We start from the raw sequence: 112,687 nt of genomic DNA, 5'->3' as shown, positions 1-112,687 counted from the left end.
TAGCAGTAAGTTTAAGGCAATTAAATTGTATGGGGACTGCCTGGCCAGATTGGGGCTGTTTCCGTTGGGGGGGCGTCTGTTGCGTACCGCCCGCGAGGGATTTCGGAGATGACATGCAGCAACGAAAAGTAGCGATTGTGATTGAGAACATCGCCGAGAAAGGCGGTACCGAACGGGTAGCCAGCAATCTGGCCAATGCATTATCCACGCGTTTGGGCCACCAGGTGGATCTGGTGTCGATCAGCGGCGATCGGGCGTTTTATCCGTTAGAGACCGACGTGACGTTACGTTTTATGCCCGGCAGAACGTTGCTCTGGCCTTGGCGACTGGCGTGGACACTGCGGCGGGGTCGTTACGACGTTATCGTCACTGTGTCGATGGGGAAACTTTCGTCAATCATGGTGCCGTATCTGCGTTTGCTGTGCCCACACAGTCGTCTGCTACTGAGTGAGCATGTCAGTTTTCACCAGTACGCCTGGCCGATGAAGTGGTTGAAGGTACTGGTTTATCGGCTGGGTGACCGCACGGTGCTGCTGACGAAGAAGGATCTGTCGATCATCAGTCGTTGGGTGCCTGAGCGGAAATGTCGGGTTATCGAGAACGTTTCACCGTTCCCGGTGCAACCGCCGCAACCGGCCCTGCAACAACCGGTTGCGTTGGCGGTGGGGCGATTGTGTTATCAGAAGGGGTTTGACCGGTTAATCGCGGCTTGGCAGGGCGTGGCGCAGCAGGCTGCGGGCTGGCGGTTGCATATCGTCGGTGATGGTCCAGATCGTGCGGCGTTACAGCAGCAAATTGAGGCTGCCGGTCTTACTGAACAGATCACGCTGCTGCCGGCGACGGCTGACATCGCCAGCCACTATCGCCAAGCGTCGATGCTGTTGATGACATCGCGTTATGAAGGATTACCGATGGTGCTGATTGAAGCGATGAGTTTTGGTCTACCGCTGGTAGCGTTTGACTGTCAGACGGGGCCTGCCGAACTGATCGACGACGGTGATAACGGCTACCTGGTGGCTGAAGGCGATATCGACGCGTTCAGCCAGCGTACGCTGGCGTTGATTGATGACGGTGAACTGCGTCAGCGTTTCTCCCTGCATTCGCTGACGCGGGCGCAGCAGTTTATCCCCGAGCGTATTTATCCCCAATGGCAACAGCTTATCGCTGGAGGTTAAGATGGAAAAAGTGTCAGTTATCATGCCGGCCTACAATGCCGCTGGTTTTATCAAACAATCCATTCTGGGTGTGTTGAATCAGACGTACCAGGATTATCACCTGTATGTGATCGACGATGCTTCAACGGACAATACCGCCGATGTGGTGAAGCCCTTTATTCACGATCGTCTGACTTACATTCGCAATAACACCAACCAAGGCGTAGCCGAAACCCGCAATATCGCGATTGAAGCCGCGCGCGGCGACTATATTGCGTTTTGTGATAGCGACGATGTCTGGCACCCCAACAAGCTGGCGCGCCAGGTCGGTATCTTGAAAACCGATCGTTATGACGTCGTATGCTCCCATTATTACACCTTTATAGATGACCCTGCCCAGGTAAAAAACTACCGCGGAGCCGGAGAGATTATCGCCTACAACGACATGCTGAAAAGTAACTGGATCGGCAATCTGACCGGTATGTACAACCAACGTCAGGTCGGCAAGGTGTATCAGAGCAAGGTCGGTCATGAGGACTACGTGATGTGGCTGTCGGTGCTGGAGAAAGCCCGTAACCATCTGGCGTATTGCATTCCAGAGCCACTGGCCTTCTACCGCCTTTCTGCCCAGTCGTTGTCCGGTAATAAGATCCAGGCTGCGGATTGGCAATGGCAGATTTACCGCCGTCATCTGGGGTTGTCCTACCAGAAGTCCTGTTATCTGTTCTTCTCTTATTTGTACAGCGCGGTGATGAAAAGACAATGAACCTCAGCACGCTAACGTCGGCCTGCCTGTTGGCGGGCGCCGGGTGGACGGGGCTGGTTAATGCCGCCCCTTGTGGCGACAATCTGTTGACGAACCCCGGCTTTGAACAAGGGGGAGCAGGTTGGTCGTTGGCTTCCGCTGAGGTGGTGCCCGGTGGGCACGGCGGTCAGCACAGCCTGTTCTATCAAAACCACAATCCCGCCAATTACCACAATATGGTGCAGACACTGTCGGTTAAACCGGGCCAGCAGGTGGCCTTCGGTGTTTGGGTGCGTGGTGAGAACCTGAAGGGTAAGGGAGAAAATCAGGGCGCGAGCCTGTTTATCGAAAGCTATGACGACCAGGACCGTTTTTTAGCCGGTAGCTATCCGCAGGGGGTATTGGGTACCAGCGGTTGGCAGCCGGTCACGGGCGACTTCCGGGTGCCGCCGCGGGCAGTGAAGGTCGTGCTCGGGGTGTATCTACGCCAAGGCACGACCGGTAATGCCTGGTTCGATGATGTTTACGCCTGCCGGCAACCTGTCGCACCGGCGCTATATCAAATGCGCAGCAGCAAGGGCTCGGCATCCAGCCTGATTGAAGTGGTGGATCCGCAGCAGGTTCAGGTCGACAGTACGCTGGTTAACGACAAAAACACCCCGGTGAAACGTGACAGTCGCCGCTATAGCATCAGTGCGAAACAGCCGGTGGAATTTCCGCTGCCTGCGGGGCTGGCCGCCGGGGAGTATCGCTTACAACAACAGGTGACGGATGTGGCTTCGCAGCGCAGCCAGCGTAGCGAAATGCCCATCAGCGTGGGCCGTGCTCAACCCAAAGTGGCGTTGGATGCGCAAGGTTACACCCTCAAACAGGGTAAGCGCTTCTTCCCACTTGGCATCTATATGTATGGTGAGATGGCAACGGACGAACATCTGGCGCGCATCCGCGATGCCGGTTTCAACACGCTGCTTAATTACAATTACGGTACCGGTCGCGATCCATACAATTATTTTCGCAAAACGCAGCAGTACGGTTTGCAGGTGATTTTCTCGCTCAAGGATATGTACGCCGGTACCCGTTTTGCGCCAGACACCCACTTGAGCTACCCGCAACTGACGGCAAGCTACGTGGAAAAATTCAAGAACGAACCCAACTTGCTGGCCTGGTACATCAACGATGAGTTGGGGCCAGAATATGTGCCGCAGATTGAGCAGAAACACCTGCAGGTGAAACAATTGGATCCCGATCACCTGACGTTCCAGGTGCTGGACAAAACCGGCACGCTCAACGCCTACTTCAACAGTTCGGACGTGTTGGCCAGCGATCCTTACCCGGTTGGCAGAGATGCCGATCTGACGCGCACACTTGAGTACACCCGAGTGACCAGCCAGGTTGCGCGCCAGGTGAAAGGAGCCTGGTTGGTGATGCAGATTATGGATCACGCTGCCTACGCGCCGAGCCGTAAACCACGTCAACCTACGGAGGCGGAGATCCGCAACCAGGCTTGGTTAGGCTTGATTGGCGGTGCCAAGGGCATCCTGTTCTATTCCTATACCGACCTCTTCTACAAGCGCCAACGCGGTGGTTTTAGCCAGCAGGAGTTCGATGCCATCTGGCAAGGCGTCGCCAGCGTGAGCAAGCAGATTGTCAGTTTTGACCCCTATCTGCTCTCGGGTGAAAGCACGCTGCTGCAAGGCAACAATACTGCCATTCCTGCCCGCTTGTTTATCAATGGTGGGCGCGGCCTGGTGCTGATAGCCAACCCGTATTATCGGCCAATGTCAGCACGTTTTGATTTGCCTACAGGCTGGCAGGCCGAAGGGCGTGGGCAGATCGACGCAGAATTGCCGTCAATGGGTAGCCGAGCAGTATGGGTGCAACGTCAAACAGAAAATAAAGGATAACCTGTCATGAATACCACCCTGAGCCTGATTATTCCGGTCTATAAGGTTGAGGCTTATATTGAGGCATGCCTGTGCTCGGTGTTCCAACAGCTGCCTGACTGGGCAGAGGTGATCATCGTGGATGATGGCAGCCCGGATGGGTCCATGAGCATTGCCGAAGAGGTGCTGTGCCGCTACCCGCAACATAAACGACGGGTGAGCATTCTGCGCCAGGACAACCAAGGGCTGAGCGCAGCGCGTAACAACGGTATCGCCTTGGCCGAGGGGCGTTATGTCGGCTTTCTGGATTCCGATGATGTTCTGCTGGAAGGGTACTTCAGCATTCTGGGGCGTTTGCTGGCAGATAATCCGCTGTCGGACATTGTGGCGTTCAATGCCCAGCGTTTCTCGGCGATCCGTCGTAATGGAAAGATCCAACCCGATTGCACGATGGCGATTGTGCCCGGCAATGCCGCACCACAGCACAGCGAAAGCCACATGGCACTGCTGGCGGACAGCTTCAACCGCAGCATGTGGTTCGCCTGGGCGCGTATTTACCGGAAAACCCTCTTTGACGAAGCGCGTTTTCCGGTTGGCCGCAACTTCGAGGACATTCAGTTAATTCCGCAGCTGTATCTGAAAGCGGAGCGCATTGTGGTCTGTGACACCCCATTGATCGGGTATCGCGCCAACCCGAAGGGCATTACGCGAGCGCCCAAAAGGCGCGATCTGGACGATCTGGATTATGCGATCGACGGTGCGGACAGCGGGCGCCGGCAAGGGGCCGGTCATGGGCTGTATTCGATTCTTTTCGTCACGACGTTGAAGGCACGCTTGCTGGTCGGGTTGGACTTTTTTGGACTGCGTGATGCGTTGCGAGAAACGCGCGAACTGAAACGCCGCTACTCCGGTCTGCGAGCTGAAGAGCGCAAAATGCTCAGCCGCAAGAATCGGCTGTTCTACCGCAGCCCACTGGCGTACTACCTGATGGCGCGTTTGTATAACCTGCGCGGATAGCGGCGCAGTTTTCGTCCATTTCTCCATTGTGTCGGGCGCTGCCCACTGCGCCCATGTCAACTGGGGCGAATTTGCTCGCCCCCAACAGGCAGAACCAAACTATGAGTATCACCGTCAGCGTCATAATACCCACCTATGGCCGCAGTGAGCTGCTGGCTCGCGCTATTGACAGTGTATTGGCGCAAACGCACCGCCCATTGGAAATTATCGTGGTGGATGATAATCCACAGGGCGATGCCCATCGTCTTGCGACCCAGGAACGTCTGGCCGAGTATATCGAGCGGGGGCAGATTATTTATTATCCACGTCGACACAACGGCGGGGGGGCTCAGGCGCGTAATAGCGGGATCCTGCGTTCACGTGGGGAATACATTACGTTTTTGGATGATGACGACTACTACCATCCACAAAAAATCGCGCGTCAGTTGGCGTTTATGCAGCAGGGTCATTACGATGTTAGCCTGTGCGATATGGATATTTTGCAAGCGGGGCAGATCAGCGCTGAGCATTACTATCGGGCGCGTTGCGAGGGCCTGGAAGACTTTATGTTGGCTGGTGTGGCTTACACGCCGATGATCATGATGCGGCGCAGTACGGCGATTGCGGTACGTGGCTTCTTCAACACCCCGCGCTACCAGGACCATATCTTCCTTTACCGGCTACTGGCTGCCGGGGCTCGCATTGGCACTTTGCATGAACGGTTGGCGGTGCACAACGACCATGATGGTGAGCGGATCACCTCCAGCCCGAAAGGCATTATCGGTTATCGCAATAAAATGCAGTTCGAACAGCGGCTGATGCCGCAAATATCGCCTCGAGCGCGCAAGATCATGCGCCTGCGCCATACCTGCATTAACTCGCGCATCATTACAGACTGCAAGAGCCGTCTGGTGGGTGTTTTGTATGGGTTAAAGGGCATCATCTACATCAACAGTGGCCTGATGGCCGGTGTGTATATGAAGAATATCATCCGTAACGTGTTTTTCCGTGGCCTGCCGTTCTGATGCGTTAGCCGAAAAGATAAAGAACAACGCACCTCCAGAGGAAGATTATGCGCTTTGAACGTTCGACGTTGATTGGCAGCGTGCTGTTGCTGACGGTTCCGCTTTTTGCGTTGCTGCACAGTATTGCCACGCTGCGGGTGGGAAAGAAAAATTCGGCGGCTTATCTGCTGATAGCACTGTGCTTTTTCTTCATTTTCATCAAGATCCCGCCCTTGGCGGATCTCTACCGTCATTTTGCCAATTACGATGCCATCAACTCGGCCACCCGCTTGGGAGATGTCATTCAGGGCAAGGTGGACGTGGTGTTGTACGCCAACTTCTATATTTTTAAAACGCTGGGTATTCCCTTTTTTGTTATCCCTGGGCTCTACGTGGGGCTGTCGGTCTACTGTTATCTCAGTGCGTTGAATATTGTTATGCGGCACACCGGTAAGGTGTTTTCGGCGCGGCAGTTTGTGTTGTTGCATCTGGCGGTATTGTTCCTGATTAACCCCTTTATCATTGCCATGGGGTTGCGCTTTGGTTTCTCGATGGCGGTGATGACCCTGGCAATGGTGTTGTTTTGCCATAAGCTCAACCGCCCACTCGCCGCAAGCCTGATGCTGTTTGCCATGCTGACTCACTTTTCCAGCATGCTGCTGGTTGGGGTGTTTCTGTGCAGTAAAGTGATGCGTCTGAACCGCTTACTGACGGTGGTATTGAGTGCCATTGCGTTGCTGACCGCGAAGTTCGCACTGCCGTTTATCGTTTCCCATATTACGATTTCCGGCATCAACAGTTATTCCGATGTGTATACCTCAGGGATGTATGCCAGCGATTACCTGACGTCCGGTAACGCTAACGGGATGATTAATTTCTTGATTGTGTTATTCCCCGCGCTGTTTCTCGGCGTATTCATGTTGTCCCACCCGATGCACAACCAGGTTGGCGACATCAAAAACTATGCGGCCTGGCTGGTGGTGTTTGTTTTCCTGTGTTCCAGTTCGCTACAGGCAGCCAGCCGCTATGCCAGCGTGGCATCGGTATTTTTGCTGTTTTACTACATTGCTCATCAGGGTTCGTTTATCCGCGGCAGGTTTAACTACTTCTTCCTGTGTTTCATGTTGATGGCGACAGGTTATAACCTCATTGAGAACATTTATGTCCCACGCCGACCGATCATGTTGGGGCAAATGTGGCAGCAGTTCTACAAAACACCGCTGTTGAATCTGTTTTATGGCGAACAGGATTATGAGCAGTATCTGCGCGTGATTAACCGCGACAGCGGTGAGTGGATAGGGCATGAGATGGATCTGGGGTAACGCGCCTTACCCACCACCAACAACAGCATCAGAGTGAAGGAGGCGGGCGCCGACCCGCATCCTACCCCCAAATACCCCAACGCACCCCGCAGCACATCCCGCCCCATGTTTACGTCATGATTTCTTTTTTATTTTCAGTAAATTGAGTTCACGTTAAGCCCTGATACTTTAGGGGTAGGCACGACGCTGCCGCCGTTATTCTCCCTCCGTTCTCTTGATCGCAATCAATTTGCCGCCTGAGTCGCCTGAGTAGGCTGGCGGCAGATTGAGCAACGTCGTTCCTTATAACGATAAGATTATAAAAGCCTTCAGGAGAACTCCGGATGAGCAAGTTTCTAGACCGATTCCGCTATTTTAAGCAGTTGGCGGAACCCTTTTCTGGCGACCATGGCCAGACGCTGAACACCAACCGTGACTGGGAAGACGGCTACCGTAGCCGCTGGCAGCACGATAAAATTGTGCGTTCCACCCATGGGGTGAACTGTACCGGCTCCTGTAGCTGGAAGATTTATGTGAAAAACGGTCTGGTGACCTGGGAAACCCAGCAAACCGATTACCCGCGCACCCGTCCCGACTTGCCAAACCATGAACCACGCGGTTGCCCACGCGGCGCAAGCTACTCCTGGTATCTGTACAGCGCAAACCGACTGAAATACCCACTGATGCGTAAACGCCTGATTAAACTTTGGCGTGAAGCGAAGGCGTTGCACAGCGATCCGGTCGATGCCTGGGGCTCAATCGTCAGTGATGCAGAAAAGTCTAAAAGCTACAAAGTCGCACGCGGACGTGGGGGTTTTGTGCGTTCCAGCTGGCAAGAAGTGAATGAGCTGATCGCCGCGTCCAATGTCTACACCGCCAAAACTTTCGGCCCGGACCGCATTATCGGCTTCTCACCGATCCCGGCAATGTCGATGGTGTCCTACGCCGCCGGCGCCCGTTATCTGTCGCTGATTGGCGGCACCTGCCTGAGCTTCTACGACTGGTACTGCGACTTGCCGCCGGCTTCGCCAATGACCTGGGGCGAGCAGACGGACGTGCCGGAATCGGCCGACTGGTATAACTCTTCCTACATTATCGCCTGGGGCTCCAACGTGCCGCAGACGCGTACCCCGGATGCACACTTCTTCACTGAAGTGCGCTACAAAGGCACCAAAACAGTGGCAGTGACGCCGGACTACGCCGAAGTCGCCAAGCTGTGCGATCAGTGGCTCAATCCGAAGCAGGGCACCGACAGCGCCATGGCGTTGGCGATGGGCCACGTGATGCTCAAAGAGTTCCACCTGGATCGTGAGGTGGGTTATTTCCGTGACTATGTGCGCCGCTACACCGACATGCCGATGCTGGTGATGCTGGAACCGCGCGAAGAGGGGCATTATGCCGCGGGCCGTTTGCTGCGGGCAGCCGACTTGGTTGACGGTTTGGGCCAGGAAAACAATCCAGAGTGGAAAACGGTCGCCGTTGATCAACGCAGCGGTGAACTGGTTGCCCCTCAGGGGTCGATCGGTTTTCGCTGGGGTGAGCAGGGCAAATGGAACCTGGAACAGCGTGCCGGTGAAGACGGGCAGGAAGTCGAGTTACAGCTCAGCCTGCTGGGCGCACATGACGATGTGGCAGAGGTCGGCTTCCCGTACTTTGGCGGCATTAAAAGCGGCGGTGCCGAGAGCGAGCACTTCAACAGCGTGGCGCTGGACGAGATCCTGTTGCACAAGCTGCCGGTAAAACGCCTGCGTTTGGCGGACGGCAGTGACGTGCTGGTGACCAGTGTTTACGATTTAACCTTAGCCAACTACGGCCTGGAACGTGGTCTGGGTGATGCCAACTGTGCGGCCAGCTATGACGACATCAAGGCTTATACCCCCGCTTGGGCCGAACAAATCACCGGTGTTTCACGCCAGCATATTATCCGTATTGCCCGCGAGTTTGCCGACAACGCCGAGAAAACCCACGGCCGGTCGATGATTATCGTGGGGGCGGGCGTCAACCATTGGTACCACATGGACATGACCTACCGCGGCCTGATCAATATGTTGATCTTCTGCGGCTGCGTGGGTCAGAGCGGTGGGGGGTGGGCGCACTATGTCGGCCAGGAAAAACTCCGTCCACAGACCGGTTGGTTGCCGCTGGCGTTTGGCCTCGATTGGCAACGGCCACCGCGCCATATGAACAGTACGTCATTCTTCTATAACCACTCCAGCCAGTGGCGCTATGAAACTGTCGGTACCGAAGAGCTGTTGTCGCCGTTGGCGGACAAGTCTCGCTTTGGTGGCAGCCTGATCGATCTCAACGTGCGTGCCGAACGCATGGGCTGGTTGCCATCGGCACCTCAGTTGGGCACCAATCCGCTGCATTTGGCGGCGCAGGCGAAAGCCGCAGGCCAGTCGCCACTGGACTTCACCGTCGAGGGGTTGAAAAAAGGCACCTTGAACTTTGCCGCTGAACAACCGGACAACCCGCAGAACTTCCCGCGTAACCTGTTCGTTTGGCGTTCTAACCTGTTGGGTTCCTCCGGCAAGGGCCACGAGTACATGCTCAAATACCTGCTGGGCACCGAAAATGGGATTCAGGGCAAGGATCTGGGCCACCAGGGTGGGGCAAAACCCGAGGAAGTGGAATGGTTGGATAACGGCGGCGAAGGCAAACTGGATCTGGTGGTCACGCTCGATTTCCGCATGTCCAGCACCTGTCTTTACTCCGATATCGTGCTGCCGACGGCCACCTGGTACGAAAAAGACGACATGAATACCTCGGATATGCATCCGTTTATTCACCCGCTGTCGGCGGCGGTCGATCCTGCCTGGGATTCGAAGAGCGATTGGGAGATCTACAAAGGTATTGCCAAGGCCTTTTCCGAGGTGTGTGTCGGGCATTTGGGCCAAGAAACCGACGTGGTGACCTTGCCAATCCAGCATGACTCCGCTGCCGAGCTGGCACAACCTTATAGCGTCAAAGACTGGAAGAAAGGCGAGTGCGATCTGATCCCCGGTAAAACGGCGCCGCACATCATGGTGGTAGAACGTGATTACCCGGCGACCTATGAGCGTTTCACTTCGCTGGGGCCGCTGCTGGATAAGCTGGGCAATGGCGGGAAAGGGATTAGCTGGAACACCCAGACTGAAGTCGACTTCCTGAAACAACTTAATTACGTGAAGGCCGATGGCGCGGCCGCCGGTCGGCCGAGGATTGACACCGCCATTGATGCTGCCGAAGTGATCCTGGCACTGGCCCCGGAAACCAACGGGCACGTTGCGGTCAAGGCATGGGACGCGCTCGGTAAAATGACCGGTCGTGACCATCGCCATCTGGCGCTGAACAAGGAAGACGAAAAAATCCGCTTCCGCGATATTCAGGCCCAGCCCCGCAAAATTATTTCAAGCCCGACCTGGTCAGGTTTGGAAGACGAACATGTGTCGTATAACGCCTGCTATACCAACGTGCATGAGCTGATCCCATGGCGCACCCTTAGCGGCCGTCAGCAGTTGTATCAGGATCATGAGTGGATGCGTGCCTTTGGCGAGAGCCTGCTGGTGTATCGCCCACCGATTGACACCCGTGCCGCGCAGCCGTTGCTGAACCAGAAGCCGAACGGTAACAAAGAGAAGGCGCTGAACTTCCTGACGCCACACCAGAAATGGGGCATTCACTCCACGTACAGCGACAACCTGCTGATGCTGACCCTATCGCGCGGCGGGCCAATCGTCTGGATGAGCGAGGAGGACGCCAAAGACCTGGGCATTGAGGATAACGATTGGATCGAAGCCTTTAACGCCAACGGCGCGCTGACGGCGCGGGCGGTGGTCAGCCAACGCATTCCGTCCGGTATGACCATGATGTATCACGCGCAGGAACGCATCGTGAATATTCCTGGCTCGGAAATCACCAGCCAACGCGGGGGTATTCACAATTCGGTGACGCGTGTCTGCCCGAAACCGACCCATATGATTGGCGGCTACGCGCAGCTGGCTTACGGCTTCAACTATTACGGTACCGTCGGCTCTAACCGCGACGAATTCGTGGTGGTGCGCAAGATGAACCGTATCGACTGGTTAGACGGTGAAGGTAACGACGATTCGCAGGGCAGCCAGCAGGAGAAAGTAAAATGAAAATTCGTTCGCAAGTTGGCATGGTGCTGAACCTGGACAAGTGTATCGGTTGCCACACCTGTTCTGTGACCTGCAAGAACGTCTGGACCAGCCGCGAGGGCATGGAATACGCCTGGTTCAACAACGTAGAAAGCAAGCCTGGCGTCGGTTATCCGCACGCCTGGGAAGATCAGGAAAAGTGGAAGGGCGGTTGGATCCGTAAAATCAACGGCAAGCTGGAACCACGTATGGGCAGCCGCGTCGGCCTGTTGTCGAAGATTTTCGCTAACCCGGACGTCCCGGCGCTGGACGATTACTACGAACCCTTCGATTACGATTACCAAAACTTGCATACCGCGCCGCAGGGCAAGCATCAGCCGATCGCCCGTCCGCGATCGCTGATCACCGGCCAGCGCATGAAGAAGATTGAAAATGGCCCAAACTGGGAAGAGATCCTCGGTGGCGAATTCTCCAAGCGTTCGAAGGACAAAAACTTCGACAATATGCAAAAGGAGATGTACGGCCAGTTCGAAAACACCTTCATGATGTATCTGCCGCGCCTGTGCGAGCACTGCCTTAACCCGGCCTGCGTCGCGACCTGCCCAAGTGGCGCTATCTACAAGCGTGGCGAAGACGGCATTGTGCTGATCGATCAGGATAAATGCCGTGGTTGGCGCATGTGCCTGACGGGGTGCCCGTACAAGAAAATCTATTTCAACTGGAAAAGCGGCAAGTCCGAGAAATGCATCTTCTGCTACCCGCGCATTGAATCCGGCCAGCCAACAGTGTGTTCGGAAACCTGTGTCGGTCGTATCCGTTATCTGGGCGTGCTGTTGTATGACGCCGACCGCATCGAGCAGGCGGCAGCGGCCGAAAACGACAAAGATTTGTACCAAAGTCAGTTGGATATCTTCCTCGATCCCCATGATCCGGCGGTGATTGCCCAGGCGTTGGCCGACGGTATTCCGCAAGGGGTGATCGAATCTGCCCAACAGTCACCGGTCTACAAGATGGCGATGGACTGGAAGCTGGCGCTGCCGTTGCACCCGGAATACCGCACGCTGCCGATGGTGTGGTACGTGCCGCCGTTGTCACCGATTCAATCCGCCGCCGATGCCGGTGAACTGGCGCACAGCGGCGTGCTGCCGGACGTGGAAAGCCTGCGTATCCCGGTGCAATATTTGGCCAATCTGCTGACTGCCGGGGATACCGCTCCAGTGCTGTTGGCGCTCAAGCGCATGCTTGCAATGCGCCACTACAAACGAGCCGAAACCGTTGACGGCGTGCTGGACACCAGCGCACTGGAACAGGTGGGGCTGACCCAGGCACAGGCGCAGGAAATGTATCGTTATCTGGCGATTGCCAACTACGAAGACCGCTTTGTGATCCCGTCCAGCCACCGCGAATTGGCACGTGAAGCTTTCCCTGAAAGCAAAGGCTGCGGCTTTAGCTTTGGCGACGGTTGCCACGGCAGCGACGGTAAATTCAACCTGTTCAACAGTCGTCGCATTGACGCTATTGATGTAAGCCAAAAAACGCCCCGTCAGGAGGATGCCTCATGATCAGTCTGAAAGTGATTGCTCGCCTGCTGGACTACCCGGAACAGGCGCTGTTTGACCACCAACAGGCGCTGGTGGAAGCACTGGAACCGGCCAGCGAACTGGATTTGCACCATAGTGCACAGCTGATCCTGTTTATTCGCCGTTTTTGTGCCCGCCCGCTGTTGGACGTACAGGCCGACTATTGCGAGCTGTTCGACCGGGGGCGTGCCACCTCGCTGCTGTTGTTTGAGCATGTCCATGGCGAATCGCGCGACCGCGGGCAAGCCATGGTCGATTTGATGGCGCAATACCGCGAAGCTGGGCTGGCGATCGACAGCCGTGAACTGCCGGATTTTCTGCCGCTGTATCTGGAGTATCTCGCTAGCCGCAGCAAGGAACAGGCCGCAGGGGGGCTGCAGGATATCGCGCCAATCCTGGCGCTGCTGGGTGCACGGTTACAACAGCGAGAAAGCCCGTATGCGGTGCTGTTTGACCTGCTGCTGGCGTTATCTGGCAGTGAGGTGCAGGCGAAAACGCTGGAATCCCAGGTCGCAAAAGAAGCCCGTGATGACACGCCGCAGGCGCTAGATGCGGTATGGGAGGAGGAACAGGTGCGATTTATTTCTCAGGGCAATTTAGGCGAGCAGGGCTGCGCTTCGGCGCAGCAGGTGGCGCACCAACGGCGTTTTGCCGGTGCGGTTGCGCCGCAATACCTGGACCTGACGGATGCGCTAACCGGAACCAAAGGACGCTAATCATGCAATTTTTAAATCAGTTCTTCTTCGATATTTACCCCTATCTGGCAGGGGCGATTTTCCTGATTGGCAGCTGGCTACGTTACGATTACGGCCAATACACCTGGCGCGCAGGATCCAGCCAGATGCTGGATAAAAAGGGCATGCGCCTGGCCTCCAATCTGTTCCACATCGGTATTTTGGGTATCTTTGCCGGGCATTTCCTTGGCATGCTGACGCCGCACTGGATGTATGAATCCTTCCTGCCGATTGATGTTAAGCAGAAACTGGCCATGATCGCCGGTGGTGCCTGCGGGGTGATGACATTGATCGGCGGTGCTCTGTTGCTGAAACGCCGCCTGACTAACCCACGGGTGCGGGCGACCAGCAGCTTTGGAGACATTATGATCCTGACGCTGTTGGTGGTGCAGGTGTGCCTCGGTCTGCTGACCATTCCGTTCTCCGCCCAACATATGGACGGCAGCGAGATGATGAAACTGGTGGGCTGGGCGCAGGCTGTGGTGACGTTCCACACCGGTGCGTCACAGCATCTGGTGGGTGTTGCCCCTATCTTTAAACTGCATATGGTACTGGGGATGACGCTGTTCGTGCTGTTCCCATTCTGCCGCTTGGTGCATATCTGGAGTGTGCCGGTAGAGTATCTGACTCGCCGTTATCAGTTGGTGCGCAACCGTCGATAGCTGCAGTTTGCCTTCTATTTCACTCAGCTCTGACGGTATCGATAACGGTTTATTTCTCGCAAACTGCTGAATATGCGAGATGTTACGCAGTTCGCTAATTGAACAACGCTTGCTGGTGAAGTAAGCTTTCCCTGCTAACAGACAGCCACAGGAGGTGGGGGATGCGCAGTTTGCCAATTCGATTATCAAATGAAATCGACGATAATCTGAACGATATAGCTAAGCGGCATGGGATGGCGAAAACGGATGTGATCCGCCTGGCTTTTGCGCTAATTAGCATTGCTGACAGGCAGTGGGCGAAGCAAGATGGGTCCTCGCTTGGTATTGTGCGCGAGAACGGTGAGGTGCTGGAGGCGGTGGGTCAGGTCGTGGGGGTTTTCCCATGAGGACCGAAAACCAGAATGCAAAAGTGGATGCAGAAACACTGTATTTGGACCCGACATTAGTGTTCGATGAAATGGAGCGTCTGCGGCTGGCGCGTCAGGTGTTGTGCGGTATCTTCGTTATCAGCGTGGGCGTTTTTGTCGCCCACGCCTACTGGGATCAAAATGAGTCTATCAGGCAGGTGTTCGAGCTGTTGAAGATTGGCGCACTGCCTCTGGTCACACTGGTGATCTCCTTTTACTTCCCTCACAGTCCCACCAGATAATGTTTGCCAATTTATGCATTTTTGCTTCCTTGCCGTAAACTTACTATCTCAGTATGGTGACACTTACTGTCGATGGATGTCGGCTATTCGTAAGCTATAAAAACAATCAATAGCCCCTGTATGCGGGCATTTTGGGATTTAAAACCGGGGATGACTCGTCGCTGCCAGTAGAGTAGCGCCGGGAGATCGCTTTATGGATATTCAGGTTAATCAATAACAATAATGACAATACACGCTTTTTCGTCACCTGCGTTGCTGCCTCTGAAGGTCATCGCTACCGGGGCGGCATTACCGCCTAATCGCGTCGAATCCTCCACACTGGACAGGTTGTTGCGTAAGCCTGCCGGTTACGTCGAAAAACGCTCCGGCATCGTTCATCGTTATCACGCGGCTGATGATGCGAGTCAGGCTGAGCTGGCGGTGGCTGCGTTACAGGATGCCTTGGCCCGTTGCAATATCGACGCGCAATCCATCGACTTATTGATTTCCGCGTCTGCGATCTCGGTGCAGGCGCTGCCTTGTACTGCGGCGCACATTCTCAAAATCGCCGGTTTGGCACCCGGTACGGCAGGCTTTGACATTAACAGCAGCTGCGTCAGTTTTATCTCTGCGATGCAAGTGGCTGCCGGTTTGCTCAATACCGGTACCTATAAACGTATTGCGATTATCTCGGCAGATTTGGCCTCGCGCGGCATCGACTGGGATCATGAAGAGTCCTCGCTGATTTTTGGCGATGGCGCGGCTTGTGCCATTGTTGAACGGGGTGAGGGAACCAGTGGCATTCTGGCAAGCCTGGTGGAAACTTACCCCGAAGGCAGTGAACTGTGTGAGATCCGCGCCGGGGGCACCCGCCGTAATCCACGGGCGGGTATGACCGGCAGCGACTTCCTGTTTCATATGCAAGGTAAACAGCTGTTCCGTCAGGCCTCGGCGTTGATCGAAGACTACCTTGCTCGTCTGCTGGCCGCCAGCGGCCTGACGTTGGCGCAGATCGCCACGGTTGTGCCGCATCAGGCCAGTCATCTGTCACTTGAACATATGCGTAAGCGGCTGCATGTGTCCAGCGAGGTGCTGGTGGACATTTACCGCTATCACGGCAATCAGGTGGCCGCGTCTATTCCCACGGCTCTGCATGCCGCGGTGACCGACGGACGCTTTAACCCTGGGAAGCCGGTGATGCTCATTGGCACCGCCGCCGGGTTATCCCTGGCTGGCATGGTACTGCTGCCGTGAAGGTGTTGGTCACGGGAGCCACCAGTGGGCTGGGCCGCAATGCCGCACAGGGGTTGCTGGACGCAGGCTATCAGGTGCGTGCTACCGGGCGCGATAAGCAAGCCGGCGACGAGCTCAGGCAGTTGGGGGCCGAGTTTAGTCCGTTGGATTTAATGCAGGCCACGGCGGAACAGTGCCGGCAACTGATGGCGGGTTGCGATTGGGTATGGCACTGTGCGGCAAAGTCCTCCCCTTGGGGCAGCAAGGCCGAGTTTTATCAGGCCAATGTGGTTGCCACAGAAAAGCTGGCTGAGGCGGCAGGGGCGTGCGGCGTGCAGCGCTTTATTCATATTTCTACGCCGGCAATTTATTTCGATTTCAAACCTCATCAAGATGTTGAGGAAGGATACCGTGCGCGACGCTTCGCCAATCATTACGCGGCCAGTAAATATGCCGCGGAACAGCGGTTACTGGGGGCTGTGCCGCGCTACCCGCAAACGACCTACGTTATTCTGCGCCCGAGAGGTTTATTCGGCCCACACGACCGAGTGATTGTGCCACGTCTGCTGCAACAGCTGGATCGCGACCGCGGTGTACTGCGCTTGCCCGGCGGAGGGAAAGCACGGCTGGATCTGACCTTTGTACTCAACGTGGTGCATGCGATGGATCTGGCGAGCCGCCAGCCCCGTTTGCCATCCGGTGCGGTTTACAACATCACAAACCACCAACCGCAGCGGCTGGCGGATATGCTGGATGCGTTGTTGCGTCAGCAGATGGGGGTAGATTATCGGCTACAGTCTGTGCCGTATCCCTTGCTGAGTGTGCTGGCTGGGGGGCTGGAGCTGCTGGCCCGCTTTACCGGCAAAGAGCCCTTGCTCACGCGTTATAGCGTGGCAGCGGTGTATTTCGATATGACGCTTAGCCCGACCCGCGCCATCGAAGAACTGGGCTATTTACCCCGTTATTCGATGCAGGAAGGGATCCGCCTGACCGCTGAGTGGCTTAAACAGCAGGGAGGCGTGACCTATGGCTAAGGTGACGGTGTTTGAAGTGGGGTACTGTACCCACATCGGTTGTATGGCGCTGCGTGGCGCCGGGTTCCGGGTGTGCAAATTCCCGGCGCGCGCTTACCTGCTGGAAGTGGGAGAACGCCGTTGGCTGTGGGACACCGGCTATGCACATTATTTCCAGCAGCAGACAGCGTCCGGCATTTTCCGTATCTACCGGCAGATGACGCCGGTGTATTTCGACGCCAACGCATCCTTGGCGCAACAATTGCGCGCCGCTGGCTATGATGCCAATGATATTCAGGCGTTAATCGTTTCACATTTTCATGCCGATCACGTCGCCGGGCTGCGTGATTTTGCACACCTCGACTTTATCTGTTCCGGTGGCGGTTGGCGGAAAACCCGTGAGCTGCGCGGCTTTGCCGCATTAAAACGCGCCTTTATCCCTGGCCTGATCCCAGAAAGCTTTGAGACAAACCTGGCGTTTATCGAAAGTTTTCCTCAGGTCAGTCTGCCAGCGCTGCTGGCCCCCTTCGATCGCGGCTATGCGTTACCGGGCAGCGAAGGGCACATCGTGCTGGTAGATCTGCCGGGACACGCTGCTGGCCATATCGGTGCGTTTATCCTCACCGATAACGGCTGGACGCTGCTCGCCAGCGACGCCGCCTGGTCTCCGTTAAGCTATCAGCAGTTGCGCGGGCCTTCACGGTTGGCCAACCTGGTGATGGAGGATGCCAACGCCTATTACCGCACGCTGGAGCGGCTGAACCAGCTGTGGGCGAGTGGCAATGCCGAGATCCTGCTGTGCCATGAGGGCGACTTATGATCCCGTTAATGACACTGTGGCACTACTTTCGGGCGCGCCGTTTAGCCTTTTCCGATCGCCAGTCTTTGGTGGCATACCAGAACAGGCAGTTAAAACGATTCGCACGGCGCGTCTTGAGCAAAAGCCCGTACTTTAGGCGCTTCAACCGGCAAGCGATAGCCACCTGGCCGCAGATGGACAAGGCGTTGATGATGGCGCAGTTCGATCAAATGAACACGGCCGGGTTGCAACGCGATGCGCTGTTGGCCTGCGCGCAGCGCAGCGAAGCCGAGCGGGATTTTACGCCGAAAATCGGGAAATACAGCGTCGGTCTGTCGTCGGGAACATCAGGGCAGCGTGGCATTTTTGTCGTCAGCCCGCGTGAACAGCAGGTTTGGGCCGGAGGCATGCTGGCGAAAATGCTGCCGGACGGTCTGTTTGCCGGTGAGCGCGTTGCGCTGTTTCTGCGGGCGGACAACAACCTGTATCACAGCGTGAACAATCGTTGGCTGAGCCTGGCGTTTTACGATCTCTTTGCGCCTTTTACTCCACAGCTGTCTCGGCTGGAGCAGCAAGCACCGACCATCATTGTCGCACCGGCGCAGGTACTGCGCGCATTGGCGCTGGCGGTGTTAGCCAAACAGATTCGTCTTGAGGTCAAGAAGGTGATTTCGGTGGCGGAGGTGTTGGAAGAACAAGACCGACGTCTGCTTGCGCAGGTCTTTCCCGTGGTGGGGGAGGTGTATCAGGCCACTGAGGGCTTCCTGGCCGCCACGTGTTCGCACGGCACTCTGCATCTGAATGAAGAATTCTTGCATATTGAACCGCAGTGGATCGATGCGCAGCGTTTTACACCGTTGATCACGGACTTTACCCGTAGCACCCAGCCCATTGTTCGCTACCGGCTGGATGACGTGTTGGTCAAACAGACAGAGCCTTGTCCTTGTGGGCAGCCTTCAATGGCGATTGCGCGTATCGAAGGGCGGCGTGACGATCAACTGGTGTTGCCCAATCAGTTTGAACAGCCGCAGGTGGTGTTTGCCGACGTGTGCAGCCGCGTGATTGCCAATGCGTTGCCGCTGACCAGCGATTATCGGCTGATCCAAGAGGGTGAGAAGCAATTGCACCTGATCGCCGACTGTAGCGAGGCTGAGTTGGCACACTGTCAGACGCAGCTGGCCGCATTGTTTGAACAGCAGGGCATTGCCATCGCCAATCTGGAGTGGCAACGGACGGTACAGGCGGTGATGCCGCAGTTTGATCGTAAGAGAAGGCGGATTATCCGCCGGGCGGGTGCATGATGAAGACGGTGGTGTACCGGCTGTGGCAAATGTTGCTGGGCTGGGGATGTGTGGGCGTCGTTTATACTTTAACCGATCGTCTACAAGGAACCGGCACCCTGCTCCCGCCATCGGCAATTGACCGCTGGATCCCGTTTAGCCCGTCAGCCATTTGGTTGTACCTGTCCTTCTTTATCATTGTCCCGCTCGGCTATCTGTTGGCGCCGATTCAGCGGGTCAAATGGCTGAGAGCGGCGATGCAATTGGCCGCCGTGGGCGCAGGAGCGGTATACCTGTTGTGGCCAACCACGTTGGTGTATCCGCAAGACAAGGGCGACGGAATAAGCTCGCAACTGCTGGCGGCCTTGACCCAGGTCGATTCACTGCAAAATTGCCTGCCCTCGCTTCACATGACGCTAACGGTGCTGGCCGTGTGGGCATTGAGCGATAGGCAGCGTAAAGTGAGAACGGCGTTGCTCATGTTATGGGCGCTGGCGATCGCGTTTTCCATTCTGCAATTGCGTCGCCATTTGCTGGTTGATCTGGTCAGTGGGGCACTGTTGGCGTTTATTGCCGGTTGGGTGGTGCAGCGCCTACATAGCGTGCGGCGAAATGCCGTCAAAGGAGAAATAGGATGAGCGAACTGGCGTTGCCAATCGTGTTCATGCTGTTTGTCGTCATTGGTGAGGCGCTGGTGTTGCAGTATGCCCAGCGGCGGCAGGTGAACTGGCACGATCTGGTGTTCAATTTGAACTCCGGTCATATCATGCTGTGGCTGTTTCGCGGGCTGGAGATCACCTGCTATGGCTACGTGGCGGCGCATTTTAGCCTGGGCCTGTTGGATAGCTGGCCACCGGTGCTGATGTGGCTGTTTGCCCTGCTGGCGTGGGACTTCGGCTTTTACTGGTTGCACCGCTTGCACCATTATTTACGGGTACTGTGGGCAGTGCATGTGGTGCATCACCAGGGGGAGCATTTCAATCTCTCGCTGGGGGTGCGAAATTCCTGGTATTCGTCACTTACGTCAATCCCGTTCTTTTTATTATTGGCGCTGCTGGGGGTGCCGTTGTCAGTGTTTGTCACGGTGTCTATCCTGCACTACAGCATTCAGCTGTTTAACCATAATGCGCTAACCCCCAAGCTTGGCCTGTTGGAAAAAATCCTGGTCACGCCGGCGCATCATCGGGTGCATCACGTTAAAGACATGGCCTATTCGAACAAAAATTTTGGTGGCAGCTTTATCTTCTGGGACAAACTGTTCGGTACTTTTTGCCCTAACCTGCCTGAAACGCCCTTTGTGTACGGCGTCAGCGGCGAGAAGCCGTCTGCGAATCCGTTCTGGGCGAGCAATCTTCCTTTCTTGCGTTACTTACGCCTGTCCTGGCGGCCTAAAGTGGCCACGGGGCGTTTCCGTTGCTCGGCGCTGAGCGTGTTCAGCGGCGCGATGCTGCTGTTTACGCTGGTCATTGGTTATGTTTACCAGTACGGCTACGGCTACAGTGACGTGAGCTGGCCGCAAATGGCGTTGTTGGTCCTGCTGGCGTTTGGGTCAATGGCGTTGGGGGGCATGACAGAAGGACATCGCTGGGCGATTGCTGCCTGGTTGCTGATTACGCTGAGTATTCCGCTGTTGTTCATCGGTTATCTTGGGTGGTCGCAGCGCTATTGGCAAATTGCGATGGCCGTTATCGCACTGCACGGTGTTTGCGTGGCATTAGGATGGGGCCGGGCGAAAAAGCCGGTCCCGGCGGGGGTGTCGCATGGCTGATACGCTTCCACCGCTGCGTTTTCCCGCCGATGGCGAACAGGCGTTTCATCGTGCGCTCAAACAGGCTGCGCACGCCTATTTGGCGGGCGACCACCGTTATGCCGACGGCTGGCGGCTGGCCAAAGCGGCACTGCTGCTGGTGCTGTGCTGCGCTTTTTATGTGCTGAGTCTGATGCAGCAACAGCCGTGGGCGTTTTTCGGCTGTTATTTCCTGTTTGTGATGATGGGGATGTTGCTCAACGTGAATGTGAATCACGATGCTTCGCATAATGCCTTTTTGCGCAGCCCCTGGGCCAACCGGCTGGTAGGGCGGTTAGTCACGTTGCCGCTGGGGGTGGATCCGGATTATTGGCGCGTGCGGCACGTGGAGTATCACCACGTTTATGCCAATGTTGAACATTACGATTTGGATACCGAGGAAAATGGCTTCTTTCGCCAAACGCCGTTTCAACGCTGGCGTAAACACATGCGCTATCAGCATCTGTATTGGCCGGTGATTGCCGCACTCTCGCTGCCCTATATCGCCTGGATTTTTGACTGGTCGGATCGCATGGGGAAAACCCCCTTGCATGAGAAGAATATTTTACCGGGGCGCGGCGGTTGGGCCGTGTTTATCCTGTGCAAGATTGGCCATCTGCTGCTGGTGCTGGCCGTACCGCTGGTGTTGTGTCAACAAAACGGCATCAGTTGGCAATGGGTTCTGCTGGCTTATGCACTCAGTCAGATGTGTGCCTCACTGTTGGTGGTGTTTTTGTTGTTGGGCACCCATTGGGCGCAGGCTGAGTTTTACGCGGTGCCGGAAGGCGAAAGCATGCCGCACGGCTGGTATCGACACAATTTTGCTACCGCGTGCGATTGGGAAACCTCGCCGCGTGCGTTACGGCATCTGACCGGCGGGTTGAATTATCATCTGACCCATCATCTGTTCCCCGGTTGGAATCACCGGCATTATCCGGCGCTGGCCGCCATAGTGGCGCAGCTGGCGGCACAGCATGGTATGGACTATCGCTGCATTGGTTACACTGAGCTGCTGGCGCAGCAACAGCAATTCTTACGCCGGATGGGGCAGCCATGACCGCGTTGCGCCCGCTGGCTTTTCAGCGTGATGACTCTGGCCTGCATCGTGCATTGATGCAGGCTGCACAGCATTACCTGGCCGAAAACCGCGACCACCGTTTTGCGGATAGGGGCATGTTGGCCAAGGTGTTGCTACTGCTGGCGCTGTGTGCGTTTTGTTATGGGCTGAGCCTGCAACAACACAGCTTTTGGGCGTTTTTTGCCTGTTACTTCGGTTTTATTTTTATTGGAATGTTCCTCACGGTAAACGTGGTTCATGATGCGTCGCATAACGCATTTTTCAGGCAGCCGTGGGCCAATCGCTGGCTGAATTGCCTGGTGAGCATTCCACTGGGATTAGATCCTGATTGCTGGCGGGTGCGGCACGTTATTTTTCATCATGCACACAACAACATAGAGCATTACGATCCCGATATCGACGCCAACGGCGTACTGCGTCAGACGCCATTCCAGCCTTGGCGGTCTTTTATGCGTGCTCAGCGTTTTTACTGGCCGCTGGTGGCTGCAATGACCTTCCCGTATTACATCTGGTTGTTCGATTGGCTGGATCGGGCGGGAAGAACCCGGGTCGCGGCACGAATGGCGCAACGGGGGATCCGTGGCTGGAGTGTGTTTTTGATGGGCAAAACCGCGCATGTGCTGCTGGCGTTGGCGATACCCTGTTACCTGTTGTCGCCAGCGATAGGCGTGGGGCAACTTGTGCTGGTGTATTTGCTGAGCCAGATGCTTTCGTCATTACTGTTTGTGATGCTGATTATCGGTACCCATTGGGCCAAGGCGAAGTTTTATCAGGCGCCGGCGCAGGGGCCGCTACCGCACGGCTGGTATCATCATGTGTTCGCCACGACGTTTGACTGGTTTCCCCGGCCGCGTTGGTTGGGCTATTGGTTGGGCGGTGCCAATTTGCATCTGACACACCACCTGTTTCCGCATTGGAGTCACCGGCATTACCCGGCCTTGAGCCGTATTATTGCTGAGGTGGCGCCGCGTTTTGGGATCGACTATCGGGTGTTGGCGCTGGGGGAGCTGCTGCATTTGCAACAGCGTTTTCTGAGCGCGATGGGGCGAAAACCGGGGGAGTGATTAGCGTGGGCATTTTACCGCCCACGCTTGCCAGACAGCGCCTGGGTTAATGCGTTCTCATGCCCGCAGCATTCATCAACAGCCGGAACATCGACGCGACTGCAAACAGCCCCAGCACGCTGGCACTCCAGATGACGACCAGCCAGCCGATGCGTTTCCACCAAGGGGCGGGTGAGGTTTTATCCTGCATAGTTTCTTCCCTCATCAGTGATAGCCATGTTCATGGCTGACCTTGCCGCGGAACACGTAGTAGCTCCAGAAGGTATAAACCAAAATAATCGGAATGATAAAGAGCGCCCCCACCAACATAAAACCGAGGCTTTGCGGTGGCGCGGCGGCTTGCCACAGGGTGATGGACGGTGGGATCAACAGTGGCCAAATGCTGATGCCCAATCCGCTGAGCCCCAGAAATACCAGCAGCAGGGTGAGCAAGAACGGCGAGTAATGCGCGGCATTTTTCACCCCATGCCGGATGCCCCAGGCGCTAAGCAGCACCAATATAGGCACTGGCAGCAGCACAAACAGGTTAGGTAACGTGAACCAGCGTGTGGCGATTTCCGGGTGAGCAATGGGCGTCCAGATACTGACGACGGCCAATACCAGCAGCAGGATCACCAGCAGCGGCGTTGCCAACCAATACATACGCGCCTGTAGGTCGCCGGCCGTTTTCATCACCAGCCAGGTGCAGCCGAGTAACGCATAAGTCACCACCAGCCCCAGCCCGCAAAACAGCGCGAACGGCGTCAGCCAGTCGAGTGCGCCACCGGCATAGGTACGGCCGTTGACCGGGAAGCCGTTAATGATGGCCCCGACCACCACTCCCTGGCTGAAGGTGGCAAAGATCGACCCCCAAATAAATGCCTTGTCCCAAATGTGGCGCTTTTCTGGCCGGGCTTTAAAGCGAAACTCAAAGGCCACACCGCGAAAGATTAACCCGAACAGCATCAGGGTGAGCGGAATAGCCAGTGCGTCGAGGATCACGGCGTAGGCCAGCGGGAAGGCACCAAACAGTGCCGCGCCGCCCAGGACCAGCCAGGTTTCGTTGCCGTCCCATACCGGGGCGACGGTGTTCATCATCACATCGCGGTCACCGCTTTCCTTTACCCACGGGAACAGGATGCCGATGCCCAAATCAAAACCGTCCATTACCACGTACATCATGGTGCTGAACACAATGATCACAAACCAAATCAACGGAAGATCAATACCCATGTTCAGCTCCTGTCGTCCAAGGTGTCTTTTACTGCGGAGAGCGGTCGTGCCGGTCGGCCGTCGGTATCGTCTTCATGGCTTTCATGCTGCTGCGGCCCTTTGCGGATCAACCGCATCATGTAGGAATAGCCCACGCCGAATACCGAACAGTAAACGATGATAAACGCCAATAAGCTGATGCTCATGTGCATGTCGCCGTGCGCAGAAACGGCATCCTTGGTACGCAGCAGGCCATAAACGACCCATGGCTGGCGGCCAATCTCGGTCGTGAACCAACCCGCCAGCAGCGCCAGCAAGCCGGAAGGCCCCATCCAGAGAATGAAATAGAGGAACGGGCGCGATTGATATAACCCGCCACGCCAGCGTAGCCAAAGGCTCCAGACCCCGGCGAGGATCATCAACATACCCAGGGCCACCATAATGCGGAATGACCAGAACACCACCGTGGAGTTAGGGCGGTCCTCCGGTGGGAAGGATTTCAGCGCCGGGACCTGTTCGGTCAGGCTGTGGGTCAGGATCAGGCTACCGAGGTAGGGAACTTCCAGCTTGAAGCGGGTTTCCTCACGCTGCATATCCGGCCAACCGAACAAGATCAGCGGCGTGGCTTCCCCCGGCGGGTTTTCCCAGTGACCTTCGATGGCGGCAATTTTTGCCGGCTGGTATTTTAGCGTATTCAGGCCGTGGGCATCGCCGATCATCGCCTGTATTGGGGCGACAATCAGTGCCATCCACATGGCCATCGACAGCATTTTACGCATGGCTGGCGTGTCGCGACCGCGCAATAAATGCCAGGCGGCGGAGGCGCTAACGAAGAACGCCGAAGACAGGAAGGCGGCGGTTGACATATGCAACAGTCGATATGGGAATGACGGGTTGAAAATCACTTTCAGCCAGTCGACCGGCACCACCTGGCCGTTGATGATCTCGTGTCCCTGAGGCGTCTGCATCCAGCTATTGGACGCCAGGATCCAGAACGTGGAAATCAGCGTACCCAGCGCTACCATGCAGGTGGCGAAAAAGTGCAGGCCAGGGCCGACGCGGTTCCAGCCAAACAGCATGACGCCCAGAAAACCCGCTTCCAGGAAGAAGGCGGTCAGCACTTCATAGGTCAGCAGTGGCCCTGTGATACTGCCGGCGAACTCGGAGAAGAAACTCCAGTTGGTGCCAAATTGGTAGGCCATAACCAGGCCGGAAACCACGCCCATGCCGAAGTTAACGGCAAAAATTTTCGACCAGAAATGATACAAGTCGCGGTAGGTTTCATTGCGCGTTTTCAGCCACAAACCTTCCAGCACCGCCAGATAACTGGCCAGGCCGATGGTGATTGCAGGGAAAATAATATGGAAAGAAACGGTGAAGGCGAACTGTATTCTGGCAAGTTCTAGTGCATCAAGACCCAGCATGGCGCCTCCTTGGGTTGAACATAAAATAACCTCTTCAGTATAGCGGTAATTTTTCTGTGGAAAGCTTGGCGCTAAGTTAATCACGGAGTACAGTGACTATAATAGTGACAGTTATTTCACTTTTTCATATAACAGTTAGGGCCTATGACCAGATACGAGCAGCTTGCACAACAGATTCGTGAACAGATCCAGAACCGGGTATGGCGGGCGGGGGATAAACTGCCCTCACTGCGTGAAAGCGGTAAACGTGCGGGATTGAGTCTGATGACGGTAGTGCAGTCCTACCAACTGTTGGAGAGTCAGGGGTGGATCGTTGCACGGCCGCAGTCCGGTTATTACGTGGCGGCGCGTCCGCAACCCTTACCACAGCCGGTGCACGGTGAAAAACTGTTGCTGAGTGAACAGGTGGATATCAACACCTTTATTTTTGATGTGCTGCAGGCGTGCAAAGACCCGGCTATTATTCCTTTCGGTTCGGCGTTCCCCGACGCCACCTTGTTTGCTCAACCTAAACTGGCGCGGGCGTTGAGCAGCGTTGCGCGCAAGCTTACGCCGCACAGTTCACTGGCTAACCTGCCGCCCGGCAATGATGCATTACGGCGGCATATCGCCCAGCGTTATGCGCTGAGTGGTATGCAGGTAGCGCCGGACGAAATAGTCATTACTGCCGGGGCGATGGAGTCATTGAGCCTGAGTCTTCAGGCGGTGACGCAGCCGGGGGATTACGTGGCGATTGAATCTCCGGCTTTTTATGGCGCATTGCAGGCGTTGGAACGCCTGCGGTTGAAGGCGGTGGCGATCGCCACGCATCCGCAGGACGGAATCGATCTGGACGCGCTGGAACAGGCGTTAGAGCAGTACCCGATCAAGGCCTGTTGGTTAATGACCCACTTCCAGAACCCGTTGGGCGCCAGCATGCCGGAGGAAAATAAACAGCGGTTGGTAAGCGTACTGCGCGAGCGCCAGATTTCGTTGATCGAGGATGATGTTTACGGCGAGCTGTATTTCAGCGCCGAGCGTCCGCAACCGGCCAAAGCGCTGGACAGTGGCGGGCAGATCCTGCATTGCTCGTCGTTCTCCAAATGCCTGGCACCGGGCTTTCGTGTCGGTTGGGTAGCGGCGGGGCGCTATGCCCAGCAAATCCAACGGTTGCAGTTGATGAGCACCGTATCGACCAGCGTCCCTACACAGTTGGCGCTCGCCGATTATTTGCTACACGGCGGTTACGATACACACCTGCGGCGCTTGCGCCGGTTGCTGGCGCAGCGCCAAAGTATGATGCGTCAAGCTATCGCCCATCATTTCCCGTCCACGGTGAAAGTCAGCCAACCCGACGGGGGGTATTTCCTGTGGCTGGAGCTGGATCCGGCGTTGTCGTCGATGGAGCTATACCAGCGTGCGCTGGCTCTGGGGGTGAGTATTGCACCAGGCAGAATGTTCACTACCGGCAATCATTTCAATCATTGCTTCCGCTTGAACGCTTCTTTTGACTGGAGCGACAAGCACGAGGCAGCGATCAAAACCTTAGCCAAACTTATCCGGCAGCTTGAACCGGCAGACTGAGCCACGCTGACCAATCGGGTTTCGCAATAGAAAAATTCATAATGCTTTTTCCGGCAATGGAATGCCGGTTTCGTTGTTAGACAGCCCTCCGGCCGCCCATTACTCTGCGATAAATTTTGTCACATTTTATCAACGGGTAGACAAGGGGCTGGGGTGAGCAGAATAAAAAATAAGATAAACAGGCTGTTGCAAAAACGTTTGGTGCCGTTGGCGCTGGCCACCGCGATAGGTCTTTCATGCAGTGCACAGGCAGAAACGTTAACCGAGGGGATCACTCCGGCGAGCGATGCCAGTTTGGTGCCGGCCGCTGCCAAGCTGAGAAAAGACACCGTGGTGGCGGGTATTCTCGAGCCACAGGGCAACTTTAACCCTTATCTGTTTACCAACGGTTGGGATGAGAACGTCACCGACGTGATTTTCACCCGGTTAATTGGCCTGGACAGGGAAGGGAAACCGGTGGCGCGGTTGGCTGAGTCCTGGCAAGTCAGCCCGGATAACCGAGTGTATACCATCAAGCTGCGCCCTAATCTGGTCAACAGTGACGGCTCACCTATCAAAGCCGAAGACATCGCCTTTACGTTGACGCTGCTGCATGACCCGGCCTATGACGGTGAAACCGACATTACCCCGGCGCATATTCAGGGTGGCGCCGAATACAAGAACGGCACAGCACCCAGCATTAGCGGATTGAACGTGATCGACGATCGGACGATTCAGATCACCACCACCCAGCCGGGCGCTACCACGCTGCAGCTGATTGGCGGGCCGGTATTGTCGAAGACGTATTACGGCAAGGACTATCAGCGCGGTAAGTTGGAAAGCGTTCGCGCATTGAATGGCAAGCCGTTAGGCAACGGCCCTTATATTTACGACAAATACATTCCAGGGCAGGAGATTCGCTTCCACGCTAACCCTCATTTCTACCTGGGTCAGCCGGCGGTGGCGCGCTTTATTTACCGCGTAACCAACCCGACGACCAACTTCCAGCTGTTCCAAACCGGTGAAACCGACTATGACGCCTTCACCTCCAAGCCAGATGATATTGAGCAGTTAAAACTCTTGGGTTTCGCCAACATCAACTTGTACAGTTCAAGCGATTACAGCCGGGTGGATTTTAACCTTAAGCGCCCGGCGTTACAGGACGCGCGCGTACGTCAGGCGCTGATCTACGGCCTGGATCGTCAGAAACTGATTACGGTGGTGTACCAGGGTTACGGCACTGTGGCTAACCAGCCTATTTCTCCCGTTTCCTGGGCCTATGATCCGCAGGGTATCAATCCTTATGCTTACGACGTCAACAAAGCGAAACGCCTGCTGGATCAGGCTGGCTGGGTGCCGGGTGCAGACGGTATTCGTCAGAAAGACGGCAAAAAGCTGGAACTGACGCTGTTGGTGACCAAGAAGCTGATTAACGATGCATTGGTGCCCATTGCCAAAGACAACTACCGGCAGATTGGGGTGCTATTAAAGCCGCAGGTGCTGGACTTCAATGCGCTGTTGGCCCAACGCAAGGCGGGTAATTATGACCTGGCATCGCTCAGCACCAGCGGGCTGAATGACCCGCATGACGGGGTACGTGATTTCATTAGCCAGATGAGTGAAACCGGCTATAGCAATCCGCAGGTGGATCAGCTGATTAGCCACGCTAACGCCACGTTGGATATTGAACAGCGCAAGCCTTTGTACCATAAGCTGTACCAGGTACTGGCGGAGGATCCACCGGTGATCCTGCTGGGGAACCGTAAAGTGCTCAGCGCCAGCAGTGCGCGCGTCAGCGGTTTTAAGCCGGACGTTTACAACGGCCTGACGGGCAGTTTGCCGGACGTCAAACTGGCTCAGTAACGGCAATGCGCCGCCGCGCGATGCCGTGCGGCGGCGATGGAAAACACCATGAGAAATTTTATCCTGCGCCGTTTGCTGCAAACCATTCCGATGATGTTACTGGCCTCGCTGCTGATTTTCTTCATCTTCGCGCTGACGCCTGGCGACTTTATTGACGGCAACATCAACCTTACTGCGGAACGGGCTGCCGAGCTGCGGGCGTTGTATGGGTTGGATCAGCCGCTGTTCACCCGCTATCTGCATTGGCTTGGTCGCCTGCTGCAAGGCGATCTCGGCTTTTCGTTACAGTACCAAATCCCGGTCAGCACCTTGCTGAATCAGTACATCTGGAATTCATTCCTGCTGGCGTCAGTGGCACTGGTGCTCTACTGGGGCATTGCGTTGGCGGTCGGCGTGGCGTCGGCGATGAAACCCTATTCGCTGTTTGATCATCTGGTCACTGTGGCGGTGTTCGGCGCAATGTCATTCCCGACTTTTTTCCTTTGTTTGCTGTTAATCAAATGGTTTGCCGTCGATCTGCACTGGTTACCGGCGGGCGGCATGCTGCGAACGGGCAGTGACGCGACCGGATTGGCCTGGGTGGGGGAAGTGGCGGCACATCTGTTGCTGCCGGTACTGGCATTAGTGATGTTGCAGGCTGGGACCCTGACGCGCTATTTCCGCGCCAGCATGCTGGACGTGATCCGCATGGATTATATCCGTACCGCCCGGGCCAAAGGTCTGAAGGAAAAAACGGTGATCGTCAAACATGCGCTGCGCAATGCGCTGTTACCCATCATTACGCTACTGGGGTTTGAATTGCCCGCGCTGTTTTCCGGTGCGTTGATCACTGAAAAAATCTTCAACTGGCCCGGCGCGGGGCACATTCACATTGACTCTCTGGCTGCGCGCGACTACCCGGTGTTGATGGGCTTTACGCTTTTTCTGGCGGTGCTGACCATTTTGGGCAATCTGCTGGCGGACATTCTGTACGCCTATGCCGATCCGCGAATTCGTTTGAGGTGAGTATGTTGGCAACGCTGTTTTTTGGGCGCCGTCGTCGTTGGCGGCAGGCGCAATTACCCGCCCTGGCGCACGTGTCGCCGCCACCGGTTGCACAGGCCTGGCAACGGCTGCGTCGCCACCGATTGGCGATGGCCTCGCTGTTGCTGCTGCTGGTTTTGACCCTGCTCTGCGTTTTTGGGCCGATGTTTTCGCCGTGGCAGGACGATGCCGGCGATGCGCTAAACATTAACCACGCGCCTAATGCCGAACATTGGCTAGGGACAGATTTTCTCGGTCGCGATATCTATACCCGCCTGTTGTTGGCAGGCCGCATCTCGCTGACCATAGGTTTGGTCTCCATGCTGCTGTCAGTCACGCTCGGCTACCTGCTGGGCGCGCTGTCCGGCTATCTGGGGGGACTGGTGGATAAACTGATCATGCGCTTTGCCGATCTGTTGATGACCATTCCCAGCCTGCCATTGCTGATTATCATGGGGGCGATGTTGTCCGAACTGGATGTTTCGCCGGACTACCGCATTTATATGGTGATGATCATGCTCAGCCTGCTGGGGTGGCCGTCTCTGGCGCGGTTGGTGCGCGGGCAGATCCTGTCATTGCGAGAACGTGATTTTATGTTGGCGACAGAAGTCTTGGGCCTGTCCACGCGCCGACGTTTGTTCGGTCACCTGTTGCCGAATACCATTCCGATTTTGGTTGTAGTGGCGACCATGGGTGTCGCCAACGCCATTCTCAGCGAGTCAGCGCTCAGTTACCTGGGGCTGGGCGTGGTGCCGCCGACGCCGTCGTGGGGCAACATGATGGATGCGGCCAACAGCCTGATCGATTTTCAGCGTCGTCCCTGGCTGTGGATGCCGCCGGGGTTGGCCATTTTTATCACCGTAGTGGCGATTAATATTCTGGGTGACGGCCTGCGGGACGCACTCGATCCGAAAATGAACGGGGTGAAACGATGAGTCGGCCACTGGTGGCATTCAATCAACTGTCGGTGGCTTTCAATGGCGAACAAGGGCGGGTGCGTGCGGTACAGCAAGTCAGCTTTGAACTCCATGCCGGACAGACGCTGGGCATCGTCGGCGAGTCAGGTTGCGGCAAAAGCGTCACCGCGATGGCGCTGATGGGGCTGTTACCGCAGCCGCTGGCACAGATCGACGGCGGTGAAATTCATTTTGATGGGCAGGACTTGCTCAAACTGCGTCCGCAACAAATGCGTGATTTGCGCGGCAACCGGCTGGCCATGATATTTCAGGAACCGATGAGCGCGCTGAACCCGGTATTGACGATCGGCGAACAATTGGTGGAGCCGTTAATCCGCCATCGAGGGACAGCACCAAAGACCGCCTGGCGTGAGGCGACGGCGCTGATTACCGAGGTCGGGTTGGCGCGCGCAGAACAGTTGATGACCTGTTATCCGCACCAGCTTTCTGGCGGTATGTTGCAGCGCGTTATGATCGCCATGGCCATCAGCTGTCGGCCGGCGTTGCTGATTGCCGATGAGCCCACCACGGCGTTGGACGTCACCGTGCAGGCGCAGATCTTGGCGCTGCTGCGTGAGCAGAGCCGTAAAAATAACATGGCCATGATGTTGATCACCCACGACCTTGGCGTGATTGCCCAGATGGCCGATCGGCTGGTCGTGATGTATGCCGGACGCATTGTCGAGCAGGGGGACACGCGGGAGGTGTTAGCCAACCCACAACATCCCTATACCCAGGGATTGATGGCTTCACGGCCGGTCGCCGGCCAGCGGCGGCGCAGACTGTACTCGATCCCCGGTCAGGTGCCCGATCTCGCCAATCTGCCCGATCACTGTGCCTTTGCCGATCGTTGCGCTCAGGCCAGTGCACGTTGCCGTGACGGCATTCCGCCTTTGTACGGGACTTTGCAGCGCCAGTCTGCCTGTTTTATCAATGCGGGAGGGCGTTTTCATGCCGTCTGATCTCTTGGTGGAAGTGAAAGGCTTGAAGAAGCATTTTCCGCTGCGTGAAGGGGTGTTTGGCCAGACAACCGGACAACTGCGGGCGGTGGATGATGTCAGCTTTGGTATTCGCAAAGGCACTGTTTTCGGCCTGGTCGGTGAGTCGGGCAGTGGGAAAACCACCGTAGGCCGTACGTTGTTGGGGCTACACGACAAAACGGCCGGTGAAGTGTTATTCAACGGGCAGGCGCTGGATAAGCTCAGTCCCTGCCGATTGCGTGCCCTGCGCCCGAAGATGCAGTTGGTGTTTCAAGACCCTTACAGTTCGCTAAACCCGAGGATGCGTATTGGCGATGCCATCGGTGAAGCCCTGTTGGAGCATGGGCTGGCGCATAAAAGTGAATTGCGTGACCGGGTGATTGACACTATGAAGATCTGCGGTTTATCGGCGCAACAGTATGGGCGTTTTCCGCATGAATTTTCCGGTGGTCAGCGCCAACGTATCGGTATTGCCCGCGCGTTGATCCTGCAGCCGGAATTTATCGTCGCGGACGAGCCGATTTCGGCACTCGACGTTTCGATCCAGGCACAGATCATCAACCTGTTTTCCGATCTTCAGGAGCAGCAAGGGGTGACCTTCCTGTTTATCTCTCACGATCTTGGCGTCGTGGAGCATTTGTGTCAGGACGTGGCGGTGATGTATCTCGGTCAGATTGTGGAGAGCGCCGATCGCGATAGCCTATTCCGGCAGCCACGGCATCCTTATACCCGGGCGTTGCTGGCGGCGGTACCTCGTCTGGATCCTTCACGGCTGCCGCAGGCGATGGCCCAGGGGGAGTTGCCTGACCCTGCGCAACCGCCGCACGGCTGCCGTTTTCATACCCGTTGCCCGCGGGCGACCGCACAATGCCGGGAATTGGCCCCGGCGTTACGTACGGTGGCGGTGGGACATAGGGTGGCTTGCCATTATGCCGAATAACCTAGGCCAGATAATGCTTCAACGCTCGCCCGGCCTGATGGATGGCGGAATGCACTGCCGGCACATGGGCGATGGGGTTCAGCAGGCCGTAATCGTGGATCAACCCATTGTAACGGGTGGAGGTGACCTCTACCCCGGCAGCGTTCAGTAGCCGGGCATAGGCTTCACCTTCATCACGCAGTACGTCCAGTTCAGCGGTCTGGACCAGCGCCGGCGGCAGGCCTTTTAGCTGTGCCAGCGTGGCGTTGAGCGGTGAAGCATAAATTTCCTTACGCTGTGCTTTATCGGTGGTGTAGTTGTCCCAGAACCATTTCATCATGTTGCGCGTCAGGAAGTGGCCTTCGGCAAATTGATGATAAGACTCGGTGTCAAAGTTGGCGTGCGTCACGGGCCACAGCAAGATCTGACAGCGCAGCGCCGGGGTGCCTTTTTCTTTGGCCATCAGGCTGACCACCGCCGCCATATTGCCACCGACGCTGTTGCCGACCACGGCCAGGCGGGAGCCATCGACGTTGATTTTTTCGCCGTATTCGGCCACCCATTCAGTGGCGGCGTAGGCCTGATTAATGGCCGTCGGGTAATGGGCTTCCGGCGAGGGGGTATAGTTGACGAACACCGCTGCGGCACCTGCGCTGTAGACTAAATCGCGTACCAGCCGTTCATGGGTAGGGAAGTCACCCAGCACCCAGCCACCGCCGTGGAAGAACATAAATACCGGCAGCGCTTCTTTAACCTTGGCTGGACGCACGATGTGCAACAGGATGTCCTGCCCCTCGACATGGATCGTCTTCTCGTTGATCTCGACCTCGTGAAGTGGCACGTCGACGCTGCGTTGTGCGCCCTCCAATACCTTACGCGCCTCTTTCGGTTTCATCTCTTCCATCGGCTTGCCACCACCTGCATTCAACGCGTCCAGAAAGGCACGGATATCCTGCTGTGCTGCCGGTTGGCTTGGATCTACAGTTTTTTTAGGCATTTTGGCTCCTCAAGCGTTTTGCGGTCGAGATCACAGTGTAGTCGAACGACAGGTGTTTGCTGTCCGTACAGCACGCAGTGAAAAGACGTGTTGCACCACGCTTTTCGCCGCCTGAGTTTGACTTTTCAACGGGGCAACGATACTTTTTAGTTATTAATGGAACACGTGTTCCATTGGCGACAATCACCGGAGGCCCCGGTGCATCTCTTTTGGCGCTCAACGCCGTGCAGGAAACATAACCTTATGATTGTGATTGCAAATTCTGAAGGGCATCCGGGTATCGCTCTGTCTGCCGAACGGCTGCAGCAGGGACACAACGGCCTGCGCGCCATTGTTGATGGCATCAAGTTGGTGGAACTGGACCCGAGTGTGCGTACTGTTGGTTATGGTGGCTGGCCGAACGTATTGGGTGAGATGGAACTGGATGCCTCGGTAATGGATGGTGACAGTTTGCGCACCGGTGCCGTGGGGGCGTTACAAGGCTACCTGCATCCGGTGGAGGTTGCGTACCGGGTGATGGAAGATCTTAACCACGAAATTCTGGTGGGTGCCGGAGCCGCCCGGTTTGCTGCCGAAATTGGCGCGCTGGCGGGTGATAACCTGATCGCCGATTCCAAACGCGTATGGTGGGACAAGCTGGAACAGGCGATGAGCGCAGAACAGCGACGTGACTGGCCGAATATTCCGCTGGCCGGGCTGTCTAACAATGCCACCGATCCCGAACGTGTACGTGACACCACGGTGTTTTTAGCGCTTGATGGCGGGGGAACACTGAGCGCAGCCACGTCTACCTCGGGTTGGGCGTGGAAATATCCGGGGCGATTGGGGGATAGCCCAATTATCGGCAGCGGTTCGTATGCCGACAGCCGTTACGGCGCTTGTGCTTGCACGCATACCGGGGAAATGACCATTCGTTGCGGCACCAGCCGTGCCGTCGTGTTGTACATGAAGATGGGGATGACGCTGGATCAGGCGGTGTATGAAGCGATCGAAGATTTGAACTACCTGAAGGACGGTTATACCGAAGGGGTGACGATTCATGCTGTCGATAAACACGGCAATCACAAGGTGGTGAGCCTGAACTGCCCAGGCCCCATCCAATACTGGCTGTGGCAAACCGGTATGGCGGCACCAGAATTGCGCGATGCCGAGATCATAACCACCCGTTGACACAGTGCTCTGGGGGTTTAGAGGTGGGGCGCTGCATGCTGCGCCCAAGAGCAGAATCCATGGGGTAACGCGGGGCGACTCTGTTCGATCCCTGCGGGTTTAGCCTTTTCACGGGGATGACGACAGCCTGAACCGCCGAAAGCGGCTCGTTCAGCAAGAGGCACGCACCACCAGTTCGGTGGGAATGGTCACTTGCTGCGGTGCGGCCTGCGGGCTGCTGCTGCGTAACTCCACCAGCCTGACAATGGCGGCGATCATCGCGCTGATATCCCGGCGCACCGAGGTCAGTTGGTAGCTTGGCCAGGCGGCCATCGGGATATCGTCAAAGCCGTAGACCGCGACGTCCTGTGGGATGCGCAGCGGCGTATGCAAACGAATATAATCCATCACACCCATCGCCATCGAATCGGCCGTGCAGAAGATGGCCTGTGGGGCCGGTTGCGCTGCCAGCAGCTGTGGTGCCAGTTTGAAACCACTTTGATAGCTGTAGTCGCCGCTGAGTTGCGCCACGATCTGCAGTTGCTGTGTGGCCGCATGGGCTAAAAAGGTCTGCTGGCGCACTTGTTCGCCTTTGGCGCTGCTGCGCCCACCAAGGAGCGCAACATGTCGTTGGCCTTTTTGCGCCATTAGCGCTGCCAGTTGTTGCAGGCTGGGTGCTTCATCGGCGTTGAGCGCATCGCACAGGGCGTCACCGGCTAACCCATTGAGCATGATCGGTGTGGCGATGCGGAACAGATCTTTCGCTGTGCGAGCGCTAATGTTGTCGGCGAACACCACGGCGGAATCAACATGATAAGAAATGGTTTGTTTGAGGTAGTTGGCCGGATCTTCAATGCCTTCCAATCGGATCATCACCGCCTGCCGGTTGCTGTTTTGCAACTGCTCCACCAAACGATCGAAAAACTCCAAATCAGACAGATCATGAAAGTGGTTAACCACGACCGCGACAAATCCGGTTTTACCGGTATGCAGGCTTTGGGCAATCGCATCGGGTGCATAGCCCAACTGGCTGGCCACACGCATCACCAACTCACGGTTTTTTTGCGATACCCGGCCTTGATTGGAAAAGGCGCGGGAAACCACGGTGCGTGAAACGCCGGCTACGCGGGCGACATCGTGAGACGTGACTTTTTTAATCGGCATGGCGCAAGTACTCAACGGAAAACGGGGCGCTGCGGTAAGAGGGGCAGCGGCGGTATGGTCTCACAGAATGCCGGCCGGCAACACTGTTTCCCCGTGTGGCGCCAGACGCTCGCCGCTGTTTGGGTCAAAAAAGTGCAGGGCAGTGGTATCCAGCGTCACCGCCAGCGGCAAACCCTGTGGGTAGTGCTGCTGAGTGTGTTGCTTCACGATGTATTGTGCGCCATTGTCACCCTGAACAAACAGATTGCTTTCTGCACCCAGATTTTCACTGTACACCAGCGTACCGCGCAGGTGCGGTTCCACCTGCGGTGCGCTGATGCTGCACGCTTCCGGTCGGCAACCCAGCGTCAGCCACTCGCCCGCTTTTGTCGCCAGCGCCGGAAATTCGGCGGTGTTCACGGGCAGCAGCAAGCCAGAATCGCCTTGTAGCACAATCTGCGTCCCCTGAACCTGTACCTGCACATCGAACAAGTTCATCTGCGGTGAGCCAATAAACTCGGCGACAAAGCGGTTAACTGGCCGGTGATAGAGGTCCAGCGGTGTGCCAATCTGCTGTACTTTACCCTGATTCATGATCACCACTTTATCGGCCATGGTCATGGCTTCAACCTGGTCATGAGTGACATAAATTATGGTGGCACCGATGGCCTTGTGCAGTGCCGACAGCTCTTGGCGCATGCGATTACGCAGTTTGGCGTCGAGATTGGACAACGGCTCATCAAACAGGAATACCTTGGGGCGCCGGACGATGGCACGCCCCAGCGCCACACGCTGGCGTTGACCGCCGGAAAGCTGGCCCGGTTTGACCTTTAGAAACTCGGTCAGATGCAGCATGTCGGCAACGGCCGCAATTTGGCTAGCGATCTCTGCTTTAGCCATTCCTTTAATTTTCAACGACAACGCCATGTTTTCGTACACCGTCATGTGCGGGTACAGCGCATAGCTCTGGAATACCATGGCGATGTCGCGGTATTTGGGCAGCACGTCATTCATGCGTTCGCCGTCGATCAGCAATTCACCGGAAGACAGGGTTTCCAACCCGGCAATCATCCGCAGCGTGGTAGATTTACCGCAGCCTGACGGACCGAGCAGCACCACAAACTCGCCTTTCTCCACCTGCAGATTGACGTTGCTGGCGGCCTGATAGCCGTTGTCATAGCGTTTGTTGATATCAACCAGTTCTACGTAAGCCATCAGTGCTCCGTTTGGGCAAGCAGGGAACTGAGTCGTGCCAGCAATAGCACGCCGAATGAGGATGCACCGTTGGCGTACAGCTTGCGGTGCGGCATATCCGTCGACATGGCGGCGATGTCCAGGTGCGCCCAGCGTTGACCCGGCTGTACGAATTCGCTGATAAAGGTTGCGGCCACGCACGGGCTGCCGTGCGGATCCTCGCCACCGTGGCGATAATCGGCAAATTCAGATTTCAGCACACCGCGATACCAGCCGCCGTGTGGCATGGGCCATACCGGTTCTGCGCTAGCGTTGCCTGCTTGGGTAACCTGAGCTAGGAACGCATCGTCGTTGCCCATCATGGCGGCATATTCCTTGCCTAGTGCTACGCCTGCACCACCGGTCAGGGTCGCAATATCCAACAGAAAGTCCGGTTGGAAGCGTTGCTGGGCATAACTGATGACGTCCGCCAACACCATGCGTCCTTCGGCGTCAGTCGAAATGATTTCCACCGATTTGCCGTTGTGCATGGTTACAACGTCGCCAGGGCGCTGGGCGCGTGAAGAGGGCATGTTTTCCACCAGCCCGCACAGGCCAATGACACGGATCGGCAATTGCAGCGCGTCGATGATACGCATTGCGCCCACGACCGCGGCTGCACCGCCCATATCAAACTTCATGGTGCTCATGCGCGCCGCGCCTTTGATACTGATGCCACCGCTGTCGAAGGTCACGCCTTTGCCGACCAGCGCCAGGGTGTGACGAGCATTGGCTGGATGGTGATCGAGTATCAGCAACTGCGATGCCCGGGCACTGCCCTGGCCAACGCCCAGCAGACCGCCAAAGCCTAGCGCGGCCATTTGTTCATCCCCTAACACCTCCTGATGCAGATGGCTGAACGGCAATTGCGCGACGGCCTCCACGAAGCTTTCAGGGTAGAGAATATTGGCGGGTTTGTTCATCAGCTCGCGGCCGACGATCACGCCCTCGGCATGCAGGTTTGCCCAATCGCACAAGGCTTGCGTTGCGGCATCTTGGCTGCTCAGCCGCAGCGTCGGATCGGCCAGCGTTACGCTGGCATGATGCTGATAGCGGTAAGCGCCGAGACGCAAACCAAACAGCAGCCAGCGCCAGGTCTCATCGTCTGCTGTCAGTTCCGGGACCAACGTCAGTCGCAGCTGCTGCAGCCCAAAGTCTTTTTGCCCGGCGGCGATAACGGCCCCGGCATCTTGCAGCGCGGCAGGGGTCAGACGGGGGCCGACGTTGAGGCCAAATCGCCCTTCACCCAGTGGATAAAATACACCGACGCTTGCCCGTTGCAGCCCGGCATCTTGCAGTGTGGCGGGCAGTTGCTCCTCTGTGGCAGCAAACAGGATGACGTGCTGGTGCGCAGCCGCGCCCTTTAGGCTGTAAATATCGATTGATTGCATAAGTTACCCTTTGACCGCCCCACGCGTGAGGCTCTCCATCATTTGTTTGGACGAGAAGATAAAGGCAATCAGCAGTGGCACGATGGCCAGGAAGCTGCCGGTCATTACCAGGTTCCACGGCGTGGCGGTGGCTCCGCTCAGGCTGCGCAGTACCAATTGAAGAATTTGTTTATCCGGTGACTGTAACGCCACCAACGGCAGCATGAAGTTGTTCCAGGTGTCGACCACCACAACGATCGCCACGGTCAGCAATGCTGGGCGCATCAAAGGCAGGCCGATACGCAAGAAAATCTGTAATTCATTCAGGCCGTCCATGCGTGCACTGTCGAGGATTTCGCTGGGTAATGAGGCGCTCACGTATTGGCGAACCAGAAAGATACCGAAGATGTTTACCCCGGCAGGCAGCCAAACGGCGGCGAACTGGTCGAGCAGGCCCACGCTTTTGATGACGAAGAAGTAAGGCACCAGATTGACCACGCTGGGGACCATCATGGTCAGCATCAGCGTAGTGAACAGCACCTTCTTACCCTTGAACTGGTAAACGCTGAAAGCGTAGCCCGCAGCAGCGGAAACCAACACGCTGGTCAAGGTGGCCATGGCGGTGACATACAGGGTGTTAAGCAGCGAACGGGTAAACGGAACCTGTTGTTCCAACCCGCGGAAGTTTTCCACCAGATGCGTGCCAAAGCGGAGAGACATACCCATGATGCTGCGGGTGTCCTGCGTCGCCAGCAAGGCAGACCAATAGAACGGAAACAGCGACAACGAGGCGAACAGGGATACCAACAGATAAATCACCAGTTTTCCGGTGTCGAAACGGCGGCCTTCAGCGATCATTTTTCACACCTCCCCGGTTGCCGAAGCCCCAAAACACCAAGGCACTGACTACGGCTATCAACAGGAACAAGATCCAGGAAATCGCCGAAGCCGTTCCCATATCCAGGTAGGACCAGCCGGTTTTGTAGACGTACATCGACACCGTGAGGCCGCTGTTGTCAACGCCGCCCGTACCCTGGGTCAAGATCATCGGTTCGTTGAATAACTGCATGTTGCCAATCAGCGTCATCAGCGTGGCGAAGAAGATAAAAGGTGCCAACAGCGGCAGCGCGATATAGCGGAATTTCTGCCAACGGCTCGCACCGTCCAGCTCAATGGCCTCGTACAGGTCCGGTGAGATAGACGCCAGGCCGGTCATGTAAATCACCGTATTGATGCCGGTAAATTTCCAGGTCACCTGATTGGCGATGGTGAAACGGATCCAGTCGCTGTCAAAGAAGTTGATGGGCAATGCGGCGGCTAACGTGCCGAGGTGCAGTTTGGTCGCTAACCCGCTGAGCAGCTCGTTAACCATGCCGACGGGGGAAAACAGGTTGAACACAATCAGGCTAACGGCCACGGAAGAGGTAATGTAGGGCAGGAAGATGGCTGCCTTCAGAAAACGTCTGCCGCGCACGATGATATGCAGCAAGGAGTAAGCCAGCGTAATCGCAAACAGATGCTGGCACAGGCCCGACACCAGCGTGATTTTGATGGTGTTGACCAGCGACACCCAGAAGGCATCGTCGGTGAAGGCGTAGTAAAAGTTATCCAGCCCGACAAACTTCATCGAACCGAGGCCCTTTACCGGGTTCCATGACTGAAATGACAGAAACGCCGAAAAGAAGATCGGGAACGCGTTAAACACCGCGAACAGCAGCATAAACGGCAGCAACAGCAGGTAGGCGGTGCGGTGATCGTGCAGCAGCCCTTTGAAAAATCGCTTACGCATAGACTCCCCGAACCGGTGGAAAATATAAAATCGGCGTCAAAAAAACGCTGGAGTTATATCCTAAATAATTCGAGTTGCAGGAAGGCGGCAAGAGCATGGGTCCCCAGGAGCTTACATAAGTAAGTGACTGGGGGGAGTGCTTGAAGCCAACACACCTGCAGCTTGAAATATGACGGATATAGATGATTACAACGCGCGCATCCGCCGCTCGAGCAGCTTGTTGGCATCGCGCAGGGTGCTGTCGATATCCTGATGCTGCACCAGAATTTTCTTCGCCGCTTCATTGAGAATTTCGTTGGCGATATTATCTTCCGGCGCTGAGGCAACCGGCTTCAGGTCCGGCACCAGACTGGCGTAGTAGCGCATCGAATGTTGACCGCCGAGAATGCGACTCGGCGTGTCAAAGTAGGGCGCGTTATACACGTCGAGACGGGCAGGTAAGGTACCGGCGGTTTTGGCCGCGTCGATCACCACGTCACGTTGCATAAAGTATTGAATGAACTGCCAGGCCGCTTCGGCGTTTTTGCTTTGTTTCGGGATCACCAGCGTGGTGCCGCCAGCATTGACCTTGATGTTGCCCGGTACGTCGGTCACGCGCCACAACCCGGCTTTGGCACCGTCCGGATCCAATTCTTGCTCAATACGGCCTTCGTCCCAGGGGCCGTCGATATCTGCAAACAGTTTCCCCTGACGGTACAGCTTGATGTATTCCTGCGAATTGGTTGAGCCGTCGAGCGAGGCGGCTAATCCTTTGTCATACAGCGTTTTGATGACCGTCATCAACTGTTTGATTTGAGGGGAGTCGAGGTTGGGTTTACCGTCTTTGGTGTACACGGGTTTGCCCGGTTCACTGTTCATGCCCACCACGAGTGGGTTGATCAGGCTGGTGGCGGCAGGCAACAGGTAAGCGCCTTGCTCTTTTTTCAATTTCTCACCAAAGGCGATAAAACTGTCCCAACTTTTGGTGATGTCCTCAATCTTCGTTCCCGCCTTTTGCACCATGTCGTTCCGGTAGATCATGATTACCGGGCCGGTATCGTAAGGCACACCATAGATGTTGCCGTCGTTGCCTTTTGCCAGACTGATCATTGAAGGATCAAACTGCCAGCCCTGGCTGTCGATGCTGAACGGAGGGGCGCTCAGGTTGTTCAGACCACCGGAGTTGGCGAAGCTGCCCAGCTTAATGGTGCTGACGCTGAAGATATCGGCGGCACCTTGGCCGACGGCCAACGCGGTCGTCAGCTTTTGGTGGCAGTCAGAGAAGCCGCATTTAATCGACTGCACCTGAATGTCCGGGTGCGCCGCTTCAAAATCTTTAATCACCTTATTGATGTAATCATTCGGCAAATAGTTGGCGAAGGTAATGCGGGTAGTGGCGCTGGCAGAAAGGGGCAGGCCCAGCAGCACGGCCAGTGCGACCCCGGTGATCCTATGGTTAGTACGCAAGCAGAAATGAGCCATGATAACCCCGATGCTGTGCAGTCGATGTGTACCCGTCCTACTTCAAGCCGCCGCGGTGTCGCTGCGTGACTCGGCCCATCCATGGAGCTCACCCCCGTGGCTGGCTTAGGCCAGCGCCTGGGGACGCATGTTTTGCCGCTTTCCTGCGGCTCGAATTATTTAGGGTGGGTGCGTTTTTTTTATCATGGAACACGTGTTCCATTGAAATTAACCTATTATCGCGTCCTCAGACTGTCAACAATTTGTTCAGTAAGTTAACAAATATGAGATCTGGCGCGGGGGTTGCGTGTGCGCATGCACAATGATGCGCCGCGATGTGCTGCGCAGAGCCTTGGCTGGCGTGGGTTTGCTCTCATAGGGTGCAGTGCCTGCACTGAAGTGGGGCAAAAGTGTGATGGGGCGCATGTCAGGCCAAATTATTTTTGCGAGCGCGATCAGAAATATTGAAGTTTTTTGTAATTGAATAGGATTTCGCAGCCAACGATGATTTTTCGCCTTATTTTTCCAATTATTCATTACCAATGCATATTTATTGAATAAGTATGCATTGTAAGCCGTTGTTTTAGCGTAAAAAAACCAAAAAATTGCCGGAAATCCCAGTTTGGCACGATAGCTGCTCTACACTCTTTATCAAACGGCATGTATTTTAACTGCTCGTTAACATTTATTCCCCGTTCCAGGACCTGATTCCCGGCATAAATAGCGAAAAACGCGTTTGATGTAACAGATTTGTTTCTGAATAGACGGTGAGAGGCAGAGTTATCACCGGTCGAAAAGGAGATGCAACGGCGCTGTTTTTCTTGTTTTGTTGTGGAACATCCGGGCAGGAACGGCCCTTACAGTCAAAATTCAGTCTTTGCTGAAGTTATGAGGTCATTATGGAACAGCCAATCGCAGTTACCCGCCAGTCTTTCGATGACTGGATGGTCCCGGTTTACGCCCCCGCTGATTTTATTTTGGTTCGGGGAGAAGGATCGCAGGTCTGGGATCAACAGGGTAAGTCTTACATCGATTTTGCCGGTGGTATCGCGGTAAACGCGTTGGGCCATGCTCACCCCGTGGTGACGGCAGCGCTGGTGGAGCAGGCGGGCAAACTGTGGCATCTGGGCAACGGCTATACCAACGAACCGGTACTGCGTTTGGCAAAGCAGCTGATTGACGCCACCTTTGCCGATAAGGTGTTTTTCTGTAACTCCGGTGCGGAAGCCAACGAAGCGGCACTCAAGTTGGCGCGTAAACGCGCTCTGGATAAAGGCAACGGCAGCAAAAACCAGATTGTCGCGTTTAACAACGCCTTCCACGGCCGCACGCTGTTTACTGTCTCAGCGGGTGGGCAACCGAAGTATTCAAAAGATTTCGCCCCGTTACCGGGTGGGATCACCCATACACCGTTTAACGATTTGGCCGCTGCGGCTGAAGCGATCAATGACAATACCTGTGCGGTGATTGTTGAGCCGATCCAGGGCGAGGGCGGTGTATTACCTGCTGATCCTGCTTTCCTGCAGGGCCTGCGTGAGCTGTGCGATCGCCATGATGCGGTGCTGATTTTCGATGAAGTGCAAACCGGCATGGGCCGTACTGGCGATCTGTATGCCTACATGCAATACGGCGTGGTACCGGACGTGTTAACCACCGCGAAAGCTCTGGGCTGTGGCTTCCCTATTGGTGCCATGCTGACGACGGATGATCTGGCCAAAACGCTGGGTGTCGGCACCCATGGCACCACCTACGGCGGTAACCCGCTGGCGACGGCCGTGGCCGGTGCGGTGTTCTCTATCATCAATACGCCAGAAGTATTGGATGGGGTGAAACAGCGCCACCAGTGGTTCCTCGACGGGTTGAACAAAATTAATCAGCAATATCCGATTTTCTCTGAAATCCGCGGTGGTGGCCTGTTGATTGGTTGCCAGTTGACGAAAGATTATGCCGGCAAGGCGAAACAGATCACGCAATTGGCCAACGAAGAAGGTGTGATTGCCCTGATTGCCGGCCCGGATGTGGTGCGCTTTACCCCTTCACTGATCATCCCGGAACAGGATGTGAAAGAGGGGCTGGCGCGATTCGCGCGAGCCGTGGCGCGGATTTGCAGCTAATACACAGGCTGCGCCCTTACCGGCGCAGCCTGATCAAGACGAGGTTCGCATTATGATGATTATTCGCCCTATAGAGCGTCGCGATTTGGCTGATTTATTGACGCTGGCCGGTAAGTCCGGCATCGGTCTCACTTCCCTGCCACAAGACGAAGATACCTTGTCGGCACGCATTGAGCGGGCGTTAAAAACCTGGCAAGGCGAACTTCCGCGTGGTGACCAGTGTTATCTGTTTGTCCTGGAGGACAGCGAGCGTCAGCAGGCCGTAGGGGTTTGCGCCATTGAAGTGGCCGTTGGGCTCTCAGAGCCGTGGTACAGCTTCCGCGTCGGGACCCAGGTGCATGCGTCCAAACAGTTGAATGTGTATAAATCGGTGCCGACGCTGTTCCTCAGCAACGATCACACCGGTCATTCCGAATTATGTACGTTATTCCTTGACCCGGACTACCGCCACGGCGAAAACGGCAAACTGCTGTCGAAGGTGCGTTTCCTGTTTATCGCCGCCTTCCGTGAGCGTTTCTCCGAACGGCTGATTGCCGAAATGCGTGGTTTTTCCGATGAGAATGGCCGCTCACCTTTCTGGGAGAGCGTCGGGAACCACTTCTTTTCTATCGAGTTCGCCAAGGCGGACTACCTTAGCGGCACCGGGCAAAAGGCATTTATTGCCGAGCTGATGCCGAAGCACCCGCTGTATGTCGACTTCCTGGCTGAAGACGCGCAAAAAGTGATTGGTGAAGTGCACCCGCAGACAGTACCGGCACGCCGGGTACTGGAGTCGGAAGGCCTGCGTTATCAAGGTTATGTCGATATCTTCGACGGTGGCCCAACGTTGGAAGCGGAAATCGACCATATTCGTGCGGTCAAACAAAGCCGCCTGGTGAAAGTAGTGCTCGATGAGACCCCGATGCGGGCTGATGCGCCGCTCTATCTGGTGGCCAACGATCATTATCAGAATTACCGCGCACTGTTGGTCAATGCCGATCTGTATGACGACCGTCTGCATCTCAATGCCGCCACCGCTGCAGCGCTGGGTGTTGAACAAGGCAGCCCGGTGCGGGTTATCCCCCTTATTGCACAGGAGAAAGCGTAATGTCACATCCTGCACTCTTTATTAATGGCTCATGGCAACAAGGCCATGGCGCTGAGTTCAGTAAAACTGATCCGGTCGATAATCAGCCGCTGTGGCAGGCCAACGCCGCCGATGGCAGCGATGTCGCTGCGGCCTGTGAAGCCGCTCGTGCGGCGTTCCCAACCTGGGCTCGCACGCCTTTTGAGCAACGCGAGCAGATTGTGAAACGTTTTGCTGCGTTGCTGGAAGAACACAAACCGCATTTGGCGGCGGTGATCAGTCGTGAAACCAGCAAACCGCGCTGGGAAACGCTGACCGAAGTACAGGCAATGATCGGTAAAGTAGGGATTTCACTGCAGGCATATCAGACCCGTACCGGCGTTAGCCAGACGGCGATGGCGGACGGTGTTTCCGTATTGCGCCACCGCCCGCACGGGGTGCTGGCGGTGTTTGGGCCTTATAACTTCCCAGGCCATTTACCCAATGGTCACATTGTCCCGGCGCTGCTGGCGGGCAACACCGTGGTGTTTAAACCGAGTGAATTGACGCCGCAGACCGCCGAAGAAACCTTGAAGCTGTGGCAGCAGGCCGGTTTGCCCAATGGGGTGATCAACCTGGTGCAAGGCGGGCGTGAAACCGGCGAGGCACTGGCCGCCCGTGCGGATATTGATGGCCTGCTGTTTACCGGCAGCGCCGGCACCGGTTATCACCTGCATCGTCAACTGGCGGGGCAGCCTGAAAAAATTCTGGCCTTGGAAATGGGGGGTAACAATGCGTTGATTGTTGATCAGATTGAAGACCGCGATGCGGTGGTTAATCTGGCCATTCAATCGGCATTTATTTCCGCGGGCCAGCGCTGCACCTGTTCGCGCCGTATTTTGGTGAAACGTGGCAGTGAGGGCGATGCCTTTATCGAGCGTTTGGTACAGGTGGCGAGCGCGCTGCGCGTAGGCCGTTGGGATGCTGAACCCCAGCCGTTTATGGGCGGGGTAATCTCGTCGGCAGCAGCAGAAAAAATGCTGGCGGCGCAGCATCACTTGCTGGCGTTGGGCGGAAAAGCTTTATTGACCATGCAGCGGCTGGAAAGCGGCAGTGCGTTGCTGAGCCCAGGCATTATCGATGTGACTGGCGTGCGGGACGTGCCGGATGAAGAATACTTCGGCCCACTGACCACCCTCATTCGCTATAACGACTTTGATGAAGCGGTGCGTATCGCCAACCAGACGCGCTACGGCCTGTCGGTCGGTCTGGTGTCGCCGCAGCGTGAGCGTTTTGATCACCTGTTGCTGGAAGCTCGCGCGGGTATCGTCAACTGGAACAAGCCATTGACCGGTGCGTCAAGTGCAGCACCGTTCGGCGGTGTTGGGGCCTCCGGCAACCACCGTCCAAGTGCCTACTACGCAGCGGATTATTGTGCCTGGCCAATGGCGTCGCTGGAAAGCGAAAGCCTGACGTTGCCGGCGAGCCTGTCGCCAGGACTCTCATTTAACTAAGCACTCAGCGTTTTGTTGCGCAGGGCCGAGCCTGCTCGGCCCCAGGAGAACAGCATGTCAGGATATGAAGTCAATTTCGATGGTCTGGTGGGCCTGACGCATCACTATGCCGGATTATCATTTGGTAATGAGGCATCGACACAGCATCAAAACAGCGTGTCGAACCCAAAGCTGGCGGCCAAGCAGGGGCTGTTGAAGATGAAAGCACTGGCAGATCTTGGCTTTCAGCAGGGCGTTTTGCCGCCACAGGAAAGACCTCACGTGCCAATGCTGCGCAAGTTAGGCTTCAGCGGTAGCGATGAGGCGGTGTTGGCACAGGCTATGCGACAGTCTCCACGTCTGTTGTCCGCATTAAGTTCGGCATCTTGCATGTGGACCGCCAATGCGGCCACGGTATCACCGTCGGCTGACAGTGCCGATGGCAAGGTGCATTTCACTGCCGCCAACTTGAACAATAAATTCCACCGCGCGATTGAGGCTGAGACGACCTCTGGCGTGCTACGGGCGATTTTTAACGATCCACGCCATTTTGCGCACCACGAGGCTTTGCCGCAGGTGGCGCTGTTTGGTGACGAAGGTGCAGCCAACCATAACCGATTGGGCGGCGACTACGGTAAACGTAGTGTGCAAATGTTTGTCTACGGCCGCCAGGAGTTTGGCGGTGAAACGGCTCCGACGCGTTATCCGGCACGCCAAACGCGTGAAGCAGGCGAGGCAATTGCGCGTCTCCATCAGTTGGATGAGCAGCATACGGTATTCGTACAACAGAACCCGGCCGTGATCGATCAGGGTGTGTTCCATAACGATGTCATTGCCGTCAGTAACCAGAATGTGTTGTTCCACCATCAACAGGCATTTTATCAACAGCAGCAAGCGCTGGATGACGTGCGGCGTAAGATGGCGACGTTGGACAGCGAGTTGGTGGCAATTGAAGTACCGACAGCACGCGTGTCTGTGGCCGATGCGGTCGCGACTTATCTGTTTAACAGCCAAATCCTGACTAAGCCCAATGGCAAAATGATGATCGTGGTGCCGGAAGAATCGCGTCAACATCGTGGTGTTTGGGGCTATTTGACGGAGATGGTTGCCGCCGGTGGGCCGATCGATGAAATCAAGGTGTTTGATCTGCGTGAAAGCATGCGTAACGGTGGTGGACCCGCCTGCTTACGGCTGCGTGTGGCGCTGAATGAGCAAGAGTTACGGGCGGTAAATCCGCGTGCAATGATGAACGATACGCTGTTCGTTACCTTGAATGAGTGGGTTGATCGCTACTACCGCGATCGCCTGACGCAAAATGATTTGGCCGATCCGCAACTGCTGCGTGAAGGGCGTGATGCACTGGATGCCCTGACGTCGATTCTCGGGTTGGGCTCGGTTTATCCATTCCAACAATAGGCGAAGCCACCATGTTTGATCTGTTGGCCCTGACGCTGGCGGGGCAGGTTCCCGCCGAGCAGCAGGGTGAGAACGAAAATTTGCACTGGCGTTGGCTGGGAGAAGGCCTGCTGGAAATCACGCCGCGGCAGGATTATCAGCACGCGGTGGTCGTTTCCGCGGGTATCCACGGCAATGAAACGGCGCCGATTGAATTGCTGAATCAGTTGGTCAAGGATGTGCTTTCCGGAGCCCGCCCGTTAGCCGTTCGCCTGCTGGTCGTGCTGGGTAATCCTGCGGCGATGCGGGCTGGCCAGCGCTACTTGCACAGTGACATGAACCGGATGTTCGGTGGCCGTTATCGCGATTTTGACCACAGTGGCGAAACCGCGCGGGCACAACAACTCGAGCAGGTTATCGCGACATTTTTCGATGCTGAGAAAGCGGCACGATTCCATTATGACCTGCATACGGCGATCCGCGACTCGCGGTTGCCACGATTCGGCATTCTACCTTTCCAGACAAGGCCTTACAGTGCGGACATGTTGGCATTGTTGGATGCTGCCGACCTGGATGCGTTAGTGATCCACAGTGCGCCCGGTGGCACCTTCAGCCATTTCACCAGTGAGCACGTGGGGGCAGCCAGTTGTACGCTGGAACTGGGTAAGGCACGGCCGTTTGGCAGTAACGACTTGCAGCAATTTGCCGCTATCAACCGCGCTTTGCAGGCTGCGGTGAGCAATGAGCCTTTACCGCAACGGCCTGGCGACGCACTGCGGGTATTCCGTGTGGAGCGATCGCTTATCAAGCGCAGTGAGGAGTTTAGGCTGCATCTCAGTGACGACACCGCCAACTTTACCGAACTGAAGCAGGGGACCCTGTTGTGTGAGCAACCCGGTGAAGAGTATCGGGTTCAGCATGCGCGCGAGTGGATCTTGTTCCCTAACCCGAAGGTCGCATTGGGGTTGCGTGCCGGCATGGTGTTGATTGAAGCACCGCGTAGCACGCTGTATTGAAGCGTTAGTACCGAATACCTTTTTATACTTATGAAATTTAAGGTTGTAGCGATGTTAGCTGCAACCTTAAATAACAACACTATATCATGCTGCAAATTCCTCTTATTTATCCCTCTTTATATCCCCTGGTTCATCATTGCCATTTTTTTCTTTAATCATTCCCTGCTGTCATTTTTGATGCGTTGGATCTAATTAATTATCCTAAGCGGTAAAAGATTCGATTAAAACGTGATTGAACGCCTTAAATTCACGTGGTGACTTTACTCAGATAAAAATGTGAAATAAGTAACGTTATTAATAACCATGCTAACTTTCATGATATTTGCCGATCGAATGGAAAGCATACAAAAAGAAACCAATTTGCACCTAAATGGTGCATTGCACCAATATGGTTATAAGATATGTAGCAAATATCATTATTAATCAATGATTTGTTTTTTGCTTTAATGTAATATTTGGTTACAAATAAACATGCTTTATCCACGGTGTTTTATGAACTTTTTTATTTTAAGTTTGCATTCATGATGCTAATGTCACATGGCTCCTTAATTAGGGGCGCTCATAAAACACTAAATGATAAAGATCACAGCCCAAACCATAAATTGGGCGTGATGGGCAGGATTTTAAAAATTATAATATCTAGGAAAATAAATGATGAAACGCAGTGTATTAGCCTTAGCTATTGCCCTTGGGGCAATCACCTCATTTGCCAACGCGGCTGAAATTTATAATAAAGATGGCAATAAACTCGATCTGTACGGTCGCGTTGCTGCCAAACATGTTTTCAGCAAAGATAAAGGTGAAGATGGTGATATGACTTACGTTCGTCTGGGTTTTAAAGGCGAAACGCAAATCAATGACCAACTGACCGGTTACGGTCAATGGGAATACCAAGTCGCAGCCAACCACGATGAAGCGCAAGGCAGCAAAGGCACCAAAACCCGTCTGGGCTTTGCGGGCTTGAAATTTGCCGACTACGGTTCATTCGATTACGGCCGTAACTACGGTGTCGTATACGACGCAGAAGCTTACACCGACATGCTGCCGGAATTCGGCGGCGACTCCTACAGCTACACCGACAACTACATGACCGCGCGTTCTAACGGCCTGGCAACCTACCGTAACCGTGATTTCTTCGGTTTGGTAGAAGGCCTGAACCTGGCGTTGCAGTACCAGGGTAAAAACGACAGTGACAGCCGTTCAGTGACTAAGCAAAACGGTGATGGTTACGGTATGTCCCTGGATTATCAGGACATCGGCGGCTCGGGCATCGGCGTAGCGGCAGCATTCTCTGACTCTAACCGTACTAGCGATCAGAAAAAATTGGATTACGGTAAAGGCGACAGCGCAACGGCCTGGACCACGGCAATTAAATATGATGCCAACCAGGTTTATCTGGCAGCGATGTATGCCGATACGCGCAACATGACGCCAATCAGCGGCAACGGTATTTCTGGTTTTGCCAACAAAACACAGAACTTTGAAGTTGTGGCCCAGTACCAATTTGAAAACGGTCTGCGTCCTTCCCTGGCCTACGTGCAGTCTAAGGGCAAGGATATCGAAGGGATTGGTGACGTCGATCTGGTGAAATACGTGGAAGTGGGTGCGACTTACTACTTCAACAAAAATATGTACACCTACGTTGACTACAAAATCAACCAGCTGAACGACGATAACAAGCTGAAACTGAGCACCGACGATATTGTCGCAGTTAACCTGACCTATCGTTTCTAAGTTTCAACGCTATTACCTTCTTCTTCCTGTGTCGGGAAAAATTGGTAACCAGGCAGAGCGCAAGCTCTGCCTTATTTATTGGGGCTTTATCGTCCTTTCGGGGCCTGGCCCATGACTTCGATGGCGGAGCGCAAGGTAGCAAAGCGCTGCTGATTGGTTTCATGCTCAATTTCATTCACCAAATGCGCCAAAATATTATTGCCGGATACTTTTTTATTGAGATTGATCAGTTGAATAACGGCGCCACCAACAGCCAGGCTGACGTCGCGCAATAGGGCTTCATAATGTTCGTTTGAAAGGGTAGATACGGGCATGGTGCCGTCTCCATATCGTTCGGGTGAAGCAATTTATCAAAATCGTGGCATAAAGCATCGTTGGTATGCCGGCTTTCCAGTGAATTCAGAAATTCCTCAGAAGAAACTAGCAGAAAAGTCGACGGGTATTTTACATTGGCGCATATTCGTTGGCGGGGAGCCAGAAGCCGTCGATGAAGTCCTCAAACGGGAAACAGCCGGCGTGACGCAGATTTTGTTCTTTCATACTGATCAGGCACTGGCGCTCATCGCGCAGGACGTCCACCACGATATCAGCGCAGCCACCATCCAGATAACAGACAAACATCACCAGAGCGTACATTGCGTCTCATGTCCTTCGTCAAGCTTTCCATTCCCTTATTGTAGGTAAGATTTGCGATTGTTTCATGCCTGGCTCGGCCCGACGAGGCGGATTGGCAGCGAAAGGTGGCACTTTCGGATTACTCTAACCGCTTAATACCTCAGGGCCAATTGAATATCCCTCTTGCAGTGCTAAGCTTAACAAGCCTTAAGTCAACGCAACATTGTAACCATCGAAAGGAGTGAATATGGGTTTGTTTAACTTCGTCAAAGAAGCGGGCGAAAAACTGTGGGACACAGTGACCGGCAATGCAACTGCCGAAGACCAAAGCGCCAAACTGAAGGACCATCTCAATAAAACGGGTTTGCCTGGCACCGATAAGGTCGATGTACAGGTGGTGGACGGTAAAGCTGTGGTGACGGGCGATGCAGCCAGCCAAGAGCTGAAAGAGAAAATTCTGGTGGCACTCGGCAACGTGGCCGGCATCAGTGGTGTAGAAGATAAGGTGACCGTAGAGCAATCTGCCGCAGAGAGCCGTTTCTACACGGTGAAGAAGGGCGATACCCTGAGCGCTGTTTCGAAAGAAGTGTATGGTAACGCGAACCTCTACAACAAAATCTTCGAAGCGAATAAGCCAATGTTGTCTAGCCCAGATAAGATCTATCCGGGTCAAGTACTGCGTATTCCGCAATAATTCAGACGCGTTTGCTATAGCCCGATCGTTGGTCGGGCTTTTTAATCTCAATCGGTATAAGTTGGTCTAATTATTCTTTGTTTTCCATAAAACTTATGAATGTCCCACGCCGTTCATCCTTGTCATCTGGGGGGAGTGTTGACCCTGATGAGGAAAATTGATAGCGTCTCAGCCCAACTGAGGTCTGAGCGGTATCGAGCGCGGAATCTGACAAACCCGCCATGGCGGGCTTTTTATTTATCAGCCACCCCTCACAATAACGTTAACGCGTGATGAGTTAAGATAGATTCTGTGAAACAACAGCGTACTACCTCACAAGATAAAAAATACCGTGAAACTTTGGGAGATGCGCAATTTGCTATCATTGTGCTGGCAATAGCGTCTTGCTCCCTGATCATTTTTACGCTGTCAGTCACGTTGTGGCTGACATGACGTCGTTCATTACAGGGGATAAAATGGAGCACAATCTCCACGATGAAACCAAGCTGCTGGCCATTATTGGCCTTTTGGTTTCCGTGCTGCTGGTCGTATCAATACTTTTCGGTGTCACTTATTTTTCTGATCTAAAGCATGCGCGCGATGAAGTCGATATAAAAGGTTGCTATATAAGGGCGCCTTAGCGTTCTGCCTCCCAGGTTGCGTTCTGGTCGCTTGCTCATGCTAAGCTGGCGTCCAGCAACTTACTCAATCTGTGTGCCGTTCTGGAGGTGTTTTACGATGAGCAATTCCCGCCCAACTTACTCTTCATCTTCCCGTGATTGTCCCGTCGTCGACGGTGTGCGCCAGATCCAACGCATTGCCGTGCGCAATGCTGAAGTCGGCGGTATTGCGATTAATCGTGCATTACCCACACGTGAACGTCGCACCGTTGGCGCATGGTGTTTTCTTGACCACGCCGGCCCGTCGGTATTTAGCGGTTCGTCACAGGGTATGGACGTCGGGCCACATCCCCATATTGGGCTGCAAACCTTTACCTGGATGATTGAAGGCGAAGTGTTGCACCGTGACAGCCTGGGCAGTGAGCAGGTCATACGCCCTGGTCAGGTAAACCTGATGACCGCAGGCCGCGGTATTGCACATACGGAGCAATCTACAGGGGAGGACCGATGTTTACATGCCGCACAACTGTGGATTGCGTTGCCCGCCGAATATGCTGACATGTCGCCGCGCTTTGATCATTATTCAGACTTGCCGTCTTGGTTGAGCGATGGGGTTAAGCAGACGTTGCTGGTGGGAGAATTTCAACAATACCGTTCTCCCGTTTTAACGTTTTCACCGTTAATCGCCATTGATTTGGAATGGCAGGAAGACGGATATTTGCAGCTACCTTTGCGAGAAGATTTTGAAATAGGCTTTTTGCCCCTTATTGGTGCATTTGAGGTTAATGATGAAAAATTTTCACCTGATGAATTTGCCTATTTAGGTAAGAATCTTAACCGTATCGAGTTACATGGCACGAAGGGCAGTCGTGCATTATTCATCGGTGGGTTGCCATTAAACGAGGAGATTCTCATTTGGTGGAATTTTGTTGGGCACAGCAAGGCAGAGATTACGCGTGCACAGCGTGACTGGGAGCAGGGGAATATACGTTTCCCCGATGTTGTTGGCTATTCAGGCCCTCGGATGGCCGCGCCACACCTGCCCTGGAGCGATGTTTGATATCTTCGAGCTATAACAGCGGGAGTGTTTTATTCATTTGGCTCTATTAACGTTAAATTAATGTGATCACAACTCCATGTTTTCGTACCGATATAGTTTATCTGGGAAATAGTGATCTGGCGCAAATAAATGGTCGGAGCAGTGGATTAAGATAACTTCCAAGAAGTGATGTTATCTACCGCTAGTCAGAAGTCTGTGAGGTTATTATGAGCCAAGTACTCTATCGTGCAAGATTGTCCCATGTTGTTATTGCAACGGCGGTGTTTTGGATCTCAATAGCAGCCATGCTGGTTGTTGCTCTGAACTAACTCTGAATGATTATGCAATAAACCCGCTGCGGCGGGTTTTTTTATGACTGGATATTCTCAATATTCTAAAAACGGTTAATACTTATTAAACCAATAGCTGATTAACCTTGTGAAGTGCAATGATAATTCTTTCTAACGTAGTCGTGTTGTTAATTGCCGCGATTCATCTGTATATCCTGATCCTGGAAATGTTTCTTTGGCAGAAGCCGACGGGCAGGCGCGTGTTCGCGACCACCGCAGAGTTTGCGGCGGCAACGCGGATATTGGCCGCCAATCAGGGGCTGTACAACGGATTTTTGGCGGCAGGCCTGGTATGGGGCGTCTGGCGTGCCGATCCCGCTGTGCAGGTGTTCTTCCTGGGCTGCGTGTTGGTGGCAGGGGTCTTCGGTGGGTTAACGGCAAGCCGTAAGATTCTCAGGGTACAAGCGCTGCCTGCATTGGTTGCTTTGTTGATCGTGATATGGGTGCATTAACCCGCCGTGAGGGGCGGCGGGAAAGCGAGTCAGGCGGTTTTCTGATGAATAACGTGCAGCGGCGGAGCGATGTGCAGATCCACGCTCAGATCCTGCCTAAAATCATAAGGCGTGATATTGAACCGTTTTCTGAACATATACGTGAAATGTGATTGTGAGCCAAAACCAAAATCGAGCGCGATGTCAAAAATAGAGGCGTCACTGCTGCGCAATTGGTAAACCGCACCGGCAAGCCTACGCTCACGGATGTACTTACCCAGCGAGGTCCCTGTCGCTTCTTTAAACAGCTTCTGCATGTGCCACAGAGAGTAACCGGAGTATTCGGCCAGCTCTTCGAGATGGATCACTCGTCCAAGGTGAGTTTCGACCCATTTACTGAGGGCGCAGACTAATGAGAGGTGATGTTCTTGTATCATCAGTGCGTCTGTGTGAGATCTACATAGCGCTGAAGTATACACAACTTGCCGCCACGGACAAAAAGCCGCCCGCACCAAGGTGAAATTATTCGGAAAAACCATCGTTAAGTGGCTTGTCAGTGAGAAGGGAAAACGGCTAATCTGAAGTTGCCCGCTACCGCTGATAAAGTGGTTCAGGTCGCAATAAATAATAGCCTAAGCAGAGTCAGCCGTGACAATTCAGCGTTGATGGGGTGATCGCATGTTAATGACAGTGATTATTACTCTGGTTGTAATTGTGGGTGTTGCCGCTTTCATGGTGACGCCGGTGATGAGAATGAATAATGCGGAAGGTGTGGGAGGTGAAGAGCCGTGATATCAGGGAACAGCCTAACCCCAAATGGGGATTGATAGACTTTCGAAAAAGCCTGGGCGCGTAAGTGACCCGGGCTTTTTATTGGTAAGTGCAATCCAATCAGACGTTTTTCCGCTCTACGGTTTCTTCTCCCCAGTACAGTTGGTCGGCACTGGTTTTGGCAAATGCGATTTGCAGCGCTTCATCACTGCCTTCTTCCCAGATTTTTTGTGCCAGAACTTCATCATTTTTTGCCAGTTCAAAAATAGCTTCGGCAATCTCAACCGAGGTTTCACGCACGGTAGCCCAGGATTTCACATTGTGGTTTGCCATAACTTTCTCCTGTTGGGTTGTGGCTGAGGGTTACGTCGATAGACGCAGCGTTCAAACCTTGAGTATAGGTCAATTTAGTCGCGTGTTTTGACGTGCAATGCGCAAGAACGTTGAAAATTCAGTGGCAAACGGACAGGAGGCGGCAAAGCGCCAAGCGGCATGCTATTCTGTGCGGCGTCTGAATTAAGAAGGAAAGTAATTATGTCTGACATGCTGAGCAACGATCAGGAATTGGCCTCCGACCTGGTTGCCTGTCAACTGGTGATCAAGCAGATTTTGGATGTTATCGACGTTATTGCACCAACCGAGGTGCGTGACAAGATGGCAAGCCAACTGAAAAGCATCGATTTTTCCACGCACCCTGCCGGTGCTGATCCCGTGACCCGGCGGGCGATCGAGAAAGCGATTGCACTGATTGAAATGAAGTTTACCCGTAACTAAGTGCGGGAACCGCCGCGCAGCGGCGGTTCTGGACGGTGGTGATTAATCCACCACCGTTTCGATTTTCTTAAACAGTGGGCAGTCCGACACGCCAATCAGCCCGTTATCACCGTGCATATATTGCGCTACCACCAGATTGCGCGCTGTCATGTACTTGCATTGTAATCCTAAGCCACCCACGTTTTTATTGCTGCCGACCAGCACGCCATACCCCGAAAATAAAAATACGCCGTACAGCACCGCCAGCGTTACCACCCACTTCATCAGTTTGCCCATTGGGACTCCTTGTAATGTTTTGTCGCTGCGATGATATAGCCATGCGCAGACATCGGGGGCAACGGTAACAATCTGAAAAATCGCCTTCAAGCGGGTTTCTAAACGACAGGTTAAACTTCGTTTAAGTTGTCTGTGATAGCATGTTCAATAGATTATCAAGATAACAATGAGGCTGCTAAATTTGTTGCGGAAAAAAATCTTCGTGATAATCGCCTTCCTCGCGGCCTGCGTATTTTTTTATCTGCTGGCGCTGGATAGCTATTGCGATGAAGGAGGCACTTTTGCGTTGGGGATTTGCTCCGTCACCCGCTTTGTTCCATGGTGAACTGCGCAGCGGTGCGTAACAATTTTCAATCACGATGTTCGCGCCCATATCCAGAGTGCTAAGATGTCCGCCTGTTTTTAGCAGTAGGTAGGGTTTCCATGTACGATTTAGGTTTTGGTCTTAATGGCCTGGTATCACTGGCCATCGCCGGGTTGGCGCTGGTGGTGGGATTATGGGTCTGGTTCCTGGTGAATCGCGCCAGTGTGCGTGCCAATGAACAAATTCGTCTGCTGCAGGACATTGCCGAGCAGCAGCGTCAGCAAACGGCATTATTGAAAAGCCTGGTGCAGAGCGCGCGTGGCGATAGCGTAACTGACGATGATGATCTCAGTCCTGCGCTGGATTTCAAAGGTTTTATCCCTGAGCGTTAATCAATGAGTGGGCCGGGTGGTGGGGCGAACCTTACGCCACCCGCCGTGCTCAGAAAAACTCCATCCCCTGATAGGGCTGCGCGCGGCATGCCGCAAGGCGGCTCGCCAAATCACCACTGTGTATTTCTAATTGATGCCCATCGGGGTCGAGAAAGTACAGCGATTCTCCCTCGCTGCGGTTGGTTTTCCACTCTTTAACGCCTGCCTGACGCAGCCGCAATGCAACCGCGGCGAAATCTGCCGCAGCAACGCTAAATGCATAATGGGTATAGTCGCTTGCTGCGTTTACTGCCCGTGCGGGGTCCAATGACAAACACATCCATAGCTCCCCAAGAGACAAATAGGCTCCGTTTTGCCAGCGAGCCTGCGGCACAAAGCACAACAGGTTGCTATAGAAATCGAAGCTACGATTGACGTCGCAAACCGCGAGTGTCAGGTGGTTAAGGCCGTTCAGCATGAGGGTCATTCCAGAGCAAGATAAACCAGGAAAAGTGTAATCAGCCGCGGTGAAAAGTTAAAGCCTGAAAAACATTAGTATGGATAATGTGAAAAGCCATCCTGTTGTCATAAATCTGTCGTATTGGCATCGTAATGTAGCGCCAACTCTACGAAAGATGGATAAAGCCGATGATTAAATGGTATGAAGAAAGCGACGCCGAGGTGAACCGCAGCATTGCGTTGATCACCGGAGAAAATCCGGATAAATGGTATCCCTATGGCGGCGTTAAAGGTAAAGATTATTGCAAGAATCCCTCCGATGCCTGGCCGATTATCTGCGCCAACAAAATCAGTCTGAATGCCGATAGCCAAAGTGATAACCCGCAGTGGCAGGCCCGTATGATTACCCAGCGTGGCGAGTGGCAGGCAGACAGCAACAGCCCACTGCGCGCCGCGATGATCTGCTTCCTGCTGAGTCAGCAAAACAGCGAAATGGTACGTTGAAACACCAGAATTACTGATGATTTTTCCCTTTTTATGACAACAGAACTGTCTCTGGCGGAGCCTGTTTATGAAGCGCATTATTAAAGGTGATAAAAACTTGTCTCATCTGGTGATTGCCCATGCGGCAATCGATCGTCATGCCGAAAGCTTCGGTCAGCGCCGACAGGGCTGGCCTTCAACCTACCTGATAAAATATCAAAACGATCGTGTGGCCGTAGAGGTGGTAACTCGCCGCCAATCCTACGTCGCAACGCTGATGATCGGCGCCCGGAATCTCACTAAACTGTGCGGTTTGTCGGGTTAAAAACGCCCCAATTTTGCCGTTATTCCCCGTATAAAATAGCGCCCTGGCCACCCTTGCCGGGGCGCTACTCCTTGATGCTCACGGGGTTAAGTGTTAAAAAGCCGCCCGCAGATACATTTATTAATTGGCGAAATCTTGCGCAGAAGCGACAGGATCCCACGCCAAATGAGGATAAGATGGGCGGTCAGCAGCAGGATACCCCGCTAAAACGCGGCTTGAAAAATAGACACATACAACTTATCGCCCTAGGGGGCGCCATTGGCACCGGGCTGTTTCTTGGCATCGCGCAAACCATTAAAATGGCGGGCCCTTCGGTGCTATTGGGCTATGCGATCGGCGGTTTTATCGCTTTTTTGATTATGCGCCAATTGGGTGAAATGGTGGTTGAGGAGCCGGTAGCCGGGTCATTTAGCCATTTTGCTTATAAATACTGGGGCGATTTCGCCGGCTTTCTGTCGGGTTGGAACTACTGGGCGATGTTCATTTTGGTCGGTATGGCCGAACTGACGGCCGTCGGCATTTATATTCAATATTGGTGGCCAGACATCCCGACCTGGGTTTCCGCCGCCGTGTTTTTTGTACTGATTAATGCGATCAATCTGGTGAATGTCCGGTTGTATGGTGAAACCGAATTTTGGTTTGCCATCATCAAAGTGGTGGCAATCGTCGGCATGATCGTTTTTGGCGCCTGGCTGTTAGCCAGTGGCAATGGCGGTCCGCAAGCCAGCATCAATAACCTGTGGGAACAGGGCGGGTTTATGCCGCATGGCGTCGAAGGGCTGGTGATGGCGATGGCCGTGATCATGTTCTCATTCGGTGGGCTGGAGATGGTCGGTATCACTGCCGCCGAAGCGGCAGACCCTCGTCGCAGCATTCCAAAGGCCACTAACCAGGTGGTGTATCGCATCCTGATTTTTTATATTGGTTCGTTGACGGTACTGCTTTCGCTCTATCCGTGGGACAAAGTCGTGGAAGGCGGTAGCCCGTTCGTCATGATTTTCCATGCGCTGGACAGCACCCTGGTGGCGACGCTCCTTAACGTGGTGGTACTGACGGCCGCGCTGTCGGTATACAACAGCGGGGTCTATGCCAACAGCCGCATGCTGTTTGGCTTGGCGACGCAGGGGAATGCCCCCAAGGCCCTCACACGCGTAAACAAGCGCGGTGTGCCGATGCTGTCAATTGCGCTGTCGGCCCTGGTGACGTCGGTGGGTGTGCTGATCAACTATGTGATGCCCGGTAAGGCGTTTGAGTTGCTGATGGCGTTGGTGGTGTCCACCCTGGTGATTAACTGGGTGATGATTTGCCTGGCACACCTGCGGTTCCGTGCGGCGAAAAATCGCCAAGGCGTCATCCCGGTGTTCAAGGCGTTGTGGTACCCGTTTGGCAACTATCTGTGCCTGGTGTTCCTCAGCCTGATTCTGGTGATCATGTATTTCAGCGAAGGGATCCGTATATCGGTCCTGTTGATGCCGGTGTGGATCTTGCTGTTGTGGATAGGGTTTATGCTGACGCGCCGTAAAAAAGCGAAAGTACGTCGGTAGTCGTTAACGGAGGCGCCTGATGCGCCTCCGGTTCACGCTTTAGCTGCGTGGCATAAAGGCATTGCCTGGATCCGTGCGGCCCAATCCCAAGAGTTTCCTGCACAGCAGGAACAGGGTGGTGATGATATCGATAGCGACCACGCTAAGCATCAGCACGCCCAGCATGAAGAAACTGACCAGCGCACCCAATAACACCATCAGCGGTGCCGGCACACGTACCCGACGTAGCTTCATTGCGGCATACATTTTCCAATACTGCATCTGCGCCAGCATCGCGCTGCGGATACGGCCCATACGAACACGTGATTTGCGTGATGTAGAACGGCTCATAACTTCTCCTTTTCTGAATGTCCTATAAGTAAATCACAAGGATCTTAAGAGATGCTTAACAGGCTCTAGGCGGCCCTGGCATTCTCGTAAGGACTGTGACAACACAATACGCGAAAAGGTCCCCACGGTGAGCACGGTTCACAACACGTGATGTTCGCGAATCTTGTTATGCTGGCGAACCTGCCCGTGCAGGGGTGTCCGCAGTGGTCAGGAGAGCAACTGGATGAAGATAACCAATCGTTACTATGATGCCGCCAAGTCGCACCATACCCCGCAGGGCTTTCGTAACCCGGAGCCTTCACTGCGTCGGGAGGGGGATTTAAAGCGCTGGCAGGATGAACGTAAGCAGCAGGGGTTACCCAAACCGCCGCAAATGGGGTATCAGCAGTTTACCGAGCGCTGGTGGCAGCGTGCCGACCTCAGCGGCAGCGATAATAGCATCTGGTGGCTGGGGCATGCTTCAATGCTGCTGCGTCTTGATGGCCGCTATGTCCTGATCGACCCGGTATTGTCGGAGCGCGCATCGCCGCTGAGTTTCTATGGCCCGAAGCGTAAAACGCCACCGCCGTTGACGGTGAAGCAGTTACCCACCGTGGATGTGGTCTTAATCTCACACAATCATTATGACCACCTTGACCGACGTACGGTTCGGCAGTTGGCACGGCGTTTTCCACACGCGACCTTTGTGGTCCCGTTGGGGCTGAAAAATTGGTTCAGGCGTTATCGTCTGCAGCGTGTTGAAGAGCTCGATTGGTGGGATAGCCTGCAATTGGGCGATCTGACGTTCTACGCCACGCCTGCGCGCCACTGGAGTATGCGCACGCTCTGGGACCGTAACCGTTCCCTGTGGTGTGGTTGGGTGATACATCATCCGTCGCTGCGTTTTTATTTCTCGGGCGACAGCGGGTATTCGGAGCGCTTGGCGGATATTGGCACCCGTTTAGGGCCGTTTGACGTTGCGGCTTTGCCGATTGGCGCTTATGCACCACGCTGGTTCATGCAGGAACAGCATATGGATCCGCAGCAGTCGGTGACGCTGTATCAACAATTAAATGCGCCACGGGTCATTCCGATCCACTGGGGGGTTTTTGAGTTAGCTGACGAGTCTTTGGATGAACCGCCTCAGCAATTAAATCTGGCGTTGAGTGCGGCGGGAATCGAGCAGCATCAGTTCCGGCCAATCAAAATTGGTGAGCGCATCGCGTTTGAATCTAACTCTTAAGCGTTAACCCTTTGGTCTGCATGGCCGGTATGCTCAATGTGATTGCCCGCAGGCCAGCCTGGTTGCGGGTTGTAGCCGTAGGGGGCTGTTACGGGCGTTAATCCAGTACCGGGGGCGCGGTATCGTTATCAATAGAGACAATGCGTGCGAAAAGGTAAAATTAATACACCAAATGGACATTGTTATTGGCCGAGCAAATACCCATTCTGTTTTTAAGATTTAATTCCGCGGTACATTCCCACAAACCTCAATGTTATTGCCGTTATTTAATCTCCGTTATGAGTCCGCTATTTATCGCTGCTGCACGGTCATAGTGCGTAAATTCTGATTTTGCATGCTTATGCACCCTAAAGTGGCACGTTATTTGATTTTTTGGGCGATAACGTCGCTGCACAAATTATGTTCATGCTCCCTTGTGGCAATAATGAGCCTCTGTATTATTTCACTGCTGCGGGTAGGCGGAGTAGTGGACGGGCGGTGGTATTCGCGTTGGGCCATCCAGATGGCGGCCTAATGGTCGGATCATCCGATAACTAATGCGCCCGTTCATCGATATTCAAATGTTGTATAAGAAATTCCATAAAGATTCAAAATTTTTAACGTTCTAAGCGTTAAGCAGGGTTTATATGTTGCAACATGCGTGGGTCAATTGGATGAAAGAATTGTTAAAATTCAGTCAGGATGCGGAGTGTAGCGCGGCGTAAGTGTTAAGCAGAAAATAGCTATGGCTTCAACATCTTTTAGTCTATTTAAGCTTATGTTGCTCTCGACCGTTTCAAATATGTGCGACAGCTCCATCAGTGATTAAAAATGGCTTGCCATCGAATACAGAGTATGTGATAACGCATCTGGGTAAAACGAGGTACAGTTCTGTATATGTGTGGCATTTTCAGTAAAGAAGTTCTGAGTAAAAACGTTAGCGTTGAATACCGCTTCTCTGCCGATCCTTATCTTAGTGCCTCAAGCAGTAACGACTCTAGTTTGTCTATGTAACGCCTACGGGCGGTTTAAACAATCCAAAGGAAATACTCAAGATGGCAAAGATCAAAGGTCAAGTTAAGTGGTTCAACGAGTCTAAAGGTTTCGGTTTCATCACTCCAGCTGACGGCAGCAAAGACGTGTTCGTACACTTCTCTGCAATCCAGGGTAACGGCTTCAAAACCCTGGCTGAAGGCCAGAACGTTGAGTTCGAAATCCAAGATGGCCAGAAAGGCCCATCTGCAGTAAACGTTACTGCAATCTAATCAGCGTCAGCTGTACAAAAAACCCGCCTTGGTGCGGGTTTTTTCGTTTCTATTATCCGCCGGTAATAATAATACCTGCGTATTGATTACGTCCGGTAATACCCGGATGGCTCGGATCTTGCTCACGTCGGTGGCTGTTCCGCCGGTAGCTGGTGTATTTGAAGCGCTGCGGCTGCAGAGGATCCGTGTTTGGCGTGCAGATGGTACAGCTCCCGGCAAGGTCAACGCCGGCAAACCCTAACTCGCGGAGTTTGGATTCGGCAATGGCCGCCAAGTCCAAATGGCGATAGTGGGGGCTGATTAACGCCATGGGCAGTGGTAACTGTTGCTTGAAGCGCGCAACCAGCTCTTCGTTTACCTCGTAGCAGCATGGACCGGCAGCAGGGCCGATGGAAGCCACCCAGTTGGCCGTTGAGTCATCACGGCGGATACGTGCAGCCAGTTGCTCCAGAATACCGTCCAGCAGCCCACGCCAGCCAGCGTGCACGGCTGCAATCGCTGAACCATCATGACGACTGAAAATAACGGGCAGACAGTCCGCTGTTAACACGCTAAGCAAAATGCCAGGTTGGGTGGTATAGAACCCATCAGCTTCACCACAAGGTTGCGCTGCCTGTGTGACGTCAACGATGCGCGTGCCGTGAACCTGCTTTTTTTCCGGCAAGGTGGTGCAGTAGGGCTGTAAATGCCCAGGAAGCAGTGCGCTCTTGTTCCCGAAACCGTGTTGAATGGACGGAATGGTGTTGAGCAGTGGAGAGTAATCAGTCATATAACGTTTTTGCCTGCGTCAGAAAACTTAACGTCAGTGTAGCCAGTTTTTTTCCTCCTTGGCTAGGCCCATACGGGATGTGCCTTGCATCGCATAGACGCCTTCTTTAGACTAGCCGCGCCGTATCTCTCTGGAACCCAAACCATGTCTTATCAGTGCCCGTTGTGTCATCAGCCGCTTCATTTTTCTCATCAGCAATGGCGTTGTGACGCTAACCACCAGTTTGACTGTGCCAAAGAGGGCTACGTTAATCTGATGCCGGTGCAGCATAAGCGTTCGAAACAGCCGGGTGACAGTGCAGAGATGATGCAGGCACGGCGTGCATTCCTTGATGCGGGTTTCTATCAACCTTTGCAGCAACGCGTGGCAGAGTTGCTGGATCACGCGTTGTCTTCTGACGCACAGGCTCTGCTGGATATCGGTTGCGGTGAAGGGTATTACACGGCGGAGGTCGCCGCGCGGTTGGCGCAACAGCGTGGGGTCAGGGTTTATGGGTTGGACGTCGCGAAGGTTGCAATTCGCTATGCGGCCAAGCGTTACCCGGCGGTGTCATTCTGTGTCGCATCAAGCCACCGCCTGCCGTTTGCCGACGGTTCTTTAGACGCCATACTGCGTATTTATGCACCCTGCAAGGCGGAAGAACTGGCGCGGGTAGTCAAACCCGGCGGGGCAGTGGTGACGGTATCGCCTGGCCCACGCCATTTGTATCAGTTGAAAGAACAGGTCTACCAGCAGGTGCAACTGCATGACGAACAGGATGAGCAATTCGCGGGTTTTGACTGTGAACGGGTTGAATCGCTGTCGTATCTGATGACGCTTCCGGGAGAACAGGCAGCCAACCTGTTGCAAATGACGCCGTTTGCCTGGCGGGCCTCCCCGGAGGTCCAGCAACGCCTGAGCGCCTGTGAGCGCTTTGCGTGCGAAACGGATTTCGTCATTGCGCTCTATCGCCGACGTGCTGATTAAGTCGGCGTGTAGGTTGTCGGTTTGCTGAATGCGTCCTTGCGTTTACCGTTGCCAGCCTCCCGCAGGCGCCGGATGGCAAGATGGATTGATCGGGGACAGAAACAAAAAAACCTGCCGTTGGCAGGTTTTTTCGCGTTTAGCGGTATCAGGCAAGGTAGCCCAAATGCTCCAGCAGGATATTGACGCCGATACCGATCAAGACCACACCGCCGAGGATCTCCGCACGTTTGCCGAGGAGTGGACCGATGAAGCGACCAATCATCATGCCTATTGTCGCCATAATCATGGTGGCCATGCCAATGGCCATGGCGGTATGCACAATGTTCACTTGCAAGAAGGCCAGGCCGACACCGATAGCCATGGCGTCAAGACTGGTGGCTATCGCGGTAGCGACCAGTAACCAGAACCCGTGGCGCTTCACTTTTTCCACTTCATCTGGGCGGTTTCTGACGCCTTCTACAATCATGCGCGTGCCGAGAATAAACAGCAGCGAGAAAGCGACCCAGTGATCCCATTCCATAATGTATTGGCTGGCAAACAGGCCGATACCCCAACCAATGATTGGCGTAATAGCTTCGACCACACCGAAGATCAGTCCGGTGCGCAGTGCTTCACGGAAACGGGGTTGATGTAGGCTGGCACCTTTGCCGATCGATGCGGCAAACGCATCCATAGACATACCAAAAGCGAGAATGAGTGTAGCTGACAAGTTCATGTTAAATAGCCTCGGCCGGGCGGCTCCATATACACGTAACCCACCCCCAACCATACGACGGAGTTACGTGTCTATGGTCTCGCCAACCTTACCTGGCTGCCCGCACCACGTTTTAATGAAAAAACGAGTATGTTGATACGGGCGTTTCTGGCGTTTTATTGTCCAGAAACCGGCTACTCCCCAATGACGGCGCAACCATACCATATTATTTCCGCCGGCAACAACCTTTATTCCCAACGGATATTGGTTTGGAATTGATAATTGTTTTCATTAATGGAGTGTGCAAGAAGGAATATAATGTAGGCTAGTGCAACAATGTTGCGTAAATAATAATCAGGTAGCCTTGTGCGCTGGTGATTAATTACCCACATTCAGCGCGGGGTGGGCTGCTTGTCGGGATGAGGTTATTTTTTATTCACTGATTTTCAACAAAAAAGTGATAAATCTTCTCCAGGTCATCTAATTGAGTCACCTGAATCAGTAATCGGCGCTGCTCCAAATCTATGACCAGAATGCCATCTTCAGATAAATTCATGGCTTTAATACGGTTATATTCAATAAAGGCATTTGCATAAAAAAAGCCCTGCGCTTTAAACAACAATTTAGGCCAGCGGATATAAGAAATATAAATAGCGATCAGTGCTAAAGAAATAAGCAGATAGGTGGTTAATGCCGCACCTTGGGTGGTGACATTACGGTAAATAAGTATGGCGATGAGGCCAACAAAGATCAGACAATCAACCCGATTACGACGCTTCAACTGCACTTTCAGTAACGTTTTGCCTTTCAGCAAGTTCATGCCGAATTCATCGTAAATCGCATACACCAGCATCAGTGCGGTGAAAATCAGTAATACGCCATCGGTCAGCGACATCTTTCAACTCCACAAATAAAAAAAGCCGGGGGTTTCCCCCCGGCTGTTAACACCTTTACAGACCCAGCAGACCAACCCAGTAACCGAAGATACCGATGGCAAAGAAGCCGATGATGATCCACAACGCATTCACTTTTTTGCGCAGTAGCCACATACACCCGAAGGTCAGCAGCAGAGGTACCAACCCCGGCATCAGCTGATCGAGGATGGTTTGCACGGTGGTGACCGTGGTATGCCCGGTCTGGTCTGTGATTTTCGAGACGACCAGCGGGATATTCACGTGCGTCCACTTGTTGACTAACGCCCCCATGACAAAGAGGCCGAGAATGGACGCTCCTTCCGTCAGTTTTTGCAGGAAGCCGCCACCCATATCATTGACGATATCCACCCCTTTGCGATAACCGTAAGCCACGCCGTAATAGCGGGTCAACAGGCGCACCAGGTTGAACAGGACAAAGAACAATATCGGGCCAAGCAGGCTGCCACTCATGGCAATACCGGCACCGAGCGCGGCAAATACCGGGCGTACGGTCCCCCAGAAGATCGGGTCACCCACACCGGCCAGTGGCCCCATCAAACCGACTTTGATACCGTTAATGGCCGCATCGTCGATAGGCGCACCGTTAGCGCGTTGTTCTTCCATTGCCATGGTTACGCCAAGCACCGGCGCTGCCACGTAAGGGTGGGTGTTAAAGAACTCCAGGTGGCGTTTGATCGCCTGTTTGCGGTCGTCGTTATTTTCCGGATACAGGCGACGGATCACCGGTACCATTGAGAAGCAAAAACCCAGCGCTTGCATACGTTCGAAGTTCCATGAACCCTGGAACAGATTCGAGCGCATAAACACACCGCGAATATCGGCTGGCGTGAGTTTCTTTTGAGCTGTTGTATCAACCATGTCTCTCACCTATTCCTAGTCCAGTTCGTTATCGAGGTCATTATTCGCCGGGCCGGCTTGTACAACCTGAGACTTGTTGTATTTCGGGCTGAGCTGGATATAAAGCACGGCCATCACCACGCCGATGACGCCCAGCGCGACCAGGTTAAAGTTGGTGAAGGCAGCGGTCACGAAGCCGAGGTAGAAGAATGGCATCAAATAACCGGCACGCATCATGTTGATCACCATCGCGTAACCGACGACGACGATCATCCCACCGGCAATGTTCAGGCCGCTGGTGACAACTTCCGGGATCGAGTTAAGCAGTGCGTGAACGCCTGAAGTACCCACTGAAATAGCGACGATAACCGCCGGAATAGCGATACGCATCGCCTGCAGGAGCAGGGCAGAGATATGCAACCAGGTAATGGCGCGCAAACTGCCGCGTTCCGCCGCGCTGTCCGCGGCGTGCTGGAAGGCGACCGTCAGCGTACGTACGATGATGGTCAGAACTTGTCCGGCCGCCGCCAAGGGGATGGCCAGGGCGATACCGGCACCGACGCTTTGCCCGCCGGCAATAACCAGAATGGTAGAAATGATTGACGCTAACGCAGCATCTGGCGCAACTGCCGCACCGATGTTCATCCAGCCCAGGGCGATCATCTCCAGCGTACCGCCGATGATGATGCCGGTCTTCATATCACCGAGAATAAAACCGATCAGGGTACAAGCGACCAGCGGACGGTGGAACTGAAACTCGTCGAGGACGGAACCCATCCCGGCGATACAGGCAACGATAAATATCAGTACAATCTGAAGAGTGGTAATCTCCATTGCACTTCTCCTATGACCAAAGATCTCTGAGTAAAATAATTATTGGCTATACCCTTCCTACTTGAAGCCGCATCTTTGTTGGCTGAATCCGCTTACCCTCGTCGCATCGTTCGTTATGCTTCGGGTGATTCGCAGACGTGCCTTTGCGATGCCACTCCAATTATCTTGGGAAATGTCGCCATTAATTGAGCTTGTTAATCAGGTCCATCATTTTTAACCGGCTGTCGGACGAGACTTTACGCACTTCCAATTCAATACCGCGCTCGTTTAATTTCTTAAACGCCTCGATATCTTTTTCGTCGACAGAAACGGCGTTATTTACCTGGGTTTTACCCTGGCGGAATGCCATACCACCGATATTCACCGATTTGATGTCCACACCGCCTTCCACCAAACGCCACACGTCAGTTGGGTTGGTAAATAGCAACATCACGCGTTCACCCGCGTACTTCGGGTTATTCCAGACGCGGATGGCTTTCGCTACGTCAACCACGTGAGCGGTGACGCCGGGCGGGGCCACCTGAGTCAGTAAGGTTTTGCGAACGTGGTCGGCGGCGACTTCGTCACTGACAACGATAATGCGAGTGACGTCAGTTTCCTTGGTCCAACGGGTCGCGACCTGACCGTGGATCAAACGGTCATCGATGCGGGCCAGGCCGATCTTCATGTGGTCATTGGGGCCCAGAGGTGCCTGTGGTGCTGAGGGTTTTGCGACGGGAGAACTCTGTTGTGCCGCGGGCTTAACACTCTCTTCTGCTGGTTTCTTCAGGGCTTTCACACCCTCACGGCCAGTTTCCAACGCCAGCGCGACCAATTCGTCAAAGCCAGGGTTGTCGTCTCTTGCCATGAATGTTTCCACCAGCATGGGAATGTTCACCCCGGTGACGACCTCATAGTTTTCTTTATCGACGGCGATACGGCTCGCCGCATTGAAAGGGCTGCCGCCCCAGGTATCCACCAGGAACAGGACGCCACCGCTGGTGTCGAGTCCGCTGATTTTTCCGTTATATTTCTCGATTAACGTTTCGGCATTTTCACCGGGGACGAAATCTATAAAAGCGACGTTGTCCTGTTCGCCTAATAGCATTTCCGTCGTCTTCAGCAATTGTTCCGCTGCGGTCCCGTGTGTGCCGATGATAATAGCTATTGCCACTCGCTACCTCCTCATTGAACTTCATGCACGGATTGTGTCGTTCTTTAGTTCATTTGCTTCCTGGCAGTCACTTCCGCGGTTCAGATACATTATGGTAGATATTTGGAAACCCGCTCTTAACATTTCTCGCGCAGTTTCAAAAGCCTGTGCGCGTTGAACCACGTTAGCGTCATTTATTTTAGTGAGTGAAAAAATAAATTTTGTGACATTGCTCTGTTATTGAACGCTCGGATAAGTCTTAACACGGTGTTTGCGGAATTAAACAACAGAGCTGTTACAAGACGATGCAGAACGTAAAAAAGCTTCTTTGCCGGCAAAAAAATTCCTGCTAGAGTATTTCTTCTTTCATATTTAGGAGTGAAGGGCCTCAGCCCACCCTATGGACTGTCACCGAAGTTACTGTTTTTCAAGGTTCCACCCGCCACCTGCTGGCGTAGCACAAATCACACGGCCGTTCGGCCATCTCCCGGTACTGCAATCCCGTTATCTTGCTGTTGTTTGCGCAAATCCTGCGTCGGCATCGTCACGCCTGAGCATCGCTCGGCCATCCTGTCTTTTTTTCGGAGTCTGATATGGAATTTTTAATGGACCCCTCAATTTGGGCTGGGTTACTGACACTGGTGGTGTTGGAAATTGTACTGGGTATCGACAACCTGGTGTTTATCGCCATTTTGGCCGACAAGCTACCGCCGAAGCAGCGTGATAAAGCCCGTATACTCGGTCTGTCGCTGGCGCTGTTTATGCGTCTGGGCCTGTTGTCGGTCATTTCCTGGATGGTAACGCTCACCACGCCGCTGTTTAGCGTGGCGGACTTTAGCTTCTCTGGCCGTGATTTGATCCTGCTGTTTGGTGGTGTCTTCCTGTTGTTCAAGGCCACCATGGAGCTGCACGAACGGCTGGAAGGACAAACACATCAAGATGGCGCTAACCGGGGCTACGCCAAGTTCTGGGCTGTTGTGGTGCAGATTGTGATCCTTGATGCGGTGTTCTCGCTCGACGCGGTCATTACCGCGGTGGGGATGGTGAACGACCTGGCGGTAATGATGACGGCCGTGGTTATCGCGATGGTGGTGATGTTGGTGGCTTCCAAACCGCTGACTAACTTCGTGAATGCGCATCCGACTATCGTGGTGCTGTGTCTGAGCTTCCTGTTGATGATTGGCTTGAGCCTGATCGCCGAAGGCTTTGGCATGCATATTCCGAAAGGGTATCTGTACGCTGCGATTGGCTTCTCGATCCTGATTGAGCTGTTTAACCAAATCGCGCGCCGTAACTTTATCAAGCATCAGGCGCATCGTCCTATGCGTGAGCGTACCGCCGAAGCGATTATGCGTTTGATGGGGCAACAGCGAGCACAGCAGACAGATGAAGCGGTGCCGATGCCGGTAAACGAAACCTTCGCAGAAGAAGAACGCTATATGATCAGCGGTGTTTTGACGCTGGCCTCCCGTTCCCTGCGTAGCGTCATGACGCCGCGCACCGAAATTTCATGGGTGGATTGCGATCGTTCACGGGAAGAAGTCCGTGAACAATTGCTGGACACGCCACACAGCCTGTTCCCGGTGTGCCGTGACTCCCTGGATGAGATTATCGGTGTGGTTCGTGCCAAGGATCTGCTGGTGGCAGTAGAGCGGGGCGAAGATATCGCAGAATTCGCTGCGCGCACACCGCCGATCGTCGTGCCGGAGACCATGGACGTGATTAACCTGCTGGCAGTCTTGCGACGTGCCAAAGGGCGTTTGGTCGTCGTCACCAACGAATTTGGCGTAGTGCAGGGACTGGTTACGCCACTGGATGTGCTGGAGGCGATCGCAGGTGAATTCCCTGATGAGGATGAAACGCCGGATATCGTGGTGGAACCCAACAGTTGGCTGGTGAAAGGCGGTGCTGACATGCACTCGCTGGAGCAGGCGCTAAACTGTGAAGACTTGGTTAGCCCAACGGCGGATTACGCCACCTTGGCGGGGTTCCTGCTGGCACACTACGGCCAAATGCCGGTCGTGGGTGATGTGGTAGAACTTAATCGACTGCGTTTTGAAATCGTCGAGGTGTCTGAGTACCGTATCGAGCTGGTGCGTATCACAAAAGTGGAACCTCACGACGAGGAGCACCAGTAATATCACGGGCCGGGGGCATTATGCCTCCGGCTTGATTTCCTCTTCTCTTTGACGTTCTTCCCGCTTGTTCATTGCCCGTAACCGCGATTCATATTGCTGTAGCCACAACGGAAATACATTGATCGGCATGGGTTTGGCAAAATAGAAACCTTGCAAGGCGTTCACATCACGTGAGCGTAGATAATCCGCTTGTTCGGCCGTTTCCACTCCTTCAGCCACCAGTTTCAGCTTCAAACGCTGTGCCAGGGTAATAATGGTATCGGTGACCGTCGCGTTAATCGCATCGGTGCCGATTGCCGCAGTAAAACCGCGATCGATCTTCAATACGTCAGGGCTGAGTTTTTTCAGATAACTCAGAGAGCTATGCCCGGTTCCAAAATCGTCAATGGCCAGCATGACACCCATTTCTTTCAGCGTTTTAATCTGCTCATACTGAATTTCCGACAATGCGGTACGCTCGGTCAATTCCAGCATCAGTGACGGCATCGGATGGGCTGGCAGCCACAGACGGCGGATGTCGTCGATGATAGTAACCCCGTTGAAATGCTCGGCGGCGACATTGATGCTGATATAAAACGAAGGGCGTGGCGGGAACAAATGCAGGTTCTCTACCACAGTGGTTATCAGGTAGCGTGTTAGGGAGATGATTAAGCCATGCTGTTCTGCCAGCGGGATAAATACATCAGGTGAAATCCAGCCCTGACGTTTGTTTTTCCAACGTAACAAGGTTTCAACACCAACACATCTGCCGGTTTCGGCATTGATGATAGGTTGACAGTAAACACGGAACTCGCGATGGGTAATGGCATGGCCAATATGGTATGACAAACTCATGCGGTTAGCCGTGAGCAGATACACCACATAGGCTGCCAGCAGACTGATCAACAGCGACAATGGGATATGACGCGGCAGTGCCGTCAGCGCCAGCACGTTAGCCTGTGGGCCAAATAATGAGATAGAGAAGGGATACTGCGCAGATTTTGCCGTATACCGTAGGTCTGCCGTCAGCGTATCGCTGCGCAAGATCTCTCGACGACCGTATTCCAGGCTGTAATTGCCGACGTTTAACACCACGCGCTGTGCAAAGGGTTCCTGAGGCTCCAGCAGAAAGTTTGCCAGCAATTCTATATTGAAAACGTGTAACACACCGTTGCGGTTATCACCTGGCGCAACGGGTGTCCACATGATCAGCGTAGGTACCCCTTTGGCGACGGTTAACGAGGGGCGCAGCACCAGTGTCGCGCCATCGTTTGCTACGGTGGGTAAAATAGCGCTGAAATCATACTTACGTGCGCCGAACAGACTGGAACAGTAAATAACACCATCTTTGACCAATAACATGGCACGTAAGGCCTGGTTTTGTGCGGCGCGGAAACGCAATGCTGACATTGCGGTTTCACAAGATTGGTCCAACATCGGCATGGATCGTTCGGCTTGTTGTCGGGCGGGCGTCAGTAAATCATTAATTTTGGCAACGGTGCGGGTAGCGAGAAACTGTCGGTTTTGTTCGATGGTACCAAGTTCTTGGTAATAACGGGTATAGAGTGAGAGTAGCAGAATAGCCAACCCAACCGCCCCGGCCAGTAGCCAACGGTAATAACGGTATTTGGTCACGGTAAGTTGGGTCATCAACATCACTAAATCCTTGTTCGGTAAGCCAGCCCAAAAATCACCGCCAGGCCAAACTGCCCTAAATGATACTTGGCTAATTCTAGCCTGTCGTTATACAAGAGTGATGGTAACCCAGTAAATTATTTAAATTTGGCGAAACAGAGGGCTAAATTGCGGGTTAACCGCAGGATCGGCGTGACAGTGTCGACATATTTTATCGTGACATTGTCACTTGGTGTGTGTTAGTGGTTTGATTATTCAGCGTTCATACCAAGAAAAACCCCGCCGTGAAGGCGGGGTGAGGACGTTAGTCGCACTGCACTTTGATCGCCAGACCACCGCGAGAGGTTTCGCGGTATTTAGCGTTCATATCTTTGCCGGTTTCGTACATGGTCTCGATCACCTTATCCAGCGATACGCGAGGTTCACTGGTACGGCGCAAGGCCATGCGTGCTGAGTTGATCGCCTTCACGGAAGCAATGGCGTTACGTTCGATGCACGGCACCTGAACCTGGCCGGCAACTGGGTCACAGGTCAGCCCCAGGTTGTGCTCCATACCGATTTCTGCCGCGATGCACACCTGCTCCGGGCTACCGCCCAAGAGTTCAGCCAGACCGGCCGCAGCCATTGAACAGGCCACGCCCACTTCACCCTGACAGCCGACTTCGGCACCGGAGATAGAGGCGTTCATCTTGTACAGCGCACCGACGGCACCCGCAGCCATAAAGTAGCGGATGTAAATGTCTGGGCTAACGGACTCAATAAAGTGGTCATAGTACGCCAGCACGGCCGGTACGATGCCGCAAGCCCCGTTGGTCGGCGCCGTGACAACACGGCCGCCTGCCGCGTTCTCTTCGTTCACTGCCAGTGCAAACATATTGACCCAGTCAATCACGTTCATTGGGTCACTGGACAGTTTATCTGAGGAAACCAGCAGACGGCGCAAGGCGGATGCACGGCGTGGAACACGCAGCGGCCCCGGCAACACGCCTTCGGTATTCAGACCACGATCAATACAGGCGCGCATGGTCTGCCAGATGTTGCCGAAATAGGTTTCGATGTCCTGTTTGCTGTGCAATGCCAGTTCGTTTTGCATCACCATGCCTGACAGGGACAACCCGGTTTCACGGCAGTGATCGAGCATTTCGCGAGCAAAACTGAACGGATATGGGACACTCAGTTCATGCTCGTCGGCCTTGCCGAAGTTTTCTTCATCGACGATAAAACCACCGCCGATAGAATAGTAAGTCTTGCTGTAAACTTGTTTATCCCCGGAGAAGGCGTGGATTTGCATGCCGTTTTCATGCAGTGACAGGTTGTCGCTGCGGAAAACCATGCCGCCATCACGCGGGAAATCGACTTCATGCTGGCCATTGGCCAGCATCAGGCGTTGACGTTGTTCTACATCGCGAATAAAACCCGGGATGCTATCGATATCAACGGTATCCGGCATATTACCTGCCAGGCCGAGGATGATAGCGATATCGGTATGGTGACCTTTACCGGTCAATGAGAGTGAGCCGTAAACATCTACAGCAACACGCGTGATAGAAGGCATCAGGCCTTTATTTACCAGATCGTCGACAAACTGTTTGCCGGCTTTCATCGGTCCAACCGTATGAGAGCTGGACGGGCCGATGCCGATCTTAAACATGTCGAAAACGCTAATCACGCTAAAACTCCTTAGAGGCATATTGTTATGGCTGCAGCGGTTAAAAACCGCGCAGGGAACAGCGATATTGTAAAAGGACCGTACGGGTTCGGTTGTCTTTTTCGCATGAAATAAAATAATCCGTGGTGTTACTTCTGTTAGTGATTGCCTCAGACATTCGGCCGGCCCTGGAACCTTCCGTTGCCTAAACTCCGTTAATGGCAATCGCGCCAGCTTCCCGTGCTGAGCGCGGCCAGTTTAAACCTTGCTAAAATAGTGGTTTATCCCGGACGGCAGTATTTTACAGGTATTTCGTAAGGTTGAAGAGAGGGTTTACAGTTTTTTTAAAACTCTGATAGCCAGAACGGTAGTTGAAAAAGCAAACAAATGAAGTGATGCCGATCGCTTTACCCGCGCCAACTACGCAGGTAACCGTTTGGCTTGTGATCGCGGTCACGGAATTGACGCTAAATACTGACCTGCTGCGCCAGGCGCCGGATGATGGCGGCGGTTAATCCCCAGACAAATTGGCTCTGATACCAAGAAAGATAAATGCGGTGGGAATGACCGGCACGCTGAATATCGAGTGGGTAATAGCGCGATAGCGTCAATGCTTCGTGTAATGGCATTTCAAAAACATCGGCAACTTCGTCTGCGTTGGCGACGAATCGTACATCTGGAGAAATAAGCCCCACAACAGGGGTGACCTGGAAGCCGGTACTGCTGTCGAGCGGTGCCAGTTGCCCCAGGATGGTCACCGCCTCCGGTGGGATCGCCACTTCTTCATAAGCTTCCCGCAGGGCGGTGATCACCGATGAGCCGTCGTCGGCGTCGGTTTTGCCGCCAGGGAAGGCGACCTGTCCAGGATGTTTGCGCAGCGAGTCGGCGCGGCGGGTGAGCAACAACGTCGGCTTAGGGCGGCAGATGATAGGTATCAACACTGCCGCCGGGCGAACGTTATGTGAGATTTGCGACGCCTGTGGCAGCTGCAACTGAAAACGGCTGATAAAGGCTGCCAATGAGGTTGGATAAGTCGGCTGGTTCACGACGCGGTAAACTCCCCCAGTTGTGGCAAGATGCGGCCAACTTTATCAAAGGTTTCCTGATACTCCGCCTGTTCCTGGCTGTCGGCAACGATACCGCCACCGGCGGAACAGTAAATACGGTTGTTTTCGGTGATGAGTGTGCGAATGGTGATATTGGTGTCCATGGTACCGCAGACGCTGATGTACCCAATACTGCCGCAATACGCGTTGCGCCGTTGTGGCTCCAACTCTTCAATGATCTCCATCGCACGCACTTTGGGGGCACCGGTAATGGAACCGCCGGGGAAACACGCGCGCAGCAATTCCGTCGCAGGGGTGTGTTCCGGCAGGGTCGCCGTGATAGTGCTAACCAGATGATGCACCGCTGGGAAGGGCTCTACCACAAATAACTCGGGAACCTTCACGCTGCCAGGCTCGGCGACACGGCCAATATCATTACGCAGCAGATCGACAATCATCAGGTTTTCCGCGCGGTCTTTGGCGGAATTCGCCAACCGTTGCGCTTGCTGAGCATCCTGCTCAGGATCGGCCAGGCGTGGCAGGGTGCCTTTAATGGGGCGCGTCTGGATATGGTGATCTTCCAGCCATAGAAAACGCTCGGGTGAAACGCTCATGACGGTGTTGTGTGGCAAGCGCAAGAAGGCAGAAAAGGGCGCACGATTACTGGCGCTTAATTGCTGAAATGCTTGCCATTCATCGCCCTGATACTCAGCAGAGAATCGCTGTGCCAGATTGATTTGATAACAGTCACCACTGCGCAGATAACGCTGAATGCGCTGAAATTTTTCACCGTACTGTTGCCGCGTCATATTGGCTTGCCAGCAACGGGTCAACGTGAATGCGCATCGGGTTTCAGGTTGTTGGCCCTTGAGCCATTGCCAGCGCTGCTCTACATCGTCATAACTCAGCAGTGTCAGCGTTTGTCGGTGATGATCGGCAATCAAAGCCCAGTTATAAATGCCGATCGCCATATCCGGCAGTGTGATATCTGCCTGAGACAATTGCGGCAGTTTTTCCACGCGGCGGCCCAAATCATAACCGAACAACCCCAGTGCGCCGCCCTGAAAGGGCAGGCAGGTATCCATCGCCGGGTGCAGGTTCAGTTGATCCAGTTGCTGTTGCAACAGACTGAAAGGGTCTTCCGAAGATTGCCAATGCGCTTCACCGCAGTGGATCTCGGTGAGGGAACCCCGTGTGGTTAAGGTAGCGCAGGGGGCGGAGACCAGGATATCGAAACGGTTGTGTGGGTGTTCGGCAAAACCGGAATGCAACAGCATCGCCCAAGGCTGCTGTGCAAGCGGTGCAAACAGCTCTAACAGTGCAGTGTGGGTATAAGGTAAAGACTTAAGATTCGGTGCAGTTATGCTCATGGGCCTCAATAAACCTGACTAACAGACGGCTGTTTCTGTTGGCTATTCTGCCATATTCAACCGGCGGGTGCATGTCTTGGTCTCAGTAGCTGAAGCACACTTTACATAAACGGTGAGTAAACAATTTTGCAAATGAAGCATTTTTTGCGACTTTAGCTAAAGTTTACTATGTTAAAAATAATTACATCAGTCAATGCTCGATATATTTTTGTATCTAAATGACAAACGGAAAATTAAATTATTAGTTTCACTCGGTTATTGTTTTTGGTTGTTATCATTGGCTGATGGTACAGGCGATTATTTTATTAACAATGCCAAGGTGTTCTGTAATTTGGGTAATGAATTACTGCCTGTGAGAGCGTACGTATAAAAATATAAATGGTAACAAGACGCATGTATGCCTTCGAGTAAATCGACTGGCAAGTGCTTCATTTTATTTAAATGCACCCTGATATTTTAAGAATATTCATTCGTTACTTTTTACGAAGAGCTGCCTATGCCCCTAATGCTGAGTGTTATTGTCCCGTTGCACAACGTGGGCGAGCTGTTTGAGCCTTTTCTGGCTTCATTGCTGGCCCAAAATGAACAGCGATTGGAAGTGATCATCGTCAATGACGGTTCCAGCGATGGCTCTGGCGATATCGCCCATCGTTATGCCCGACAGCACCCACACATTACTGTCATTGATCAGCGTAACGCGGGTGTGTCCTGCGCACGCAATGCCGGGTTGGCCGTTGCCAAAGGGAAATATGTCGCGTTTCCTGACGCGGATGATTTACTGGCGCCTGAGATGTATTCAACCTTGATTGAACTGGCCGAAAAAAATCAGCTGGATGTTATGCAGTGCAATGGTGAACGTTATTTTTCCCATGAGGGTGAGCTTCAACCGATTATTCCACTCAAACGACTGGGCGATACACAGGTTATAAGCGGTGTTCAATGGTTGGAGCGCGCGCTGAAATCAAGAAAATTTATTCATGTGGTGTGGTTAGCCGTTTATCGCCTTGATTTTATTAAACAGCATCAGTTGTATTTCGAGCCGGGTTTACATCACCAAGACATTCCCTGGACCACCGAAGTGATGTTTAATGCCAAGCGGGTGAAATATATCAGCAAAGCGCTGTATCGCCAGCGTGTTCATGACCAATCGATTAGCAATCGCCGCCGTATTGGTAAAGCCAACGTGGAATATCAGCGCCATTATATGAAAATCGTGGAGATGCTGAGGGTACTTAACCAGCGTTACGCGAGAAAAATCGACATCAGGCCGGCTTTCCATTGGCAAATCACGCGCGAAGCATTGGGTATTTGCCACAGTATCCGCCGTGAACCTGAACTGGCTGCACAGTGCCAAATCACCGATGAATTCTACCAACGCGGTATTGATCGCGCCATGTTCGCCAATGCGCGTGGTCTAAAACAAGGCTGGCACGTCATACTCTGGCTCCATCGTCTGAAACAGTGGCGGCACGGTGAGCATGTTTCGCAACCGGCGGCTGAATAACAAGCGTTGGGATCCGTCGGTTTAGGGGGTATACTCGCTCTCCATTTTGTCGGAGAGAAACACATGCTTGCAGGTATGCCGTCCCTGAGCCATCTAGAGCAGCAGGAAGCTGCTGATCGTATCCATTCGTTGATGGAACAAGGCATGAGCAGTGGTGAAGCCATTGCGCGCGTTGCACAGGAAATCCGCGAAAAACACCAGGGTGACCAGGTCAGCGTGCTGTTTGATGACGAAGACGATGAAGAGCATCAGGAACGGCCGGACGATCTGGCTGATGATGACTCGGAAGAAGACGAAAACTATTGATATTTCAGGGGCCGGCAAGCCGGCCCCAAAGAATTACCCTTCAACCACGACCGCCGCCGCAGCCTGTTTGGCTGATTCTACCGCCAGCGCTATGTTTTCTGCCGTAGCCAGCGCGACACCCATCCGACGTTGACCGTCAATGTCCGGTTTACCGAATAAACGCAGTTGGTTGTGACCGACCAGCGCGTGGTCCAGACCGCTGAAACGCAGGTCACGGCTGGTCAACTGTGGCAGAATGACTGCGGATGCCGAAGGCCCGAACTGGCGGATCGCACCAATGGGCAGACCCAGGAAAGCGCGAACGTGCAGGGCGAACTCGGACAGATCTTGCGAAATCAAGGTCACCATGCCGGTATCATGCGGCCGTGGGGACACTTCGCTGAAAATAACCTCGTCCCCACACACAAACAGTTCTACACCGAACAGACCAAAACCCCCCAATGCTTTCACCACGTTTTCCGCAATCGCCTGCGCACGGCTCAACGCCAGATCGCTCATCTGTTGAGGTTGCCATGATTCGCGGTAATCCCCATCTTCCTGGCGATGGCCGATTGGCGCACAGAAATGCACGCCATCAATTGCACTGATGGTGAGCAGGGTGATTTCAAAGTCGAACTCCACCAGACCTTCGACAATCACTTTACCGCCCCCGGCACGGCCACCCTGTTGGGCATACTCCCAGGCTGCGTTTAGCTGTTCCGGACGGCGGATCAGGCTTTGGCCTTTGCCGGATGAACTCATGACCGGCTTGATGATGCAGGGATAGCCGATGTCATCGACAGCCTGCTGGAATGTCACTTTGTCATCAGCAAACCGATAAGGCGAGGTGGGCAGACCGAGCGTTTCTGCGGCCAAGCGGCGGATGCCTTCGCGGTTCATGGTCAGTCGCGTTGCCTCGGCGCAGGGCACCACATGGTGTCCTTGCTGTTCCAGCTCAACCAGCATGCTGGTGGCAATGGCTTCGATCTCTGGCACGATATAGTCAGGACGTTCCTGTTCAATCACGGCTTTCAGCGCGTTGCCGTCCAGCATGTTAATAACGTGGCTGCGGTGTGCCACGTGCATGGCGGGAGCATCGGCGTAGCGATCAACAGCGATCACTTCCAGTCCCAAACGCTGGCATTCGATGGCAACTTCTTTACCCAGCTCGCCGGAGCCGAGCAGCATAACGCGGGTGGCGGAGGGGCGCAGGGCGGTTCCAATAGTTAACATAGTCTCGTACCTGGATCTGTGGAGTGTAAAGCGGTCTGATAATGGGCGTGCAGTATATACGAAAACGTTTGCGTATGCAGCCGAAGGCCAACCTATTGCTGCCACCGCCGCCAAAACCCGCAAGTGGCGGCTTTTTTTATGTGTGAAATCCGTAATCCCCCCTATCTCTGTTATCATCTGCGGTTAATTCGGTGCTGCCCATGGGCGCGCCGCCATTCCATTTGCCATATAAGAGTTATCGCCGTGAGCACAGTTTCTTTTTCTTCCCTGCCGCTGCCAGCCGAACAGTTGGCCAACCTCAACGAATTGGGGTATGCCGAAATGACACCGGTGCAGGCTGCTGCATTGCCCGCCATCCTGAAAGGGCAGGACGTACGTGCCAAAGCAAAAACCGGCAGCGGTAAAACGGCGGCATTCGGCATCGGCCTGCTGGATAAAATTAACGTTGCCCAAGTGGCTGCGCAGGCGCTAATCCTGTGCCCGACACGTGAACTGGCGGACCAGGTGAGCAAAGAGCTGCGCCGTCTTGCCCGCTTCACTCAAAACATCAAAATTTTGACCCTGTGTGGTGGCCAGCCTATGGGGCCACAGCTCGACTCCCTGGTGCATGCACCGCATATTGTCGTGGGGACACCGGGGCGTATTCAGGAACACCTGCGTAAGAAAACGCTGGTGTTGGACGAACTGAAAGTGCTGGTCTTGGACGAAGCCGACCGCATGCTGGACATGGGTTTTGCCGATGACATCGACGATGTGATCAGCTATACGCCGCCGCAACGTCAGACGCTACTGTTCTCGGCAACCTATCCGAGCGGTATTGAACGCATCAGTGCCCGCGTACAGCGCAATCCGTTAAATGTGGAAGTGGACGACGGTGAAGAACAAACCACCATCGAACAACGTTTCTATGAAACCACCCGCGATCAGCGCCCAGCGGTGTTGGTGTCGGCCATTCGTCATTATCAACCGTCTTCCTGCGTGGTGTTCTGTAACACTAAACGTGATTGCCAGAGCGTATATGAAGCGCTGGAAGCGCGAGGCATAAACGTATTGGCGCTGCATGGCGATCTGGAACAGCGCGATCGCGATCAGGTTCTGGTGCGCTTTGCCAACCGTAGCTGCCGTGTACTGGTGGCGACCGACGTTGCTGCACGCGGTCTGGACATTAAAGAGCTGGAACTGGTTGTCAATTATGAACTGGCATTTGATCCCGAAGTGCATGTACACCGTATAGGTCGTACCGGCCGCGCTGGCCTGAGCGGCCTGGCAATTAGCCTGTGCACACCGCAGGAAATGGCGCGAGCGCATGCGATTGAAGAGTATTTGCAGATACGAGTTAACTGGGCACCGGTGTCTGAACTGAGTGGCGCGAGCCATACGACACTTGAAGCCGAGATGGTCACCTTGTGTATCGACGGTGGGCGTAAGGCCAAAATCCGTCCTGGTGACATTCTTGGTGCCTTGACCGGCGACGCCGGGTTAACGGCAGCAGAAGTGGGCAAGATAGACATGTTCCCCGTGCATGCTTATGTGGCGATCCGCAAGGCGAGCGCCCGTAAGGCACTGCAACAGCTCACACAGGGTAAAATCAAGGGTAAGAACTGCAAGGTGCGGTTGTTGAAATAAATCACGTCAGGGGTGCACTTGCATCCCTGCGTAAAATCACCTTATACTGTATAAAATTACAGTATTCTAACCTTTGAGGAATGCGCATATGGCAGTTGAAGTTCACTATGTGGTGGTGAGAAACGGTGAGGAAAAGATGACTTTCGCAACCAAGAAAGAAGCCGATGCTTACGACAAAATGCTGGATCTGGCCGACAGCCTTGGTGAATGGTTGCAACAGGCGCCATTGAGCCTGGATGACGAGCAACGTGAAGGGCTGAGTTTCTTCCTGGCGGAGAATAAAGACGTGCTGGGGCAAATCCTGCGCGGCGCCGCGCCGGTGGAAACACCGAAGAAACCGGCCAAAGTTAAAGCGGAAAAACCTGTCGCTACCACAAAAGAGGGATCTGCGTCAGAAAAGCAGGCAGCATAATGACTTATGTTGCGGCAATGTGATGAAAAAGGATCTAGAATGAGCCGTGAAATAACTTTCTTCAGTCGCTTTGAACAAGACATCTTGGCCGGTCTCAAGACCATCACCATTCGGGATGCCAGTGAATCTCACTTTCAACCCGGTGAGGTCTTACGTGTTAGCCGTAATGAAGACAACGTATTCTTTTGCATGATTGAAGTCCTGTCAGTCACGCCGGTACGGCTGGATGCGTTAACCGAGCTGCATGCTCGGCAGGAAAACATGTCGCTCAGCGAGCTGAAGCAGGTGATCAAGGAAATCTATCCGGGGCTGGATGAGCTGTTTGTCATCACCTTCGCGAAGCGCTGATCTTTCGCCAGACCAGTTGTGAGCCAAGGGCAAATGCCTGCGGATAGCGTAAATCACAACTGGAGGGAATATGAGAACAACAGGTCTGAGTTTAGCCGTAGCACTGTTGGCCATGGCAGGTTTAACCACGACGGTGCTGGCGCAAGAGCAACGTAGCGCCAAAGTGGCGCAATGCGCGGGTCTGCAACCGGCAGACGTTGCTGCACAGGTGAAACGCGATTATCTACAAAACCGCATTACACGCTGGGAATCGGATAAAAAGCTGCTGGGTACCGCTACCCCGATCGCATGGGTAAGCCCAGACGCTATTTCCGGCAAAGATGCCGTCTGGCAGGTGCCGTTGACAGTACGCGGCACTAAGCAGGATAAAACCTACAACGTCACCCTCGACTGCAATGCGGGCAAAATCACCTACAGTGAACCACAGTAATACCCGATTTCTGGCGGTGTCGTTTACGTTTGCCTGCCTGAAAATATTAAGCCCGCCTTATTCAGCGGGCTGTTTGTTCCAGGCTAGTGTTAGTCAGTAAATGGGATGACCAATTCACCCGGTTTTACTTCCAATCCTTTGGCCAGTTTCTTGGCCATTGCCTCTGTTTTACTGTTGTCCGGGTTCAGAACGTAGGCCGGTTTTTGATCAAAATAGGATTTTAGCGACTGATTCAGATACGGCGTCAGCGCTTTCATCACTGTCTGCATTTTCTCCGGCTGCACGCTATAGTCAGTCAATTCCATGTCCTTCAGGAATACCGCGCCTTGCTCACGATCATAGACCGGTTGTGCTTTCAGCGTTAGCTTCAAATCTGCCGTCTGCGGGCCGAGAATCGAGGTAATATTCACTTTCGCATCGCCAGAAAGGGTAACCTTGCCGGGTTCACTGCGGCCAATTTGGCTCTGCAATTGAGTCAGTACGATATTGGCGTCCAGCAACCCCGGCACACCGATCTGCTTTTGGTAATCGTTATGTTTTTGCAGGTAGTCGTTCACTTCTTGCTCGCTGAGCGTGTACTGGGTCAGCTGATTGCAACCGACCAATGCGCCGACGAACGCCAGGGCAGCAACACCCATTAAAATCTTCTTCATAAGTACTCACATGTAAGGGGCGACTAAAGCGCCCTGATTGCTATGGGCGCAGTATACAGCGCTCATTCCGGAACCTGGGATAATATTGATAGTGCGCGGGAAATCTGACATGACCTATCGGATAACGCTGAAATTGTTTAGCGCCGCAGACGCAGCACCAACAACAACACGCCACCAAGACAGGCCAGTGCACCCAGTGCAGGAAACAGCGGGATGCCCCATAGGTGCACCGATGATTGCATCAGGAAAGGTGCCAGGCCGAGAGCGAAGGCGGCGGTGACGATGGCTATGGCCAGCGTGACGGCGGCCCGTTCCAATGCTTTGCTCAGCTGATCAATGTTCTTGAGGTTGATGTCGGCGCTGAGCTGACCGCGCTTCAGCCGACGCATTAACAGGCGTAGCGTCTGCGGGAGTTCTTCACCTGCGTCGAGTGCCTCACCGCCCAGTGCCAGCATGCGTCGCCGCACCGCTTCTGGGGCGTAACGTTGCAACATGACCTGTTGCAGCATGGGTTTTAGGGTCGCGATGATATCGAAGTTGGGATCTAAGCGGTGCAGTACACCATCTGCGGTGATTAAGGCCTTGAACAACAGCACCAGATCCGGCGGTAGCGCCAGCTGATGTTCGCGTGCCATTACCAGCAAATCAGCCAGCGCCTTGCCCAACGTTAAGGTGGCAGAGGCTTGCTTATCGAGAAAGTTTTGGGCCGCCAACTCCAGATCCAGAAGATCCAAAGGATCGCTGTCTGACCAGGCGATCAAGGTATTGACGATCCCTCCGGATTCCCTTTCAGCAATGGCTTGCAGCAACAGCAATAGCTGATTGCGTCGCCGTTCGGAAAGCTGGCCGACCATGCCAAAGTCGATAAAGCCGACACGGTTATCCGCCAGGGCCATAACGTTGCCCGGATGCGGATCGGCGTGATAGAGACGGTGCTCCAGCACCATTTTCATAAAGGCCTGAGCGCCGCGTCGTGCGAGCAGCGGGCCATCGAAGCCTGCCGCTGCCAGTTGTTGCGGATTTTCCGGTGCTATACCGGGCAAAAATTGCTGCACTAGCAGGCGCTTTGACGACAGCGGCCAATAAATTTTCGGGATGACGACATCGGGTTGCTGTGCAAACTGTTGGGCGACCCGCTCACAGTTATTGCCTTCGTGAGTCAGATCCAGTTCATGATTAAGTGCGGTTGCCAGCGCTCGTACCATCTGACGTGGTCGATAACGAGCCAATGCCGGACTTTGCTGCTCTACGGTTTCCGCCAAATAGGCCAGAAGGCGCAAATCGGCATGAATGGTTTTCGCCAGGCCGGGGCGCAGCACTTTGATCACCACGGCTTCACCACTGTGCAGCCGGGCACGGTAAATTTGCGCCATTGATGCAGCCGCCAGAGGCACGTCGTCAAACTCAGCAAACAGGTTGTGAGGATCCCCACCCAAGTCCGCTGTAATTTGTGGCGCCAGTTCGCCCCAGGGTAAGGTGGCGGCTTGACTGTGCAGACGATCAAGTTCGTCAGTCCAACTTGAATCCAGCAAGTCTGAGCGAGTTGCCAGAATTTGGCCAAATTTGACAAAGGTGGGTCCGAGCGCTTCCAGTGCGGCGCGCAAACGCTGCGGCAATGTTTGGCTGTCTTGTGGCTGATTGCCCACGTCATTGCTGCCCAGCAGGGTGCTCAGGCCGAGCAGGCGAATGACATCTTGTAATCCGTAGCGGATGAGTACCGCAGAAATCTCTTTCAGCCTTGCCCGATCGCGGGCAGTGACGAGCACCATTTTTAACATTTGCGCGCTATATCCTTATTGCATGGGATTACTGTTCCATATCGAACAACAGCGGTATATCGCTACGCTGTGCCATACGGTTGCGATAGGCTTCCACGTTTTCCGGAAGTGTCAGCCCGGCGACGATCGACAACGAACGCAGCAGTGGGAACAGGTGAATATCGTCTTCAGACAGCGTACCCTTTACTGCTTCAGGGGAGACAATCAGCCTGGAAAGTGCCTGGAGGTCCGTTTCCAATTGGGCAATCAAATCGGCACTGTCACCGAGGTGCTTCGCAAAATTGCCGATTGCTGCCTGCTTTTTATCGGTGAAGTATTGGCGTGCACCGTCAGTGGCGAATTCTTCGAAGTCAGCATTGGCAAAACGGGGCAGCAATAAGTAAAGGCTATAGCTGCCGACGCGCTGCAACCAGTCGGCGATCGCTGGGTTGGTTTTCCCCGTCAACAGCGGTTTGCCATCAAGATTATCGACGTAGTGCACGATATCCATGCTTTCAGGCAGATAGCTGCCGTCATCTTTTTGCAAGATAGGGGCCATTTTCTTGCCAATCATACTGACAGGCGTCGCTTCATCATCGCTGAGTAAGGTGACCAGGCGAACGGGCAGGTTTTTCAGGCCGAAAATCATGCGGGCTTTAACGCAGAATGGGCAATGATCGTAGATAAACAGTTTCATGCTTGCTCCGGTTGTCAGGTTTTAATAGCAATAGTTATCACAGCATACTGAGGCTGTCGCGAAGAGTTCTTGCTGGAAGGTGCGTTATTGTTGTTTGATCCGCGCATTTAGCGCGGATCAATGCGGGGATTATTTTTTTGTCGGGACGGAATTAATCACTTCTATCAGATGCATTCGCGCCTCTTCCAAATCGATTTTATCACGCTCGGTGGTGGCATTGACGATCTGCAGTTGTTTGACAATGTCATTTTTCAGGCCGGCATTCTCGGCAATAATGTGGGCCAGCGCCTTTTCTACCAATGTTGAGCGCGCGTAAAGCATACGCAGATTCAGCACCATGTGTTCCAGCAACTGCGGTAATTTGTTTTCATCACTCATCGCCAACGTCTCCCGTTTGTGTTTTTACTATCAGGATAGCAGCTGTGAGAAATTCGGCTGATTTTCTGGCAACTTAGAGAAAAAACTCAGCCTCCGCGCACAATCGCAGTGGTGGCACCCCGTGGGCTGAACTGCCAATAAAGCGCAAACAGGGTAATAAAACCGACAATGCCAAGCAGGATCCACGGCAGTTCTGGCATGTTCATCGCGTGACCGGTGTCATACATCCAACCACCGCCGGTGTAACCCAACGCGCCACCCAGCGCCAACCCGAGGCGACTGAACCCCATATAGCTCCCGCGTGCCCGCGGATCTGCCAGCGAGGCACTCAGGGTTTCACGTGCCGGTTCGGCGATGATTGAGCCGAGATAGAAACAGCAAATCAACGTAAAGACGCCCTGCAGACTGGTTGCCAACCCCACTGGCAGCAGGCTGAGCGTCATCAGCAGAAGGCCAGCCATCAGCCGTTGTTCCAGGCGGAAACGTTTCTCGCTCCAGCGTGCCAATGGATAAAGCAGTGACAGCGACAGCGCAGCTTCAATGGCATACATCCACTTTACCGCGGTCGGTGAACCGGCGATTTCATTAACGACGATGGGCAGCATCAGCATGACCTGTACCGACAGCATGTAATACCCGGTAAGTGTCAATACGTAGGTAAGGAAACGGCGATCGCGCAACACGCGCATCATGCCTTCCTTCATCGGCGTGCGTACGGTGGAAATGCGGTACGCAGGCAATAACCAGGCGTTCCAGCCCGCTGCCAGTACAAAAATGGCTGCGCCGACCCAGCAGACAAAATGGAAATCGTATTGCAGCAGCCAACTGCCGATCAAGGCACCAATCACCGCGCCAGCGCTGTCTTGCATCATCAAGAGGGAGTAAAAGCGGCCGCGCTCATGTGGACGGGTGAGCTTAATGACCAACGCAGTGCGTGGTGGGTCAAACAGCGTGCCGCCGAGGGCGGAAAGGGCGCAAGAAAACCAGAGCAACCAGGGCTGATCGGCCATTGCCATCGTCGCGAAGCCTGCGGCGCGCATCAGCATACCGGTGACAATCATCGGTTTGGCGCCAAATCGGTCGGCGATCGCACCACCGAAGATCCCCAAACCTTGTTGGATTAACTGCCGTAAACCTAGCGCAGCGCCGACCACGACGGCCGCCCAGCCAAGCTGATCGACAAAGCGGATCGAAATAAGTGGAAAGACCACAAAGAAGCCTAAAACCACCAACAGGTTATCGAGTAATAGAAAATATTTACCCAAGCTCCGAGCTTGCGATACCAGAGACATGCTTCACCACGAGCAATTAAGAGGGAGAGGAGTGCGACCGCTCTAGTTTGTACCCAATCCAGGATTGCCGATAGGGGCGGGGTAGATAATATTTTTTTATCGTCAATACGTTACCTGCGCGGCAAAACCGCACAAAAATAGCCGTAAAATGGCCAATCGCTTATTTACTGAGCTGTCTGGGTTTTACCTCCTGGGCTGGCTGCGGTTATATTAAATGAGGGTATATGCGGTTCTGCGCTGGTCGTTAAGACATAATGATTCAGGATAAGTCTGCCGCAGGATTATTATCCGGACATGCGCCCAATAAATACTTCTTATCGAACCGTTCTGACTGCGGGGGAAATGATGTTTGGCTACCGCTCTGCATCACCAAAAGTACGCCTCACCACCGATCGGATGGTCGTCCGTTTAGTTCATGAACGCGACGCTTACCGGTTAGCGGAATACTATGCCGAAAATCGTGCATTTCTCAAACCCTGGGAGCCCGTGCGTGATGAAAGCCACTGTTATCCATCCGGATGGCAGGCGCGGCTGGGAATGATCACCGAAATGCAAAAGCAGGGCAGCGCCTACTATTTTATCCTGCTTGATCCCGACGAACATGAAGTGCAAGGCGTGGCGAACTTCAGCAACGTGCTGCGCGGTTCGTTTCATGCTTGTTTCCTCGGCTATTCATTAGCTGAGAAATGGCAGGGACAAGGACTGATGTACGAGGCGTTGCAGTCCGCTATCCGTTATATGCTGCGTCAGCAACGTATGCACCGCATCATGGCTAACTATATGCCGCATAATCAGCGCAGCGGTGCATTGTTGACCCGGTTAGGGTTTGAACGTGAAGGTTATGCCAAGGATTATCTGCTGATCGACGGGCAGTGGCGGGATCACGTATTGACCGCATTAACCAATAAAGAATGGCTACCGCCACGCTGAGGCCAAACAATGAAATATGAATTAAGCGCTAAAGAAGCCAGAGTGATCGGCTGCCTGTTGGAAAAGCAGGTCACGACGCCAGATCAGTATCCCCTTTCCCTTAATGGCATTACGTTGGCCTGTAACCAGAAAACCAACCGTGAACCTGTGATGGATCTGGCGGAAAATGACGTGCAGCAACTCCTTGATCTGCTCCTGAAGAAGCATTTCTTACGGACATTAAGTGGGTTCGGTAATCGGGTCGTTAAATATGAACACCGTTTCTGCAATTCAGAGTTCGGTCAGTTAAAGCTGTCTGCGGCAGAATTGGCGATAATCACGACGTTATTGCTGCGTGGCGCCCAAACGCCCGGTGAGCTCCGCACCCGTACCAATCGCATGCATGAATTTAATGACGTCACTGAAGTGGAACAGGTGCTGGCCAATTTGAGCGCCCGTGAAGATGGCCCCTTTGTGGTGCGTCTGGCGCGGGAGCCGGGCAAACGTGAAAGCCGGTTCATGCATTTGTTCTGTGGCCAAATCGATGAGGCACCTGCTGAGGTGTTACCGTCTGAAGAGACAGAATTGCACGAACGCGTAACTGCGCTGGAACACGAAGTGGCGCAGCTCAAACAACAATTGCAGGCGTTATTGGCTCGGGGTGCAGATGAGTAAATTGCGCGTTGGTGTTGTGGGGTTGGGAGGGATTGCTCAAAAAGCCTATTTACCGCTCCTCAGCCAGGCGGTGGACTGGGTTTTGGTGGGCGGTTTCTCTCCCAATCAACAAAAAGCACAGCCAATATGTGACAGCTACCGTATGGCCTGTTTCTCGGGGTTAGACAGTCTGGCACAGCAATGCGATGCGGTGTTTGTTCACAGCAGTACCGCCAGCCATTTTCAGGTGATCGGTGAATTGTTGCGTCATGGCGTTCACGTTTATGTCGATAAACCGTTGGCCGAAACCGTGGAGCAGGGGGAGCAACTGATTGCCCTGGCAGAAAAACAGGGTAAAGCGCTGATGGTAGGGTTTAACCGCCGTTTTGCACCCTTGTATCAACAACTGAAACAAGACATGTGTCAACCTGCGTCGATCCGCATGGAAAAACACCGTGCGGACAGCGTTGGGCCCAATAATATGCGGTTTACCTTGCTGGATGACTATCTGCATGTGGTGGATACCGCATTATGGTTGGGCGGCGGCGCTGTGCAGTTGCTCGGCGGTTGCCTGCGTGGCACAGAGCGCGGTGAGCTGTTATATGCCGAGCATCATTTTGAATGTGGTGAAACACAGATAACTACCAGTATGCATCGCCGTGCTGGCAGCCAACGCGAAAGTGTGCAGGCAGTGTCGGATGGCGCGGTATATCAGTTGAACGATATGCGTCAGTGGTGGCGTGAAGACGCCCAAGGCGTTTTGGAACAACCGGCCCCGGGGTGGCAAATCACGCTGGCGCAACGGGGTTTTGACGGTGCGGTTCGCCATTTTATCGCTTCTGTGAGTAATCACACTGCACCAGAAACGGCTGGAGAGCAGGCCATTGTCGCCCAACGGGTGATTGAAACGCTGCTGCGTGATGCCGGTTTGTAAGATAACTCTATGTAACATATGGCGGTAGCTATTCTGCTGCGGATGGGTAAACTGAGCCGATAGTTTTACTGACGCCTGCTGATGCAGGCGTCAACATTTACAGGGCGTATCAGAAAAACCACATGAACCTACTAAAATCACTGGCAGCCGTCAGCTCTATGACGATGTTCTCACGGGTGCTGGGCTTTGCCCGTGACGCGATCGTGGCGCGGGTGTTTGGTGCCGGTATGGCAACAGATGCCTTCTTCGTGGCATTCAAGCTTCCCAACCTATTGCGGCGTATTTTTGCCGAGGGGGCGTTTTCCCAAGCTTTTGTACCTATCCTGGCCGAATATAAAAGTCAGCAGGGGGAAGAGGCTACACGTACTTTCATTGCCTACGTTTCAGGTCTGTTAACGTTGGTGTTGGCGCTGGTGACGGTGCTTGGTATGTTGGCGGCCCCTTGGGTGATTTACATTACCGCGCCGGGCTTTGTCGACTCACCGGACAAGTTCGCTCTGACGTCATCGCTGTTGCGCGTCACCTTTCCGTATATTCTGCTGATCTCGCTGGCTTCATTGGTCGGTTCGATACTCAATACCTGGAACCGCTTTTCGATCCCCGCTTTTGCGCCGACGCTGCTGAACGTGAGCATGATAGGCTTTGCGCTATTTGCCGCGCCTTACTTCAATCCTCCGGTCATGGCACTGGCCTGGGCGGTGGTGGTCGGCGGGGTGCTGCAACTGGGTTACCAGCTCCCACATCTGAAGAAGATTGGCATGTTGGTGCTGCCGCGTCTCAAGCTCGGCGATGCCGGTGTATGGCGGGTAATGCGTCAGATGGGACCCGCAATTTTTGGCGTCTCCGTGAGCCAAATCTCGCTGATAATCAACACCATTTTCGCCTCATTTCTGGTCTCTGGTTCGGTATCCTGGATGTATTATGCGGACCGTCTGATGGAGTTTCCTTCTGGCGTGTTGGGCGTGGCACTGGGCACGATTTTGCTGCCGTCGTTGGCAAAAAGTTTCTCTAGCGGTAATCACGACGAGTATTCCCGATTAATGGACTGGGGGCTGCGTCTGTGCTTCCTGTTGGCGTTGCCGAGTGCCATTGCACTGGGTATTTTGGCCAAACCGTTGACGGTATCGCTGTTCCAGTACGGCAAGTTCAGCGCCTTCGATGCCGCGATGACGCAGCGCGCATTGGTCGCCTATTCGGTGGGCTTGATGGGGTTAATTGTGGTGAAGGTATTGGCCCCCGGTTTTTATTCGCGTCAGGACATCAAAACGCCGGTTAAAATCGCCATTATCACGTTGATTTTGACCCAGGTGATGAACCTGATGTTTATTGGCCCGTTGAAACATGCAGGCCTTTCACTGTCGATCGGTTTGGGCGCCTGCCTTAATGCCTCACTGCTCTACTGGCAATTGCGTAAGCAGAAGATTTTCCACCCGCAGCCGGGCTGGGCAATGTTCTTGACCAAGTTGGTGATTGCGGTGATTGTGATGTCAGCGGTATTGGTTTGTGTGATGTGGCTGATGCCTGCCTGGGATCAAGGCAATATGCTTGAGCGTTTATTGCGTCTGTCGCTGGTGGTTGTCGCCGGTGTCGTGGCCTACTTTGGTGTATTGGGGGGATTGGGTTTCCGTCCACGCGACTTTGCCCGCCGAGTGGCATAAGCAGAGATTCCCCGTTTTCAACGCGTAAAAAAGGGTCGCCTCGGCGACCCTTTTGCGTATTCAGCGCGGATGGCTTACATACGCTCGACGGTTTCGATACCCAGTGTATCCAACCCGGCTTTCAGCGTCTTCGCGGTCAGTAAGGCCAGTTTCAGGCGGCTTTGACGAGCTTCTTCGCTGTCTGCGTTCAGGATCTGACAGTGCTCATAGAAGCTGGAGAACAGGCCCGCCAAGTCGTACAGGTAGCTACACATCACGTGTGGTGTGCCGTCACGTGCTACGGTGGTGATGACTTCTTCAAACTGCAGAAGGCGTGTCGCCAATGCAATCTCGCGTTCTTCCGTCATTACCAACGGCAGGGTCAGATTGCTTTCGTCGACGCCGGCACGTTTAAATACGGAAGAGACACGGGTATAGGCATACTGCATATAAGGCGCGGTATTACCTTCGAACGCCAGCATGTTGTCCCAGTCGAAGATATAATCGGTGGTACGGCTTTTTGACAGGTCGGCATACTTCACCGCACCGATGCCAACGGCATTGGCCAGGTTTTGCATTTCTTCTGCGGGCATGTCCGGGTTTTTCTCGGCGATCAGCTTAGCGGCACGATCGACGGCCTCATCCAGCAGATCAGACAGTTTTACCGTGCCCCCTGAACGGGTTTTGAACGGCTTGCCGTCTTTACCCAACATCATGCCGAACATGTGGTGTTCGAGCGAGAGAGAGTCCGGGATATAACCGGCTTTACGCACGATGGTCCAGGCCTGCATCAAATGCTGGTGCTGACGCGAGTCGATGTAATACAGCACCCGATCGGCGCCCAGCGTCTCATAGCGGTATTTAGCACAGGCAATATCGGTAGTGGTGTACAGGTAGCCGCCATCTTTCTTCTGGATGATGACGCCCATAGGCTCGCCGTCTTTATTTTTGTATTCATCGAGGAATACCACGGTTGCGCCTTCGCTTTCTACTGCCAGCCCCTTAGCCTTGAGATCGGCGACGATGCCAGGCAGCATCGCGTTATACAGGCTTTCGCCCATGACATCGTCTTCGGTCAGGGTCACGTTCAGCCGGTTATAGGTCAGCTGATTTTGCGCCATGGTGATGTCGACCAATTTACGCCACATTTTCAGGCAGTATTGATCGCCACCTTGTAATTTAACGACGTAGGCGCGCGCGCGCTCGGCGAACTCTGCGTCTTCGTCATAGTGCTTTTTCGCTTCACGATAGAACTGTTCCAGGTCAGACAGATCCATATCGCTGGCGTTTTCGTTCTGCATTTTTTCCAGATAGGCAATCAACATGCCGAACTGGGTGCCCCAGTCGCCGACGTGGTTGGCGCGGATCACTTTATGGCCCAAAAACTCCTGCGTACGTGCAGCAGCGTCACCGATAATGGTGGAACGCAGATGGCCGACGTGCATTTCTTTCGCCACGTTAGGGGCTGAGTAGTCGATAACGATGGTTTGCTGTTTGACAGGGGCAATATCCAGTTTTGGCGCACTCAATACGCGGTCGGTTTGCTGTGCGACCCAAGCGCTGTTCAGGAAGATATTGATAAAGCCTGGACCGGCGATTTCCACTTTGCTGGCGATGTCGCCGAGCTCAAGGAGCTGCACCACTTTTTCTGCCAATTGGCGGGGTGGCATGCCAAGTTTCTTGGCAACGGACATCACACCATTGGCCTGATAGTCACCAAACTGTGCTTTTGCTGACTGACGGACCTGCGCTTCGCAATCGGCTGGCGCGCCTGCGGCAATCAGCGCCTGGCTGACTTTATCTGAAAGAAGAACCTGAATATTCACCGGGTTACCTTAATGACGAACGAGGGGCCGTGTGCCATGCCCCTACGGGATTCAAAGGTGGTTTTCTGGCTGCACGTCAAGACGGCGGCCCACCACAAAACAGCCTGTAATTGTAACCGATTTGAGGGAGGACGTCAGCAGTTGGCGAGGGATAAGCTGAAAGTCGCGGAGCGCTAAATGAGAGGAGTAAACGGATAAAAAAAGAGAGGGAATGAAGATAACAAAATAGGCAAAGCTAGTGCCTTTTGTTCCGACGACCACCGTCTAACGTGTTATTGCGGCGTGATTTGAAATGACGGAATATTGCGTATGCGGCAATAACTATCAATAGCAGGGACATTATTAAAAGTATCATAACTAATTATCTCAAACTCAATTTTCACTAAAGTAGCTTAATTGATGTTTTCACGCAATTGCACAAATCTTGTTTAGGATGATTCTCATGTTGTTTTTATTTTAATTAACTATAAAACAATGAGTTATAATTAAAGGCTTATTGTTTTTTCATTTCTATTGTGCCAGTGTGTGCTGTCTTCTTAATCATATGTATCTCTTGTTATTGCGATTTTATAACTTAATAAGTTAGTAGTATTCTTAAGTCTTACGTCATGATGAAACGTTATAAACTTATGCAACAATGAGTTTTCGGAATTAAAAACTGGAAAAAACGAAACACGGCTGTAATAAAATCTAAATAAATTGTTATTTTGTGCTTTTTATAACCAGCTGCATTCCTGGTTTAGTTGATGGCCGCACTCTGCACCAAAAAAGTCCGCTTGCCGAAGGTTTCCGTATGGATAGCTGAGCCTTCGGCGTGTAAATTACACCACCTGAAAATCGCTTTCCGTTGTTTCGAGGATTCTATGACGACTTTTACGGCCATTGCCGAGCTTAACGATTTGGTGCTGGATCTGCCGCGCTTTGAACAGGCACTGAACCGCTTTGCCGAGAAGTTGCACCTGGATTTAACACAGTTCAGTGCGGATCACATATCGGTACGCTGCCATCAAAACACAACGGCCGATCGCTGGCGCGAAGGGCTACAACAGTGTGGCTCACTGTTGTCTGAGGCGATAATCAAGGGGCGTCCTATTTACCTGTTTGATCTTCAACAACCCCTTAGCGTGGGACCTTGGCAGATTGACTGTATTGAGTTGCCTTATCCCGGTGATAAACGTTATCCGCATGAAGGCTGGGAGCATGTGGAACTGGTACTGGGTGGCGATCCTGCCACGCTTTACGCGCGCGCGCTGGCTCAGTTGCCTGATGAAGCGTTATTGGCTCAAGGGATAAAACTGAAACAGAGTTCGCCACAGACTGATGGGGAGCGTTTGCCGAACCCGACGTTGGCGATCACCGACGGCAGCGTGACGATCAAGTTTCACCCCTACTCGATTAGGGACGTTGTCGCCAGCGAACAACGTTAGCCTGGCATTAGTGAGTGGGTGGCCATCAGCATACGATCCAACGCTTGGATGAGTAGCTCGCGCCGACAACCAAAATTCAAGCGGACAAAATGCCGGTTACCAAAATCCAGGCCCGGGCTTAATCCAACGCCCGCCCGTTCAAAAAAGGCATGCGGATTATCGACGGCCAGTTGACGGCAGTCTATCCACGCCAGGTAGGTTGCCTCAATCGGTTGTAGCTGCAGGCCGGGCATGGCATTAATACGCTCGGTCACCAAATCACGGTTGGCACGCAGATAAACCAACAGTTCGTCCAACCACTCTTGCCCATGCTGGTAGGCTGCCTGTGCGGCAACCAGCGCCAGTATATCCACTTCAGGTACGATGCCACTGCGTGTGCGGATCAGCTTTTGCCGCAAAGCAGGGTTGGGCACAATCGCCATCGAGGCACCCAGTCCGGCAATATTAAAGGTTTTCGACGGCGACATCAGCGTAATGCTGCGCTGGGCGGCATCCTCATTTAACGTGGCAAAGGGGATGTGCTGACACCCTGGTTCAAGCAGGAGATCACAATGGATTTCATCGGAACAGACGATCAGATCGTGGTTTTGAGCGAACGAATGTTGCTGTAACAGCTCTTGCCTGCGATAGACAGTGCCGCCCGGATTTTGCGGGTTACACAACAGCAGTAATTTTTCTCTGCCATTGAGCTGTTCCGTGAGGGTGGTGAAATCTAACACCCATCGCTTCTCCTTCAGTGCCAGCGGTACCTGCAACTGCGAGCGTCCAGCGAATTTCGCCGCTTTGCGAAACGGGGGGTAAATCGGTGATGGTGCCAGCGTGCCTTCGTTTTCAGCCGTAAAAGCCCGCACGCATAAATTTAGACCGCAAACCAATCCAGGCAGGAAAATCAGCCATTCAGGATTGATACGCCAGCTATAGCGTTCTAGCATACGCTGGCTAAAAACCTCAATGAGTGCAGGGGATGGATGCCCATAGCCGAACACGGCATGGGCCACTCGCTGCTGTAATGCATCGATGATAGCGGGGGGTGAAAGGAAGTCGGTGTCAGCAACCCAGAGCGGAATAATGTCGCGGTCACGATATTTATCCCACTTAACGCTGTCACTGTGACTACGGTCTACCCATTGATCAAAATTGAATGCCATAGTTACTACCCTGAGCTGGTTTATACCTATGTCCGTCATATTGACGTTGCATTTTTGTTACGTGATGCAGCTCCAATTATTTAGGGGCTCTGTATGAGCCTACGTGAGAAATGGAAGAATTAACAATTACTGTCACATGTTAGCCGTCATCTGGGGGTGACAATGATTAAACTGGAAGTTTGTTGCTATAGCGTCGATTGCGCGCTGACGGCTGAGCGGGCAGGTGCCGATCGTATAGAACTGTGCGCCAGTCAGAGTGAGGGGGGGCTGACACCCAGCTACGGTTCATTACGCCTGGCGCGGGAGCGGGTCAGCGTACCTGTGCATCCGATCGTTCGCCCGCGGGGCGGCGATTTTTGTTATAGCGCCGTAGATTTTGACATAATAAAGCACGATATTGCGCAAATCCGCGACATGGGTTTTGCCGGCGTGGTAGTTGGAATGCTGGATGAAGAAGGGCATATCGATCTGCCGCGTATGCGCGAAGTGATGCGTTTGAGCGGCAATATGGCGGTGACTTTCCATCGTGCTTTTGACATGTGCCAAAACCCGATGGCCGCGCTTGATCAGCTCACACAGTTGGGCGTCGCGCGGATACTGACATCCGGTCAGCAGCAAAATGCAGAGCTGGGTTTACCCTTGCTGCGTGATCTGGTGCAGGCTAGCCAGGGGCCAATGATTATGGCAGGGGCAGGAGTTCGGCTCAGTAACTTGCACAAGTTCGTTGATATTGGCATTCAGGAAGTGCATAGCTCATCCGGCCATGAAGTGCCTTCGACCATGCGCTATCGCAAGGCTGGCGTGACCATGTGTTCAGACAGCGAGGTTGATGAATTTAGCCACTATTGCGTCGATGGCGAAATGGTAGAGGCGATGAAAAACGCGTTGGCACTGGTTGATCCGTTGGCGCAGAGTGCATAAGTACCCAGCTATCGTTGTTTAGACGGAAAGAAGCCATGGTACGCGCATAAACTTATAGCAGGCCCCGATTATATCGGGGCCTTTTTAATGTCACTCAGAATAGAGACAGGGAACTAAAATCGAAAATTTGTCCTGGACTGATACCACAAGCAAGAATTCTCACTGTGTTACCGTTTGAACCCGGGTTGACCAGGATATCGTGGATTGTCCGGGTGTTACTCATATAAAACTGTGCATAAAACAGGTTGCCTATCTGTACCCAAGGTACCGTGTCACTTTCGATAAGATCGGTATAGTTATCGTTAAAACTCCGTGCCCATATTCCTGTTGAAATACTTGGCTCAGGCGTGCCAGGTGGCACACTCGCATTTGGGTCACCAATGGATGAGGCGACTGCCCAAAAGGTTCTATTACCGATACTCCGATGAATGCGCTGCAGAATGCCCTTGTATCTTGGGTTAGCACCGGTTGATGTGATTTGATTGCTGTTTGCCGTCAAATTACCATCTATTGACCAGTTGACTGGCTGACTAGTGGTATCGACATCAACCAGGCTGGCATTATCAAGGTAGTTCTGCGGTGCAGAGGTCAGCTGATATACACGCTGGGCAATAGTGATTTCCCCTCTGAGCAGGTTATATCCGCTGGCGTTATTAAGTGCGCCATTCGTCCATAGCGGCATAACGCTGTTACTGAAAGCCAACTGATAGCCACTGTCAGCCGCAAAATATATAGCCTGCGGTGAAAGGGTACCTTTAGGATTATTGGCGGTAGAAAATGTCACATTGGTGATGTGAACCGGCGTAATATTTTGGCGAGATACCGATTTTTTTAACACCAGGAACCCCCCGTCGAGATCACCATAATCATTAATGTAAGAGCCGTTGGCGATCTGAATATTTGCTGCAGAGTCAGAGTCGATCTCAAAACAGGTGCCGTTACGGTCGGCCATAAAGTTGGTCAGACTGACGCCACCTAAGTAGCTGGTTCCTAACGTCGTGGATCTCAGGAAGACTTTTTTGCCATAGGCGAAAACGTTGGTCAAAAAGGTATTGTCATGGCGATCCAGGTTAAAAGCGCATGAACCTTCCACTGTTAGTGAGGCTGTGACTGCTTTTTCTGTCGGGCGAACGACGTTAGGATTAACATGAACATTAGTAAATCTGTTTATTTCTCGGCTCCCGGAGATCTTGTAATCACAACGGATAGCCCAGCCGTAAATACTATCGAAGTAGTTGGCTTCGCCGCTAGCATTAACGAAGTCATAAGCACCTACATAGCGACAATGTGATACCGACAACGTGCCTGTTGAAGTGATCGTTGCCCCGTACTGTCTGAATTGCGCACTACTTTCCGCGGTATAGATCTGATCTGGATACAAGAATGACCAGCCATCAAAAACCACGTCTCGAGCACAGCTGAAGCATGTCACCCCCACCGGCTTACGGATAATAAATGCACTGTCGTCCGTAAGCCCCGCGCGGGCAGGGCCGTTGGTCGTATTGCTGGAAGGCCCTTGTGCCATGGCTGTGCGATTCCCTTTTAGGGTGACTCCCGCAGGAACAATAATCGCAGTGGCTCTGTTAAGCAGATATTGTGCATTATTGCTGGTAAAGACGATCTTGTTCTTCAGTGAAGAGACTGCTTTGATGGCGGCTTCTACAGCATCATCTGAAGAGGTTAAACCCGTTGGGTCTGCACCAAAATCGTCGAAGGTGATCCTATTGCCGAACCTTTTCCAACGCGCGCCTGAGGCGGTGACAATCACTGTGCCATTGTTGTCGACGCTGGTGCTATCCGTTGTGTCATAGTAGAACTTACCGGATCCTTGATGACTACCCGCCTGATGGGAAATCAGAAATACGACTTGACCATTCTCAGTAGGTGCATAGGCTCGGAGTGCATTGATACTATCGATATATTGTAATGTCGTCATGGCGTTATCCTCTATTGGGGTCATCGCCATTGTAGGAGAAGGGAACATTTTTAATGCAACGTTCCCGTGTCGGTGAGACATGACACAACACGTTGAGACGAAAGTGTTAGGAGTGGGGTTTTTACCATGTGTTAAGGGCCCAACATGTGCTGAGCCCTTAAAGCAGGAAGGGGTTAAGGCTTTTTCGCCACTAACACGGCACGCAGTGGGGCGGGATAGCCTTCGATGGTCTTGCTCGAATCGTTTGGATCGAGGAACTCGGCCAGTGACTCGCTGGTCATCCAATCGGTGCGACGCTGTTCATCGGTACTGGTTACGCACATGTCGGCGATCTTCACATCGACGAAACCGCATTTCTCCAGCCAGCACTTCAGGGCTTCAGCCGACGGAATAAAGTACACGTTGCGCATTTGCGCATAACGGTCACCCGGGACCAGCACTTGATTGCGATCGCCTTCTATCACCAGCGTTTCCAGTACCAGCTCGCCTTCGTTGACCAATTGGTTTTTCAACTGGTACAGGTGATCCAGTGGCGAACGACGGTGATAGAGCACCCCCATCGAAAAGACGGTATCAAAGGCAGCCAACTCTGGCAGTTGTTCGATACCGAGGGGCAACAGATGAGCACGTTGATCGCCGCCCAACAGCTTACGCACCGCTTCGAACTGACACAGGAACAGTTGCATCGGATCAATACCTACCGCCAATTGGGCACCGGCACCCAGCATACGCCACAGGTGATAACCGCTGCCGCAGCCGACATCGAGAATGGTACGACCGGCCAGTGGTGAAATGTGCGGTAATACGCGATCCCATTTCCAGTCAGAGTGCCATTCGGTATCGATATCAATGCCGTACAAGGAGAACGGGCCTTTACGCCACGGCATCATGGTGCGCAGCATTTTCTCGATGCCTTCCAACTGGCCCGGTGACAGCGGTGAGTCCATATCGGCACGCACACCATTCAATAAATCGAGACGGGTTGGTGTCAGTGCAGGCAGATGGTCAACGGAGTTAAACCACTGCTTGAACTTGCCATGGAGCGATTCACGCTGCCAGGCGCTGAGCTGGGCAGGGAGAGTATCCAGCCAGTGGCTGAGGTTGCTTTTCGCGATACGCTGGTAAAAATCACCAAACTCAATCATGCCGTGGCCCCCGATTTCAAGGCGATCAGTGAACCAAAGTTAAAGCACTGGAACCAAACTTCCGCATGTTCAAAACCGGCCTGTTTCAGACGGGCTTTGTGGGCATCTACCGAGTCTGTCAGCATAACGTTTTCCAGCATGCTGCGCTTCTGGCTGATTTCCAGTTCGCTGTAGCCGTTGGCGCGTTTGAAATCGTGATGCATGTTGAACAGCAATTCGCCGACGTCGGCATCTTCAAAGCTGAACTTCTCTGACAATACCAACGCACCACCCGGACGTAGCCCAAGGTAGACCTTTTCCAGCAGGCGCAGACGGTCTGCGGGCTCGAGGAATTGCAGGGTAAAGTTCAACACGACCATCGAGGCGTTTTCGATTTTGATATCGAGGATATCCGCTTCGATAACCTCTACCGGCGTGTCGGCACGGAAGGCATCAATATGGCGGCGGCAACGTTCAACCATGGCCGAAGAGTTGTCGACGGCGATGATGTTGCAACCCGCCACCTTGATATTCCGTCGCATCGACAGCGTTGCTGCGCCCAGAGAGCATCCAAGATCATACACCTGGCTGCCGGGTTGAACGAAACGTTCAGCCAACATGCCAATCATTGAAATGATATTGGAATAGCCGGGGACGGAACGCTGAATCATGTCGGGGAACACTTCAGCAACGCGTTCGTCGAAGGTCCAGTCGCCTAATTTGGCGATCGGGGCAGAAAAAAGAGTATCGCGGTTTGGCATAGCGGCAAATCAGTTCAGAATTCGAAGGGGCATATTCTAACAGATAACGGCAAGAAAGCGCAGCGGAAGCAGGCGGCGTAGCCGCCTGAGGAGCAACAGGGGATCAATGCAGGCTGAAAATAAGATCCCATGGCAGATAGAAAATGTTGGCTAATACCATTAGCACCAACGAAATGTAGGTTGCCGCCATGCCTGAACGACGCCAGCGAACTTCACGATTACGTAAGCCGTAGTAATGCACCAGGCGACCGGCCATCAGCATCAGGCCGCAAATATGGATCATCCATATTTCAGCGCCGTTCATTTCCATGAGCACCAGCAGTACGGCTGCAATAGGAATGTATTCTACGGCATTACCGTGAACGCGGATGGCGGTCTGTAGCTCATAAAAGCCCCCGTCGCCGTAAGCAACCCGGTATTGCATCCTTAGCCTAACCACGTCATAAGAGAGTTTGATCAACAACAATGCGCCGAGCACTACATAAAGCGCGCTTACCATTTTTAACTCCATTCCCTAACCAAAACTGGCAGCGAGCATCATAGCTGCCATTGCAATCACTGTCGCGAGGAAAAATCTGATGTAATCAGTCAGATTAATCGGTTAAAACAGTGCATCCTGCTCCGGCCAGTCCGGTGGCGAGGGTAAATTCGGAATTGCCTGATACAGCTGCTGCCAGATTTTCTGCGCTTGTTGGGGAGAGTCGCCGTTATCCGGCGTATGGATAAACAGAAATGGCTGGTGTTTTTGTTGCCAAAGGGGCAGTTTCTGCTGCCAGGCATCGAACCAGCGCAGGTTGTCCTGCAAGACGTCGCCACCGATAAAACGCACCAGCGGGTTGTTGGCCGTGACCAAGGCGTGCACCGGCAGCTTAGGCTTTTTCTGTTGTGCGTCACGTACGGCAGCGCTGTTGGGAATGGCATGATGTACGGGCCGGCTGTCAAGGATGACCCGATTGATACCGCGCTGATGTAACCCCTGATTTAACAGCCGCTCTTCTTCCCCCTTGCCGAAGAACGCGGGGTGTCTAACCTCCACGCCGTAAGTAAATTCTTTCGGCAATGCATCAAAGAATTGCCACATCGCCGGCAATTCAGCCGGGCCAAAAGCCGCAGGCAATTGAAGCCAAAGCTGGCCAATGCGTTGATGAACGGGGCTCAGACACTGATAAAAGGCCTGCAGTTCAGCGGCGCAGTTGCGCAGCGCGGCCTGATGGCTGATGGTGGCGGGAAACTTGAAACAAAAGCGAAAATCGTCGTTGGTCATATCGCGCCAGCGCTGGACAATGTCCAGTTTAGGCAACGCGTAGAAGGTGGTATTGCCTTCCACGCAATTAAAATAGCGGCTGTAATCCGCCAGATCGCGCAGCCCGATACGGTGCCAGGCCGGGTGTTGCCACTGTGGGAGTCCGATATACATCAGGCTTGCTTCTTCCTTAATTATTCCCGTCAGTCTACACGTTAACGTTACTCGTCAAGTGCGGCAAGAATTTCGCGGGTGCTGCGTACACGCGCCAGCCGCGGGAAGATATTGTCGAAAGCAAACTGGTGCATTTCAGCGTTTGCTGTGCTGCACACGTCTTCGGCGATCACCAATTCGTAGCCGTGTTCCCAGGCGGCGCGGGCGGTAGATTCCACGCCAATATTGGTGGCAATTCCCCCTAGCACAATGGATTTAATGCCGCGGCGACGCAGTTGCAGGTCAAGATCGGTGCCATAAAATGCGCCCCATTGGCGTTTGGTCACCAGAATGTCGCTGTCACTCACTGCCAGAGCGTCAGGAAATTCCCACCAGTTGTCAGGCAGCCCGCCGGCTGGCGCGGGAGATGGCTTGTCTACCGGCTGTTTCAGCGCTTCAGCGAAGGAGTCTGACCAGCCGACGCGCACCAGGATCACCGGGGCCGCCAATGAACGGAAATGTGCGGCTAACTGTGCACCATGGGCAACAACACTCTCGGCGCTGTGCGGGCCTCCGGCATAGGGTAGAATGCCGTTTTGCAAATCAATCAACACCAGGGCAGTGGTGTGGGCATCAAGTTTCAACATGGTCATATCTCGTGACGAGGTGGATAAAATGCGCACAAACGAAACCGCGCGCCAAACACGTGTTGATTCAGGCTACGTGAAAAAAGGGTCACCGGTTAATGGGAAATTTGTTAATCAATGTGTTATTTCGGGCAAAAACACATCATTTAGTGCTGCAACAAAGCTGTGTTCGCACTTATCTGGCGCATGAATTTCCTTTATAATGATCGCCTTTTTTCAACACACTTTACGCCAAAGACCTATGCCGATTTATGAATATGCATGTGGTGCTTGCAGCCTTCGGTTAGAGAAACTGCAAAAATTTTCCGATGCGCCGCTGACAGATTGTCCGGCGTGTGGGCAGCCCGCGTTAACCAAGCTGATTTCTTCCACGGGGTTCCAGTTAAAGGGCACCGGTTGGTATGCAACAGACTTCAAACCGGGCAAGAAATAGAGTTCATCAGAAATTATCAGAAAACAGCCGTGTGGCAGGTGCCAAAAGCCCGCGCGGCATCGGCTTAAGCCAAAAGGATAGCGTATGCGTACTGAATATTGCGGGCAGTTGAATCTGTCCCACGTGGGCCAGGAAGTCACTCTGTGTGGTTGGGTCAACCGTCGTCGCGATCTGGGCGGCCTGATCTTTATTGATATGCGCGACCGCGAAGGCATCGTGCAGGTGTTCTTCGATCCAGACCAGAAGGTCGCGTTCGATAAGGCGTATGACCTGCGTAATGAATTCTGCATCCAGATCGTCGGCACAGTGCGTGCGCGTCCGGACAGCCAGATCAATAAAGATATGGCCACCGGTGAAGTCGAAGTCTTCGCCCATGCCCTGGAGATCATCAACCGCTCCGAACCATTGCCGCTGGATTCCAACCAGGTTAACAGCGAAGAAGCGCGCCTGAAGTATCGCTACCTGGATCTGCGTCGTCCTGAAATGGCTGACCGCTTGAAAACCCGCGCTAAAATCACCAGCTTTGTGCGTCGCTTTATGGACAGCCACGGCTTCCTCGACATCGAAACACCGATGCTGACCAAAGCTACGCCGGAAGGCGCGCGTGACTATCTGGTACCGAGTCGCGTGCATAAAGGCAAATTCTATGCGCTGCCGCAGTCACCACAGCTGTTCAAGCAGTTGCTGATGATGTCCGGTTTCGATCGCTACTATCAAATCGTCAAGTGCTTCCGTGACGAAGACTTGCGTGCTGATCGCCAGCCTGAATTTACCCAGATCGACGTGGAAACCTCTTTCATGACTGCCGAACAGGTGCGTGAAGTGATGGAGAAACTGGCACGTGAACTGTGGCTGGACGTGAAGGGCGTTGATTTGGGCGATTTCCCGATCATGACCTTCGAAGAGGCCATGCGCCGTTACGGATCTGACAAGCCAGACCTGCGTAACCCGCTGGAGCTGGTGGACGTTGCCGATCTGGTAAAAGACGTGGAGTTCAAAGTCTTCTCCGGTCCGGCCAACGATGCTAAAGGCCGCGTCGCTGCCATTCGTGTTCCTGGCGGCGCGCAGTTGACCCGTAAATTGATCGACGAGTACGGTGCATTCGTTAATATTTATGGTGCTAAAGGCCTGGCTTGGCTGAAGGTTAATGACCGTGCCGCCGGCATGGAGGGTGTACAAAGCCCTATCGCCAAATTCCTCAGTGCGGACGTTCTGGAAGCCATCCTGGCGCGTACCAACGCACAGACAGGCGATATTCTGTTCTTCGGTGCCGACAGCTTCAAGATTGTGACTGATGCGATGGGCGCGCTGCGTCTGAAACTGGGCCGCGATCTGGAACTGACTAAACTGGACAGTTGGGCACCGCTGTGGGTGGTTGACTTCCCAATGTTCGAAGAGGACGGTGAAGGTGGTCTGGCAGCGATGCACCATCCGTTCACGGCACCACGCGACATGAGCCCGGAAGAGCTGGCCGTAACGCCAACCAACGCCATTGCCAACGCCTACGACATGGTGATTAACGGTTATGAAGTGGGTGGCGGTTCTGTACGTATTCACCGCAGTGAAATGCAGCAAACGGTCTTTAGCATCCTGGGTATTACCGAACACGAACAGCGTGAGAAATTCGGTTTCTTGTTGGACGCATTGAAGTACGGTACACCACCGCACGCTGGGCTGGCCTTCGGTTTGGATCGTTTGGTGATGCTGTTGACCGGTACGGACAACATCCGTGACGTTATCGCCTTCCCGAAAACCACGGCTGCGGCCTGTTTGATGACCGAAGCACCCAGCTTCGCCAATCCGGCGTCGTTGCAGGAGCTGGCTATCTGTGTGGTAAAGAAAGCCTCTGCGGAACAAGAGAGCGAGTGATGAACTACAAGCGACCCGAGTCTATTCTGGTAGTGATTTATGCCATCTCCAGTGGCCGGGTGCTGATGTTACAGCGGCGCGATGATACGGAATTCTGGCAGTCGGTTACCGGCAGTCTGGAGGCCGCAGAATCGCCGCCGCATGCCGCACGGCGTGAGGTCAAGGAAGAAGTCGGCATCGATATCGAAGCAGAGAATCTGCCGTTGTTCGATTGCCAGCGCTGTGTGGAGTTTGAACTCTTTGTCCATTTGCGACATCGCTATGCCCCGGGGACCACGCGCAATAAAGAGCATTGGTTCTGTCTGGCTTTGCCTGAAGAGCGAGATCCGGTGATTACCGAGCATCACGCCTACCAGTGGCTTGACGCGGCGGAAGCCGTGAAACTGACCAAGTCCTGGAGCAATCAGCAGGCGATTGAAGAGTTTGTGATTAATTCAGTCCAGTAATTTTTTCGGAGATTTTTATGGCAGGTCATAGTAAGTGGGCCAACACAAAGCACCGTAAAGCAGCGCAAGATTCCAAGCGCGGTAAAATTTTCACCAAAATTATTCGCGAGCTGGTGACGGCTGCGAAACTGGGCGGTGGCGATCCGGGTGCTAACCCGCGTCTGCGCGCGGCGATCGATAAGGCGCTGTCTAACAACATGACGCGTGACACCCTGAACCGTGCTATCGCACGCGGTGTGGGTGGTGATGATGATTCCAACATGGAAACCATCATTTATGAAGGTTACGGCCCGGGCGGCACTGCCGTCATGATCGAATGCCTGAGTGACAACCGTAACCGTACCGTGGCAGAAGTGCGTCATGCCTTCACGAAATGCGGCGGAAACCTTGGTACCGATGGTTCAGTGGCTTACCTGTTCACCAAAAAAGGCGTAATCACTTACGCACCGGGTCTGGATGAAGACGTGGTAATGGAAGCAGCACTGGAAGCCGGCGCTGAGGATATCGTCAGCTACGACGATGGGGTGATCGACGTGTTCACCGCGTGGGAAAATCTCGGCGAAGTGAAAGATGCACTGACTGCTGCCGGCTTTACCGCTGAGTCAGCGGAAGTTTCCATGATCCCATCGACCAAGGCCGATATGGATGAAGAAACTGCACCTAAGTTGCTGCGTCTGATCGACATGCTGGAAGACTGTGACGACGTGCAGGAGGTTTACCACAACGGTGAGATCTCCGACGAAGTTGCAGCTACGCTGTAATCAGCTTGAAGTATGGCGCTGCTGCGTGGCAGCGCCTGGCAACATTAATGCCTAACGCAAGGTGGGTGTAGGGATGACGATCATACTCGGTATCGATCCCGGATCGCGCGTCACCGGTTACGGCCTTATTCGTCAGCAAGGCCGTCAGTTAAGCTATGTCGCCAGCGGCTGCATCCGCACCGTGGTGGATGACATGCCGACGCGTTTGAAGCTGATTTACGCCGGCGTCAGCGAAATCATTACCCAGTTTAAACCGGACTTTTTCGCCATTGAGCAGGTGTTTATGGCGAAAAACCCGGATTCGGCGCTCAAGCTAGGGCAGGCGCGCGGCGTGGCGATTGTCGCTGCCGTGAACCAGGATCTGGAAGTGTTTGAGTATGCGGCACGACAGGTAAAGCAGACGGTGGTCGGCACGGGCGCGGCGGAAAAGGCACAGGTGCAGCATATGGTGCGTTCGTTGCTTAAACTGTCGGCTAACCCCCAGGCTGATGCCGCCGATGCCTTGGCAATTGCCATTACCCACTGCCACCTCAGTCAAAATGTGCTGAGGATGAGTGAAGGGCGGTTGAACCTGGCGCGTGGGCGTTTAAAGTAGTGCTTAATCAGCGATAACTGAGGCTGGATATTCATCCAGCCTTTTTTATGTTATAAGCTTTACCAGCACGGCATGGCAGAAGGTCATGCTCAGGAATTCAGCAGGAGGGTAAATGATAGGTCGTCTCAGAGGATATATTCTGGAAAAGCAGCCGCCACTGGTATTACTGGAGGTAAACGGTGTGGGCTATGAAGTGCATATGCCGATGACCTGTTTTTATGAGCTGCCGGAGCTGGGGCAAGAGGCTATCGTGTTTACCCAATTTGTGGTGCGCGAAGATGCACAACTGCTGTATGGCTTTAATGATAAGCAAGAGCGTGCACTGTTCCGCGAGTTGATCAAAGTGAACGGCGTAGGGCCAAAGTTGGCGTTGGCTATTTTGTCCGGTATGTCTGCGCAACAGTTCGTCAGTGCGGTGGAACGCGAAGAGATCACGTCCTTGGTGAAATTACCGGGCGTGGGCAAAAAAACCGCAGAGCGCCTGGTCGTAGAAATGAAAGACCGCTTCAAAGGGCTTAATGGCGATCTGTTTAACAGCAGCAGCGAAATCACGCTGCCTGCCACTTCCGCACAAACCGTCGAGGTGGATGCTGAAGCTGAAGCCGCCTCTGCGCTGGTGGCATTGGGCTATAAACCGCAGGAAGCGAGCCGCATGGTAAGTAAAATCGCCAAGCCGGGTGCCGATTGCGAAACCCTGATCCGCGACGCGTTGCGCGCCGCGCTGTAAGCGCCGATAAGAGGTAGAGAATGATTGAAGCCGATCGCCTGATTTCTGCCGAGCCGATCAATGAAGAAGAAATTCTTGATCGCGCAATACGGCCGAAGCTGCTGACGGAATATGTTGGTCAGCCGCATGTCCGCGAGCAGATGGAAATCTTTATTCAGGCGGCCAAGCAGCGTGGCGATGCGCTGGACCATTTGCTGATCTTCGGCCCTCCAGGGTTGGGTAAAACCACGCTGGCCAATATCGTTGCTAATGAAATGGGCGTTAATTTGCGTACCACTTCCGGCCCGGTGCTGGAGAAGGCAGGGGATTTGGCAGCGATGCTGACCAATCTCGAACCGCACGACGTTCTGTTTATTGATGAAATCCACCGCCTTTCTCCAGTAGTAGAAGAAGTGCTGTATCCGGCGATGGAAGATTATCAACTGGACATTATGATCGGCGAAGGCCCCGCTGCACGTTCGATCAAGCTCGATTTGCCGCCTTTTACGTTGGTGGGCGCAACCACCCGTGCCGGTTCGCTGACATCGCCATTGCGTGACCGTTTCGGTATCGTGCAACGCCTGGAGTTTTATCAGGTTGCCGATTTGCAGCACATTGTTTCACGTAGCGCTAACTGCCTGGGGCTGGATCTGTCGGACGAAGGGGCGCATGAAGTGGCTCGTCGCGCGCGGGGGACTCCACGTATCGCTAACCGTTTGCTGCGCCGAGTGCGCGACTTCGCCGAAGTCCGCGCCAATGGCGTGATCAGCGGCGATGTGGCGATGCAAGCGCTGGACATGTTGAATGTTGACGCAGAAGGTTTCGACTACATGGACCGCAAGCTGCTACTGGCAATTATCGACAAATTCACCGGTGGACCTGTTGGTTTGGATAACCTGGCGGCTGCGATTGGCGAGGAACGAGAAACGATCGAGGACGTTATCGAGCCTTTCCTGATCCAGCAAGGTTTTATCCAGCGCACACCGCGTGGGCGCATGGCTACCAATCATGCTTATAAGCACTTTGGTATGGTGCGCGAAGAGTAAGTCTTGCGTGGTCATCTGCATGAAAAAGGGCCGCTAATTGCGGCCCTTTTTCATAACTGCACGGGTAATCAGGCATGCTGCTTTTTGGATAGGCTCAAAATAAACAGCACGGCTGCGCTCAGAACTACCGACGGGCCGGCCGGCGTGTCGTAAAATGCCGAGAAGGCTAATCCCCCCGTCACCGCAAGCACACCAACCAGTACCGCGTATCCGGCCATTTGTTCCGGTGTGCGGGCGAAACGCCGTGCGGTTGCCGCTGGGATAATCAACAGTGAAGTGATAATCAGCGCGCCGACGAATTTCATTGCCAGGCCGATGGTGAGGGCTGTGACCAGCATTAACATGGTGCGTGCTCGCACCAGGTTAACGCCGTCAACGTGCGCGAGTTCCGGGCTGATGGTCATCGACAGCAGGTTACGCCATTGCCACCACAGGATCAGCAGCACGAGAGTAACGCCAATACCAATCATCCAAATATCGTTGAGCGTGACCGACAGCAGATCGCCAAACAGATAGGCCATGAGATCGACCCGGACGTTGGACATCAGAGCAACCACCACCAATCCCAGCGAGAGCGCGCTGTGCGCCATAATACCGAGCAGGGTATCAACGGACAGTTGCGGACGACGCTCCAGCCACACCAGCACCAGTGCCAACACCAGCGTGACAGCAATCACCGCGTAGAACGGATTCACGTCAAGCAGCAGGCCGAACGCCACACCCAAGAGTGAGGCGTGTGCCAAAGTATCCCCGAAATAAGACATCCGACGCCAAACTACAAAAGAGCCGAGTGGCCCTGCGGCACCGGCAAGAAGCACCCCGGCGAGCCAGCCAGGTAATAACAGTTCAATCATGCCTCACGGCCCCCGGTTTTCTTCAACACAATTCGTCCTTGCAGGTCATGGCGGTGATTATGGTGGTGGCGATAGACCGCCAGTTGTTCTGCGCCACGGTTGCCGAACATGGCGATAAATTCAGGATGCATCGACACCACTTCCGGCGCACCGGAACAACAAATGTGTTGGTTGAGGCACAGCACTTCGTCGGTTTTCGCCATCACCAGATGCAGGTCATGGGAAACCATCAGTACCGCGCAGCCTAATTCTTTGCGCAGTTGATTGATCAGATCGTACAACGCTAGTTGGCCATTGACGTCGACCCCTTGCGTGGGTTCATCCAGCACCAGCAACTGCGGTTTATTCAGTAAGGCCCGAGCCAGCAGCACGCGCTGGTTCTCACCGCCAGAGAGCTTTTGCATTGGCTGATCAATCAGGTGCGCAGCTTGTACACGCTTAAGCGCTGGCAGGATATCGGTTTTTTTAACGCCGGGTTTTAGGCGCATAAAGCGGCTGACGGTAAGCGGGAGGGTAGCGTCGAGGTGCAGCTTTTGCGGCACATACCCGATACGTAAGCCAGGCTCACGTGCCAGTGTGCCTTCCGTTGGTGCAATGAGCCCCAACACCACGCGTACCAGCGTGGATTTGCCCGCACCGTTTGGGCCGAGCAGCGTCAGGATACGACCCGGCTGCAGGCTGAGCGAAATATTCGACAGCACCTTACGGTTGCCAAAGGATACGGAGATATTTTTTAGCGTTGTCAGTGTGGACATCTCATGATTACATTTTGCAGAACTAACCGAATGTTATAATATCACGCTTCGCTAACGAAAACGACGGGATTACGGATAATGGCACAGAAAAATAAATGGTTACAACGCACGCTACTGGCCAGTGCATTGATAATGGCGGGACCGCTGAGCAACGCCTCTGCGGCGGTGGTGACGTCCATTCGCCCATTGGGCTTTATCGCCTCGGCAATTGCTGATGGGGTAACGCCAACGGAGGTTCTGTTGCCGGACGGTGCATCACCGCATGACTTCGCGCTGCGGCCTTCCGATATTCAGCGTTTGCGTGCCGCGGATCTGGTGGTATGGGTAGGTCCAGATATGGAAGCCTTCCTGACAAAATCGTTAGCGCCAGTAGCGGCTAAACACCAGGTCGCCATCAGCGAACTGAGTGGCGTGAAACCTTTGCTGATGAAAGGCGAAGATGATGACCACGATCATGAACATGCAACAGATGCGCATAATCATGCCGACCATGATGAGGGCGACGGGCATCATCACGGTGAATATAACATGCATGTTTGGCTGTCCCCAGAAGTGGCAAAAGTGACCGCGATCGCGATTCACGACAGGTTATTGGAACTTATGCCACAAAATAAGGACAAATTAGACGCAAACCTGCGCCAGTTCGAGAATCTGCTGACGCAAACTGACAAAAATGTTGGTAACATGCTTAAGCCTGTGCAAGGTAGGGGATATTTTGTTTTTCATGATGCTTATGGCTATTTTGAGAAACACTTCGGCTTGAGCCCATTGGGCCATTTTACCGTTAACCCCGAAATCCAACCTGGAGCACAGCGCTTACACCAAATTCGAACACAGTTGGTTGAGCAGAAAGCAGTATGCGTTTTTGCTGAGCCACAATTCAGGCCAGCCGTAATTAATGCTGTTGCCAAAGGGACCAATGTGCGTTCAGGAACGCTGGATCCGCTGGGCATCGGCATCGCACTGGGTAAAGACAGCTACGGGAACTTCCTGACTCAGTTGTCAAACCAGTACGTGAGCTGCCTGAAGTAAAGATTATGAGGATAAAATCGAGTGCAGCAGATAGTCCGAACTATCGCTCTGGCGTATAACAACCTGCCACGGCCCCACCGCGTCATGCTGGGGTCGTTGACAGTCGTTACATTGGCCGTCGCTGTTTGGCGGCCTTTTGTTTATCACCCAGAACATAACCCCATCGTTAAGAGCATTGAATTAGAATCCAGCCAATTACGTTCCTTGTTACCTGAAGCCAGTGAACCTATCGACGTTGACCAACCCACCCCCGATGATGACATCCCACAGGATGAGCTGGACCAGAAGGTCGCCGGCGAGGATGGAGTGCATGAATATGTGGTTTCGACGGGTGATACGCTGGGCAGCATTCTGACCCAATATGGCATCGATATGTCGGACGTCACGCTGTTGGCATCGCAAAACCGCGATCTGCGTAATCTGAAAATCGGCCAACAACTGTCCTGGACAGTGAACGAAGCCGGCGATTTGCAGCGTTTGACGTGGGAAGTGTCTCGACGTGAGACCCGCACCTACGATCGTACAGGCAACACCTTCAAAGAAACCCAGGAAGCTCAGCAAGGCGAATGGCGCAACAATGTCATCAGTGGTCGTTTAAACGGCAGTTTTGTCAGCAGCGCCAGCAATGCCGGCCTGAGTCGTGCTGAGATCAATGCAGTGATCAAAGCGTTGCAATGGCAGTTGGACTTCCGTAAGTTGCGCAAGGGCGATCAGTTCTCTGTGTTAATGTCCCGTGAACATTTTGACGGCAAGAGTGCGCAGAGCCAGTTACTGGGTGTTCGCATGCGTAGCGGCGGTAAAGACTATTACGCCATTCGTGCCGAGGACGGTAAATTCTACGATCGTCAGGGTTCTGGTTTGGCGCGTGGCTTTATGCGTTTCCCAACCATGAAACAGTTCCGCATTTCCTCAAACTTCAACCCGCGCCGCGTTAACCCTGTGACAGGGCGTATTGCACCGCATAAAGGTGTCGACTTTGCGATGCCGGTAGGTACCCCGGTGCTGGCTGTCGGTGACGGTGAGGTGTTGATCGCCAAACGTAGCGGAGCTGCGGGTAACTATGTGGCGATCCGCCACGGTCGTCAGTACACCACGCGCTATATGCACCTGAAAAAGCTGTTGGTCAAGCCAGGGCAGAAGGTGAAACGTGGTGACCGCATCGCATTATCCGGCAATACCGGCCGTTCTACCGGCCCACATCTGCACTTTGAAATGTGGACTAACCAACAGGCGGTGAACCCGTTGACGGCGAAACTGCCACGCTCTGAAGGGCTGACCGGTAAAGATCGCAGCGATTATCTGGCGCAGGTGAAAGAAGTGGTTCCTCAACTGCAGCTAGATTAATGCATTTGTCGGGGCGCGTTACCGCGCCAGTGATTCCATCGGCCTGATTAAGGGCCGATGTTGTTTTATATTGGCGCTTCGCCGTTGTTAATTGCAAAATCAATCATTGCAATTATGATTAGCCGAACCGCTAAGTTAAGAGCTTGTGCATGCAAAACGAAAAAAAATCAAATCCTGAGTTCATCCCGCAATTTCAGAAAGCCTTTTACCACCCGCGCAACTGGGGCGTTTGGTTAGGAAC

Annotated in this window: 113 protein-coding genes and 1 riboswitch (1 of these 114 cut by a window edge); of the genes, 70 read left to right on the top strand and 43 right to left on the bottom strand. The window is 53.8% G+C overall.

The window, feature by feature from the left end:
• The 21 genes from AC2FC2_RS22620 to AC2FC2_RS22520 all read left to right on the top strand — a co-directional run.
• A protein-coding gene (locus AC2FC2_RS22620; RefSeq protein ID WP_209635387.1) for a glycosyltransferase family 2 protein crosses the window boundary here: on the top strand, positions 1 to 112 show its 3' portion. 794 nt of this gene lie to the left of the window's left edge; 112 of the gene's 906 nt are visible here — the last part of the coding sequence; its start codon lies beyond the left edge, outside the window; its stop codon occupies positions 110 to 112.
• 1 nt (position 113) lies between these two features.
• Positions 114 to 1,175 carry a glycosyltransferase family 4 protein gene (locus AC2FC2_RS22615; RefSeq protein WP_404759381.1) on the top strand — a complete coding sequence of 354 codons (1,062 nt, stop codon included), beginning with the start codon at positions 114 to 116 and terminating at the stop codon, positions 1,173 to 1,175.
• A 1-nt stretch (position 1,176) separates the two neighbouring features.
• A complete protein-coding gene (locus tag AC2FC2_RS22610; protein ID WP_209635382.1) occupies positions 1,177 to 1,920 on the top strand; it encodes a glycosyltransferase family 2 protein in 744 nt (247 codons plus the stop codon).
• Positions 1,917 to 3,803: a carbohydrate binding domain-containing protein gene (locus tag AC2FC2_RS22605; RefSeq protein WP_490659942.1), complete on the top strand. Its 1,887-nt coding sequence runs from the start codon at positions 1,917 to 1,919 to the stop codon at positions 3,801 to 3,803. Before AC2FC2_RS22610 ends, AC2FC2_RS22605 begins: the two co-directional genes overlap by 4 nt.
• Before the next feature lie 6 nt (positions 3,804 to 3,809).
• On the top strand, positions 3,810 to 4,799 hold the full coding sequence (locus AC2FC2_RS22600) for a glycosyltransferase family 2 protein (RefSeq protein WP_209635377.1): 990 nt from the start codon (positions 3,810 to 3,812) through the stop codon (positions 4,797 to 4,799).
• A 101-nt stretch (positions 4,800 to 4,900) separates the two neighbouring features.
• Complete coding sequence (locus AC2FC2_RS22595) at positions 4,901 to 5,803, top strand: glycosyltransferase family 2 protein (RefSeq protein WP_209635375.1); 903 nt, start codon at positions 4,901 to 4,903, stop codon at positions 5,801 to 5,803.
• 47 nt (positions 5,804 to 5,850) lie between these two features.
• Positions 5,851 to 7,104 (top strand): hypothetical protein, encoded by a 1,254-nt coding sequence (locus AC2FC2_RS22590; protein WP_209635373.1) that lies wholly within the window; start codon positions 5,851 to 5,853, stop codon positions 7,102 to 7,104.
• Between the two features lie 323 nt (positions 7,105 to 7,427).
• Positions 7,428 to 11,204, top strand: a complete 3,777-nt coding sequence (locus AC2FC2_RS22585) for a nitrate reductase subunit alpha (RefSeq protein WP_265553773.1) — start codon at positions 7,428 to 7,430, stop codon at positions 11,202 to 11,204.
• Positions 11,201 to 12,745, top strand: a complete 1,545-nt coding sequence (gene narH, locus AC2FC2_RS22580) for a nitrate reductase subunit beta (RefSeq protein WP_209635369.1) — start codon at positions 11,201 to 11,203, stop codon at positions 12,743 to 12,745. Before AC2FC2_RS22585 ends, narH begins: the two co-directional genes overlap by 4 nt.
• Positions 12,742 to 13,479 carry a nitrate reductase molybdenum cofactor assembly chaperone gene (narJ, locus tag AC2FC2_RS22575; protein ID WP_490659941.1) on the top strand — a complete coding sequence of 246 codons (738 nt, stop codon included), beginning with the start codon at positions 12,742 to 12,744 and terminating at the stop codon, positions 13,477 to 13,479. Before narH ends, narJ begins: the two co-directional genes overlap by 4 nt.
• Before the next feature lie 2 nt (positions 13,480 to 13,481).
• Entirely contained in the window at positions 13,482 to 14,159 is a 678-nt protein-coding gene (narI, locus tag AC2FC2_RS22570; RefSeq protein WP_265553766.1) for a respiratory nitrate reductase subunit gamma, read from the top strand.
• A 161-nt stretch (positions 14,160 to 14,320) separates the two neighbouring features.
• Positions 14,321 to 14,545 carry a ribbon-helix-helix domain-containing protein gene (locus AC2FC2_RS22565; RefSeq protein WP_209635364.1) on the top strand — a complete coding sequence of 75 codons (225 nt, stop codon included), beginning with the start codon at positions 14,321 to 14,323 and terminating at the stop codon, positions 14,543 to 14,545.
• Positions 14,542 to 14,808: a hypothetical protein gene (locus AC2FC2_RS22560; protein ID WP_490659940.1), complete on the top strand. Its 267-nt coding sequence runs from the start codon at positions 14,542 to 14,544 to the stop codon at positions 14,806 to 14,808. The genes AC2FC2_RS22565 and AC2FC2_RS22560 overlap by 4 nt, the downstream gene beginning before the upstream one ends.
• A gap of 222 nt (positions 14,809 to 15,030) precedes the next feature.
• A complete protein-coding gene (locus tag AC2FC2_RS22555; RefSeq protein ID WP_265553763.1) occupies positions 15,031 to 16,041 on the top strand; it encodes a 3-oxoacyl-[acyl-carrier-protein] synthase III C-terminal domain-containing protein in 1,011 nt (336 codons plus the stop codon).
• On the top strand, positions 16,038 to 17,054 hold the full coding sequence (locus AC2FC2_RS22550) for an NAD-dependent epimerase/dehydratase family protein (protein WP_490659939.1): 1,017 nt from the start codon (positions 16,038 to 16,040) through the stop codon (positions 17,052 to 17,054). The genes AC2FC2_RS22555 and AC2FC2_RS22550 overlap by 4 nt, the downstream gene beginning before the upstream one ends.
• Complete coding sequence (locus AC2FC2_RS22545; RefSeq protein WP_265553759.1) at positions 17,047 to 17,853, top strand: MBL fold metallo-hydrolase; 807 nt, start codon at positions 17,047 to 17,049, stop codon at positions 17,851 to 17,853. Before AC2FC2_RS22550 ends, AC2FC2_RS22545 begins: the two co-directional genes overlap by 8 nt.
• Positions 17,850 to 19,133 (top strand): F390 synthetase-related protein, encoded by a 1,284-nt coding sequence (locus AC2FC2_RS22540; protein WP_490659938.1) that lies wholly within the window; start codon positions 17,850 to 17,852, stop codon positions 19,131 to 19,133. Before AC2FC2_RS22545 ends, AC2FC2_RS22540 begins: the two co-directional genes overlap by 4 nt.
• Positions 19,133 to 19,750, top strand: a complete 618-nt coding sequence (locus tag AC2FC2_RS22535; protein ID WP_490659946.1) for a phosphatase PAP2 family protein — start codon at positions 19,133 to 19,135, stop codon at positions 19,748 to 19,750. Before AC2FC2_RS22540 ends, AC2FC2_RS22535 begins: the two co-directional genes overlap by 1 nt.
• Positions 19,747 to 20,880 carry a sterol desaturase family protein gene (locus tag AC2FC2_RS22530; protein ID WP_404759391.1) on the top strand — a complete coding sequence of 378 codons (1,134 nt, stop codon included), beginning with the start codon at positions 19,747 to 19,749 and terminating at the stop codon, positions 20,878 to 20,880. Before AC2FC2_RS22535 ends, AC2FC2_RS22530 begins: the two co-directional genes overlap by 4 nt.
• Entirely contained in the window at positions 20,873 to 21,955 is a 1,083-nt protein-coding gene (locus tag AC2FC2_RS22525) for a fatty acid desaturase family protein (protein WP_490308176.1), read from the top strand. The genes AC2FC2_RS22530 and AC2FC2_RS22525 overlap by 8 nt, the downstream gene beginning before the upstream one ends.
• Entirely contained in the window at positions 21,952 to 23,040 is a 1,089-nt protein-coding gene (locus AC2FC2_RS22520) for a fatty acid desaturase family protein (RefSeq protein ID WP_490308177.1), read from the top strand. Before AC2FC2_RS22525 ends, AC2FC2_RS22520 begins: the two co-directional genes overlap by 4 nt.
• A gap of 46 nt (positions 23,041 to 23,086) precedes the next feature.
• Here AC2FC2_RS22520 and AC2FC2_RS22515 read toward each other — a convergent pair whose 3' ends face one another.
• Genes AC2FC2_RS22515 through AC2FC2_RS22505 form a run of 3 tightly spaced genes read right to left on the bottom strand, consistent with a single transcriptional unit; the run spans position 23,087 to position 25,655 of the window.
• Positions 23,087 to 23,230, bottom strand: coding sequence for a DUF2474 domain-containing protein (locus AC2FC2_RS22515; protein WP_209635345.1), 144 nt, complete (start codon positions 23,228 to 23,230; stop codon positions 23,087 to 23,089).
• A 14-nt stretch (positions 23,231 to 23,244) separates the two neighbouring features.
• Positions 23,245 to 24,252 carry a cytochrome d ubiquinol oxidase subunit II gene (cydB, locus tag AC2FC2_RS22510; RefSeq protein ID WP_490659937.1) on the bottom strand — a complete coding sequence of 336 codons (1,008 nt, stop codon included), beginning with the start codon at positions 24,250 to 24,252 and terminating at the stop codon, positions 23,245 to 23,247.
• Between the two features lie 2 nt (positions 24,253 to 24,254).
• Positions 24,255 to 25,655: a cytochrome ubiquinol oxidase subunit I gene (locus AC2FC2_RS22505; protein WP_265553747.1), complete on the bottom strand. Its 1,401-nt coding sequence runs from the start codon at positions 25,653 to 25,655 to the stop codon at positions 24,255 to 24,257.
• Between the two features lie 144 nt (positions 25,656 to 25,799).
• On the opposite strand from AC2FC2_RS22505, the gene AC2FC2_RS22500 reads away from it, so the two are divergent.
• The 6 genes from AC2FC2_RS22500 to AC2FC2_RS22475 all read left to right on the top strand — a co-directional run bounded on the left by AC2FC2_RS22500 (position 25,800) and on the right by AC2FC2_RS22475 (position 32,959).
• The gene (locus AC2FC2_RS22500) at positions 25,800 to 27,218 is read left to right on the top strand and encodes an aminotransferase-like domain-containing protein (protein ID WP_209635339.1); all 1,419 of its coding nucleotides are present in this window, start codon (positions 25,800 to 25,802) and stop codon (positions 27,216 to 27,218) included.
• Between the two features lie 153 nt (positions 27,219 to 27,371).
• Positions 27,372 to 29,060: an ABC transporter substrate-binding protein gene (locus tag AC2FC2_RS22495; protein ID WP_490659936.1), complete on the top strand. Its 1,689-nt coding sequence runs from the start codon at positions 27,372 to 27,374 to the stop codon at positions 29,058 to 29,060.
• A 48-nt stretch (positions 29,061 to 29,108) separates the two neighbouring features.
• Entirely contained in the window at positions 29,109 to 30,065 is a 957-nt protein-coding gene (locus AC2FC2_RS22490) for an ABC transporter permease (protein WP_209635335.1), read from the top strand.
• A 2-nt stretch (positions 30,066 to 30,067) separates the two neighbouring features.
• Positions 30,068 to 31,018, top strand: coding sequence for an oligopeptide ABC transporter permease (gene opp4C / locus AC2FC2_RS22485; RefSeq protein ID WP_490659935.1), 951 nt, complete (start codon positions 30,068 to 30,070; stop codon positions 31,016 to 31,018).
• A complete protein-coding gene (locus AC2FC2_RS22480; protein ID WP_209635331.1) occupies positions 31,015 to 32,001 on the top strand; it encodes an ABC transporter ATP-binding protein in 987 nt (328 codons plus the stop codon). Before opp4C ends, AC2FC2_RS22480 begins: the two co-directional genes overlap by 4 nt.
• Entirely contained in the window at positions 31,991 to 32,959 is a 969-nt protein-coding gene (locus AC2FC2_RS22475; protein ID WP_490659934.1) for an ABC transporter ATP-binding protein, read from the top strand. The genes AC2FC2_RS22480 and AC2FC2_RS22475 overlap by 11 nt, the downstream gene beginning before the upstream one ends.
• A 1-nt stretch (position 32,960) precedes the next feature.
• Here AC2FC2_RS22475 and AC2FC2_RS22470 read toward each other — a convergent pair whose 3' ends face one another.
• On the bottom strand, positions 32,961 to 33,935 hold the full coding sequence (locus tag AC2FC2_RS22470) for an alpha/beta hydrolase (RefSeq protein WP_490308182.1): 975 nt from the start codon (positions 33,933 to 33,935) through the stop codon (positions 32,961 to 32,963).
• Between the two features lie 243 nt (positions 33,936 to 34,178).
• Between AC2FC2_RS22470 and AC2FC2_RS22465 the strand changes: the two genes are divergently transcribed.
• A complete protein-coding gene (locus AC2FC2_RS22465) occupies positions 34,179 to 35,105 on the top strand; it encodes a glycosylasparaginase (RefSeq protein WP_209635325.1) in 927 nt (308 codons plus the stop codon).
• A gap of 150 nt (positions 35,106 to 35,255) precedes the next feature.
• On the opposite strand, the gene AC2FC2_RS22460 is transcribed toward AC2FC2_RS22465, so the two are convergent.
• The 6 genes from AC2FC2_RS22460 to AC2FC2_RS22435 form a co-directional block, all read right to left on the bottom strand.
• Complete coding sequence (locus AC2FC2_RS22460; protein ID WP_265553732.1) at positions 35,256 to 36,248, bottom strand: LacI family DNA-binding transcriptional regulator; 993 nt, start codon at positions 36,246 to 36,248, stop codon at positions 35,256 to 35,258.
• Positions 36,249 to 36,308: 60 nt separating this feature from the next.
• Complete coding sequence (locus AC2FC2_RS22455) at positions 36,309 to 37,442, bottom strand: ABC transporter ATP-binding protein (RefSeq protein WP_265553730.1); 1,134 nt, start codon at positions 37,440 to 37,442, stop codon at positions 36,309 to 36,311.
• Positions 37,442 to 38,851, bottom strand: coding sequence for a leucyl aminopeptidase family protein (locus AC2FC2_RS22450; protein ID WP_490659933.1), 1,410 nt, complete (start codon positions 38,849 to 38,851; stop codon positions 37,442 to 37,444). The genes AC2FC2_RS22455 and AC2FC2_RS22450 overlap by 1 nt, the downstream gene beginning before the upstream one ends.
• A gap of 3 nt (positions 38,852 to 38,854) precedes the next feature.
• Positions 38,855 to 39,688, bottom strand: a complete 834-nt coding sequence (locus AC2FC2_RS22445) for a carbohydrate ABC transporter permease (protein ID WP_209635317.1) — start codon at positions 39,686 to 39,688, stop codon at positions 38,855 to 38,857.
• Positions 39,678 to 40,619: a carbohydrate ABC transporter permease gene (locus tag AC2FC2_RS22440; RefSeq protein WP_404759402.1), complete on the bottom strand. Its 942-nt coding sequence runs from the start codon at positions 40,617 to 40,619 to the stop codon at positions 39,678 to 39,680. Before AC2FC2_RS22440 ends, AC2FC2_RS22445 begins: the two co-directional genes overlap by 11 nt.
• Positions 40,620 to 40,805: 186 nt before the next feature.
• A complete protein-coding gene (locus AC2FC2_RS22435) occupies positions 40,806 to 42,080 on the bottom strand; it encodes an ABC transporter substrate-binding protein (protein ID WP_209635313.1) in 1,275 nt (424 codons plus the stop codon).
• A gap of 878 nt (positions 42,081 to 42,958) precedes the next feature.
• On the opposite strand from AC2FC2_RS22435, the gene AC2FC2_RS22430 reads away from it, so the two are divergent.
• From AC2FC2_RS22430 to AC2FC2_RS22405, 6 genes are all read left to right on the top strand, one after another.
• Positions 42,959 to 44,173 (top strand): aspartate aminotransferase family protein, encoded by a 1,215-nt coding sequence (locus AC2FC2_RS22430; RefSeq protein ID WP_209635311.1) that lies wholly within the window; start codon positions 42,959 to 42,961, stop codon positions 44,171 to 44,173.
• Positions 44,174 to 44,225: 52 nt separating this feature from the next.
• Entirely contained in the window at positions 44,226 to 45,260 is a 1,035-nt protein-coding gene (gene astA / locus AC2FC2_RS22425; protein WP_209635309.1) for an arginine N-succinyltransferase, read from the top strand.
• Positions 45,260 to 46,732, top strand: a complete 1,473-nt coding sequence (gene astD, locus AC2FC2_RS22420; RefSeq protein WP_265553718.1) for a succinylglutamate-semialdehyde dehydrogenase — start codon at positions 45,260 to 45,262, stop codon at positions 46,730 to 46,732. Before astA ends, astD begins: the two co-directional genes overlap by 1 nt.
• A gap of 54 nt (positions 46,733 to 46,786) precedes the next feature.
• The gene (gene astB, locus AC2FC2_RS22415; protein WP_209635306.1) at positions 46,787 to 48,127 is read left to right on the top strand and encodes an N-succinylarginine dihydrolase; all 1,341 of its coding nucleotides are present in this window, start codon (positions 46,787 to 46,789) and stop codon (positions 48,125 to 48,127) included.
• Positions 48,128 to 48,138: 11 nt separating this feature from the next.
• Complete coding sequence (gene astE, locus AC2FC2_RS22410) at positions 48,139 to 49,122, top strand: succinylglutamate desuccinylase (RefSeq protein ID WP_490308188.1); 984 nt, start codon at positions 48,139 to 48,141, stop codon at positions 49,120 to 49,122.
• Positions 49,123 to 49,773: 651 nt separating this feature from the next.
• Positions 49,774 to 50,856, top strand: coding sequence for a porin (locus tag AC2FC2_RS22405; RefSeq protein WP_404759406.1), 1,083 nt, complete (start codon positions 49,774 to 49,776; stop codon positions 50,854 to 50,856).
• An 86-nt stretch (positions 50,857 to 50,942) separates the two neighbouring features.
• Here AC2FC2_RS22405 and AC2FC2_RS22400 read toward each other — a convergent pair whose 3' ends face one another.
• Positions 50,943 to 51,170, bottom strand: a complete 228-nt coding sequence (locus AC2FC2_RS22400) for a biofilm development regulator YmgB/AriR family protein (RefSeq protein WP_209635304.1) — start codon at positions 51,168 to 51,170, stop codon at positions 50,943 to 50,945.
• 130 nt (positions 51,171 to 51,300) lie between these two features.
• Positions 51,301 to 51,492, bottom strand: coding sequence for a YdfD/YebW family protein (locus AC2FC2_RS22395; RefSeq protein WP_012145560.1), 192 nt, complete (start codon positions 51,490 to 51,492; stop codon positions 51,301 to 51,303).
• 226 nt (positions 51,493 to 51,718) lie between these two features.
• Between AC2FC2_RS22395 and lysM the strand changes: the two genes are divergently transcribed.
• The 4 genes from lysM (at position 51,719) to AC2FC2_RS22375 (ending at position 54,605) form a co-directional block, all read left to right on the top strand.
• On the top strand, positions 51,719 to 52,165 hold the full coding sequence (gene lysM, locus AC2FC2_RS22390; protein WP_037419951.1) for a peptidoglycan-binding protein LysM: 447 nt from the start codon (positions 51,719 to 51,721) through the stop codon (positions 52,163 to 52,165).
• A 455-nt stretch (positions 52,166 to 52,620) separates the two neighbouring features.
• A complete protein-coding gene (locus AC2FC2_RS22385; RefSeq protein ID WP_209635303.1) occupies positions 52,621 to 52,785 on the top strand; it encodes a hypothetical protein in 165 nt (54 codons plus the stop codon).
• 97 nt (positions 52,786 to 52,882) lie between these two features.
• A complete protein-coding gene (locus AC2FC2_RS22380) occupies positions 52,883 to 53,824 on the top strand; it encodes a pirin family protein (RefSeq protein WP_490659932.1) in 942 nt (313 codons plus the stop codon).
• Between the two features lie 427 nt (positions 53,825 to 54,251).
• Positions 54,252 to 54,605 carry a DUF1304 domain-containing protein gene (locus tag AC2FC2_RS22375; RefSeq protein WP_209634076.1) on the top strand — a complete coding sequence of 118 codons (354 nt, stop codon included), beginning with the start codon at positions 54,252 to 54,254 and terminating at the stop codon, positions 54,603 to 54,605.
• Positions 54,606 to 54,634: 29 nt separating this feature from the next.
• On the opposite strand, the gene AC2FC2_RS22370 is transcribed toward AC2FC2_RS22375, so the two are convergent.
• Together AC2FC2_RS22370 and AC2FC2_RS22365 are read right to left on the bottom strand one after the other, a co-directional pair.
• On the bottom strand, positions 54,635 to 55,021 hold the full coding sequence (locus AC2FC2_RS22370; RefSeq protein WP_209634074.1) for a helix-turn-helix domain-containing protein: 387 nt from the start codon (positions 55,019 to 55,021) through the stop codon (positions 54,635 to 54,637).
• Positions 55,022 to 55,475: 454 nt separating this feature from the next.
• A complete protein-coding gene (locus AC2FC2_RS22365; protein WP_037419942.1) occupies positions 55,476 to 55,688 on the bottom strand; it encodes a YccJ family protein in 213 nt (70 codons plus the stop codon).
• Positions 55,689 to 55,889: 201 nt separating this feature from the next.
• On the opposite strand from AC2FC2_RS22365, the gene AC2FC2_RS22360 reads away from it, so the two are divergent.
• Positions 55,890 to 56,129 carry a DUF2766 family protein gene (locus AC2FC2_RS22360; RefSeq protein ID WP_004945684.1) on the top strand — a complete coding sequence of 80 codons (240 nt, stop codon included), beginning with the start codon at positions 55,890 to 55,892 and terminating at the stop codon, positions 56,127 to 56,129.
• A gap of 42 nt (positions 56,130 to 56,171) precedes the next feature.
• Here AC2FC2_RS22360 and AC2FC2_RS22355 read toward each other — a convergent pair whose 3' ends face one another.
• Positions 56,172 to 56,405 carry a YobH family protein gene (locus AC2FC2_RS22355; protein WP_490659931.1) on the bottom strand — a complete coding sequence of 78 codons (234 nt, stop codon included), beginning with the start codon at positions 56,403 to 56,405 and terminating at the stop codon, positions 56,172 to 56,174.
• Positions 56,406 to 56,586: 181 nt separating this feature from the next.
• On the opposite strand from AC2FC2_RS22355, the gene mgrB reads away from it, so the two are divergent.
• Together mgrB and AC2FC2_RS22345 are read left to right on the top strand one after the other, a co-directional pair.
• Entirely contained in the window at positions 56,587 to 56,730 is a 144-nt protein-coding gene (mgrB, locus tag AC2FC2_RS22350) for a PhoP/PhoQ regulatory lipoprotein MgrB (protein WP_461531917.1), read from the top strand.
• A gap of 98 nt (positions 56,731 to 56,828) precedes the next feature.
• Positions 56,829 to 57,101: a YebO family protein gene (locus AC2FC2_RS22345; RefSeq protein WP_209634070.1), complete on the top strand. Its 273-nt coding sequence runs from the start codon at positions 56,829 to 56,831 to the stop codon at positions 57,099 to 57,101.
• A gap of 49 nt (positions 57,102 to 57,150) precedes the next feature.
• Here the strand turns inward: AC2FC2_RS22345 and fos are convergent, their stop codons facing one another.
• Positions 57,151 to 57,558 (bottom strand): fosfomycin resistance glutathione transferase, encoded by a 408-nt coding sequence (gene fos, locus AC2FC2_RS22340; RefSeq protein ID WP_490659930.1) that lies wholly within the window; start codon positions 57,556 to 57,558, stop codon positions 57,151 to 57,153.
• Positions 57,559 to 57,728: 170 nt separating this feature from the next.
• Here fos and AC2FC2_RS22335 point away from each other — a divergent pair, with 170 nt between their 5' ends.
• The 3 genes from AC2FC2_RS22335 to AC2FC2_RS22325 all read left to right on the top strand — a co-directional run bounded on the left by AC2FC2_RS22335 (position 57,729) and on the right by AC2FC2_RS22325 (position 59,891).
• Positions 57,729 to 58,043: a phage protein NinX family protein gene (locus tag AC2FC2_RS22335; protein ID WP_265553694.1), complete on the top strand. Its 315-nt coding sequence runs from the start codon at positions 57,729 to 57,731 to the stop codon at positions 58,041 to 58,043.
• A gap of 67 nt (positions 58,044 to 58,110) precedes the next feature.
• Entirely contained in the window at positions 58,111 to 58,347 is a 237-nt protein-coding gene (locus AC2FC2_RS22330; protein WP_037419924.1) for a DUF4060 family protein, read from the top strand.
• Positions 58,348 to 58,523: 176 nt separating this feature from the next.
• Positions 58,524 to 59,891: an amino acid permease gene (locus AC2FC2_RS22325; protein ID WP_265553692.1), complete on the top strand. Its 1,368-nt coding sequence runs from the start codon at positions 58,524 to 58,526 to the stop codon at positions 59,889 to 59,891.
• Positions 59,892 to 59,930: 39 nt separating this feature from the next.
• On the opposite strand, the gene AC2FC2_RS22320 is transcribed toward AC2FC2_RS22325, so the two are convergent.
• Positions 59,931 to 60,221 carry a hypothetical protein gene (locus tag AC2FC2_RS22320; protein WP_209634062.1) on the bottom strand — a complete coding sequence of 97 codons (291 nt, stop codon included), beginning with the start codon at positions 60,219 to 60,221 and terminating at the stop codon, positions 59,931 to 59,933.
• Positions 60,222 to 60,444: 223 nt separating this feature from the next.
• On the opposite strand from AC2FC2_RS22320, the gene AC2FC2_RS22315 reads away from it, so the two are divergent.
• The 3 genes from AC2FC2_RS22315 to cspE all read left to right on the top strand — a co-directional run bounded on the left by AC2FC2_RS22315 (position 60,445) and on the right by cspE (position 62,687).
• The gene (locus tag AC2FC2_RS22315) at positions 60,445 to 61,443 is read left to right on the top strand and encodes an MBL fold metallo-hydrolase (protein WP_490659929.1); all 999 of its coding nucleotides are present in this window, start codon (positions 60,445 to 60,447) and stop codon (positions 61,441 to 61,443) included.
• 876 nt (positions 61,444 to 62,319) lie between these two features.
• Entirely contained in the window at positions 62,320 to 62,436 is a 117-nt protein-coding gene (locus tag AC2FC2_RS22310; protein WP_071593021.1) for a DUF2627 domain-containing protein, read from the top strand.
• 41 nt (positions 62,437 to 62,477) lie between these two features.
• Positions 62,478 to 62,687, top strand: coding sequence for a transcription antiterminator/RNA stability regulator CspE (cspE, locus tag AC2FC2_RS22305; RefSeq protein WP_002221949.1), 210 nt, complete (start codon positions 62,478 to 62,480; stop codon positions 62,685 to 62,687).
• A 52-nt stretch (positions 62,688 to 62,739) separates the two neighbouring features.
• Here the strand turns inward: cspE and pgeF are convergent, their stop codons facing one another.
• Entirely contained in the window at positions 62,740 to 63,456 is a 717-nt protein-coding gene (gene pgeF / locus AC2FC2_RS22300; RefSeq protein WP_209634058.1) for a peptidoglycan editing factor PgeF, read from the bottom strand.
• 144 nt (positions 63,457 to 63,600) lie between these two features.
• Here pgeF and rlmA point away from each other — a divergent pair, with 144 nt between their 5' ends.
• On the top strand, positions 63,601 to 64,422 hold the full coding sequence (rlmA, locus tag AC2FC2_RS22295) for a 23S rRNA (guanine(745)-N(1))-methyltransferase (RefSeq protein WP_265553687.1): 822 nt from the start codon (positions 63,601 to 63,603) through the stop codon (positions 64,420 to 64,422).
• Positions 64,423 to 64,567: 145 nt separating this feature from the next.
• Here rlmA and mntP read toward each other — a convergent pair whose 3' ends face one another.
• The 5 genes from mntP to manX form a co-directional block, all read right to left on the bottom strand.
• On the bottom strand, positions 64,568 to 65,137 hold the full coding sequence (gene mntP / locus AC2FC2_RS22290; RefSeq protein WP_209634054.1) for a manganese efflux pump MntP: 570 nt from the start codon (positions 65,135 to 65,137) through the stop codon (positions 64,568 to 64,570).
• 11 nt (positions 65,138 to 65,148) lie between these two features.
• A riboswitch (yybP-ykoY riboswitch) is annotated at positions 65,149 to 65,331 on the bottom strand.
• Positions 65,332 to 65,552: 221 nt separating this feature from the next.
• A complete protein-coding gene (locus tag AC2FC2_RS22285; protein ID WP_265553684.1) occupies positions 65,553 to 66,011 on the bottom strand; it encodes a DUF986 family protein in 459 nt (152 codons plus the stop codon).
• A 55-nt stretch (positions 66,012 to 66,066) separates the two neighbouring features.
• Positions 66,067 to 66,909, bottom strand: a complete 843-nt coding sequence (locus AC2FC2_RS22280; protein ID WP_209634050.1) for a PTS mannose transporter subunit IID — start codon at positions 66,907 to 66,909, stop codon at positions 66,067 to 66,069.
• A gap of 15 nt (positions 66,910 to 66,924) precedes the next feature.
• Positions 66,925 to 67,722: a PTS mannose/fructose/sorbose transporter subunit IIC gene (locus AC2FC2_RS22275; protein ID WP_037419902.1), complete on the bottom strand. Its 798-nt coding sequence runs from the start codon at positions 67,720 to 67,722 to the stop codon at positions 66,925 to 66,927.
• A gap of 181 nt (positions 67,723 to 67,903) precedes the next feature.
• On the bottom strand, positions 67,904 to 68,875 hold the full coding sequence (manX, locus tag AC2FC2_RS22270) for a PTS mannose transporter subunit IIAB (RefSeq protein ID WP_490659928.1): 972 nt from the start codon (positions 68,873 to 68,875) through the stop codon (positions 67,904 to 67,906).
• A 572-nt stretch (positions 68,876 to 69,447) separates the two neighbouring features.
• On the opposite strand from manX, the gene AC2FC2_RS22265 reads away from it, so the two are divergent.
• A complete protein-coding gene (locus AC2FC2_RS22265; protein ID WP_490659927.1) occupies positions 69,448 to 70,992 on the top strand; it encodes a TerC family protein in 1,545 nt (514 codons plus the stop codon).
• Between the two features lie 18 nt (positions 70,993 to 71,010).
• On the opposite strand, the gene AC2FC2_RS22260 is transcribed toward AC2FC2_RS22265, so the two are convergent.
• The 4 genes from AC2FC2_RS22260 to pabB all read right to left on the bottom strand — a co-directional run bounded on the left by AC2FC2_RS22260 (position 71,011) and on the right by pabB (position 76,670).
• Positions 71,011 to 72,627: an EAL domain-containing protein gene (locus AC2FC2_RS22260; RefSeq protein WP_490308195.1), complete on the bottom strand. Its 1,617-nt coding sequence runs from the start codon at positions 72,625 to 72,627 to the stop codon at positions 71,011 to 71,013.
• 283 nt (positions 72,628 to 72,910) lie between these two features.
• Positions 72,911 to 74,275, bottom strand: coding sequence for an L-serine ammonia-lyase (gene sdaA / locus AC2FC2_RS22255; RefSeq protein WP_490659926.1), 1,365 nt, complete (start codon positions 74,273 to 74,275; stop codon positions 72,911 to 72,913).
• A gap of 446 nt (positions 74,276 to 74,721) precedes the next feature.
• Entirely contained in the window at positions 74,722 to 75,300 is a 579-nt protein-coding gene (locus AC2FC2_RS22250) for a CoA pyrophosphatase (protein ID WP_490308197.1), read from the bottom strand.
• The gene (pabB, locus tag AC2FC2_RS22245) at positions 75,297 to 76,670 is read right to left on the bottom strand and encodes an aminodeoxychorismate synthase component 1 (protein WP_490659925.1); all 1,374 of its coding nucleotides are present in this window, start codon (positions 76,668 to 76,670) and stop codon (positions 75,297 to 75,299) included. Before pabB ends, AC2FC2_RS22250 begins: the two co-directional genes overlap by 4 nt.
• 496 nt (positions 76,671 to 77,166) lie before the next feature.
• On the opposite strand from pabB, the gene AC2FC2_RS22240 reads away from it, so the two are divergent.
• Both AC2FC2_RS22240 and AC2FC2_RS22235 read left to right on the top strand, forming a co-directional pair.
• On the top strand, positions 77,167 to 78,174 hold the full coding sequence (locus tag AC2FC2_RS22240) for a glycosyltransferase (protein WP_209634036.1): 1,008 nt from the start codon (positions 77,167 to 77,169) through the stop codon (positions 78,172 to 78,174).
• Positions 78,175 to 78,237: 63 nt separating this feature from the next.
• Positions 78,238 to 78,480, top strand: a complete 243-nt coding sequence (locus AC2FC2_RS22235) for a YoaH family protein (RefSeq protein ID WP_209634034.1) — start codon at positions 78,238 to 78,240, stop codon at positions 78,478 to 78,480.
• 33 nt (positions 78,481 to 78,513) lie between these two features.
• Here the strand turns inward: AC2FC2_RS22235 and purT are convergent, their stop codons facing one another.
• A complete protein-coding gene (purT, locus tag AC2FC2_RS22230; protein ID WP_490659924.1) occupies positions 78,514 to 79,692 on the bottom strand; it encodes a formate-dependent phosphoribosylglycinamide formyltransferase in 1,179 nt (392 codons plus the stop codon).
• 243 nt (positions 79,693 to 79,935) lie between these two features.
• On the opposite strand from purT, the gene dbpA reads away from it, so the two are divergent.
• The 4 genes from dbpA to yebF all read left to right on the top strand — a co-directional run bounded on the left by dbpA (position 79,936) and on the right by yebF (position 82,508).
• Positions 79,936 to 81,318 (top strand): ATP-dependent RNA helicase DbpA, encoded by a 1,383-nt coding sequence (gene dbpA / locus AC2FC2_RS22225; RefSeq protein WP_209634030.1) that lies wholly within the window; start codon positions 79,936 to 79,938, stop codon positions 81,316 to 81,318.
• 88 nt (positions 81,319 to 81,406) lie between these two features.
• Positions 81,407 to 81,730 carry a YebG family protein gene (locus AC2FC2_RS22220; protein ID WP_209634028.1) on the top strand — a complete coding sequence of 108 codons (324 nt, stop codon included), beginning with the start codon at positions 81,407 to 81,409 and terminating at the stop codon, positions 81,728 to 81,730.
• Positions 81,731 to 81,769: 39 nt separating this feature from the next.
• Positions 81,770 to 82,078 carry a N(4)-acetylcytidine aminohydrolase gene (gene yqfB, locus AC2FC2_RS22215; protein ID WP_037419871.1) on the top strand — a complete coding sequence of 103 codons (309 nt, stop codon included), beginning with the start codon at positions 81,770 to 81,772 and terminating at the stop codon, positions 82,076 to 82,078.
• Between the two features lie 70 nt (positions 82,079 to 82,148).
• Positions 82,149 to 82,508, top strand: a complete 360-nt coding sequence (gene yebF / locus AC2FC2_RS22210) for a protein YebF (protein WP_490659923.1) — start codon at positions 82,149 to 82,151, stop codon at positions 82,506 to 82,508.
• An 89-nt stretch (positions 82,509 to 82,597) separates the two neighbouring features.
• Here yebF and AC2FC2_RS22205 read toward each other — a convergent pair whose 3' ends face one another.
• The 5 genes from AC2FC2_RS22205 to mdtH form a co-directional block, all read right to left on the bottom strand.
• Positions 82,598 to 83,161 (bottom strand): lipoprotein, encoded by a 564-nt coding sequence (locus tag AC2FC2_RS22205; protein ID WP_012145524.1) that lies wholly within the window; start codon positions 83,159 to 83,161, stop codon positions 82,598 to 82,600.
• Positions 83,162 to 83,298: 137 nt separating this feature from the next.
• Positions 83,299 to 84,939 carry an ABC1 kinase family protein gene (locus AC2FC2_RS22200; RefSeq protein ID WP_209634022.1) on the bottom strand — a complete coding sequence of 547 codons (1,641 nt, stop codon included), beginning with the start codon at positions 84,937 to 84,939 and terminating at the stop codon, positions 83,299 to 83,301.
• 28 nt (positions 84,940 to 84,967) lie between these two features.
• Positions 84,968 to 85,615: a glutaredoxin 2 gene (grxB, locus tag AC2FC2_RS22195; RefSeq protein WP_265553666.1), complete on the bottom strand. Its 648-nt coding sequence runs from the start codon at positions 85,613 to 85,615 to the stop codon at positions 84,968 to 84,970.
• Positions 85,616 to 85,744: 129 nt separating this feature from the next.
• Entirely contained in the window at positions 85,745 to 85,993 is a 249-nt protein-coding gene (locus AC2FC2_RS22190) for a hypothetical protein (RefSeq protein WP_209634017.1), read from the bottom strand.
• Positions 85,994 to 86,079: 86 nt separating this feature from the next.
• On the bottom strand, positions 86,080 to 87,285 hold the full coding sequence (gene mdtH / locus AC2FC2_RS22185) for a multidrug efflux MFS transporter MdtH (RefSeq protein ID WP_265553664.1): 1,206 nt from the start codon (positions 87,283 to 87,285) through the stop codon (positions 86,080 to 86,082).
• A 345-nt stretch (positions 87,286 to 87,630) separates the two neighbouring features.
• Here mdtH and rimJ point away from each other — a divergent pair, with 345 nt between their 5' ends.
• From rimJ to murJ, 4 genes are all read left to right on the top strand, one after another.
• Entirely contained in the window at positions 87,631 to 88,215 is a 585-nt protein-coding gene (gene rimJ / locus AC2FC2_RS22180; RefSeq protein ID WP_037419996.1) for a ribosomal protein S5-alanine N-acetyltransferase, read from the top strand.
• Between the two features lie 9 nt (positions 88,216 to 88,224).
• The gene (locus AC2FC2_RS22175; protein ID WP_490308200.1) at positions 88,225 to 88,869 is read left to right on the top strand and encodes a DUF480 domain-containing protein; all 645 of its coding nucleotides are present in this window, start codon (positions 88,225 to 88,227) and stop codon (positions 88,867 to 88,869) included.
• Positions 88,862 to 89,782: a Gfo/Idh/MocA family protein gene (locus AC2FC2_RS22170; protein ID WP_490659922.1), complete on the top strand. Its 921-nt coding sequence runs from the start codon at positions 88,862 to 88,864 to the stop codon at positions 89,780 to 89,782. Before AC2FC2_RS22175 ends, AC2FC2_RS22170 begins: the two co-directional genes overlap by 8 nt.
• A gap of 122 nt (positions 89,783 to 89,904) precedes the next feature.
• Entirely contained in the window at positions 89,905 to 91,440 is a 1,536-nt protein-coding gene (murJ, locus tag AC2FC2_RS22165) for a murein biosynthesis integral membrane protein MurJ (RefSeq protein WP_037419854.1), read from the top strand.
• Between the two features lie 74 nt (positions 91,441 to 91,514).
• On the opposite strand, the gene argS is transcribed toward murJ, so the two are convergent.
• Positions 91,515 to 93,245 (bottom strand): arginine--tRNA ligase, encoded by a 1,731-nt coding sequence (argS, locus tag AC2FC2_RS22160; protein ID WP_490659921.1) that lies wholly within the window; start codon positions 93,243 to 93,245, stop codon positions 91,515 to 91,517.
• 863 nt (positions 93,246 to 94,108) lie between these two features.
• On the opposite strand from argS, the gene AC2FC2_RS22155 reads away from it, so the two are divergent.
• A complete protein-coding gene (locus tag AC2FC2_RS22155; protein WP_490659920.1) occupies positions 94,109 to 94,672 on the top strand; it encodes a VOC family protein in 564 nt (187 codons plus the stop codon).
• Here the strand turns inward: AC2FC2_RS22155 and AC2FC2_RS22150 are convergent.
• Entirely contained in the window at positions 94,669 to 95,820 is a 1,152-nt protein-coding gene (locus AC2FC2_RS22150; RefSeq protein WP_490659919.1) for a MalY/PatB family protein, read from the bottom strand. The genes AC2FC2_RS22155 and AC2FC2_RS22150 overlap by 4 nt on opposite strands.
• Before the next feature lie 162 nt (positions 95,821 to 95,982).
• On the opposite strand from AC2FC2_RS22150, the gene cutC reads away from it, so the two are divergent.
• Positions 95,983 to 96,741, top strand: a complete 759-nt coding sequence (cutC, locus tag AC2FC2_RS22145; protein WP_490659918.1) for a copper homeostasis protein CutC — start codon at positions 95,983 to 95,985, stop codon at positions 96,739 to 96,741.
• A 94-nt stretch (positions 96,742 to 96,835) separates the two neighbouring features.
• Here the strand turns inward: cutC and AC2FC2_RS22140 are convergent, their stop codons facing one another.
• From AC2FC2_RS22140 to AC2FC2_RS22115, 6 genes are all read right to left on the bottom strand, one after another.
• Positions 96,836 to 98,677, bottom strand: coding sequence for a putative phage tail protein (locus AC2FC2_RS22140; protein WP_490659917.1), 1,842 nt, complete (start codon positions 98,675 to 98,677; stop codon positions 96,836 to 96,838).
• 173 nt (positions 98,678 to 98,850) lie between these two features.
• Positions 98,851 to 99,822: a tRNA 5-methoxyuridine(34)/uridine 5-oxyacetic acid(34) synthase CmoB gene (cmoB, locus tag AC2FC2_RS22135; protein WP_209634002.1), complete on the bottom strand. Its 972-nt coding sequence runs from the start codon at positions 99,820 to 99,822 to the stop codon at positions 98,851 to 98,853.
• Entirely contained in the window at positions 99,819 to 100,562 is a 744-nt protein-coding gene (cmoA, locus tag AC2FC2_RS22130) for a carboxy-S-adenosyl-L-methionine synthase CmoA (protein WP_490659916.1), read from the bottom strand. The genes cmoB and cmoA overlap by 4 nt, the downstream gene beginning before the upstream one ends.
• Positions 100,563 to 100,665: 103 nt before the next feature.
• Entirely contained in the window at positions 100,666 to 101,061 is a 396-nt protein-coding gene (locus AC2FC2_RS22125; RefSeq protein ID WP_061806450.1) for an MAPEG family protein, read from the bottom strand.
• Positions 101,062 to 101,163: 102 nt separating this feature from the next.
• Positions 101,164 to 101,979 (bottom strand): DUF72 domain-containing protein, encoded by an 816-nt coding sequence (locus tag AC2FC2_RS22120; protein ID WP_490659915.1) that lies wholly within the window; start codon positions 101,977 to 101,979, stop codon positions 101,164 to 101,166.
• Positions 101,980 to 102,026: 47 nt separating this feature from the next.
• The gene (locus AC2FC2_RS22115; RefSeq protein ID WP_490659914.1) at positions 102,027 to 102,605 is read right to left on the bottom strand and encodes a hydrolase; all 579 of its coding nucleotides are present in this window, start codon (positions 102,603 to 102,605) and stop codon (positions 102,027 to 102,029) included.
• 202 nt (positions 102,606 to 102,807) lie between these two features.
• Between AC2FC2_RS22115 and AC2FC2_RS22110 the strand changes: the two genes are divergently transcribed.
• The 7 genes from AC2FC2_RS22110 to ruvB all read left to right on the top strand — a co-directional run bounded on the left by AC2FC2_RS22110 (position 102,808) and on the right by ruvB (position 108,461).
• A complete protein-coding gene (locus AC2FC2_RS22110; RefSeq protein WP_322740269.1) occupies positions 102,808 to 103,038 on the top strand; it encodes an FmdB family zinc ribbon protein in 231 nt (76 codons plus the stop codon).
• 84 nt (positions 103,039 to 103,122) lie between these two features.
• Positions 103,123 to 104,907 (top strand): aspartate--tRNA ligase, encoded by a 1,785-nt coding sequence (gene aspS / locus AC2FC2_RS22105; protein ID WP_209633994.1) that lies wholly within the window; start codon positions 103,123 to 103,125, stop codon positions 104,905 to 104,907.
• A complete protein-coding gene (gene nudB / locus AC2FC2_RS22100; RefSeq protein WP_490659913.1) occupies positions 104,907 to 105,353 on the top strand; it encodes a dihydroneopterin triphosphate diphosphatase in 447 nt (148 codons plus the stop codon). Before aspS ends, nudB begins: the two co-directional genes overlap by 1 nt.
• Positions 105,354 to 105,370: 17 nt before the next feature.
• Positions 105,371 to 106,114, top strand: a complete 744-nt coding sequence (locus tag AC2FC2_RS22095; protein ID WP_209633992.1) for a YebC/PmpR family DNA-binding transcriptional regulator — start codon at positions 105,371 to 105,373, stop codon at positions 106,112 to 106,114.
• A 73-nt stretch (positions 106,115 to 106,187) separates the two neighbouring features.
• A complete protein-coding gene (gene ruvC / locus AC2FC2_RS22090) occupies positions 106,188 to 106,709 on the top strand; it encodes a crossover junction endodeoxyribonuclease RuvC (protein ID WP_037419817.1) in 522 nt (173 codons plus the stop codon).
• 112 nt (positions 106,710 to 106,821) lie between these two features.
• Complete coding sequence (gene ruvA, locus AC2FC2_RS22085; protein ID WP_490659912.1) at positions 106,822 to 107,436, top strand: Holliday junction branch migration protein RuvA; 615 nt, start codon at positions 106,822 to 106,824, stop codon at positions 107,434 to 107,436.
• A gap of 20 nt (positions 107,437 to 107,456) precedes the next feature.
• Entirely contained in the window at positions 107,457 to 108,461 is a 1,005-nt protein-coding gene (gene ruvB / locus AC2FC2_RS22080) for a Holliday junction branch migration DNA helicase RuvB (RefSeq protein ID WP_209633989.1), read from the top strand.
• 68 nt (positions 108,462 to 108,529) lie between these two features.
• On the opposite strand, the gene znuB is transcribed toward ruvB, so the two are convergent.
• Both znuB and znuC read right to left on the bottom strand, forming a co-directional pair.
• A complete protein-coding gene (gene znuB / locus AC2FC2_RS22075) occupies positions 108,530 to 109,315 on the bottom strand; it encodes a zinc ABC transporter permease subunit ZnuB (RefSeq protein WP_490659911.1) in 786 nt (261 codons plus the stop codon).
• Positions 109,312 to 110,070 (bottom strand): zinc ABC transporter ATP-binding protein ZnuC, encoded by a 759-nt coding sequence (gene znuC, locus AC2FC2_RS22070; protein WP_490659910.1) that lies wholly within the window; start codon positions 110,068 to 110,070, stop codon positions 109,312 to 109,314. Before znuC ends, znuB begins: the two co-directional genes overlap by 4 nt.
• Positions 110,071 to 110,148: 78 nt before the next feature.
• Between znuC and znuA the strand changes: the two genes are divergently transcribed.
• Both znuA and mepM read left to right on the top strand, forming a co-directional pair.
• Positions 110,149 to 111,102, top strand: a complete 954-nt coding sequence (gene znuA, locus AC2FC2_RS22065; RefSeq protein ID WP_209633983.1) for a zinc ABC transporter substrate-binding protein ZnuA — start codon at positions 110,149 to 110,151, stop codon at positions 111,100 to 111,102.
• Positions 111,103 to 111,123: 21 nt separating this feature from the next.
• On the top strand, positions 111,124 to 112,446 hold the full coding sequence (mepM, locus tag AC2FC2_RS22060) for a murein DD-endopeptidase MepM (RefSeq protein ID WP_404759421.1): 1,323 nt from the start codon (positions 111,124 to 111,126) through the stop codon (positions 112,444 to 112,446).
• Positions 112,447 to 112,687 lie beyond the last annotated feature (241 nt).

The organism is Serratia sp. CoH_122_TC_1, from assembly GCF_058191755.1.
This window is presented reverse-complemented; position numbering and strand designations above follow the sequence as displayed.

What these genes read in the sequence shown, in the direction of transcription:
- ruvA (WP_490659912.1), top strand. Translation starts at nt 106,822, where the DNA reads ATGATAGGTCGTCTCAGAGGATATATTCTGGAAAAGCAGCCGCCACTG.
- pgeF (WP_209634058.1), bottom strand. Translation starts at nt 63,456, where the DNA reads ATGACTGATTACTCTCCACTGCTCAACACCATTCCGTCCATTCAACAC.
- mntP (WP_209634054.1), bottom strand. Translation starts at nt 65,137, where the DNA reads ATGAACTTGTCAGCTACACTCATTCTCGCTTTTGGTATGTCTATGGAT.
- AC2FC2_RS22275 (WP_037419902.1), bottom strand. Translation starts at nt 67,722, where the DNA reads ATGGAGATTACCACTCTTCAGATTGTACTGATATTTATCGTTGCCTGT.
- rlmA (WP_265553687.1), top strand. Translation starts at nt 63,601, where the DNA reads ATGTCTTATCAGTGCCCGTTGTGTCATCAGCCGCTTCATTTTTCTCAT.
- AC2FC2_RS22170 (WP_490659922.1), top strand. Translation starts at nt 88,862, where the DNA reads ATGAGTAAATTGCGCGTTGGTGTTGTGGGGTTGGGAGGGATTGCTCAA.
- AC2FC2_RS22375 (WP_209634076.1), top strand. Translation starts at nt 54,252, where the DNA reads ATGATAATTCTTTCTAACGTAGTCGTGTTGTTAATTGCCGCGATTCAT.
- AC2FC2_RS22285 (WP_265553684.1), bottom strand. Translation starts at nt 66,011, where the DNA reads ATGTCGCTGACCGATGGCGTATTACTGATTTTCACCGCACTGATGCTG.
- AC2FC2_RS22200 (WP_209634022.1), bottom strand. Translation starts at nt 84,939, where the DNA reads ATGTTAAAAATGGTGCTCGTCACTGCCCGCGATCGGGCAAGGCTGAAA.
- AC2FC2_RS22530 (WP_404759391.1), top strand. Translation starts at nt 19,747, where the DNA reads ATGAGCGAACTGGCGTTGCCAATCGTGTTCATGCTGTTTGTCGTCATT.
- AC2FC2_RS22265 (WP_490659927.1), top strand. Translation starts at nt 69,448, where the DNA reads ATGGAATTTTTAATGGACCCCTCAATTTGGGCTGGGTTACTGACACTG.
- AC2FC2_RS22140 (WP_490659917.1), bottom strand. Translation starts at nt 98,677, where the DNA reads ATGACGACATTACAATATATCGATAGTATCAATGCACTCCGAGCCTAT.
- AC2FC2_RS22430 (WP_209635311.1), top strand. Translation starts at nt 42,959, where the DNA reads ATGGAACAGCCAATCGCAGTTACCCGCCAGTCTTTCGATGACTGGATG.
- AC2FC2_RS22445 (WP_209635317.1), bottom strand. Translation starts at nt 39,688, where the DNA reads ATGATCGCTGAAGGCCGCCGTTTCGACACCGGAAAACTGGTGATTTAT.
- astE (WP_490308188.1), top strand. Translation starts at nt 48,139, where the DNA reads ATGTTTGATCTGTTGGCCCTGACGCTGGCGGGGCAGGTTCCCGCCGAG.
- AC2FC2_RS22335 (WP_265553694.1), top strand. Translation starts at nt 57,729, where the DNA reads ATGATTAAATGGTATGAAGAAAGCGACGCCGAGGTGAACCGCAGCATT.
- AC2FC2_RS22460 (WP_265553732.1), bottom strand. Translation starts at nt 36,248, where the DNA reads ATGCCGATTAAAAAAGTCACGTCTCACGATGTCGCCCGCGTAGCCGGC.
- AC2FC2_RS22440 (WP_404759402.1), bottom strand. Translation starts at nt 40,619, where the DNA reads ATGCGTAAGCGATTTTTCAAAGGGCTGCTGCACGATCACCGCACCGCC.
- AC2FC2_RS22385 (WP_209635303.1), top strand. Translation starts at nt 52,621, where the DNA reads ATGGAGCACAATCTCCACGATGAAACCAAGCTGCTGGCCATTATTGGC.
- purT (WP_490659924.1), bottom strand. Translation starts at nt 79,692, where the DNA reads ATGTTAACTATTGGAACCGCCCTGCGCCCCTCCGCCACCCGCGTTATG.
- AC2FC2_RS22610 (WP_209635382.1), top strand. Translation starts at nt 1,177, where the DNA reads ATGGAAAAAGTGTCAGTTATCATGCCGGCCTACAATGCCGCTGGTTTT.
- AC2FC2_RS22330 (WP_037419924.1), top strand. Translation starts at nt 58,111, where the DNA reads ATGAAGCGCATTATTAAAGGTGATAAAAACTTGTCTCATCTGGTGATT.
- grxB (WP_265553666.1), bottom strand. Translation starts at nt 85,615, where the DNA reads ATGAAACTGTTTATCTACGATCATTGCCCATTCTGCGTTAAAGCCCGC.
- narH (WP_209635369.1), top strand. Translation starts at nt 11,201, where the DNA reads ATGAAAATTCGTTCGCAAGTTGGCATGGTGCTGAACCTGGACAAGTGT.
- AC2FC2_RS22175 (WP_490308200.1), top strand. Translation starts at nt 88,225, where the DNA reads ATGAAATATGAATTAAGCGCTAAAGAAGCCAGAGTGATCGGCTGCCTG.
- AC2FC2_RS22260 (WP_490308195.1), bottom strand. Translation starts at nt 72,627, where the DNA reads ATGTTGATGACCCAACTTACCGTGACCAAATACCGTTATTACCGTTGG.
- cydB (WP_490659937.1), bottom strand. Translation starts at nt 24,252, where the DNA reads ATGGGTATTGATCTTCCGTTGATTTGGTTTGTGATCATTGTGTTCAGC.
- AC2FC2_RS22155 (WP_490659920.1), top strand. Translation starts at nt 94,109, where the DNA reads ATGACGACTTTTACGGCCATTGCCGAGCTTAACGATTTGGTGCTGGAT.
- rimJ (WP_037419996.1), top strand. Translation starts at nt 87,631, where the DNA reads ATGTTTGGCTACCGCTCTGCATCACCAAAAGTACGCCTCACCACCGAT.
- AC2FC2_RS22490 (WP_209635335.1), top strand. Translation starts at nt 29,109, where the DNA reads ATGAGAAATTTTATCCTGCGCCGTTTGCTGCAAACCATTCCGATGATG.
- murJ (WP_037419854.1), top strand. Translation starts at nt 89,905, where the DNA reads ATGAACCTACTAAAATCACTGGCAGCCGTCAGCTCTATGACGATGTTC.
- fos (WP_490659930.1), bottom strand. Translation starts at nt 57,558, where the DNA reads ATGCTGAACGGCCTTAACCACCTGACACTCGCGGTTTGCGACGTCAAT.
- cmoB (WP_209634002.1), bottom strand. Translation starts at nt 99,822, where the DNA reads ATGATTGAGTTTGGTGATTTTTACCAGCGTATCGCGAAAAGCAACCTC.
- AC2FC2_RS22520 (WP_490308177.1), top strand. Translation starts at nt 21,952, where the DNA reads ATGACCGCGTTGCGCCCGCTGGCTTTTCAGCGTGATGACTCTGGCCTG.
- AC2FC2_RS22110 (WP_322740269.1), top strand. Translation starts at nt 102,808, where the DNA reads ATGATCGCCTTTTTTCAACACACTTTACGCCAAAGACCTATGCCGATT.
- AC2FC2_RS22525 (WP_490308176.1), top strand. Translation starts at nt 20,873, where the DNA reads ATGGCTGATACGCTTCCACCGCTGCGTTTTCCCGCCGATGGCGAACAG.
- AC2FC2_RS22605 (WP_490659942.1), top strand. Translation starts at nt 1,917, where the DNA reads ATGAACCTCAGCACGCTAACGTCGGCCTGCCTGTTGGCGGGCGCCGGG.
- AC2FC2_RS22150 (WP_490659919.1), bottom strand. Translation starts at nt 95,820, where the DNA reads ATGGCATTCAATTTTGATCAATGGGTAGACCGTAGTCACAGTGACAGC.
- AC2FC2_RS22125 (WP_061806450.1), bottom strand. Translation starts at nt 101,061, where the DNA reads ATGGTAAGCGCGCTTTATGTAGTGCTCGGCGCATTGTTGTTGATCAAA.
- AC2FC2_RS22315 (WP_490659929.1), top strand. Translation starts at nt 60,445, where the DNA reads ATGAAGATAACCAATCGTTACTATGATGCCGCCAAGTCGCACCATACC.
- AC2FC2_RS22475 (WP_490659934.1), top strand. Translation starts at nt 31,991, where the DNA reads ATGCCGTCTGATCTCTTGGTGGAAGTGAAAGGCTTGAAGAAGCATTTT.
- AC2FC2_RS22360 (WP_004945684.1), top strand. Translation starts at nt 55,890, where the DNA reads ATGTCTGACATGCTGAGCAACGATCAGGAATTGGCCTCCGACCTGGTT.
- pabB (WP_490659925.1), bottom strand. Translation starts at nt 76,670, where the DNA reads ATGAGCATAACTGCACCGAATCTTAAGTCTTTACCTTATACCCACACT.
- narI (WP_265553766.1), top strand. Translation starts at nt 13,482, where the DNA reads ATGCAATTTTTAAATCAGTTCTTCTTCGATATTTACCCCTATCTGGCA.
- yebF (WP_490659923.1), top strand. Translation starts at nt 82,149, where the DNA reads ATGAGAACAACAGGTCTGAGTTTAGCCGTAGCACTGTTGGCCATGGCA.
- AC2FC2_RS22205 (WP_012145524.1), bottom strand. Translation starts at nt 83,161, where the DNA reads ATGAAGAAGATTTTAATGGGTGTTGCTGCCCTGGCGTTCGTCGGCGCA.
- opp4C (WP_490659935.1), top strand. Translation starts at nt 30,068, where the DNA reads ATGTTGGCAACGCTGTTTTTTGGGCGCCGTCGTCGTTGGCGGCAGGCG.
- astB (WP_209635306.1), top strand. Translation starts at nt 46,787, where the DNA reads ATGTCAGGATATGAAGTCAATTTCGATGGTCTGGTGGGCCTGACGCAT.
- AC2FC2_RS22480 (WP_209635331.1), top strand. Translation starts at nt 31,015, where the DNA reads ATGAGTCGGCCACTGGTGGCATTCAATCAACTGTCGGTGGCTTTCAAT.
- AC2FC2_RS22455 (WP_265553730.1), bottom strand. Translation starts at nt 37,442, where the DNA reads ATGGCTTACGTAGAACTGGTTGATATCAACAAACGCTATGACAACGGC.
- znuA (WP_209633983.1), top strand. Translation starts at nt 110,149, where the DNA reads ATGGCACAGAAAAATAAATGGTTACAACGCACGCTACTGGCCAGTGCA.
- AC2FC2_RS22565 (WP_209635364.1), top strand. Translation starts at nt 14,321, where the DNA reads ATGCGCAGTTTGCCAATTCGATTATCAAATGAAATCGACGATAATCTG.
- AC2FC2_RS22500 (WP_209635339.1), top strand. Translation starts at nt 25,800, where the DNA reads ATGACCAGATACGAGCAGCTTGCACAACAGATTCGTGAACAGATCCAG.
- astA (WP_209635309.1), top strand. Translation starts at nt 44,226, where the DNA reads ATGATGATTATTCGCCCTATAGAGCGTCGCGATTTGGCTGATTTATTG.
- AC2FC2_RS22435 (WP_209635313.1), bottom strand. Translation starts at nt 42,080, where the DNA reads ATGGCTCATTTCTGCTTGCGTACTAACCATAGGATCACCGGGGTCGCA.
- aspS (WP_209633994.1), top strand. Translation starts at nt 103,123, where the DNA reads ATGCGTACTGAATATTGCGGGCAGTTGAATCTGTCCCACGTGGGCCAG.
- AC2FC2_RS22355 (WP_490659931.1), bottom strand. Translation starts at nt 56,405, where the DNA reads ATGGGCAAACTGATGAAGTGGGTGGTAACGCTGGCGGTGCTGTACGGC.
- AC2FC2_RS22320 (WP_209634062.1), bottom strand. Translation starts at nt 60,221, where the DNA reads ATGAGCCGTTCTACATCACGCAAATCACGTGTTCGTATGGGCCGTATC.
- AC2FC2_RS22560 (WP_490659940.1), top strand. Translation starts at nt 14,542, where the DNA reads ATGAGGACCGAAAACCAGAATGCAAAAGTGGATGCAGAAACACTGTAT.
- ruvB (WP_209633989.1), top strand. Translation starts at nt 107,457, where the DNA reads ATGATTGAAGCCGATCGCCTGATTTCTGCCGAGCCGATCAATGAAGAA.
- cutC (WP_490659918.1), top strand. Translation starts at nt 95,983, where the DNA reads ATGATTAAACTGGAAGTTTGTTGCTATAGCGTCGATTGCGCGCTGACG.
- AC2FC2_RS22310 (WP_071593021.1), top strand. Translation starts at nt 62,320, where the DNA reads ATGTGTGGCATTTTCAGTAAAGAAGTTCTGAGTAAAAACGTTAGCGTT.
- AC2FC2_RS22345 (WP_209634070.1), top strand. Translation starts at nt 56,829, where the DNA reads ATGTACGATTTAGGTTTTGGTCTTAATGGCCTGGTATCACTGGCCATC.
- AC2FC2_RS22555 (WP_265553763.1), top strand. Translation starts at nt 15,031, where the DNA reads ATGACAATACACGCTTTTTCGTCACCTGCGTTGCTGCCTCTGAAGGTC.
- znuB (WP_490659911.1), bottom strand. Translation starts at nt 109,315, where the DNA reads ATGATTGAACTGTTATTACCTGGCTGGCTCGCCGGGGTGCTTCTTGCC.
- AC2FC2_RS22120 (WP_490659915.1), bottom strand. Translation starts at nt 101,979, where the DNA reads ATGTATATCGGACTCCCACAGTGGCAACACCCGGCCTGGCACCGTATC.
- AC2FC2_RS22395 (WP_012145560.1), bottom strand. Translation starts at nt 51,492, where the DNA reads ATGTACGCTCTGGTGATGTTTGTCTGTTATCTGGATGGTGGCTGCGCT.
- AC2FC2_RS22095 (WP_209633992.1), top strand. Translation starts at nt 105,371, where the DNA reads ATGGCAGGTCATAGTAAGTGGGCCAACACAAAGCACCGTAAAGCAGCG.
- yqfB (WP_037419871.1), top strand. Translation starts at nt 81,770, where the DNA reads ATGAGCCGTGAAATAACTTTCTTCAGTCGCTTTGAACAAGACATCTTG.
- AC2FC2_RS22450 (WP_490659933.1), bottom strand. Translation starts at nt 38,851, where the DNA reads ATGCAATCAATCGATATTTACAGCCTAAAGGGCGCGGCTGCGCACCAG.
- AC2FC2_RS22540 (WP_490659938.1), top strand. Translation starts at nt 17,850, where the DNA reads ATGATCCCGTTAATGACACTGTGGCACTACTTTCGGGCGCGCCGTTTA.
- AC2FC2_RS22405 (WP_404759406.1), top strand. Translation starts at nt 49,774, where the DNA reads ATGATGAAACGCAGTGTATTAGCCTTAGCTATTGCCCTTGGGGCAATC.
- nudB (WP_490659913.1), top strand. Translation starts at nt 104,907, where the DNA reads ATGAACTACAAGCGACCCGAGTCTATTCTGGTAGTGATTTATGCCATC.
- astD (WP_265553718.1), top strand. Translation starts at nt 45,260, where the DNA reads ATGTCACATCCTGCACTCTTTATTAATGGCTCATGGCAACAAGGCCAT.
- AC2FC2_RS22365 (WP_037419942.1), bottom strand. Translation starts at nt 55,688, where the DNA reads ATGGCAAACCACAATGTGAAATCCTGGGCTACCGTGCGTGAAACCTCG.
- AC2FC2_RS22235 (WP_209634034.1), top strand. Translation starts at nt 78,238, where the DNA reads ATGCTTGCAGGTATGCCGTCCCTGAGCCATCTAGAGCAGCAGGAAGCT.
- narJ (WP_490659941.1), top strand. Translation starts at nt 12,742, where the DNA reads ATGATCAGTCTGAAAGTGATTGCTCGCCTGCTGGACTACCCGGAACAG.
- AC2FC2_RS22325 (WP_265553692.1), top strand. Translation starts at nt 58,524, where the DNA reads ATGGGCGGTCAGCAGCAGGATACCCCGCTAAAACGCGGCTTGAAAAAT.
- AC2FC2_RS22115 (WP_490659914.1), bottom strand. Translation starts at nt 102,605, where the DNA reads ATGTTGAAACTTGATGCCCACACCACTGCCCTGGTGTTGATTGATTTG.
- AC2FC2_RS22280 (WP_209634050.1), bottom strand. Translation starts at nt 66,909, where the DNA reads ATGGTTGATACAACAGCTCAAAAGAAACTCACGCCAGCCGATATTCGC.
- AC2FC2_RS22400 (WP_209635304.1), bottom strand. Translation starts at nt 51,170, where the DNA reads ATGCCCGTATCTACCCTTTCAAACGAACATTATGAAGCCCTATTGCGC.
- cmoA (WP_490659916.1), bottom strand. Translation starts at nt 100,562, where the DNA reads ATGCCAAACCGCGATACTCTTTTTTCTGCCCCGATCGCCAAATTAGGC.
- AC2FC2_RS22590 (WP_209635373.1), top strand. Translation starts at nt 5,851, where the DNA reads ATGCGCTTTGAACGTTCGACGTTGATTGGCAGCGTGCTGTTGCTGACG.
- AC2FC2_RS22585 (WP_265553773.1), top strand. Translation starts at nt 7,428, where the DNA reads ATGAGCAAGTTTCTAGACCGATTCCGCTATTTTAAGCAGTTGGCGGAA.
- AC2FC2_RS22595 (WP_209635375.1), top strand. Translation starts at nt 4,901, where the DNA reads ATGAGTATCACCGTCAGCGTCATAATACCCACCTATGGCCGCAGTGAG.
- AC2FC2_RS22240 (WP_209634036.1), top strand. Translation starts at nt 77,167, where the DNA reads ATGCCCCTAATGCTGAGTGTTATTGTCCCGTTGCACAACGTGGGCGAG.
- AC2FC2_RS22190 (WP_209634017.1), bottom strand. Translation starts at nt 85,993, where the DNA reads ATGAGTGATGAAAACAAATTACCGCAGTTGCTGGAACACATGGTGCTG.
- ruvC (WP_037419817.1), top strand. Translation starts at nt 106,188, where the DNA reads ATGACGATCATACTCGGTATCGATCCCGGATCGCGCGTCACCGGTTAC.
- AC2FC2_RS22600 (WP_209635377.1), top strand. Translation starts at nt 3,810, where the DNA reads ATGAATACCACCCTGAGCCTGATTATTCCGGTCTATAAGGTTGAGGCT.
- AC2FC2_RS22515 (WP_209635345.1), bottom strand. Translation starts at nt 23,230, where the DNA reads ATGCAGGATAAAACCTCACCCGCCCCTTGGTGGAAACGCATCGGCTGG.
- AC2FC2_RS22535 (WP_490659946.1), top strand. Translation starts at nt 19,133, where the DNA reads ATGAAGACGGTGGTGTACCGGCTGTGGCAAATGTTGCTGGGCTGGGGA.
- AC2FC2_RS22470 (WP_490308182.1), bottom strand. Translation starts at nt 33,935, where the DNA reads ATGCCTAAAAAAACTGTAGATCCAAGCCAACCGGCAGCACAGCAGGAT.
- AC2FC2_RS22545 (WP_265553759.1), top strand. Translation starts at nt 17,047, where the DNA reads ATGGCTAAGGTGACGGTGTTTGAAGTGGGGTACTGTACCCACATCGGT.
- lysM (WP_037419951.1), top strand. Translation starts at nt 51,719, where the DNA reads ATGGGTTTGTTTAACTTCGTCAAAGAAGCGGGCGAAAAACTGTGGGAC.
- mdtH (WP_265553664.1), bottom strand. Translation starts at nt 87,285, where the DNA reads ATGTCTCTGGTATCGCAAGCTCGGAGCTTGGGTAAATATTTTCTATTA.
- AC2FC2_RS22380 (WP_490659932.1), top strand. Translation starts at nt 52,883, where the DNA reads ATGAGCAATTCCCGCCCAACTTACTCTTCATCTTCCCGTGATTGTCCC.
- AC2FC2_RS22220 (WP_209634028.1), top strand. Translation starts at nt 81,407, where the DNA reads ATGGCAGTTGAAGTTCACTATGTGGTGGTGAGAAACGGTGAGGAAAAG.
- AC2FC2_RS22370 (WP_209634074.1), bottom strand. Translation starts at nt 55,021, where the DNA reads ATGATACAAGAACATCACCTCTCATTAGTCTGCGCCCTCAGTAAATGG.
- cspE (WP_002221949.1), top strand. Translation starts at nt 62,478, where the DNA reads ATGGCAAAGATCAAAGGTCAAGTTAAGTGGTTCAACGAGTCTAAAGGT.
- AC2FC2_RS22615 (WP_404759381.1), top strand. Translation starts at nt 114, where the DNA reads ATGCAGCAACGAAAAGTAGCGATTGTGATTGAGAACATCGCCGAGAAA.
- AC2FC2_RS22465 (WP_209635325.1), top strand. Translation starts at nt 34,179, where the DNA reads ATGATTGTGATTGCAAATTCTGAAGGGCATCCGGGTATCGCTCTGTCT.
- znuC (WP_490659910.1), bottom strand. Translation starts at nt 110,070, where the DNA reads ATGTCCACACTGACAACGCTAAAAAATATCTCCGTATCCTTTGGCAAC.
- AC2FC2_RS22505 (WP_265553747.1), bottom strand. Translation starts at nt 25,655, where the DNA reads ATGCTGGGTCTTGATGCACTAGAACTTGCCAGAATACAGTTCGCCTTC.